This window comes from Mycolicibacterium boenickei (genome assembly GCF_010731295.1).
GTDB classification, from domain to species: Bacteria; Actinomycetota; Actinomycetes; order Mycobacteriales; family Mycobacteriaceae; genus Mycobacterium; species Mycobacterium boenickei.
This window is the reverse complement of record NZ_AP022579.1, coordinates 5,738,258-5,851,538: the sequence shown is the minus strand read 5'-3', so window position 1 is coordinate 5,851,538 and position 113,281 is coordinate 5,738,258. Positions and strand designations below refer to the sequence as shown.

Annotated in this window: 110 protein-coding genes (2 of these 110 cut by a window edge); 65 read left to right on the top strand and 45 right to left on the bottom strand. The window is 67.1% G+C overall.

The genetic code is table 11. The annotated features are described in order from the left end of the window. Window positions 1-709, bottom strand: partial view of a sulfurtransferase gene (locus G6N57_RS27995; RefSeq protein ID WP_077743476.1) — the 5' portion only. The gene continues 179 nt to the left of window position 1, outside the view; only the first 709 of its 888 coding nucleotides appear in the window; its start codon is at window positions 707-709; its stop codon lies off the left edge, out of view. A gap of 63 nt (window positions 710-772) precedes the next feature. Next, the gene (locus tag G6N57_RS27990; protein ID WP_234793531.1) at window positions 773-1,000 is read right to left on the bottom strand and encodes a hypothetical protein; all 228 of its coding nucleotides are present in this window, start codon (window positions 998-1,000) and stop codon (window positions 773-775) included. A 243-nt stretch (window positions 1,001-1,243) separates the two neighbouring features. Here G6N57_RS27990 and G6N57_RS27985 point away from each other — a divergent pair, with 243 nt between their 5' ends. Further along, window positions 1,244-1,921 carry a histidine phosphatase family protein gene (locus G6N57_RS27985; protein WP_162564021.1) on the top strand — a complete coding sequence of 226 codons (678 nt, stop codon included), beginning with the start codon at window positions 1,244-1,246 and terminating at the stop codon, window positions 1,919-1,921. Window positions 1,922-1,926: 5 nt separating this feature from the next. Here G6N57_RS27985 and G6N57_RS27980 read toward each other — a convergent pair whose 3' ends face one another. Genes G6N57_RS27980 through G6N57_RS27970 form a run of 3 tightly spaced genes read right to left on the bottom strand, consistent with a single transcriptional unit; the run spans window position 1,927 to window position 4,486 of the window. Further along, window positions 1,927-2,565, bottom strand: coding sequence for a Maf family protein (locus G6N57_RS27980; protein WP_077743478.1), 639 nt, complete (start codon window positions 2,563-2,565; stop codon window positions 1,927-1,929). A gap of 32 nt (window positions 2,566-2,597) precedes the next feature. After that, complete coding sequence (locus G6N57_RS27975; protein WP_077743479.1) at window positions 2,598-2,861, bottom strand: acyl-CoA carboxylase subunit epsilon; 264 nt, start codon at window positions 2,859-2,861, stop codon at window positions 2,598-2,600. Further along, entirely contained in the window at window positions 2,858-4,486 is a 1,629-nt protein-coding gene (locus G6N57_RS27970) for an acyl-CoA carboxylase subunit beta (protein WP_077743480.1), read from the bottom strand. Before G6N57_RS27970 ends, G6N57_RS27975 begins: the two co-directional genes overlap by 4 nt. 126 nt (window positions 4,487-4,612) lie before the next feature. Between G6N57_RS27970 and G6N57_RS27965 the strand changes: the two genes are divergently transcribed. The 7 genes from G6N57_RS27965 (at window position 4,613) to G6N57_RS27935 (ending at window position 12,147) form a co-directional block, all read left to right on the top strand. Beyond that, window positions 4,613-5,755: a PucR family transcriptional regulator gene (locus G6N57_RS27965; protein WP_077743481.1), complete on the top strand. Its 1,143-nt coding sequence runs from the start codon at window positions 4,613-4,615 to the stop codon at window positions 5,753-5,755. Between the two features lie 134 nt (window positions 5,756-5,889). Further along, on the top strand, window positions 5,890-6,453 hold the full coding sequence (locus G6N57_RS27960; RefSeq protein ID WP_077743482.1) for a nuclear transport factor 2 family protein: 564 nt from the start codon (window positions 5,890-5,892) through the stop codon (window positions 6,451-6,453). Then, a complete protein-coding gene (locus tag G6N57_RS27955; protein WP_077743483.1) occupies window positions 6,446-8,131 on the top strand; it encodes a steroid-22-oyl-CoA synthetase in 1,686 nt (561 codons plus the stop codon). Before G6N57_RS27960 ends, G6N57_RS27955 begins: the two co-directional genes overlap by 8 nt. Continuing rightward, window positions 8,128-9,672, top strand: coding sequence for an FAD-binding protein (locus tag G6N57_RS27950; RefSeq protein WP_077743484.1), 1,545 nt, complete (start codon window positions 8,128-8,130; stop codon window positions 9,670-9,672). Before G6N57_RS27955 ends, G6N57_RS27950 begins: the two co-directional genes overlap by 4 nt. After that, entirely contained in the window at window positions 9,669-10,778 is a 1,110-nt protein-coding gene (locus G6N57_RS27945) for a 3-ketosteroid-9-alpha-monooxygenase, oxygenase component (RefSeq protein WP_077743485.1), read from the top strand. The genes G6N57_RS27950 and G6N57_RS27945 overlap by 4 nt, the downstream gene beginning before the upstream one ends. Window positions 10,779-10,809: 31 nt before the next feature. Then, entirely contained in the window at window positions 10,810-11,619 is an 810-nt protein-coding gene (locus G6N57_RS27940; RefSeq protein WP_077743486.1) for a biotin--[acetyl-CoA-carboxylase] ligase, read from the top strand. A gap of 9 nt (window positions 11,620-11,628) precedes the next feature. After that, window positions 11,629-12,147: a PH domain-containing protein gene (locus G6N57_RS27935; RefSeq protein ID WP_077743487.1), complete on the top strand. Its 519-nt coding sequence runs from the start codon at window positions 11,629-11,631 to the stop codon at window positions 12,145-12,147. On the opposite strand, the gene G6N57_RS27930 is transcribed toward G6N57_RS27935, so the two are convergent. Next, entirely contained in the window at window positions 12,102-12,764 is a 663-nt protein-coding gene (locus G6N57_RS27930) for a GtrA family protein (protein ID WP_077743488.1), read from the bottom strand. The genes G6N57_RS27935 and G6N57_RS27930 overlap by 46 nt on opposite strands. A 159-nt stretch (window positions 12,765-12,923) precedes the next feature. On the opposite strand from G6N57_RS27930, the gene G6N57_RS27925 reads away from it, so the two are divergent. Beyond that, complete coding sequence (locus G6N57_RS27925) at window positions 12,924-14,084, top strand: 5-(carboxyamino)imidazole ribonucleotide synthase (RefSeq protein WP_234815820.1); 1,161 nt, start codon at window positions 12,924-12,926, stop codon at window positions 14,082-14,084. Between the two features lie 37 nt (window positions 14,085-14,121). Next, window positions 14,122-14,601, top strand: coding sequence for a 5-(carboxyamino)imidazole ribonucleotide mutase (gene purE, locus G6N57_RS27920; protein WP_077743490.1), 480 nt, complete (start codon window positions 14,122-14,124; stop codon window positions 14,599-14,601). 1 nt (window position 14,602) lies between these two features. Here purE and G6N57_RS27915 read toward each other — a convergent pair whose 3' ends face one another. After that, a complete protein-coding gene (locus G6N57_RS27915; protein ID WP_077743491.1) occupies window positions 14,603-15,259 on the bottom strand; it encodes a TetR/AcrR family transcriptional regulator in 657 nt (218 codons plus the stop codon). A gap of 135 nt (window positions 15,260-15,394) precedes the next feature. Between G6N57_RS27915 and G6N57_RS27910 the strand changes: the two genes are divergently transcribed. After that, entirely contained in the window at window positions 15,395-16,564 is a 1,170-nt protein-coding gene (locus G6N57_RS27910) for an acyl-CoA dehydrogenase (protein WP_036440270.1), read from the top strand. Window positions 16,565-16,648: 84 nt separating this feature from the next. Here G6N57_RS27910 and G6N57_RS27905 read toward each other — a convergent pair whose 3' ends face one another. Both G6N57_RS27905 and G6N57_RS27900 read right to left on the bottom strand, forming a co-directional pair. Next, entirely contained in the window at window positions 16,649-17,353 is a 705-nt protein-coding gene (locus G6N57_RS27905; RefSeq protein ID WP_077743492.1) for a TIGR03089 family protein, read from the bottom strand. Window positions 17,354-17,378: 25 nt separating this feature from the next. After that, entirely contained in the window at window positions 17,379-18,854 is a 1,476-nt protein-coding gene (locus G6N57_RS27900; protein ID WP_097926349.1) for an LCP family protein, read from the bottom strand. A gap of 67 nt (window positions 18,855-18,921) precedes the next feature. Here G6N57_RS27900 and rfbD point away from each other — a divergent pair, with 67 nt between their 5' ends. The 3 genes from rfbD to manB are packed head-to-tail and all read left to right on the top strand — an operon-like array spanning window position 18,922 to window position 21,774. Next, the gene (rfbD, locus tag G6N57_RS27895) at window positions 18,922-19,806 is read left to right on the top strand and encodes a dTDP-4-dehydrorhamnose reductase (protein ID WP_077743493.1); all 885 of its coding nucleotides are present in this window, start codon (window positions 18,922-18,924) and stop codon (window positions 19,804-19,806) included. Then, window positions 19,803-20,693 carry a glycosyltransferase family 2 protein gene (locus G6N57_RS27890; protein WP_077743494.1) on the top strand — a complete coding sequence of 297 codons (891 nt, stop codon included), beginning with the start codon at window positions 19,803-19,805 and terminating at the stop codon, window positions 20,691-20,693. The genes rfbD and G6N57_RS27890 overlap by 4 nt, the downstream gene beginning before the upstream one ends. A gap of 1 nt (window position 20,694) precedes the next feature. Further along, window positions 20,695-21,774: a mannose-1-phosphate guanylyltransferase ManB gene (gene manB / locus G6N57_RS27885; RefSeq protein ID WP_077743495.1), complete on the top strand. Its 1,080-nt coding sequence runs from the start codon at window positions 20,695-20,697 to the stop codon at window positions 21,772-21,774. Here the strand turns inward: manB and G6N57_RS27880 are convergent. Genes G6N57_RS27880 through cofD form a run of 3 tightly spaced genes read right to left on the bottom strand, consistent with a single transcriptional unit; the run spans window position 21,771 to window position 24,654 of the window. After that, window positions 21,771-22,286, bottom strand: a complete 516-nt coding sequence (locus G6N57_RS27880; RefSeq protein ID WP_077743589.1) for an NUDIX hydrolase — start codon at window positions 22,284-22,286, stop codon at window positions 21,771-21,773. The genes manB and G6N57_RS27880 overlap by 4 nt on opposite strands. A 32-nt stretch (window positions 22,287-22,318) precedes the next feature. Next, the gene (locus G6N57_RS27875) at window positions 22,319-23,674 is read right to left on the bottom strand and encodes a coenzyme F420-0:L-glutamate ligase (protein WP_077743496.1); all 1,356 of its coding nucleotides are present in this window, start codon (window positions 23,672-23,674) and stop codon (window positions 22,319-22,321) included. Next, the gene (gene cofD, locus G6N57_RS27870) at window positions 23,671-24,654 is read right to left on the bottom strand and encodes a 2-phospho-L-lactate transferase (RefSeq protein WP_077743497.1); all 984 of its coding nucleotides are present in this window, start codon (window positions 24,652-24,654) and stop codon (window positions 23,671-23,673) included. The genes G6N57_RS27875 and cofD overlap by 4 nt, the downstream gene beginning before the upstream one ends. A 294-nt stretch (window positions 24,655-24,948) precedes the next feature. Here cofD and G6N57_RS27865 point away from each other — a divergent pair, with 294 nt between their 5' ends. Beyond that, window positions 24,949-25,338 (top strand): WhiB family transcriptional regulator, encoded by a 390-nt coding sequence (locus tag G6N57_RS27865; RefSeq protein WP_019348659.1) that lies wholly within the window; start codon window positions 24,949-24,951, stop codon window positions 25,336-25,338. A gap of 46 nt (window positions 25,339-25,384) precedes the next feature. Here the strand turns inward: G6N57_RS27865 and G6N57_RS27860 are convergent, their stop codons facing one another. Beyond that, on the bottom strand, window positions 25,385-25,807 hold the full coding sequence (locus G6N57_RS27860) for a metallopeptidase family protein (RefSeq protein ID WP_077743498.1): 423 nt from the start codon (window positions 25,805-25,807) through the stop codon (window positions 25,385-25,387). A 131-nt stretch (window positions 25,808-25,938) separates the two neighbouring features. On the opposite strand from G6N57_RS27860, the gene G6N57_RS27855 reads away from it, so the two are divergent. The 4 genes from G6N57_RS27855 (at window position 25,939) to manA (ending at window position 30,160) form a co-directional block, all read left to right on the top strand. Continuing rightward, the gene (locus G6N57_RS27855) at window positions 25,939-26,358 is read left to right on the top strand and encodes a DUF3499 domain-containing protein (protein WP_075921216.1); all 420 of its coding nucleotides are present in this window, start codon (window positions 25,939-25,941) and stop codon (window positions 26,356-26,358) included. Between the two features lie 116 nt (window positions 26,359-26,474). Beyond that, window positions 26,475-27,863, top strand: a complete 1,389-nt coding sequence (locus G6N57_RS27850) for a phosphomannomutase/phosphoglucomutase (RefSeq protein WP_077743499.1) — start codon at window positions 26,475-26,477, stop codon at window positions 27,861-27,863. Continuing rightward, window positions 27,860-28,930, top strand: a complete 1,071-nt coding sequence (locus tag G6N57_RS27845) for a TobH protein (RefSeq protein ID WP_077743500.1) — start codon at window positions 27,860-27,862, stop codon at window positions 28,928-28,930. The genes G6N57_RS27850 and G6N57_RS27845 overlap by 4 nt, the downstream gene beginning before the upstream one ends. A gap of 3 nt (window positions 28,931-28,933) precedes the next feature. Next, window positions 28,934-30,160, top strand: coding sequence for a mannose-6-phosphate isomerase, class I (manA, locus tag G6N57_RS27840; RefSeq protein ID WP_077743501.1), 1,227 nt, complete (start codon window positions 28,934-28,936; stop codon window positions 30,158-30,160). A gap of 10 nt (window positions 30,161-30,170) precedes the next feature. Here manA and G6N57_RS27835 read toward each other — a convergent pair whose 3' ends face one another. Continuing rightward, a complete protein-coding gene (locus G6N57_RS27835) occupies window positions 30,171-31,550 on the bottom strand; it encodes an FAD-dependent oxidoreductase (RefSeq protein WP_077743502.1) in 1,380 nt (459 codons plus the stop codon). Between the two features lie 367 nt (window positions 31,551-31,917). Between G6N57_RS27835 and G6N57_RS27830 the strand changes: the two genes are divergently transcribed. Further along, window positions 31,918-33,231, top strand: a complete 1,314-nt coding sequence (locus G6N57_RS27830) for an AurF N-oxygenase family protein (RefSeq protein WP_077743503.1) — start codon at window positions 31,918-31,920, stop codon at window positions 33,229-33,231. Window positions 33,232-33,297: 66 nt separating this feature from the next. Here G6N57_RS27830 and G6N57_RS27825 read toward each other — a convergent pair whose 3' ends face one another. Continuing rightward, complete coding sequence (locus tag G6N57_RS27825) at window positions 33,298-34,131, bottom strand: class I SAM-dependent methyltransferase (RefSeq protein WP_077743504.1); 834 nt, start codon at window positions 34,129-34,131, stop codon at window positions 33,298-33,300. 156 nt (window positions 34,132-34,287) lie between these two features. Here G6N57_RS27825 and G6N57_RS27820 point away from each other — a divergent pair, with 156 nt between their 5' ends. From G6N57_RS27820 to G6N57_RS27790, 7 genes are all read left to right on the top strand, one after another. Continuing rightward, window positions 34,288-35,757 carry an amino acid permease gene (locus tag G6N57_RS27820; protein ID WP_077743505.1) on the top strand — a complete coding sequence of 490 codons (1,470 nt, stop codon included), beginning with the start codon at window positions 34,288-34,290 and terminating at the stop codon, window positions 35,755-35,757. A gap of 299 nt (window positions 35,758-36,056) precedes the next feature. Further along, complete coding sequence (locus G6N57_RS27815; RefSeq protein ID WP_407665999.1) at window positions 36,057-37,220, top strand: alkane 1-monooxygenase; 1,164 nt, start codon at window positions 36,057-36,059, stop codon at window positions 37,218-37,220. Then, window positions 37,217-37,390 carry a rubredoxin gene (locus G6N57_RS27810; RefSeq protein WP_077743507.1) on the top strand — a complete coding sequence of 58 codons (174 nt, stop codon included), beginning with the start codon at window positions 37,217-37,219 and terminating at the stop codon, window positions 37,388-37,390. Before G6N57_RS27815 ends, G6N57_RS27810 begins: the two co-directional genes overlap by 4 nt. After that, complete coding sequence (locus G6N57_RS27805; protein WP_077743508.1) at window positions 37,387-37,572, top strand: rubredoxin; 186 nt, start codon at window positions 37,387-37,389, stop codon at window positions 37,570-37,572. The genes G6N57_RS27810 and G6N57_RS27805 overlap by 4 nt, the downstream gene beginning before the upstream one ends. A gap of 53 nt (window positions 37,573-37,625) precedes the next feature. Then, complete coding sequence (gene alkX, locus G6N57_RS27800) at window positions 37,626-38,249, top strand: TetR family transcriptional regulator AlkX (RefSeq protein ID WP_036445613.1); 624 nt, start codon at window positions 37,626-37,628, stop codon at window positions 38,247-38,249. A gap of 138 nt (window positions 38,250-38,387) precedes the next feature. Then, on the top strand, window positions 38,388-39,848 hold the full coding sequence (gene ahcY, locus G6N57_RS27795) for an adenosylhomocysteinase (protein ID WP_077743509.1): 1,461 nt from the start codon (window positions 38,388-38,390) through the stop codon (window positions 39,846-39,848). Window positions 39,849-40,058: 210 nt separating this feature from the next. After that, window positions 40,059-41,306, top strand: a complete 1,248-nt coding sequence (locus G6N57_RS27790) for a lipase family protein (RefSeq protein ID WP_407665998.1) — start codon at window positions 40,059-40,061, stop codon at window positions 41,304-41,306. Window positions 41,307-41,368: 62 nt separating this feature from the next. Here G6N57_RS27790 and gjpA read toward each other — a convergent pair whose 3' ends face one another. Further along, window positions 41,369-43,126 carry an outer membrane porin GjpA gene (gene gjpA, locus G6N57_RS27785; RefSeq protein WP_077743511.1) on the bottom strand — a complete coding sequence of 586 codons (1,758 nt, stop codon included), beginning with the start codon at window positions 43,124-43,126 and terminating at the stop codon, window positions 41,369-41,371. Window positions 43,127-43,706: 580 nt separating this feature from the next. Then, window positions 43,707-45,557 (bottom strand): fatty acyl-AMP ligase, encoded by a 1,851-nt coding sequence (locus G6N57_RS27780; protein WP_077743512.1) that lies wholly within the window; start codon window positions 45,555-45,557, stop codon window positions 43,707-43,709. A 163-nt stretch (window positions 45,558-45,720) separates the two neighbouring features. Here G6N57_RS27780 and G6N57_RS27775 point away from each other — a divergent pair, with 163 nt between their 5' ends. Genes G6N57_RS27775 through lpqB form a run of 6 tightly spaced genes read left to right on the top strand, consistent with a single transcriptional unit; the run spans window position 45,721 to window position 52,776 of the window. Beyond that, a complete protein-coding gene (locus G6N57_RS27775) occupies window positions 45,721-46,944 on the top strand; it encodes an ATP-binding protein (protein WP_077743513.1) in 1,224 nt (407 codons plus the stop codon). Beyond that, window positions 46,941-47,960, top strand: coding sequence for a tetratricopeptide repeat protein (locus G6N57_RS27770; protein ID WP_077743514.1), 1,020 nt, complete (start codon window positions 46,941-46,943; stop codon window positions 47,958-47,960). The genes G6N57_RS27775 and G6N57_RS27770 overlap by 4 nt, the downstream gene beginning before the upstream one ends. Before the next feature lie 29 nt (window positions 47,961-47,989). Continuing rightward, window positions 47,990-48,622: a dTMP kinase gene (locus G6N57_RS27765; protein WP_077743515.1), complete on the top strand. Its 633-nt coding sequence runs from the start codon at window positions 47,990-47,992 to the stop codon at window positions 48,620-48,622. A 52-nt stretch (window positions 48,623-48,674) separates the two neighbouring features. Then, window positions 48,675-49,361 carry a two-component system response regulator MtrA gene (gene mtrA / locus G6N57_RS27760; protein ID WP_019343547.1) on the top strand — a complete coding sequence of 229 codons (687 nt, stop codon included), beginning with the start codon at window positions 48,675-48,677 and terminating at the stop codon, window positions 49,359-49,361. Beyond that, the gene (mtrB, locus tag G6N57_RS27755; RefSeq protein ID WP_077743516.1) at window positions 49,358-51,019 is read left to right on the top strand and encodes an MtrAB system histidine kinase MtrB; all 1,662 of its coding nucleotides are present in this window, start codon (window positions 49,358-49,360) and stop codon (window positions 51,017-51,019) included. Before mtrA ends, mtrB begins: the two co-directional genes overlap by 4 nt. Beyond that, a complete protein-coding gene (gene lpqB, locus G6N57_RS27750) occupies window positions 51,016-52,776 on the top strand; it encodes an MtrAB system accessory lipoprotein LpqB (protein ID WP_097926347.1) in 1,761 nt (586 codons plus the stop codon). The genes mtrB and lpqB overlap by 4 nt, the downstream gene beginning before the upstream one ends. A 61-nt stretch (window positions 52,777-52,837) precedes the next feature. Here lpqB and G6N57_RS27745 read toward each other — a convergent pair whose 3' ends face one another. Beyond that, a complete protein-coding gene (locus tag G6N57_RS27745) occupies window positions 52,838-54,091 on the bottom strand; it encodes an IS30 family transposase (protein ID WP_077739882.1) in 1,254 nt (417 codons plus the stop codon). A 138-nt stretch (window positions 54,092-54,229) separates the two neighbouring features. Between G6N57_RS27745 and G6N57_RS27740 the strand changes: the two genes are divergently transcribed. The 3 genes from G6N57_RS27740 to secA all read left to right on the top strand — a co-directional run bounded on the left by G6N57_RS27740 (window position 54,230) and on the right by secA (window position 58,864). Continuing rightward, window positions 54,230-54,859: a ComF family protein gene (locus G6N57_RS27740; RefSeq protein WP_077743517.1), complete on the top strand. Its 630-nt coding sequence runs from the start codon at window positions 54,230-54,232 to the stop codon at window positions 54,857-54,859. A gap of 297 nt (window positions 54,860-55,156) precedes the next feature. Then, window positions 55,157-55,840: a ribosome hibernation-promoting factor, HPF/YfiA family gene (gene hpf / locus G6N57_RS27735; protein WP_036440178.1), complete on the top strand. Its 684-nt coding sequence runs from the start codon at window positions 55,157-55,159 to the stop codon at window positions 55,838-55,840. 171 nt (window positions 55,841-56,011) lie between these two features. Then, window positions 56,012-58,864 (top strand): preprotein translocase subunit SecA, encoded by a 2,853-nt coding sequence (secA, locus tag G6N57_RS27730; RefSeq protein ID WP_097926417.1) that lies wholly within the window; start codon window positions 56,012-56,014, stop codon window positions 58,862-58,864. On the opposite strand, the gene G6N57_RS27725 is transcribed toward secA, so the two are convergent. Next, window positions 58,861-59,358 carry an Rv3235 family protein gene (locus G6N57_RS27725; protein ID WP_077743518.1) on the bottom strand — a complete coding sequence of 166 codons (498 nt, stop codon included), beginning with the start codon at window positions 59,356-59,358 and terminating at the stop codon, window positions 58,861-58,863. The two genes, secA and G6N57_RS27725, sit on opposite strands and share 4 nt — an antisense overlap. A gap of 156 nt (window positions 59,359-59,514) precedes the next feature. Here G6N57_RS27725 and G6N57_RS27720 point away from each other — a divergent pair, with 156 nt between their 5' ends. From G6N57_RS27720 to G6N57_RS27685, 8 genes are all read left to right on the top strand, one after another. Further along, on the top strand, window positions 59,515-61,368 hold the full coding sequence (locus G6N57_RS27720; protein ID WP_077743519.1) for an ABC transporter ATP-binding protein/permease: 1,854 nt from the start codon (window positions 59,515-59,517) through the stop codon (window positions 61,366-61,368). A 117-nt stretch (window positions 61,369-61,485) separates the two neighbouring features. Then, the gene (locus G6N57_RS27715) at window positions 61,486-62,895 is read left to right on the top strand and encodes a WS/DGAT/MGAT family O-acyltransferase (protein ID WP_077743520.1); all 1,410 of its coding nucleotides are present in this window, start codon (window positions 61,486-61,488) and stop codon (window positions 62,893-62,895) included. A gap of 61 nt (window positions 62,896-62,956) precedes the next feature. Further along, a complete protein-coding gene (locus G6N57_RS27710; RefSeq protein ID WP_077743521.1) occupies window positions 62,957-64,732 on the top strand; it encodes a BCCT family transporter in 1,776 nt (591 codons plus the stop codon). A gap of 9 nt (window positions 64,733-64,741) precedes the next feature. After that, on the top strand, window positions 64,742-65,248 hold the full coding sequence (locus G6N57_RS27705; RefSeq protein WP_077743522.1) for a DUF6912 family protein: 507 nt from the start codon (window positions 64,742-64,744) through the stop codon (window positions 65,246-65,248). A gap of 20 nt (window positions 65,249-65,268) precedes the next feature. Beyond that, window positions 65,269-66,693: a metal-dependent hydrolase family protein gene (locus tag G6N57_RS27700; RefSeq protein ID WP_077743523.1), complete on the top strand. Its 1,425-nt coding sequence runs from the start codon at window positions 65,269-65,271 to the stop codon at window positions 66,691-66,693. Between the two features lie 58 nt (window positions 66,694-66,751). Beyond that, window positions 66,752-67,888: a ferredoxin reductase gene (locus G6N57_RS27695; protein ID WP_077743524.1), complete on the top strand. Its 1,137-nt coding sequence runs from the start codon at window positions 66,752-66,754 to the stop codon at window positions 67,886-67,888. A gap of 68 nt (window positions 67,889-67,956) precedes the next feature. Beyond that, a complete protein-coding gene (locus G6N57_RS27690; protein WP_077743525.1) occupies window positions 67,957-69,195 on the top strand; it encodes a fatty acid desaturase family protein in 1,239 nt (412 codons plus the stop codon). A gap of 149 nt (window positions 69,196-69,344) precedes the next feature. Then, entirely contained in the window at window positions 69,345-69,758 is a 414-nt protein-coding gene (locus G6N57_RS27685; protein ID WP_174814593.1) for a hypothetical protein, read from the top strand. 10 nt (window positions 69,759-69,768) lie between these two features. On the opposite strand, the gene G6N57_RS27680 is transcribed toward G6N57_RS27685, so the two are convergent. The 3 genes from G6N57_RS27680 to aroA form a co-directional block, all read right to left on the bottom strand. Next, window positions 69,769-70,575, bottom strand: coding sequence for an SDR family oxidoreductase (locus G6N57_RS27680; protein ID WP_077743590.1), 807 nt, complete (start codon window positions 70,573-70,575; stop codon window positions 69,769-69,771). Between the two features lie 69 nt (window positions 70,576-70,644). Further along, the gene (gene rsgA / locus G6N57_RS27675) at window positions 70,645-71,625 is read right to left on the bottom strand and encodes a ribosome small subunit-dependent GTPase A (protein WP_077743527.1); all 981 of its coding nucleotides are present in this window, start codon (window positions 71,623-71,625) and stop codon (window positions 70,645-70,647) included. Window positions 71,626-71,631: 6 nt separating this feature from the next. Next, on the bottom strand, window positions 71,632-72,945 hold the full coding sequence (gene aroA, locus G6N57_RS27670; RefSeq protein WP_077743591.1) for a 3-phosphoshikimate 1-carboxyvinyltransferase: 1,314 nt from the start codon (window positions 72,943-72,945) through the stop codon (window positions 71,632-71,634). A 66-nt stretch (window positions 72,946-73,011) separates the two neighbouring features. Between aroA and G6N57_RS27665 the strand changes: the two genes are divergently transcribed. The 4 genes from G6N57_RS27665 to G6N57_RS27650 are packed head-to-tail and all read left to right on the top strand — an operon-like array spanning window position 73,012 to window position 76,759. After that, entirely contained in the window at window positions 73,012-73,779 is a 768-nt protein-coding gene (locus tag G6N57_RS27665) for an SOS response-associated peptidase (protein ID WP_197908763.1), read from the top strand. Further along, window positions 73,776-75,281 (top strand): DUF7782 domain-containing protein, encoded by a 1,506-nt coding sequence (locus G6N57_RS27660; protein WP_077743529.1) that lies wholly within the window; start codon window positions 73,776-73,778, stop codon window positions 75,279-75,281. Before G6N57_RS27665 ends, G6N57_RS27660 begins: the two co-directional genes overlap by 4 nt. A gap of 42 nt (window positions 75,282-75,323) precedes the next feature. Beyond that, window positions 75,324-75,914 (top strand): TetR/AcrR family transcriptional regulator, encoded by a 591-nt coding sequence (locus G6N57_RS27655; protein ID WP_077743530.1) that lies wholly within the window; start codon window positions 75,324-75,326, stop codon window positions 75,912-75,914. Further along, window positions 75,914-76,759 carry an enoyl-CoA hydratase/isomerase family protein gene (locus tag G6N57_RS27650; RefSeq protein ID WP_077743531.1) on the top strand — a complete coding sequence of 282 codons (846 nt, stop codon included), beginning with the start codon at window positions 75,914-75,916 and terminating at the stop codon, window positions 76,757-76,759. The genes G6N57_RS27655 and G6N57_RS27650 overlap by 1 nt, the downstream gene beginning before the upstream one ends. Here the strand turns inward: G6N57_RS27650 and ampC are convergent. Beyond that, complete coding sequence (gene ampC, locus G6N57_RS27645; RefSeq protein WP_077743532.1) at window positions 76,756-77,928, bottom strand: class C beta-lactamase; 1,173 nt, start codon at window positions 77,926-77,928, stop codon at window positions 76,756-76,758. The genes G6N57_RS27650 and ampC overlap by 4 nt on opposite strands. Before the next feature lie 3 nt (window positions 77,929-77,931). Further along, on the bottom strand, window positions 77,932-78,735 hold the full coding sequence (locus G6N57_RS27640; RefSeq protein WP_097926414.1) for a class I SAM-dependent methyltransferase: 804 nt from the start codon (window positions 78,733-78,735) through the stop codon (window positions 77,932-77,934). 110 nt (window positions 78,736-78,845) lie between these two features. Here G6N57_RS27640 and G6N57_RS27635 point away from each other — a divergent pair, with 110 nt between their 5' ends. Continuing rightward, window positions 78,846-79,991, top strand: a complete 1,146-nt coding sequence (locus G6N57_RS27635; protein ID WP_077743533.1) for an NDMA-dependent alcohol dehydrogenase — start codon at window positions 78,846-78,848, stop codon at window positions 79,989-79,991. 87 nt (window positions 79,992-80,078) lie between these two features. On the opposite strand, the gene G6N57_RS27630 is transcribed toward G6N57_RS27635, so the two are convergent. Then, complete coding sequence (locus tag G6N57_RS27630) at window positions 80,079-80,927, bottom strand: SDR family oxidoreductase (protein ID WP_097926413.1); 849 nt, start codon at window positions 80,925-80,927, stop codon at window positions 80,079-80,081. Window positions 80,928-81,020: 93 nt separating this feature from the next. Between G6N57_RS27630 and mymT the strand changes: the two genes are divergently transcribed. After that, window positions 81,021-81,170, top strand: coding sequence for a copper-binding metallothionein MymT (gene mymT, locus G6N57_RS27625; protein ID WP_077743535.1), 150 nt, complete (start codon window positions 81,021-81,023; stop codon window positions 81,168-81,170). 1 nt (window position 81,171) lies between these two features. Here the strand turns inward: mymT and G6N57_RS27620 are convergent, their stop codons facing one another. From G6N57_RS27620 to ybaK, 6 genes are all read right to left on the bottom strand, one after another. After that, entirely contained in the window at window positions 81,172-81,714 is a 543-nt protein-coding gene (locus G6N57_RS27620; RefSeq protein ID WP_407665997.1) for a M15 family metallopeptidase, read from the bottom strand. A 22-nt stretch (window positions 81,715-81,736) separates the two neighbouring features. Then, entirely contained in the window at window positions 81,737-82,657 is a 921-nt protein-coding gene (locus G6N57_RS27615; RefSeq protein ID WP_077743536.1) for a LysR family transcriptional regulator, read from the bottom strand. A 58-nt stretch (window positions 82,658-82,715) separates the two neighbouring features. Beyond that, complete coding sequence (locus tag G6N57_RS27610; protein WP_077743537.1) at window positions 82,716-85,115, bottom strand: CaiB/BaiF CoA-transferase family protein; 2,400 nt, start codon at window positions 85,113-85,115, stop codon at window positions 82,716-82,718. A 5-nt stretch (window positions 85,116-85,120) separates the two neighbouring features. Then, window positions 85,121-86,317 carry an acyl-CoA dehydrogenase family protein gene (locus G6N57_RS27605; RefSeq protein WP_077743538.1) on the bottom strand — a complete coding sequence of 399 codons (1,197 nt, stop codon included), beginning with the start codon at window positions 86,315-86,317 and terminating at the stop codon, window positions 85,121-85,123. Between the two features lie 2 nt (window positions 86,318-86,319). Continuing rightward, window positions 86,320-87,432 carry an acyl-CoA dehydrogenase family protein gene (locus G6N57_RS27600; RefSeq protein ID WP_077743539.1) on the bottom strand — a complete coding sequence of 371 codons (1,113 nt, stop codon included), beginning with the start codon at window positions 87,430-87,432 and terminating at the stop codon, window positions 86,320-86,322. 124 nt (window positions 87,433-87,556) lie between these two features. Continuing rightward, the gene (gene ybaK, locus G6N57_RS27595; protein WP_065460313.1) at window positions 87,557-88,048 is read right to left on the bottom strand and encodes a Cys-tRNA(Pro) deacylase; all 492 of its coding nucleotides are present in this window, start codon (window positions 88,046-88,048) and stop codon (window positions 87,557-87,559) included. 213 nt (window positions 88,049-88,261) lie between these two features. Here ybaK and G6N57_RS27590 point away from each other — a divergent pair, with 213 nt between their 5' ends. Further along, a complete protein-coding gene (locus tag G6N57_RS27590) occupies window positions 88,262-88,906 on the top strand; it encodes a sigma-70 family RNA polymerase sigma factor (RefSeq protein WP_036440078.1) in 645 nt (214 codons plus the stop codon). Continuing rightward, window positions 88,903-89,208: a mycothiol system anti-sigma-R factor gene (rsrA, locus tag G6N57_RS27585; protein ID WP_077743541.1), complete on the top strand. Its 306-nt coding sequence runs from the start codon at window positions 88,903-88,905 to the stop codon at window positions 89,206-89,208. Before G6N57_RS27590 ends, rsrA begins: the two co-directional genes overlap by 4 nt. Window positions 89,209-89,290: 82 nt before the next feature. Here rsrA and G6N57_RS32335 read toward each other — a convergent pair whose 3' ends face one another. Further along, on the bottom strand, window positions 89,291-89,383 hold the full coding sequence (locus G6N57_RS32335) for a 50S ribosomal protein bL37 (RefSeq protein ID WP_003882799.1): 93 nt from the start codon (window positions 89,381-89,383) through the stop codon (window positions 89,291-89,293). 137 nt (window positions 89,384-89,520) lie between these two features. On the opposite strand from G6N57_RS32335, the gene G6N57_RS27580 reads away from it, so the two are divergent. Continuing rightward, entirely contained in the window at window positions 89,521-89,736 is a 216-nt protein-coding gene (locus G6N57_RS27580) for a biotin/lipoyl-binding carrier protein (protein WP_077743593.1), read from the top strand. Between the two features lie 46 nt (window positions 89,737-89,782). Further along, window positions 89,783-91,282 carry a two-component system sensor histidine kinase PdtaS gene (locus tag G6N57_RS27575; RefSeq protein WP_077743542.1) on the top strand — a complete coding sequence of 500 codons (1,500 nt, stop codon included), beginning with the start codon at window positions 89,783-89,785 and terminating at the stop codon, window positions 91,280-91,282. A gap of 186 nt (window positions 91,283-91,468) precedes the next feature. Here the strand turns inward: G6N57_RS27575 and whiB1 are convergent, their stop codons facing one another. The 3 genes from whiB1 to G6N57_RS27560 form a co-directional block, all read right to left on the bottom strand. Next, the gene (gene whiB1 / locus G6N57_RS27570; RefSeq protein WP_036440068.1) at window positions 91,469-91,723 is read right to left on the bottom strand and encodes a transcriptional regulator WhiB1; all 255 of its coding nucleotides are present in this window, start codon (window positions 91,721-91,723) and stop codon (window positions 91,469-91,471) included. A gap of 258 nt (window positions 91,724-91,981) precedes the next feature. Continuing rightward, on the bottom strand, window positions 91,982-92,944 hold the full coding sequence (locus tag G6N57_RS27565) for a diacylglycerol/lipid kinase family protein (RefSeq protein WP_077743543.1): 963 nt from the start codon (window positions 92,942-92,944) through the stop codon (window positions 91,982-91,984). Between the two features lie 35 nt (window positions 92,945-92,979). Further along, complete coding sequence (locus G6N57_RS27560; protein ID WP_077743544.1) at window positions 92,980-93,396, bottom strand: YchJ family protein; 417 nt, start codon at window positions 93,394-93,396, stop codon at window positions 92,980-92,982. 93 nt (window positions 93,397-93,489) lie between these two features. On the opposite strand from G6N57_RS27560, the gene aroQ reads away from it, so the two are divergent. Together aroQ and G6N57_RS27550 are read left to right on the top strand one after the other, a co-directional pair. Next, window positions 93,490-93,930, top strand: a complete 441-nt coding sequence (aroQ, locus tag G6N57_RS27555) for a type II 3-dehydroquinate dehydratase (RefSeq protein WP_077743594.1) — start codon at window positions 93,490-93,492, stop codon at window positions 93,928-93,930. Further along, window positions 93,927-94,304: a hypothetical protein gene (locus G6N57_RS27550; protein ID WP_162564022.1), complete on the top strand. Its 378-nt coding sequence runs from the start codon at window positions 93,927-93,929 to the stop codon at window positions 94,302-94,304. The genes aroQ and G6N57_RS27550 overlap by 4 nt, the downstream gene beginning before the upstream one ends. Here G6N57_RS27550 and G6N57_RS27545 read toward each other — a convergent pair. From G6N57_RS27545 to G6N57_RS27535, 3 genes are read right to left on the bottom strand one after another with little or no spacing between them, the layout of a single operon-like run. Beyond that, window positions 94,301-94,789: a GNAT family N-acetyltransferase gene (locus tag G6N57_RS27545; RefSeq protein WP_077743545.1), complete on the bottom strand. Its 489-nt coding sequence runs from the start codon at window positions 94,787-94,789 to the stop codon at window positions 94,301-94,303. The genes G6N57_RS27550 and G6N57_RS27545 overlap by 4 nt on opposite strands. Next, entirely contained in the window at window positions 94,786-95,871 is a 1,086-nt protein-coding gene (locus G6N57_RS27540; protein WP_077743546.1) for an isochorismate synthase, read from the bottom strand. The genes G6N57_RS27545 and G6N57_RS27540 overlap by 4 nt, the downstream gene beginning before the upstream one ends. After that, the gene (locus G6N57_RS27535; RefSeq protein ID WP_077743547.1) at window positions 95,868-96,479 is read right to left on the bottom strand and encodes an acid phosphatase; all 612 of its coding nucleotides are present in this window, start codon (window positions 96,477-96,479) and stop codon (window positions 95,868-95,870) included. Before G6N57_RS27535 ends, G6N57_RS27540 begins: the two co-directional genes overlap by 4 nt. 28 nt (window positions 96,480-96,507) lie before the next feature. Here G6N57_RS27535 and G6N57_RS27530 point away from each other — a divergent pair, with 28 nt between their 5' ends. Further along, window positions 96,508-97,335, top strand: coding sequence for a ParA family protein (locus tag G6N57_RS27530; RefSeq protein WP_174814526.1), 828 nt, complete (start codon window positions 96,508-96,510; stop codon window positions 97,333-97,335). Here the strand turns inward: G6N57_RS27530 and G6N57_RS27525 are convergent. Then, window positions 97,332-97,508, bottom strand: coding sequence for a hypothetical protein (locus G6N57_RS27525; RefSeq protein ID WP_162564023.1), 177 nt, complete (start codon window positions 97,506-97,508; stop codon window positions 97,332-97,334). The genes G6N57_RS27530 and G6N57_RS27525 overlap by 4 nt on opposite strands. A gap of 47 nt (window positions 97,509-97,555) precedes the next feature. On the opposite strand from G6N57_RS27525, the gene G6N57_RS27520 reads away from it, so the two are divergent. Continuing rightward, window positions 97,556-98,257: a PP2C family protein-serine/threonine phosphatase gene (locus G6N57_RS27520; RefSeq protein WP_077743549.1), complete on the top strand. Its 702-nt coding sequence runs from the start codon at window positions 97,556-97,558 to the stop codon at window positions 98,255-98,257. Between the two features lie 10 nt (window positions 98,258-98,267). Here G6N57_RS27520 and G6N57_RS27515 read toward each other — a convergent pair whose 3' ends face one another. Together G6N57_RS27515 and G6N57_RS27510 are read right to left on the bottom strand one after the other, a co-directional pair. Further along, entirely contained in the window at window positions 98,268-99,506 is a 1,239-nt protein-coding gene (locus G6N57_RS27515; RefSeq protein WP_077743550.1) for an Rv3212 family protein, read from the bottom strand. Between the two features lie 25 nt (window positions 99,507-99,531). After that, entirely contained in the window at window positions 99,532-101,031 is a 1,500-nt protein-coding gene (locus G6N57_RS27510; protein WP_097926409.1) for a DEAD/DEAH box helicase, read from the bottom strand. A gap of 294 nt (window positions 101,032-101,325) precedes the next feature. On the opposite strand from G6N57_RS27510, the gene G6N57_RS27505 reads away from it, so the two are divergent. Further along, window positions 101,326-102,024, top strand: a complete 699-nt coding sequence (locus G6N57_RS27505; RefSeq protein WP_077743551.1) for a ferritin-like fold-containing protein — start codon at window positions 101,326-101,328, stop codon at window positions 102,022-102,024. A 52-nt stretch (window positions 102,025-102,076) separates the two neighbouring features. On the opposite strand, the gene G6N57_RS27500 is transcribed toward G6N57_RS27505, so the two are convergent. Further along, window positions 102,077-102,868 (bottom strand): MmpS family transport accessory protein, encoded by a 792-nt coding sequence (locus tag G6N57_RS27500; protein ID WP_077743552.1) that lies wholly within the window; start codon window positions 102,866-102,868, stop codon window positions 102,077-102,079. 232 nt (window positions 102,869-103,100) lie between these two features. On the opposite strand from G6N57_RS27500, the gene G6N57_RS27495 reads away from it, so the two are divergent. After that, window positions 103,101-103,340 carry a DUF3107 domain-containing protein gene (locus G6N57_RS27495; RefSeq protein WP_077743553.1) on the top strand — a complete coding sequence of 80 codons (240 nt, stop codon included), beginning with the start codon at window positions 103,101-103,103 and terminating at the stop codon, window positions 103,338-103,340. 3 nt (window positions 103,341-103,343) lie between these two features. Here the strand turns inward: G6N57_RS27495 and G6N57_RS27490 are convergent, their stop codons facing one another. Continuing rightward, the gene (locus G6N57_RS27490; RefSeq protein ID WP_036440029.1) at window positions 103,344-104,000 is read right to left on the bottom strand and encodes an HTH-type transcriptional activator FasR; all 657 of its coding nucleotides are present in this window, start codon (window positions 103,998-104,000) and stop codon (window positions 103,344-103,346) included. Window positions 104,001-104,201: 201 nt separating this feature from the next. Here G6N57_RS27490 and G6N57_RS27485 point away from each other — a divergent pair, with 201 nt between their 5' ends. The 3 genes from G6N57_RS27485 (at window position 104,202) to G6N57_RS27475 (ending at window position 107,445) form a co-directional block, all read left to right on the top strand. Continuing rightward, a complete protein-coding gene (locus G6N57_RS27485) occupies window positions 104,202-105,239 on the top strand; it encodes a DUF3152 domain-containing protein (RefSeq protein WP_077743554.1) in 1,038 nt (345 codons plus the stop codon). A 136-nt stretch (window positions 105,240-105,375) separates the two neighbouring features. Beyond that, window positions 105,376-106,554 (top strand): adenylyltransferase/sulfurtransferase MoeZ, encoded by a 1,179-nt coding sequence (gene moeZ / locus G6N57_RS27480; protein WP_162564025.1) that lies wholly within the window; start codon window positions 105,376-105,378, stop codon window positions 106,552-106,554. Between the two features lie 36 nt (window positions 106,555-106,590). Beyond that, window positions 106,591-107,445, top strand: coding sequence for a TIGR02569 family protein (locus G6N57_RS27475; RefSeq protein ID WP_036440024.1), 855 nt, complete (start codon window positions 106,591-106,593; stop codon window positions 107,443-107,445). A gap of 21 nt (window positions 107,446-107,466) precedes the next feature. Here G6N57_RS27475 and G6N57_RS27470 read toward each other — a convergent pair whose 3' ends face one another. Continuing rightward, a complete protein-coding gene (locus G6N57_RS27470; RefSeq protein WP_077743555.1) occupies window positions 107,467-107,763 on the bottom strand; it encodes an MGMT family protein in 297 nt (98 codons plus the stop codon). A gap of 1 nt (window position 107,764) precedes the next feature. Continuing rightward, a complete protein-coding gene (locus G6N57_RS27465) occupies window positions 107,765-108,538 on the bottom strand; it encodes an alpha/beta fold hydrolase (RefSeq protein WP_077743556.1) in 774 nt (257 codons plus the stop codon). Between the two features lie 146 nt (window positions 108,539-108,684). Here G6N57_RS27465 and G6N57_RS27460 point away from each other — a divergent pair, with 146 nt between their 5' ends. Beyond that, window positions 108,685-111,831: an ATP-dependent helicase gene (locus tag G6N57_RS27460; protein WP_097926406.1), complete on the top strand. Its 3,147-nt coding sequence runs from the start codon at window positions 108,685-108,687 to the stop codon at window positions 111,829-111,831. After that, window positions 111,828-113,281: the start of an ATP-dependent helicase gene (locus tag G6N57_RS27455; protein ID WP_097926405.1), read on the top strand. 1,873 nt of this gene lie beyond the right edge of the window; only the first 1,454 of its 3,327 coding nucleotides appear in the window; its start codon is at window positions 111,828-111,830; its stop codon lies off the right edge, out of view. The genes G6N57_RS27460 and G6N57_RS27455 overlap by 4 nt, the downstream gene beginning before the upstream one ends.

Sequence of the window (113,281 nt, the reverse complement as noted above, 5' to 3'; positions counted from 1 at the left end):
GCTTGAGGAAGCCATAGAGGTCCTCGAGTTCGGCGCGGCTGCGGAACTGCCCGCTGTCCCTGGCTGCCTTGGCCCAGGGGATCGACTTGGCAGTGGGGATGTGCCCGCCGCGCAGCGCGCCTTCCTCCGGGTAGTCGGGCATGTGGGTGCGTTCGCCCGTGTACTCCTGGGGCGAGCGGACGTCGATCAACGGCTGTTTGCCCAGGATGTCGAGCACGTCGTTGCGGTAGGCGCGGATCGGGGCGTCGTTGCGCTCTACCACCGGGTAGCCGCTGGACTGCCGGGTGGGCACCTCAAGGGTGGTGTCGCGGCCGTGGGAGACCCACAGATCGCGCCCGCCGTCGAGAAGGCGCACGTCAGGGTGGCCGAACAGGGTGAACACCCACAGTGCGTAGGCCGCCCACCAGTTGCTCTTGTCGCCGTAGATGACGACGGTGTCGTCGCGGCCGATGCCCTTGCGGTCCATCAACTCGGCGAATTGCTCACCGTTGATGTAGTCACGCACATTGGGGTCATTGAGGTCGAGATGCCAGTCGATCTTCACCGCGCCCGGGATGTGGCCGGTGTCGTAGAGCAGGACGTCCTCGTCGGACTCGACGATGGCCAAGCCGGGCCGACCCAGGTTGCTGGCCAGCCAGTCGGCGGTGACCAGGCGCTCCGGATGGGCGTACTCGGCAAGAGTGGGGCTGGGATCAGCAGGCAGCGGCACACCAAGAGCGTACCGTCGGTCCGGATATTCGCGGCGGGGCAGTGCTCATGTCCGGCGTCCCGGCTATGCGGTGAATGCCACCTCGTAGGCGACGGCGAAGCGGCGGGCGCCGTTGTTGGCGCGGAAGAGTGAGCCGCCGTTCTGAGACCAGGTCACCACCCGCAGCAGTCTCTTGCCCGGGGACAGGCGCTTGGCGATGATGTCGGCGAATGCGGCGCGCAGCCGCTCCAGATCGCTTGTCTCGAAGTCGCGTCCGACGCGAACATCCCACATTGTTTCTTCGACTGGCATCGGCCCAGTGTCAACCCGTGGTTGAGACTATTCGGGTATCGACGCGGCGCGCCGCCTTCTCGAAAAGGTTGCAATTTGGTCACTGCAGCCCCACGGGAAACAACGGTCGACACCGTTGGCCGGCCCGGCCGACCCGGCATCGGCACTGCGGCGTTACCGAATAGTGGTCCTACTCAACGAGATCCGGGTGAGGGCGTGGGCGGTGCCATCGGTAGCTTCCCGATGCGAGAGGAGGTGCGATCCATGGCCGCACGAATGGTCGCCGCCGCAGGCAAGATTGCTGCCGTCATGTCGCTCGCGGGCGCGCTGCACCTGGCCGGGCCGGCCGGCGTCGCGGAGGCAGCGCCCGACAGGGGGCCGATCGTCGTCTACATCGTCGAGCACGGGGAACCCGTATTCAGTGACCCGGCTTTGCCCTTGTCTGCCAACGGCATACGCCACGGCAAGGCCGTTCACACGGTGCTCCGCGATGTGAAGTTCACAAACGTCTACTCGTCGAGTGCCCTGCGATCGAAGCAGACCGTGTCCTACACGGCGGATCCGCTCGGCCTGCCGGTCGTGCAGCTGCCCAACGGGGATCCCACCACCCCCACCGAAGCCGCGGTAGAACCGATCGTGCAAGCCGTGACGGGACTCCCCGCCGGCAGCACGGCCCTGGTGGGAGGCAACACGGAGAACATCTACCGCATCATCAACAAGTTGGGAATTCCCGTCGTCCAAGGCTGCAGTCCCAACGGGCAATGTGTGCCGTGCCCGGACAAGACCTGCTTCACCGAAAACGACCTGAACAGCATCTGGCGGGTCACGATCTATCCAGCCGGCTCGGGCTTCCCGCCCGGCTTGAAGCCGGCCACGACCCTGGACCGCATCCACACGGAATCGCCCAACATCATGACCCCGCCGAGGTCAGCTGTCGGGTGAGTCGGTCAGCGCTGGGGGTGGGACGACCACAGATCGGCGATCGACACCCCAGCCGAGGCGAGCATCCGGCGCAGCAGCGGCAGGCTCAACCCGATCACATTGGACGGGTCTCCGTCGATACCGTCGATGAACCAGCCGCCCAGCCCGTCGAGCGTGAAACCGCCTGCGACACCGAGCGGTTCGCCACTCTGGAGATATGCCTCGAGGTCCGCCTCTGAGGGTGAACCGAAATAAACCGCGGTGATACCGGTATCGGCGACGCGATGCGCGACGGCACCGTCACGCACGACGAGCACGGCGTGGCCCGAATGCAGCTGTGCCGTCCGGCCCGACATCGCCTGCCATTGCTTGCGCGCGGTCTCGACATCTCCCGGCTTGCCGCACAGCTGCCCGTCCAGCAGCAGCATCGAATCGCAACCGATGACGACACAGTCCCCGGCGATCGCCGGGGGCAGGTGGGTGAACACCTCGTCGGCCTTGGCCGCGGCCAGTCCGCTCACCACCTTTTCCGGTGGGGCGCCGGCCAACGATGCCATCACAGCGTCCTCGTCGACGCCGGACACCACCACCAACGGATCGAGGCCGGCCTGGCGCAGAACGCCAAGCCGGCCTGTCGATGCCGAACCGAGAACGACCCGGGTCATTCAGTGCTGTCTCTTCTTCGCGCAAGCGCTCATCAGCGCCGCATGTGGGTGCGCTCCAGGAGCGTCACCCGCTGCCAGCTGAAGATCGAGTAGCGCAGCTTGTCCACCGGGTGGCCCCACAGATTGCGGTCGCGCACCGCGGGCTCGGCAGCGCCGCCACCGGCGGTGCCGAGGACGGCCATCAGCGCGGCCATCTCCTCGTCGGTGGGCTGACCGCGCAGCACCTTGATGTGTGCCTCGTGATCCGTCTTGACGTCTTCGGCCGCAGTCTCTTCGGCCACACTCGCCTCGCTCACAGTGGGATGTTCCCGTGCTTCTTCGGCGGCATCTGGATGATCTTGCGCTCCAGCAGTCGCAGTGCGTTGGCCACGTAGCCGCGGGTGTGCGACGGCGGGATGACCGCGTCGACGTATCCGCGCTCAGCGGCGATGTAGGGGTTGACCAGAGTGTCCTCGTAGGTCTGCTGTAGCTCCAGGCGCAGCGCGTCCACGTCCTCACCCTTGGAAGCGGCGTCCTTGAGCTGCTGGCGGTACACGAAGCCCACCGCGCCCGAGGCGCCCATCACGGCGATCTGGGCCGTCGGCCAGGCCACCACCACGTCGGCGCCCATGTCCTTGGAACCCATCACGCAGTACGCGCCGCCGTAGGACTTGCGGGTGATGACGGTGACCTTGGCGACCGTGGCCTCACCGTAGGCGTAGAGCAGCTTGGCGCCGCGCCGGATGATGCCGTTGTACTCCTGGTCGGTGCCGGGCAGGAAGCCCGGGACGTCGACCAGCAGGACGATCGGGATGTTGAAGCAGTCGCAGGTCCGGATGAACCGGGCGGCCTTCTCCGAGGCGTTGATGTCGAGGCAGCCGGCGAACTGGGTGGGCTGGTTGGCCACGATGCCCACCGGGCGGCCGTCGACCCGGCCGAAGCCGACCACGATGTTGCCTGCGTAACCGGCCTGCACCTCGAGGAACTCGTCGTCGTCGAGGATCCGGGTGATGACCTCGTGCATGTCGTAGGGCTGATTCGGGGAATCCGGGATCAGCGTGTCGAGCTCGATGTCCTCATCGGTCAGGGTCTCTTCGATCGAGCCCTGGGCCGGGGCCACCGGGTAGTGCGGCGGCTCGGCGTAGTTGTTCGGGGGCAGGTAGCTCAGCAGATCGCGGACGTACTCGAAGGCGTCCTGCTCACCGGAGGCGACGTAGTGCGCGGTGCCGGACTTGGCCATGTGGGTGTGGGCGCCGCCCAGCTCCTCCATGGTGACGTCCTCGCCGGTGACGGTCTTGATGACGTCCGGTCCGGTGATGAACATCTGGCTGGTCTGGTCGACCATGACGATGAAGTCGGTCAGCGCCGGGGAGTAGACGTGGCCACCGGCCGCGGCACCCATGATCAGCGAGATCTGCGGGATGACACCCGAGGCCTTGATGTTGTTGTGGAAGATCCGGCTGTACAGGCCGAGCGAGACCACACCCTCCTGGATGCGGGCACCGGCGCCGTCGTTGATGCCGATCAGCGGGCGGCCGGTCTTGATGGCCAGCTCCTGGACCTTGACGATCTTCTCGCCGTAGACCTCGCCGAGGCTGCCGCCGAACACGGTGGCGTCCTGGCTGAAGATGCAGACGTCGCGGCCGTCGATGGTGCCGTACCCGGTGATCACACCGTCACCCAGCGGCCGGTTGTTCTCCAGGCCGAAGTTGGTGCTGCGGTGCTTGGCCAGCGCGTCGAGTTCGACGAACGAACCCTCGTCGAGCAGGGCAAGGATGCGCTCACGGGCGGTCAGCTTGCCCTTGGCGTGCACCTTGTCCACGGCGGCTTCGCCGACAGGATGCAGCGTCTCCTCGGCCCGCCTCTTGAGATCAGCCAGCTTGCCTGCAGTGGTGTGGATGTCCACCTGGTGCTCGGCGGACGGCTCGGTAACGCTCGTCATGGGTCACGATGTTATCGGTAACCCTAAGACTGGTCTAAGAGAGGTGGACGTGGCGCGCGTCACTGCGGTGGTGGTTGTGTGCTGTGGCCTGACGGCGCGCCGGGCCATGGGCCTACGCTCTCGACCATGACCACCGGGCCGCTTGTGCTGTCCGAACTGGGCACCGATCCCGCATCGGTGCTGCGGCTCGTCGCCCAGTTCGACGCGCTGGAGGAGCAGGAGGTCAACGCGGACGCGGCCGTGCGGTTTGCCGCACTGATCGCTGGATGCCCCGTTGGTGTCCGGTGGCCGGGAGGAACCGTCGTCCGTTACGACGCGTCGGGTCGTCTCGATCCGATCGAGGACGGGGCCGTGCCGCCACCGAACGACCAGGAGACGGTGGTCTGGGTGGAACGTGGCGGATCCGGTCACCCGTTGGACGCGGTGCTCCTCGACCGGTTGCGCCGGCTGGTGGGTCGCGTCGCGGTGCGGACCGGGGTGAGCGGTACCCCGCATCTGGGCGATCCCGCGCTCCTCGAGGTGGTGTTGTCGGCCAAGGAACATCGCGAAGACCGGGCCCGGGCGATCCGGCTGCTGGGGCTCGACGAGACCAGGCCGACGTGCGTGCTGGCGGCATCCGGGCATTCCCCGCGGGAGACCGTGCGCCTCGTCACCGGTGAGCTGGCCGCGCCCACGGTGCGCTCGGCGGTGATCGGCAACGCGACCGCCATCGTGTGTCAGGGGTCGTTCGACATGACCGAACTGTCGGATCGGCTGGAGCGCCTGATCGTCGAGCAGTTTCCGGCGGTGGTGAACATCGGCACCGCCTCGGGCCCGTGGATCGGCATCGGATCGGTGGGAAACGCTTTCAGCGCGTCGACCTCGTGGCATGAGGCCATTCGCGCGCTGCGGTTCGCGTCATCGACGGGATTCGGCAGGCGCGTGGTGGCCTATGAGCGGCTGAGCTCGCTGGAGCTGCTGGCCGACCTCCCGATCGACCGCGTGCGACGCAATCGAGATGTGGCTCGTATCAACGAGATTGCGTCGACGCCTGCCGGAGACCTGGATGTGCAGACCACCGAGGCGTTCTTCGTCTACGGCTCGCTGCGGCGGACGGCCGCCGAACTGCACGTGCACCACAGCACGGTCGCGGCCCGGCTGGCACGCGTGCAGGCCGCGATGGGATGGGATTTCGAAGAACCGGTGGACCGCTTCCTGGGCACCCTGGTGCTCATGGTCCGGCGGATCGCGATGTCGTCGGCGGAACTCGCCGACGCGGACCTGCTCTAGGCGCGCGCTATCTGCCCGACAACTGTCGGGGGAATTCGCTCAATAGACCGACGTATGGCTGGTGACGGCCATCACCTCATTGGCCAAGATTGCGATGCAGCCCACAACAGCCCGCAGCGACAAAGGAGGCCGATATGGCCATCATCGACCCGACCAAGACCTGGGCCCCCGTAGAAGAGCGCCTGGCCGTCACCACCAACGAGCGGCACCGTCAGGTGTTGAGCATCGTTCTCGAACACATGAAGGCCGAGGCCGAGCCCGACATGGAACGGCTCATGGCGACTCTGAGCCCCAACCCGGACTACCACTTCTGGTACGCCAATGCCGATATGGGCCCCAAGACCACCGAGGGTGTGCGCGCCTATTACGAGGCCTTCGTGGCCAGCGGTGCCAACCACCTCGTTTTCGAGATCGATCGCCTCGCCGTCGACGATGATCTGGTGATGACCGAAGGCTGGATGAAGATGATCTATCCGGGGGCGGCCGCCCAGGCGATCGGCGTCGAGGTCGACGATCCGGACGGCGATTACCTGCTGCTGTTCCGTCAGCTCATCAACTGGCCGATCGACGCCGACGGCCTGATCATCGGTGAGGACGCCTACCAGACCGGCCCGGTCAGCGTGACCAAGCTGGGCCAGGAAGAGTTGCCGCAGAAGTACATCGACCAGAAGCGCGCGGCCGCCGAAGCTCATGCCTGACGCGGTACGGGACTCGATCGCCCAGTTGCTGCTCGACCGGGTCGGCGATCAGCGCCTCGGCCTGCGCACCCGCGACCGTGACTGGACCTGGGACGAGGTGGTCTCGGAGTCCGCCGCACGCGGCGCGCTGGCCCAGTCGCTGCGCGCCGACGGTCCATTTCACATCGGCGTGCTCTTGGACAATGTGCCGGACTTCCTGTTCTGGCTGGGCGGCGCTGCTCTCGTCGGGGCAACGATCGTCGGCATCAACCCGACGCGGGGCGCCGCGGAGATGGCCGCCGAAATCCGCCATGCCGATTGCCAATTGATCGTCACCGACACCGCGGGTGCCGAGCGGCTGCGGAGCCTGGACCTGGGCCTGGAGTTCGACCGGATCCTGGTGATTGACGACCCGGCGTACCAAGACGCGATTTGTGCACGAAAGTCCGCGGTAAGCGCGGAAAACCGTGCACAAATCGCGGCGGCACCGGGGGTTGACGACCAGTCGCTGCTTTTGCTGCTGTTCACCTCGGGCACCACGGGTGCGTCCAAGGCGGTTGTCTGCAGCCAGGGCCGGCTGGCCCGGATCGCCTACGCGGCCGCGGAGAAGTTCGGCCACGTCCGCGAAGACGTGGAGTACTGCTGCATGCCGCTGTTCCACGGCAACGCCATCATGGCGCTGTGGGCGCCGGCGCTGGCGGTCGGAGCGACGGTGTGCCTGACGCCGTCGTTCTCGGCATCCGGATTCCTGCCGGACGTCCGGTATTTCGGTGCGACGTTCTTCACCTACGTGGGCAAGGCGCTCGGCTACCTGATGGCCACCCCCGAACAACCCGACGATGCGGAGAACCCATTGGTGCGCGGTTTCGGCACCGAGGCCTCGCCCGATGACCAGAACGAATTCCGTCGTCGGTTCGGCGCCGAACTGTTCGAGGGCTACGGCTCCAGCGAAGGCGGCGGGGCAGTGGTGCTGGCCCCCGACATGCCGCCGGGCGCGCTCGGCCGGCCTGCGCATCAGGGAGTGGCGATCGTTGACCCCGAATCGCTGAACGACTGTGTGCCGGCGGTTTTCGATGAGCACGGCCGCGTCGTCAATCCCGACGACGCAGTGGGCGAGATCGTCGACAAGTTCGGCACCCGGACGTTCGAGGGCTACTACAAGAACGACGAGGCCAACGCCGAACGCATCCGCAACGGTTGGTACTGGACGGGTGATCTCGGCTACCTCGACGAGGCCGGGTTCATCTACTTCGCCGGCCGGCGCGGCGACTGGATCCGAGTGGACGGCGAGAACACCTCGGCGCTCAACATCGAGCGGATCCTGCGTCGCCATCCCGCGGTGGTGGCAGCCGGCGCGTTCGCGGTCCCCGATCCGCGGTCGGGCGACCAGGTGATGGCCGCGATCGAGGTCGCCGATCCCGATGGTTTCGACGCGGCGGCATTCGTGGACTTCCTGGCGAGCCAGGATGACCTGGGAACCAAGGGAATTCCGAGGTTTCTGCGGGTGTCGAAGAACCTGCCGGTCACCGGGTCCAACAAAGTGCTCAAACGCGAACTGCAGAAGGAGCGTTGGCACACCGATGAGGTGGTGTACCGGTGGGCGGGACGGGGAACGCCCGTGTATCGGGCCATGGGCGACGATGACAAGCAGTCGCTGGACGCCGAGTTCGCGCAGTACGGGAGGCAGCGTTACCTATGAAATGGGCCGACGAATGTGACGTCCTGATCGCCGGGTCCGGTGGTGGCGGCGTGGCCGGTGCCTATACCGCGGCCCGTGAGGGCCTGTCGGTGATCCTGGTGGAGGCCAGCGACAAATTCGGCGGCACCACAGCGTATTCCGGTGGTGGCGGGGTGTGGTTCCCGTGCAACCCGGTGCTCAAGCGGGCCGGCACCGACGACACCATCGAGGATGCGCTGGAGTACTACCACGCCGTCGTCGGCGACCGCACTCCGCGGGAACTGCAGGACACCTATGTCCGAGGCGGCGCCGGGCTGATCGAGTACCTCGAGGCCGACGGCAATCTGAAGTTCGCGCCGATGCCGTGGCCCGACTACTTCGGCAAGGCGCCCAAGGCCCGGACCGACGGCCAACGCCACATCGCGGCCCGGCCCCTCAAGGTGGAGAAGGCCCCGCACCTGCGCGAGCTGGTCCGGGGCCCGCTCGACGCCGACCGGCTCGGCGCCGAGCAGCCCGATGACTACTTCATCGGCGGCCGGGCATTGATCGCCCGGTTCCTGAAAGCCATTGAGCAGTACCCGAATGCGGCGCTTCGGCTCAACACCCCGCTGGTGGAGTTGGTGATCGAGGACGGGACCGTGACCGGCGCGATCGTCGAGGCCGACGGTGAGCGCCGAGCCATCCGGGCCCGGCGCGGCGTGTTGCTCGCCGCAGGCGGATTCGAGGGCAACGACGAGCTGCGCCGTGAACACGGTGTGCCGGGCGTCGCCCGCGACACCATGGGGCCGCCGGCGAACGTGGGCCACGCGCATCAGGCCGCGATGGCCGTCGGGGCCGACGTCGACCTGATGGACCAGGCTTGGTGGTCGCCGGGTCTGACCCACCCGGACGGCCGCTCGGCTTTCGCGCTGTGGTTCACCGGCGGCATCTTCGTCGACCAGAACGGACAGCGGTTCGTCAACGAGTCGGCGGCCTACGACCGCATCGGCCGCGCGATCCTGCCGCGGCTGGCCGACGGCTCGATGACGTTGCCGTACTGGATGATCTACGACGATCGTGAGGGGGAGGTACCTCCGGTCAAGGCCACCAACGTCTCGATGGTCGACCCGCAGCGCTATGTCGACGCCGGGTTGTGGCACACCGCCGACACCCTCGAAGAGCTGGCCGTCAAGATCGGCGTCCCAGCCGAGAACCTGGTCGCCACCGTGGCCCGCTTCAACGGCTTCGTCGCCTCCGGATCGGACGAGGACTTCGGTCGCGGCGACGAGGCATACGACCGGGCCTTCTCCGGCGGTGCGTCACCACTCGTCGAGATCGAGAAGGGCCCGTTCCACGCCGCCGCGTTCGGCATCTCCGACCTGGGCACCAAGGGCGGGTTGCGTACCGATACCGCCGCGCGGGTACTCGACACCGACGGTCAGGTGATCGCCGGTCTGTATGCCGCGGGCAACACCATGGCCGCCCCGAGCGGCACCGCCTATCCGGGCGGCGGAAATCCGATCGGAACCAGCATGCTGTTCAGCCACCTGGCGGTCAAAGACATGTTAGGACGAGAGGTATGAGTGACATCCGGGAAATCGACGCCGGTGCGGAGATGACGCGGTTCGCCCGCGGCTGGCACTGCGTCGGGCTCGCTGAAACATTCCGGGACGGGCAGCCGCACGGCATCGAGGCCTTCGGCACCAAGCTCGTCGTCTATTCCGACTCGGCCGGCGAATTGCACGTGCTCGATTCGTACTGCAGGCACATGGGCGGCGACCTGTCGATGGGGTCGGTCAAGGACGACAACCTGGCCTGCCCGTTCCACGACTGGCGTTGGGGTGGCGACGGAAAATGCAAGCTGGTGCCGTACGCCAAGCGCACTCCGCGGCTGGCGCGCACCCGCAAATGGCACACCTGCGAGGTCAACGGTCAGCTGTTGGTGTGGCATGACGCGGAAGGCTCGACTCCGACCGACGAGCTGATCCCGCCCACCATCGAGGGCTACGAAGACGGTATCTGGTCACCGTGGCAATGGAATTCGATCCTGATCGAGGGGTCGCACTGCCGCGAGATCGTCGACAACAACGTCGACATGGCGCACTTCTTCTACATCCACCACGCCTACCCGACGTACTTCAAGAACGTCATCGAAGGCCACACCGCGAGCCAGTTCATGGAGTCCAAGCCGCGACCGGACTATGCCACCCGAGAACTCTGGGATGGCACCTACTTGCGTTCGGAGGCAACGTATTTCGGCCCGGCGTACATGATCAACTGGCTGCACAACGATCTTGCCCCGGATTTCACCGTCGAGATCGCCCTGATCAACTGCCACTACCCGGTGACGCACAACTCGTTCGTGCTGCAGTGGGGCGTCGCGGTCCAGCGGAATCCCGGCCTGCCCGCGGACAAGGCCGAGAAGCTCGCCGCCACGATGAGCCGGACGTTCGGGGACGGCTTCATGGAAGACGTCGAGATCTGGAAGAACAAGACGCGCATCGACAACCCGCTGCTGACCGAGGAGGACGGCCCGGTCTATCACCATCGCCGGTGGTACGAGCAGTTCTACGTGGACGTCGCCGATGTCGCCCCGGACATGACCGCGCGATTCGAGCAAGAGGTCGACACCACCCACGCCAACGAACTGTGGCACGAGGAGGTCGCGGCCAACCTGGCCAAGCGGTGATCGGTTACCGGTGCGAATAAGCTGACGGCCCATGGATGATCGTCAGCCGAACCGCCCACCGCTCGATGTCACCGCCCTGCGTGCCGGATTGACCGAGCCCTGGCGTCGTCTCGACATCGTCGACGAGACCGGATCCACCAACGCCGACCTGCTGGCCCGGGCCGCCGCCGGTGAGCAGATCGCGGGCTCGGTGTTGCTCGCCGAATTCCAGAACGCCGGGCGCGGCAGGCACGGCAGGCAGTGGTCGGCGCCGGCCCGCTCGCAGTTGGCGTTGTCGGTCGGGGTCGACGCGGCAGGGGTGTCCGCGGACAGTTGGGGATGGCTGCCGCTGGCCACCGGCGTCGCCGTCGTCGATGCCGTGGCCGAGGTCACCGGCGTGCGCGTCGGCCTGAAATGGCCGAACGACGTATTGGTCGGGCCCGGTGGGGGAAAGCTGGCGGGAATCCTCGCCGAGGTGGCATCGCCTGCGCCGGTCGTCGTCGTCGGGCTCGGCCTGAACGTGACGATGACCGCCGACGAGGCGCCGGACCCGCGCGCCACCTCACTGTCCCAGCTCGGTGCCGGCACCGTGGACCGCAACCCGCTGGCCGAGGCGCTGCTGCGGCACCTGGCCGCCCGATTTGCCGGCTGGCGCAGCGCCGATCCGAAGCTGGCCGCCGACTACCGCGAACGCAGCGTCACCATCGGCAGCGGGGTTCGCGCGCTCCTGCCGGGGGACAACACCCTGGTGGGAACGGCCGTCGACGTCGATGAGCTCGGGCGGCTGATCATCGACACCGGGACCGAACGGGTCACGGTGTCGGCCGGTGACATCACGCACCTACGGCCCGATGCGCCGTAGAGTGCTGCCGTGGGCTACCCGGAAAATGTGCTGGCCAACGACGAGCAGGTGGTGCTGCACCGGCATCCGCACTGGAAGCGTCTGATCGGTGCGGTTCTCGTCCTACTGTTGACCACCGCGGCAGCGGCGTTCGTCGCTGCCGTGGTCAACACCATGGACTGGCAGGCGACCGCCAAGAACGTACTGTTCATCGTCACCGGGGCGATCTGGCTCATCGTCATCGGCTGGCTGACGGTGTGGCCGTTCCTGAACTGGTGGACCACGCACTTCGTCATCACCGACCGGCGGGTGATGTTCCGGCACGGCCTGCTGACCCGCTCGGGCATCGACATCCCGCTCGCGCGGATCAACAGCGTCGAGTTCCGCCACGGATTGACCGACCGCATGTTGCGTACCGGCACACTGATCATCGAATCGGCGTCGCAGGATCCCCTGGAATTCCACGACATTCCGCGCGTGGAGCAGGTGCACTCACTGCTGTATCACGAAGTCTTCGACACCCTGGGTTCTGAAGAGTCGCCGAGCTGACGCGCCTTGCCGCGGCGGCCCGGCCGCCGCAGCGGCGTCACGGTGGCGGACTTGCGCTCGGAATGATCCTCGAACGCCTCGACGAAGCCGCCGCCGGTCAGCGTGGATTCCAGCGCCAGATCGGGCTTGTCGACGAACTCGTCGGGGAACACCCAGCGGCGGAACGCCCAGAACCGGAACGCCATCTGCAGCAGATTGCCCAGGATGTAGGCCGAGATGAAGTCTGCGATGTTCTCCACCGTGAGTGAGACCTCGGGAACCCGGAGCCCCAGTACGTAACTGGAGAAGTACAGCGGCAGCATCGACAGCAGCACGCCCACACCGCTGAACGCGAAGAACAGCAGTGCCTCGTGATGACGCTCGCGGCCGCCGCGGTTCTGGAAGCTCCATTCCCGGTTCAGGATGTAGGAGGCGATGACCGCGACGATGCCTGCGATGATCTTGGCGGTGACCGGCTTGGGCTCCAGCACCGTGAGCTTGAGGGTGTAGAAGATCGCCGAATCGATGACAAACGTCGTCGCACCGACGATCGCGAACTTGATCAGTTCGTGATGGCGCTCGGCGTAGGGACGGACGAATCGCGGCAATCGAGCGATTGTCGCATCGGCGAAGGACACAGCTAGGCAGTGTACGTAAATGCGCCGTCCGATGCCGCATCGCTGCGGACGCCCGAGCTTTACCGCAGGTCAATGCGCCGGTCATGGCGAGGACATGAATTCGCGCATGACACCATAGAGGGCGTGCCGACAACTCCCAACAAGCCACCTGTGGTGGCGATGATCGGCGGCGGCCAGCTCGCGCGGATGACGCACCAGGCGGCCATCGCGCTCGGGCAGACCCTGCGGGTGCTCTCCGCCGGGCCGGACGAATCCGCCGCGCAGGTCACCCCCGACGTCGTCATCGGTTCCCACACCGACCTGGCAGCCCTGCGCAAGGCCGCGGCAGGCGCGACGGTGCTGACGTTCGATCACGAGCACGTGCCGACCGAACACTTGGAGACGCTCGTCGCCGAAGGGGTCACGGTCAACCCGCCGCCGCAGGCGCTGGTGCACGCCCAGGACAAGCTGCTCATGCGTCGCAAGCTGCACAGCCTTGGGGCGCCGGTGCCGCGCTTCGCCGAGATCACCTCGGTCTCGGACGTCGAGGAGTTCGTGCGGCAGATCGACGGTCCGGTTGTGATCAAGACCGTGCGCGGCGGCTACGACGGCAAGGGCGTGGTGATGGCCGACGACCTGGCCTCCGCGCGTGAGGTCGTGGCCGGATATCTGGCCGACGGGGTGGCGGTGCTGGCCGAGGAACGGGTTGCGATGCGCCGCGAGCTCGCCGCGCTGGTGGCCCGTTCGCCGTTCGGGCAGGGCGCGGCCTGGCCGGTCGTCGAAACCGTGCAGCGCGACGGCATCTGCGTCGAGGTGTACGCCCCGGCCCCCGGCCTGTCCGACGAACTCGGTTCGGCCGCACAGGAACTGGGCCTGCGAGTGGCCAACGAGCTGGGCGTGGTCGGGGTACTGGCCGTCGAGCTGTTCGAGACGGTCGACGGCACTTTGCTGGTCAACGAGTTGGCCATGCGTCCGCACAACTCCGGGCACTGGACCATGGACGGGGCGGTCACCAGCCAGTTCGAGCAGCATCTGCGCGCGGTGCTGGACTACCCGCTCGGCGACACCGCGGCGATCGCGCCCGCCGCGGTGATGGCCAACGTGCTCGGGGCGCCGCAGACACCGACGATGTCGATGGACGAGCGGATGCACCATCTGTTCGCCCGGATCCCCGACGCGAAGGTGCACCTGTACGGCAAGGGCGAACGGCCCGGACGCAAACTCGGGCACGTCAACATCATCGGCACGGACATGGACGAACTCCGCGAGCGGGCGGTGCGGGCCGCGCACTGGTTGTCACACGGCGAGTGGACCGACGGATGGGATGAACACGGTGACTAGCGAAGCGACGGGCTCGGGCCCCAGGGTCGGACTCATCATGGGGAGCGACAGCGACTGGTCGGTGATGTCCGACGCGGCCGATGCGCTCGCCGAGTTCGAGGTGCCGTTCGAAGTCGGCGTGGTCTCCGCCCACCGCACCCCGCAACGCATGCTCGACTACGCCAAAACCGCCGCGGGCAGGGGAGTCGAGGTGATCATCGCTGGAGCCGGGGGAGCCGCACACCTGCCCGGCATGGTGGCCTCTGCCACCCCGCTTCCCGTGATCGGGGTCCCGGTACCGCTGGCCCGCCTCGACGGCATGGACTCGCTGCTGTCGATCGTGCAGATGCCGGCAGGGGTGCCGGTGGCCACGGTTTCCATTGGCGGAGCACGTAATGCGGGCCTGCTGGCGGTGCGGATCCTGGGCTCGTCCGATCCGGAGCTGCAGGCGCGGATGGCGAAATTCCAGGAAGATCTGGAAGCCATGGTGTTGGCCAAGGACGCGGCCTTGCGCGATCGCCTGCTGGGCGACGGCTGAGTCAGTCCCCGATCAGCTCGCGTATGCGAGGTGTGAGGGACTCGATCGGTTCATCGGTCGACATCACCACAACCGCGGTGCGGCCGCTGCCGCCCCGGTAGATCGGCCAGGTCGCGGCCAGCGCTTCGGCCAGGTCGGCGCGCGGGTTGGTCGCGTCGCCGCGCAGCCATCGGCGCAGCACATGGTTGTGCGCGGCGACGACGGCGTTGGCGAACAGTTCGGCGCGAAGACCGGCAGTCCAGTCCCCGCTCTGCGCGGCCCGCAGGTGTTTGCTGAACAGTCGGACGTACCGCGACACCACGGCCGTTTCGAAGTCGCGTAGGGCAGGCACCGAGCGGGTGAGCCGGTACCGCGTCCGGGCGCGCTCGCCCTCGGCGAGGTAGTTCTCGAACACCGACGTCGTTGCGACTGCGATGACTTCTGCCGGAAGCGCCTCGGCGGGCGCCGCCGACAACCTCTCGTCGGCGCGGCGCAGCAACTCCTCGTGATCGGGAAAGATCAACGCCTCTTTCGATCCGAACTGGCGAAACGCGGTGGTGCGCCCCACCTGCGCCCGTGCCGCGATGTCGTCGACGCTGGTGGCCTCGTACCCACATTCCTCGAACAGTTCGAACGCCGCGCTCACCAGGCGCTCCCGGGTGCTTGGCAGATCGGGCATGAGTGCACCTTTCCTGGGACTGAGTGCCGATGCTATGGTACTGAGTACCAAAAGTAGCAGGGCGATGCACTCGATGTGCAGTCCGCGCAACGATTGATCCAAGAGAGCCAAGAGCTGAGAGCTAGGGAGAAGATCATGGCTGGCTGGGGCGGTAACCCATCTTTCGATTTGTTTCAGTTGCCCGAGGAGCACCAGGAGCTTCGGGCCGCGATCCGGGCGCTGGCGGAGAAGGAAATCGCCCCGCACGCCGCCGATGTCGACGAGAACGCCCGCTTCCCGGAGGAAGCCCTGCAGGCCCTGAATGCCTCGGGTTTCAACGCGATTCACGTGCCTGAGGAGTACGGCGGCCAGGGTGCCGACTCGGTCGCGGCCTGCATCGTGATCGAGGAAGTGGCCCGGGTGGACTGCTCGGCCTCACTGATCCCGGCGGTCAACAAGCTGGGCACCATGGGCCTGATCCTGCGTGGCTCCGATGAGCTGAAGAAGCAGGTACTGCCGTCGCTGGCCTCCGGCGAGGCGATGGCCTCCTACGCGCTCTCCGAGCGTGAGGCCGGCTCGGACGCGGCCGGGATGCGGACCCGCGCCAAGGCGGACGGCGATGACTGGATCCTCAACGGAACCAAGTGCTGGATCACCAACGGCGGCAAGTCGACCTGGTACACGGTGATGGCCGTGACCGATCCCGACAAGGGCGCCAACGGCATCTCGGCCTTCGTGGTGCACAAGGACGACGAGGGCTTCAGCGTCGGCCCCAAGGAGCGCAAGCTCGGCATCAAGGGCAGCCCGACCACCGAGCTGTACTTCGAGAACTGCCGCATCCCGGGCGACCGGATCATCGGTGAGCCGGGAACCGGTTTCAAGACCGCCCTGGCGACGCTGGATCACACCCGCCCGACGATCGGTGCGCAGGCCGTGGGTGTCGCCCAGGGTGCGCTCGATGCGGCGATCGCCTACACCAAGGACCGCAAGCAGTTCGGCACCGCCATCGCCGACTTCCAGGCCGTGCAGTTCATGCTGGCCGACATGGCGATGAAGCTGGAGGCCGCGCGCCTGATGGTCTACCACGCAGCGGCGCGCGCCGAGCGCGGCGAGACCAACCTCGGGTTCATCTCGGCCGCGAGCAAGTGCTTCGCCTCCGACGTGGCCATGGAGGTCACCACCGATGCGGTGCAGCTGTTCGGCGGCGCGGGCTACACGGTCGACTTCCCGGTCGAGCGGATGATGCGTGACGCCAAGATCACCCAGATCTACGAGGGCACCAACCAGATTCAGCGCGTGGTCATGAGCCGCGCCCTGCTCAAGTAATTCCGATGCCCAGTGGCCAGTTAGCGCACGCTTTCATCGAAAAGCTGTGCAATAACTGGCCATTGGGCATTTCCGCGCGAGAAACTAGCCGCGCGTGACCTTCTCCGTCGCACGACGCCGCTCCTGCGCGCCCGCATCGGGATTGGCCACCTGTACGAGTGACGCGCCTGCGGCGAACACCGCGATCAGATTCGTGATCAGTTCGTCGGGGGTGGCCCAGCCTGCGGTCGACAGAATTCGGTCCTTGGCGGTGAAACCCTGTGCGGCCGCGGCACTCCGGGCCGCTTCGAGGAGCTCGGCCACCGATTGCCCGGCGAGCGCCGGACCCGGAACGCGCTCGGGGACGATCTGGTCGCCGTGCACCCGCACCGCCGTGGCGTAGTCGGTGACCCCGATGGGCAGATCCGCGGCCGGCTTGCCGAACGGGTCGAGAGAGAGCACCGCGACCTCACCGCCGGACACCGCGTCGTCGGCCTCGTCGAGCCGGTCCCGGGTGCACAGGGCCATGTCGGCGTCCCCGTCCAGCACCACTTCGGCACCGATCCACCAGATCCCGAACAACACCGCAGCGGTCTGCCAGTGCGCGGGCAGCAGCACCGCCACGCGCGTGCCCGGGCCCGCCCCCATTTCGTCGCGCAACAGGTTGGCGGTCTTGGCGGCCCAGTTGGCCATCGTCACCGTCGACAGCTCGATGCGCTCACCGGTCGCGTCGTCGTAATAGGTGATCCGCGGCCCGGCCGGGTCCGCTGCCATCAACGGATCGAGGACCTCAGCGCTGACTGTGCTCATAGCCCTTGGTTCTACTCGAGGCCGATCAGTTCACACACTTGGGATCGTCCGAACCCGCATTGAGGATCGGCGACGGCGGTGGTGGCGGGCCAGATTCCCCGGTATCGCTGTAGGTGTCGCCGACGGCGGCCGGACCCACCGCGGACGGATCGCTGCCGTCCGACCCCGGCCCGGTGTAGTCCGCGGCCAGCACCACCCGCACCGCGCCGGGCGGCAGCGACGAGTCCTCGTTCACCGGCAATCCGCCGAGATCCTTCGACACGGCCTGCGCGCCGAGGTCGTCGGCCTTGGCGGCCAGCACCTGGCTGGTCACCGGTGGGGCGCCGTCGTGATTGCCCGTGGCGCCGGGCACGAATCCCTTGTTGCTCAACACCTGTGACACCGCAGCGGCCAGGCCGTTGATGTCGGTGCCGTTGACCACCTCGACGGTGGTGTTCTCCGGGGAGTAGCTGAGCTGCTCGGTCTTGCCCGCGTCCTGGTCCTGCAGCAGGCTCGCCACCCATTGGTGGACCTCGTCGGGATCCACCCGGACCACGCTCTGCATGCCGTCGTCGCTCCAGCCGTCCTCACGCAGGATCGGGATGGTGGCGAAGGCCACACTGCCGGCCGCCAGCTTCTGCAGCTGTTCGACGAAATTCATGATGTCCCAGCCGTCGGAGATCACCACCGAGCGCTGGACGGCGTCCTGCAGCCGCCCCAGCGTTCCCGGGCTGGACAGTGTCCTGCTGGAGATCACCTCATGGGCCAGCGACGCCATCACCGACTGCTGGCGGGTCACCCGGTCGAGGTCACCGCGCGGCAGGTCGTGGCGCTGGCGAACGAAGCTCAGCGCCTGCGGGCCGTTGAGCTTCTGCCAGCCGGCGGGAAAATCGGCACCCGAAAGGGGTTCGTAGACAGCATCCTTGAGGCACACGTTGACGCCGCCCAGGGCGTCGGTGATCAGCGCGAAGCCGAGGAGGCCGATTTCGGCGTAGTGGTCGACCGTGACGCCGGTCAGTCCGGCGACCGTCTGGATGAGCTCCTCGCGGGCGGCCTCGGTGGCCTTGGGTTCGGCGACGGCAGGATCCTCGCCCTGGACCTCGACGAGCTGCTTCATCCGGTCGAGCTTGACGTCGCCGAACACACCGTTGATCTTCATCTTTCCCCAGCCCGGCGCTTCGACGTACGAATCGCGGGGGATGGAGATGGCGGTGGCCGACTTCCCGTTGTTGGGGATACGGACCAGGATGATGGTGTCGGTGTTGGTCGAGACGTCGTCTCCGGCGCGCAGCGTCTCCAGCTCCTCGGGCGACAACGGGTTGCCGTGGGCATCGGTACGGCTGTCCATACCGACCAGCAGGATGTCGATGGCGCCGTCCTCACCGCCGCCACCGAGCGCCGCTGAGCTGATGTGGTTGATGCCTGACTCGAAGGAGCGGATCTGGGTCCAGGCCACCCCTGTTCCGAGCACCACGGCTGACGCCGTAGCGACAGCGAGGGAGCGAAGAAGGGGGATACGCACGTGCCCAGGCTACTTGCGGCCCCGACGTGAGCCGGGTAACGCAGACCGGCGTGCCAGACTCGGGCACATGGCGCAACGGATTGTGATCACCGGGGCCGGCGGCATGGTCGGGCGAGTATTGGCTGATCAGGGACGTGGCGAGGGTCGTGATGTGCTGGCCCTGACGTCTGCCGAATGTGATATCACCGACGTCGGCGCGGTCCGGCAACACATCGAACCCGGCGACGTGGTGATCAACTGCGCGGCATACACGCAGGTGGATGCCGCCGAGACCGACCAGGACAGGGCCTACGCCGTCAACGCCACCGGTCCCGGCAACCTCGCCACGGTGTGTGCGCATGCCGGCGCTGACCTGGTGCACATCTCCACCGACTATGTCTTCGGCGCGGCCGCGCAGCGTCGCACCCCCTATGAGGTCGACGACGAGACCGGACCGGTCAACGTCTACGGCCAGAGCAAACTGGCCGGAGAACACGCGGTGCTCGCCGCCAAACCCGACGCTTACGTGGTCCGCACGGCCTGGGTGTACCGCGGCGGCGACGGGGCCGATTTCGTGGCGACCATGCGCCGGCTCGCGGCCGGGGACGGCCCTGTCGATGTGGTCGCCGACCAGATCGGGTCGCCGACCTACACCGGCGACCTGGTGTCGGCCCTGCTGCAGATCGCCGACGGCGGCGTGCGACCCGGCGTGCTGCACGCCGTCAACGCCGGGCCGGCCAGCCGGTTCGACCAGGCACGGGAGACCTTCGCGGCCATCGGTGCCGATCCGCAGCGTGTGCGCCCGGTCGACAGCGGCCACCACCGGCGGCCGGCGCCGCGTCCGGCCTACACGGTGTTGTCGGCGCGACGATCGGCCGAGGCCGGACTGACCCCGCTGCGGGATTGGCGGGAAGCCCTGGTGGCAGCGGTTGGAAAAGAGAGCCCGTCCGGCCCGCTACCCTCTACGCCGTGACTGAGGATGCGGCCCGCCCGCTCGTTGTGGTGACGGTGACGTACTCGCCGGGGCCACACCTGGACCGTTTCCTGGCCTCGCTTGCCCTGGCCACCGACCGGCCGGTGACGGTCATCATGGCCGACAACGGCTCGACCGACGGTGCCCCCGAACAGGCCGAGAAGCGATACGCGAACGTGCGCCTGCTGCGCACCGGCAGCAACCTGGGTTACGGCAGCGCGGTCAACCGCGGTGCCGAACAGATCTCGGATGCGGACTGCCCGGAATTTTTCATCGTCGCCAACCCGGATGTGCAGTGGGGACCCCGCTCGATCGATCTGTTGCTCGAAGCGGCCCGTCGATGGCCACAGGCCGGGGCGCTCGGCCCGTTGGTCCGCGACCCCGACGGTTCGGTGTATCCGTCGGCTCGCCATCAGCCCAGCCTGGTGCGCGGCGGCATGCACGCCGTCGTCGGCCCGTTCTGGAAGTCGAATCCGTGGACCGCGGCGTACCGGCAGGACCGCCAGGAGCCCAGTGAGCGCGAGGTCGGCTGGTTGTCCGGTTCCTGTCTGCTGATGCGCCGCGCGGCGTTCGATGCCGTCGGCGGATTCGACGAGCGCTACTTCATGTATATGGAAGACGTCGACCTCGGCGACCGCATCGCCCGGGCCGGATGGCAGAACATCTACGTGCCGTCGGCCGAGGTGCTGCACCACAAGGGCCATTCCACCGGCCGGGACCCCGCGCGCAACTTGGCCGCCCATCACCGCAGTACCTACACTTTTTTGGCCGATCGATACCCGGCGCTCTGGCAGGCGCCGTTACGGTGGACAATTCGGGGCGCGCTGGCGGCACGTGCGGGCCTGGTGGTCGGTAGTTCTCGACGTAAGCACGTGAAAGGGCGCTGACGTGATCAATCCCGCGGAAGTGGACGCTGTCGTTCTCGTGGGCGGCCGTGGCACCCGGCTCCGGCCGCTGACCCTTTCGGCGCCCAAACCGATGCTGCCGACGGCGGGCGTCCCGTTCCTCACCCATCTGCTGGCACGCATCGCCGAAGCGGGCATCAAGCACGTGGTGATGGGAACCTCGTACAAGGCCGAGGTTTTCGAGGAAGCCTTCGGCGACGGCTCCGATCTCGGGCTCGAGATCGAATACGTCACCGAGACCGAGGCACTCGGCACGGGTGGCGCCATCGCCAACGTCGCCGACCGGCTGCGCTACGACACCGCAATGGTGTTCAACGGCGATGTGCTCTCGGCGGCCAACCTGAGCGCGTTACTCGAGTCGCACGACACCCACCAGGCCGACCTCACGCTGCATCTGGTGCGGGTCAGTGATCCGCGCGCGTTCGGCTGTGTGCCCACCGATGCCGACGGCCGCGTGACGGCGTTCCTGGAGAAGACCCAGGATCCGCCCACCGACCAGATCAATGCCGGCTGCTATGTGTTCAAAAAGCATGTCATCGACCAGATTCCGAAGGGCCGGCCGGTATCGGTCGAACGCGAGGTGTTCCCGGGCCTGCTCACCGACGGACTCAAGGTGTGCGGATACGTCGACACCTCCTACTGGCGCGATATGGGCACACCCGAGGATTTCGTGCGCGGATCGGCCGATCTGGTGCGCGGCATCGCACCGTCACCGGCTCTCAACGGTCAGCGCGGTGAGTCCCTGGTACATGAAGGTGCGGCCGTCGCTCCCGGAGCCTTGGTGATCGGTGGCAGCGTGGTGGGTCGCGGCGCCGAGATCGGTGCGGGCGCACGGCTCGACGGTGCGGTGATCTTCGACGGGGTGCGCGTGGAAGCCGGTGCGGTGATTGAACGTTCGATCGTCGGCTTCGGGGCCCGCATCGGTCCGCGGGCACTGATCCGGGACGGCGTGATCGGCGACGGAGCCGATATCGGTGCCCGTTGCGAACTGTTGCGCGGTGCCAGGGTGTGGCCCGGGGTCACCATCCCCGACGGCGGTATCCGGTACTCGACCGACGTCTAGGGGCTGACGCGCGAAACGGTCCCCGCCAATTGGGTCAACCCGAAGTCGGTGCCCTCCGGCAGCGCGTCGAGCGGCCACCATCGCAGGTCCAGAGACTCGTCGCTGCAGGCGATCTCGGCATCGGCAGGGGCGCGCACCACGAATTGCATGTCGAGGTGGCGGGTCGGCACCCCCAGTGAGCAGGTCACCGGGTGCACGTGCAGTGCGGCCAGTTGCGGGTCGATGGTCAACCCGGCGATTCCGGACTCTTCGGTGGCCTCGCGCAGTGCGGCGGCCCGAATATCGGAATCCGTTTCCTCACAGTGCCCGCCGAGCTGCAGCCAGCGGCCGAAGCGCGGGTGCAGGGTGAGCAGTGTCTGTGTCCCGGTGTGGTCGACGACCAGTGCCGAGGCCGTGATGTGGCCGGGTACGCACGCCCGCAGGCAGGCGTCGGCGCGGGCGGCCAGAAAGGACAGCACCGCATGCCGCAGCGTGTCCTGACCGGGATCGGTTGGCTGCCACTGCGTCAGCATCTCCACGGCGGAGGCGTGCAGGCTCTCGGCGCTCACTTCACGACCAGCAGGCCGTCGGTGGGCACCGGGTCGCGAGGAGGTTGCGGATCGGCGGGATGGCCGATCGCGATGGCGCCCAACGGCTCCCAGTCGTCGGGGAGATCGAGCTCGGACCGCACCAGATCGCCCGCGAAGATCGTCGAGCCGATCCAGCAGCTACCCACCTCACGCACCGCGAGCGCGACCAGCAGAGCCTGCACCGCCGCACCCACCGCGACGGTGAACATGGTGTGCTCGGCCTCGGTGCGGGCCGCATCGGGATAGCTGTGGGCGCCGTCGGGCACCAGGAACGGAATCACCAGTTCTGGAGCGTCGTACAGGATCTGGCCGCGGTACACGCGCCGTTCGACGGACTCCGGGTCCCTGCCGTCCCCGGCGAGATCGGCCCGCCACCTGTCCTTCATCCGGTCCAGCAGCCGGGTGCGGGTGGCAGCGTCCTGCACCCAGACGAAGCGCACCGGCCGGGTGTGGTGCGGCGCGGGCGCGGTGAGAGCCTCGCCGACGGCGGCTTCGATGAGTGCGTGGTCGACCGGTTCATCGGAGAACTCCCGCACTGAGCGGCGCAGCAGCTGAGCTTGGTTGCGCCCCAACTGGATCGCCTCGGCCGTGCCGAGCCAGAACAGGTCCTCCTCGCCGGGTCGGAGCAGCGTCGCCGCGTTCGAACCGTCGTCGGTCAGCTCCAGGCCGCGCACCACCGCGACGGGGATCGCGGTGAGCTTGCCCTTCACCAGATCGGCTGCGGCAGCGATCTCGTCGGCCACGGCCACCTCGGTGACCAGCAGTTCGTTGCCGTGCCGGTCGCGTGCGCCCGCGTAACCGTGCAGCACGGTGAGTCCGGACGCTCCGATGGCGAAATCGGCTTGGCCGTTGCGCCAGGCGCGGCCCATGGTGTCGGTGATCACGACGGCGACGGTGACGCCGAGTCGCTCACGCAGGCTTTCGCGCAGCGCTCGTGCGCTGCCGTCGGGATCCACGGGTAGCAGCGCCAATTCGTTCGAGTCGACGTTGGAGCCGTCGACGCCTGCGGCGGCCTGGACCAGCCCGATGGCGTTCTCGGTGATCAACGTGCGGCCCTTGCGTGCCAGCACGCGGACCGCCTCGGCGTCGATGAGTTTGCGCCGCATGGTGTCCCGCTCTTCCGGGTCGGAAGGAGCGGTGACGATGCGGCCTTCACACTTGGACACGATCTTGCTGGTGATCACCAGCACGTCGCCGTCACGCAGCCACGGCGCCGCCTCGGCGAGGGCGCCCGCCAGATCATCCCCGGGCCGGAACTCGGGAAGGCCTGCCACCGGCAGGATCTCGACCCGGTCGGCGGACCCGTGCTCGGTGTTCACCTCAGTAGTCACAGCGGAACGCCTGCCACATCCAGTCCCACCCGCACCATCTCGGCGGTGGTGGCGGGGTCGGTCATCAGCAGCGGTACCGCGCGCACCTGCACGCCGTCGATCTCGGCGTGGTCGCCCTCGTGGACCAGCCAGCCGTCCAGGATTCCGGTACCCGACCGCGCGCCGAAGTGTTCACCGACTGCCTGCGAGGTGGACTCCACGCCGATGATGGACAGGCACTCATCTGCCATGCCGCGCAACGGTTTTCCGTTGATGATGGGGGAGTAGCCGACCACCGGGGCCGTCGTCGAACGAAGTGCGCCACGGACTCCGGGGATCTGCAGGATCGGCCCGATGCTGACGACGGGATTCGACGGCGCCAGCAACACCACGTCCGCCTCAGCGATGGCCTCGGTCACCCCCGGCGCGGCGGTTGCTTGTTCTGCACCGACGAACGCAAAGCTGTGTGAGGGCACCTGGGCGCGGTAGCGCACCCACCACTCCTGGAAGTGGATCGCCCGCCGCGCCCCGTCCTCGGGGTCGGTGATCACCACATGGGTCTCACTGCGGTCATCGGTGACCGGCAACAGCCGCGCTCCCGGTGACCAGCGCTTGCACAGCGCCTCGGTGACCTGCGACAGCGGGTAGCCGGCGCGCAGCATCTGGGTACGGACGAGGTGGGTCGCCAGGTCGCGGTCGCCCAGGCCGAACCAGTCGGGCTGCACGCCATAGGCGGCAAGTTCTTCCTTGGCGTGCCAGGTTTCGTTCCGGTGGCCCCAGCCACGCTCGGGGTCGATACCGCCACCCAGCGTGTACATGCACGTATCGAGGTCCGGGCAGATCCGGACACCGTGCATCCAGGCGTCGTCGCCAACGTTCACGATCGCGGTGAGTTCATGCTTGCTGTCGTCCCCGGCGAACTGACCGAGGCCCAACAGGTGCTGTACTCCCAGCAAAAACCGGGCGCCTCCGACGCCGCCGACCAGAACGGTGATCTTCACAACGTCCGACCCTAAGCGCTGAGGGCGTGCGGATGGAAACGACGTCGTCACGGCCAGGACACGCCGATGTCGCGACGCGCCGATTTGACATTACGAGATGGTATGAATTCGCGTCCTGGCGCTTGACCCCGGCAGCTAACACGTGTGTAATCACAGATGTGTCATTTCCCGGTTGGTGACCGATTCCGGTGTCGCGGACCGAGATTCGATCAACTGTTCGAATGGGGTGACCGCACATCGCAATAGTGGGGCTCCACTTAGGATCTACGAGACCGAGTGAGGAGGCGGGGGATAATGTCTTATGAGAGCGGCGATTTCGATCGTGTGGTCCGGTTCGACAACCGGCTACTCGGCTCGGTAGACAACGCACCGCACATCAACGCCGGGCCGACACCGCTGGGGATTCCGGGACGTCCTCAGCTGAGTTTGGTACCTGAACACATTGATGTTGATCCGGAAACCGAAGACGACCAATGGCAGGAACGTGCGCTGTGCGCACAGACCGACCCGGAGGCGTTCTTCCCGGAGAAGGGCGGGTCTACCCGCGAGGCCAAGCGCATCTGCCAGGGCTGCGAAGTCAAGGACGCGTGCCTGGAATACGCGCTCGCGCACGATGAGCGCTTCGGTATTTGGGGAGGACTGTCCGAGCGCGAGCGTCGCCGGCTCAAACGCGGCATCATCTGACGCTCGTCTCGACTGAGCGCTTCATCGCAGGGTGCGGCGCTCGACGTCAGTCGTCGTCGATCGTTGGGTCGATGACTGACGGTTCAACTCCCAGATAGGTGGCCACCTGTGCCACCAGGATTTCATGCAGCAGATCAGCAAGCTCATCGGATCCTTTGACCCGGCGCTCGATGGGCTTGCGGAACAAGACAATTCGAGCCCGGGTCGCATTTCCTCTGACGTCGACCCCAGCAGGTATCAGCCGCGCCAGCGCGATCGGCCCATCGGCGATGACCTCGGGTGGCCATTGCACACTGTCCGGATCTTTCGGGGACATCCGCGGAATCTCATCGACTGCGACGTCGAGTTCTCGTATCCGCGTCGCCCATCGCCGTTCGATCGGCTCGTACGCCTCCAGCACTGCCATGTCGAACCGCTCGGCCCGGCTGCGCCAGCCGGGAACCGAGCGCGGAAGCAGCGGTCCGCGCATATCGCGGCCGCGACGCGATCGCCATGGGTTGCGCTGGGCCACGGCGATGATCGTAACGGTTCGGGATCGGGGTCCCGACGGCTGCGCGTGTCCGGCGGCACACAGCGATCGTCCAAAGTAATCTCTGGAGCGTGAATGTTCCCCGTCGCTGCTGCCGGCCCGGGTGCCCGCACTATGCCGTGGCGACGCTGACTTTTGTCTACTCCGACTCCACGGCGGTAGTCGGACCACTCGCCACGGTGTCCGAGCCCCACTCCTGGGATTTGTGTGTCGGCCACGCCGGCCGTATCACCGCGCCGCGTGGCTGGGAGCTCGTCCGCCACGCCGGGCCGCTGCCCACCCACCCCGATGAAGACGATCTGGTGGCGTTGGCCGATGCCGTCCGCGAAGGCCAGCCAGGCGCTGTTTCCCGTGGTGGGGTGGTTGCCGGATTCTCCGATCCCTCCACCGGTCTGGCCACCAGTGCCGTGACGGCGCCGCCGGCGCGTCCGGCCGAGACCAACGGGCGTCGTCGCGGCCACCTGCGGGTGTTGCCGGACCCCGACAACTAGCACGGACTGGCACTGATCGGCTCTGACTCGACGACGCCCGGCCCGCGAGTAGTGAACGTGTCGACGCCGCCCGACGGTTAGGCTGGCGCCAACGATTCCGTTTCACAAGGAGCAATATGTCTAGGCCAGCGGCGGCTGTTCACGATGTCATCAAGGCCTATGACGTCCGGGGATTGGTCGGCAGCCAGATCGACGAGGCGTTCGTGTCCGAGGTCGCCGGTGCATTCGCTCGCCTGGTCCGCGCCGAGGGCGCCACACAGGTCGTGATCGGCTACGACATGCGGGCCAGTTCGCCGGCGCTGGCCGCCGCGTTCGCCGAGGGTGTCACCGCTCAGGGCCTTGATGTGGTCCGGATCGGTCTCGCCTCCACCGATCAGCTGTACTTCGCGTCGGGCCTGCTGGACTGTCCGGGGGCGATGTTCACCGCGAGCCACAACCCGGCCGCCTACAACGGGATCAAACTGTGCCGCGCCGGGGCCAAACCGGTCGGCAAGGACACCGGCCTGTCGACCATCTCCGACGAGGTGATCGCGGGGGTGCCGAGTCACGACGGCCCGGCTGGCGTCATCTCCGATCGCGACGTGCTGTCCGACTACGGCAGCTTCCTCCGGTCGCTGGTCGACCTCAGCGCGCTTCGGCCGCTGCGCATCGCGGTCGACGCGGGCAACGGCATGGCCGGTCACACCACGCCCGCGGTCCTCGGGCCGATCCCGGGCGTCACTGTGCTGCCGCTGTTCTTCGAACTCGACGGCAGTTTCCCCAATCACGAGGCCAACCCGCTGAATCCGGCCAACCTCGTCGACCTCCAGGCGCACGTGCTGGCGACGGGGGCCGACATCGGTCTTGCGTTCGACGGGGATGCTGATCGTTGCTTCGTTGTCGACGAACTCGGATGCCCCGTGTCGCCGTCGGCGGTGACCGCTCTGGTGGCGGCCCGCGAGCTCAAGCGCGAGATCGGCGCCACGGTGATCCACAACCTCATCACCTCGCGCGCCGTTCCCGAACTGGTCATCGAGCGCGGCGGCACACCCGTGCGGTCCCGGGTCGGGCACTCGTACATCAAGGGCCTGATGGCCGAAACCAACGCCATCTTCGGCGGGGAACACTCGGCGCACTACTACTTCCGTGACTTCTGGGGCGCCGACTCCGGCATGCTCGCGGCCCTGCACGTGCTGGCGGCCCTGGGCGAGCAGGATCGCCCGCTGTCGGAGTTCATGGCGGACTATCAGCGGTACGAGGCGTCCGGCGAGATCAACTTCACCGTCACCGATGCCCCGGCGTGCGTTGACGCCGTGCTCAAATCCTTCGCCAGCTCGATCCAGTCCATCGATCACCTCGACGGAGTGACAGTCGATCTCGGTGACGGCAGTTGGTTCAACCTACGGACGTCGAATACGGAACCGCTGCTGCGGCTGAACGTGGAAGCCCGTACCGCCGAGGACGTCGCCGCACTCGTCGACAGAGTTTCGGCGCAGATCCGTGGGGTGAGCGAGCCGGTGCCGTGAACGCCGTGGACGCCACGGTCGACCTGGACGACGGCGACGGACTTCTCGCCGCCGACCGCAACGGTCTGCTGCGGGCCGCGGCCATGGCCGGTGCCCAGGTCCGGGCGACCGCCGCGGCGCTGGCGGAAGGCCTGCTCGACCCACTGCGAGCGGATCATCCACCGCGCACGGTGATTTGGGTTGCCGGCCGCGGCACCGCGGAGAGCGCGGGCGCCATGCTGGCAGCTGCGCTCGGCGCGTCCATCTCGGCCCCCATCGTGGTGGCCGCCGAAACCCCGCCGTGGCTGGGCGCGCTGGACGTGCTGATCGTGGCGGGAGACGACCCGGGGGATCCGGCGCTGGTGAACGCGGCGGCCACCGGTGTGCGCCGCGGCGCCCGGGTGCTGATCGTGGCACCCCACGAGGGCCCGCTGCGTGACATCGCGGCCGGACGGGCCGTGGTGCTGGCGCCGCGCCTGTGGGTGCCCGACGATTTCGGGCTGACCCGGTACCTGGCCGCGGGTCTGGCGGCGCTGCATGTGGTGGATCCGGGTATGCGCGTGGATCTGGCTGCTCTTGCCGACGAACTCGACGCCGAGGCGTTGCGCAACAGCGCCGGACGAGAATTGTTCACCAACCCGGCCAAGACACTGGCCGAGCGGATGTCGGACAGCGCCGTGGTGCTGGCCGGTGACAACCCGGCCACGCTGGCACTCGCGCGGCACGGCGCGGCGGCGATGCTGCGTCTGGCCGGAGAAGTCGTGGCCGCCGCCGGGTTGGGCGATGTGCTCGCCGCGACGGGCAGCGGGGCGGTGGGGTTGCCCGCGGCCCAGTCGCTGTTCCATGACGAGGAGATCGACGGACCGCTGCCGCGCCGGATGCGCACGTTCGTGTTGATCACCGACACCGAACGACAAGCGGTGGGGGCCAGGGTGAACGGCTTCGACGACATCGCGGTGATCGGTGCCGAGGACGTGCCGGAAGCGGCGGGGACAACCCTGCCGGCCGGGCGCCCGGAACAACAACTGGCGATCCTGGCCGTCCGTGTGGAGATGACGGCCGTGTATTTGAAACTGGTTCGAGGATAAGAAGTGCATCTGCTACGGGGAGCGGTGCGGACCTATGCCTGGGGTTCGCGCACGGCAATCGCTGATTTCACCGGAAGGCCCAGCCCGACAATCCATCCGGAGGCCGAGCTGTGGCTCGGCGCGCATCCGCAGGATCCGGCCTGGCTGCAGACCGAACACGGTGAGGAGTCGCTGCTGCAGGCGGTTCATGACGACCCAGAGGGGCAATTGGGCAGCGTGGCGATCGGCCGGTTCGGCGACGCGCTCCCTTTTCTGGTCAAGGTGCTGGCCGCCGATGAACCGTTGTCGTTGCAGGCGCACCCCAGTGCCGCTCAGGCCCGCGAAGGTTACGACCGCGAGGACCGGCTCAACATCCCGGTGTCCTCGCCGGTCCGCAATTACCGCGACCGCAGCCACAAGCCCGAATTGCTGGTCGCCCTGGGGCAATTCGATGCGCTGGCCGGCTTCCGTCCGGTCGACCGCACGGTCGAGTTGATGCGCGCACTGGCTGTTTCGGATCTGGACCCGTTCATCAACCTGCTCTCCGATCAATCCGACGCCGACGGGTTGCGGGCGCTTTTCACCACCTGGATCACCGCGCCGCAGCCGGACCTCGATGTGCTGGTGCCGGCCGTTCTCGACGGAGCGATCCACTACATCCGTTCCGGGGCAAAGAAATTCGCTGCCGAGGCCAAGACGGTGCTGGAGCTCGGTGAGCGATACCCGGGTGATGCCGGGGTGCTGGCCTCCCTGCTGCTCAACCGCATCAGCCTGCAGCCGGGGGAGGGCGTATACCTTCCTGCCGGAAACCTCCACGCTTATCTGCACGGTGTCGGCGTCGAGGTGATGGCCAACTCCGACAACGTGCTGCGCGGTGGGTTGACCCCGAAGCACGTGGACGTCCCCGAACTTCTGCGGGTGCTGGACTTCACGCCCACCCCGGACGAGCGGCTGCGTCCGGAAACCGTCACGGATGGGCCGGAGACCATCTACCAGACGCCGGCACAGGAGTTCGCGGTGTCGGTGTTGTCGGTCGAGGGTGACCATCTCGGCGGCGAGATCGACGTGCACTCCCACCACGACGGGCCGCAGCTGCTGTTGTGTACGGAAGGCGCCGCGGTGATCTACGCCGACGACGACAAGCTGACGCTGGAGCGGGGCGCGGCAGCGTGGGTGGCGGCCCAGGACGGCCCCATCCGGTTGACCGCTGCCGAGCCCACGAAACTGTTCCGGGTGACCATCGGCATCTGACGAGTACCGCTCACACAGCGGTGCTGAGCACGTCGGCCTCAGCTTCGCGCCGCTTGCGCCCGGCGAGCCATAGCTTGACGTTGGTGCGTATCGCGCGGCCGATGAGGCGGGGCGGTGGCACCAGGTAAAGGCTGTCGATCAGGCTCGTCCTGCTCAGAAACCATTCGGCCACAAAGGGATCGGTCTCGGCCGCGGCGACGAACTGACTGAACAGTTCGTACGCCGGTCGATACCACCAAGGGCGGTCGCCCTGCGCACCATGCTCGGTGTGGTCCGCCGCGCCGTTCATCATCCACACCGGCCAGATGGTCTTGGCGTTGCGGAACGCTAGCCGCCAGGCCAGATTGTCCTTTCCGTCGGCCAGCGCTCGGCGCAGATTGACGGCCTGCAGCGCCGCCATCGTCACGCCCTGTCCGAACGTGGGGTTGAAGCTGGCGATGGCGTCACCGAACGGCACGATGCCCGTGGGGAATCGGCGGATCCGCTCGTAGCGCCGCCACTTGCTCGTCGGGTACCGGTGAAAGTTCATTTCGCCGACCGGTGTTCCGGCTCGCAGCGCCGCACTGATCTCGGGCGGGAGCACCTCGTCGGCCAATGCGCAGATACCCGCGAAGTCACGCGGCGGCTCGGCCTTGGCCACCCCGAATGCGGTGACCATCCAGATGTCGTCCTCATGGAGGAGCATGCCCATCCCGAACGGGCGTGCTCGGGTGGCGCCGACAATGACCATCTTCTGCGGCATCATCCCGCCGGGGATCTTCACGCGGTGTGAGGCGTAGGTGACGCCCACCTGTACCGAATCTTCCCGTGGACGCTCGAATCCCCACTGCTGCAACCACGCCGGAAGCCGGCTGGCGCGCCCGGATGCGTCGACCACCAGATCGGCCGGCACGACGTCGCCGTCGTCGAGGACGACGCCGGTCACCCGCTCGGTCACCGGGTCGTACTGCGCATGTGCCACGACTCGTTGCGCGATGTCGATGCCGGGCGTCGCACCGACCCGCTTGCGGATCTGCCATTCGAGGTGGCCGCGGCTCGGCACATACGCGGTGTACTTGTCGTCCAGTCCGGTCGCGAGGATGTGACCGGCCGCGTCGAAGTGGATCGAGTCATGGCGGTTGCGTATTACCGGGACGCCCGAGGCTGCCATGTCGTGGAGCAACCCGGGAAACAGCCCCTCCAGTTCTTGGGCTCCGCGGGCCATCAGCAGATGGACATGTTGGCCCTGCGGGATCGCGCTGCGATTGACAGGTTGGTCCGGCAGCTCATCACGTTCATAGAGGGTGACGCGGTCGAAATGGTCGGCGAGCACCCGGGCCGCGCATAGTCCCGCGATGCTCCCTCCGACGACAACTGCATGGTTTGGTGAGGTTTGGTGAATCGTGCTCATCAGACGGTTACGGTACTGCGAACCGAGCGTGAAGCGGGCGGAATGAGAGGCATCGTCAATTAAGACCTCGACAGGCCGCCTGCCGAACCTGGTTGACCGGCGGGCAGCCCGGACTCGGTTCCCGATCCGAAGATCCGCACACGTGCCCAGCGGCGCCGCGGAGCGGTGGAAGCCGCCCCTGCTGATACCCCGGCGGACCAGTCTCGTTCCGTCGCGGACAGGCCGGTCTGGACGCCGATGCACCGCATGGTGGGATCGTGCCAACCAGCCCGTAACAACTCGTGGCACAATGCCGTGGCTGTGACAGTGATATGGCTCTCAGGTTGATACTCTCTGCTGGATACCTCACATATCGACGGATGGGGCAATGACAACGGTCGGCGACGCGGATGACACATCAGAGGACCTCCACCTCTCCACGGTGGAGGCCCTTTCCTTCGCGACGACTCGACTACGGTTCGACCCGTTCATCGACATCGACTGGGAGGCGCCGGAAAACGCCCTCGATGTGAATGACCCCCGCTGGCAGTTGCGCGCTGACACCAGTCCACTGGCCGCGACAGACTGGTATGCCGAGCAACCATTTCAGAAGCGCGTCGATATGGGGCGGTGGATCACCGCCAACACGTTCAAGGTCGGAATCCAGTTCGAGATGATTCTGATTCGCGGCGTAGTGCATTATGCCGGAAAGCTAGCTAATTCTGATTCTGTGTTCCGGTATCTTATGCATGAAGTGACCGATGAATGTAACCACATTCAGATGTTTCAGGAATTCATCAACCGAAACAATCAAGACGTGCCTGGAATGCGGCGGATGTCGAGGATTCTGGGCCCTCTTGTGGGCTTCCTCAGTGGATACCTCAGTGTCCTGCTTTTCATCGGTGTGCTTGGCGGTGAACAGCCAGTTCACTTCCAGCAGACACTGCTGCTGCGCGGCAAACAGTGCGTGCCACCATTGCTGAATCGTATTCTATATATTCATTTGGCAGAAGAAGCTCGGCACATTACTTTTGCGGATGATCATTTGGCTGAGCGCGTGCAATACTCAGGCCGTTGGAAGCGGGCTGTATATGCGGTAATGTTCCCGCTTTTTCTGCGCTGGCTGATGGGTGAAATATTCACTCCGCCGAGGACTTTCGCCCGCGAATTCGGGGTGCCACGCCGAACCTTCAAGTCCGCCTACTGGCGAAGTGCATATTCGAGCCAGATGATGGCCGAGTCAGCAGCGGACGCTCGGCGGGTTGCGGATCGTCTCGGGCTTCGGACGGTGTGGTCCCGTTGGATCTGGCGGGTACTCGGCATCGATGGGCGGCTCCCGCGCTACCGCGGAGAGCCCAATCGGCTGTTCGAAACTTTGACGGTGCCACAACTCGTCGAGATTCGGACGACAGTTTGGGTGCGACTCATGGCCGTAGTGATCATGGCGGGCGTGGCCTTGGCGGTGACTCCGGTCGGTCTGCGGATCATCGCCGCTGCCGCTGCCGGTGCGGTTGTGTGGGCGGTCTACCACGTATTGCGCGAACGCCGTGGCGGCGTGGTCGGCAACCAGCCATTCGAATGGCCCAGGCTTTTCGTGTGGGTAGCGGTGTGCGTTGTCATGATTCCCATCGGTGGCCTGATTGGGCTCGCTCTGGTGGTGCTCATGATACTGGCGCTCGCCGAATTCATGCCCACTCTCTGACCGCACTCACGACGAAGTGGCGACAAGCGCTGTGGGGCAGGGCATATGGGGCCTAGTGGGTTGCGGTCAGGCCGGCTTGTGGAATGTGTACACCCGGTACTGAATAAAGCCGAGCTTGGACAGCCATTTCATCCATCGGGTTCCCACCATCAGGACCTTCTGGGCATCCGCAGAACCCTGCTCGCGGCAGAAATTCAGTATGAACGGGTAGGTCGGCAATGTGTTCTTCCGAATGTTGCGGTTCGCTTCGAGCCGGAGCCCCGCACGCTTGCCCATGGACTGGTAGCCCCGCAGCGGAACACTGCCGAGCGTTCCGTAGGACTTCGCGATCTGCGTCCGAATCACCATCCAGAACGGTGTCTTGCCGAAGAACGCCAAGGTTGGCACAAAGTCGGATACCGCGAGGTAGCCGCCCGGCTTGAGCACCCGCGCCGCTTCGGCGAGGAACTTCTCGCGGGACGGGAAATGAAAGATGCACTCGACTGCGAGCACGCGGTCGAACGAGTTGTCCTCGAACGGTAGGGCGCAAGCGTCGGCTTCTACCCAGCCAATCTTGTTGTCATTGGCGGGCTCGGTCTGGGCTTCTGCCGCCTCGAGCTGACGCGGGTCGATATTGAGGCCGGTCAGGTCCATGCCGGAATGTGTCGCGTTGATTTGCTGGATGGTTCCGCCGAATCCGCAGCCGGCGTCCAGCAACGTCTGCCCGTCAGAAACCTTCGCGGCCTCGAACAGCACGACATTCATCTGCTCCATGGCGGCGATATAGTCGGCCGGACTCCCGTCGGCGGTCCCAGGGTTCTCCCAGTACCCCCAGTGCACCTGGTTCTTCCACAGCTGGCCGCTTTCACCGCCGTCCTGCCGTTCATCAATCAGCAGGTCAAAGTAGGGGAGCTCAGCCACGCGCGAACCGTATCACGATCAAGGCCAAGTGTGACGTAGGCCCCATTCCGGCCCGATGGCACAGTTGAGCGGCAGTTTGAGAGTCCTACCTGTTTCACCGCCACCGTGGTGGGAACATGGCCTGACCCAAGGCCATGACGAGAGGCGTCACCACATATGTCTGCGCTTCGGCGAACCAAGTCTGTCGAGCAGTCGATTGCCGACACCGATGAGCCGTCGACTCGGCTCCGCAGGAACCTCACCTGGTGGGACCTGACGGTTTTCGGGGTGTCGGTCGTGATCGGTGCCGGCATCTTCACGATCACCGCATCGACGGCGGGCAACCTGACCGGGCCTGCGATCTCGATCGCCTTCTTGATCGCCGCCGTAGCCTGCGGTCTGGCCGCGTTGTGTTACGCCGAGTTCGCCTCGACCGTGCCCGTCGCAGGCAGCGCGTACACCTTCTCTTATGCCACCTTCGGTGAGTTCGCGGCGTGGATCATCGGGTGGGATCTGATCCTGGAGTTCGCCGTCGCGTCCGCGGTGGTGGCCAAGGGGTGGTCGAGCTACCTGGGAACGGTGTTCGGGTTCGGCGGCGGCATCGCGGATTTCGCGGGTTTGTCGGTCGACTGGGGTGCGCTGCTGATCATCGCGTTCGTGACGATCCTGCTGGTGATCGGTACCAAGCTGTCCGCGCACTTCAGCCTGGCGATCACGATCATCAAGGTGTCGGTGGTGCTGTTGGTGGTGGTCGTCGGCGCGTTCTACATCAAGGCCGCCAACTACACGCCGTTCATCCCGCCCAACCAGGCCGGCGAGAGTGCCAGCGGAGCAGATCAGTCGCTGTTCTCGTTGTTGACCGGGGCGGCGGGCAGCCACTACGGGTGGTACGGCGTGCTGGCCGGTGCGTCGATCGTGTTCTTCGCGTTCATCGGGTTCGACGTCGTCGCGACCACCGCCGAGGAGACCCGCGATCCTCAGCGCGACGTGCCCCGCGGCATCCTGGCCTCGCTGGGCATCGTCACCGTCCTGTATGTCGCGGTGTCGGTCGTGCTCTCGGGCATGGTGTCCTACACCGTGCTGCGGGATGCGCCGGAGGGTCACGCCAACCTGGCCACGGCATTCGAAGCCAACGGTCTGCACTGGGCGGCGAAGGTCATCTCGATCGGAGCACTCGCGGGTCTCACCACCGTGGTGATCGTGCTGATGCTGGGGCAGACCCGGGTGCTGTTCGCGATGTCGCGCGACGGCCTGTTGCCGCGCAAGCTGGCCGTGACCGGCAGCCACGGGACACCGGTCCGGATCACCGTGATCGTCGGTGTGCTGGTGGCGATCGCCGCCTCGGTGTTCCCCATGGGGCGGCTGGAGGAGATGGTGAACATCGGCACGTTGTTCGCCTTCGTGTTGGTCTCGGCCGGCGTCATCGTGCTGCGACGGACCCGCCCGGACCTGCCGCGCGGATTCCGCGTGCCGTGGGTGCCGGTGTTGCCGATCGCCGCGATCCTGGCGTGCCTGTGGCTGATGCTCAACCTGACCGGACTGACCTGGATCCGGTTCCTGCTCTGGATGGTGATCGGCGTGGTGGTGTACCTGGCGTACGGCCGCAGGCATTCGGTCCTGGCCAACCGGGACGTCGCCACCGTGTGAGTCCACGCCGCCCGCGGCATCGAAACTGACATCAGGGACAAAACCAGCGCCGGTTTTGTCCCTGATGTCAGTTTCGGCGCTGCTTCGATGCTGCACGCCATGGGTTGTGATCTGCTGCACTCGTCCTGCTTTACAAAACATCATCAAATGTCTAGACACGCGACATGGAGCGACATATAGTCAAGTCATTGCAGTGATGGCTCTCACAAAGGAGGCTCCTCGTGGTGGCGGAACTCTCGAACGGACCGGGCGTCGCAGACGTCGGGCAATGGCGGGACAAGAAGCGGCACCTGTGGCTCATGGGGCTCATCGCCCCGACGGCGATCTTCGCGATGCTGCCGTTGGTCTGGGCACTCAATCAGGCCGGCTGGCACACCGCGGCGCAGGTACCGCTGTGGATCGGTCCGATCCTGCTGTACGTCCTGTTGCCGCTGCTGGACCTGCGGTTCGGGCCCGACGGCCAGAATCCGCCCGACGAGGTGATGGAGCGGCTGGAGAACGACAAGTACTACCGGTACTGCACCTACCTCTACATCCCGTTTCAGTACGCCAGTGTCGTGATGGGTGCGTATCTGTTCACCGCGTCCGACCTCAGTTGGCTCGGGTTCGACGGCGGGCTGAGCTGGCCGGCCAAGATCGGCATCGCGCTGTCGGTGGGTGTGCTCGGAGGGGTGGGCATCAACACCGCACACGAGATGGGGCACAAGCGTGACTCGCTGGAGCGCTGGCTGTCCAAGATCACGCTGGCCCAGACCTGGTACGGCCACTTCTACATCGAGCACAACCGCGGGCACCACGTGCGGGTGGCCACTCCCGAGGATCCCGCGTCGGCGCGCTTCGGCGAGACCTTCTGGGAGTTCTTGCCGCGCAGCGTGTTCGGCAGTCTCCGGTCGTCCTGGGAGCTGGAGGCGCAGCGGTTGCGCCGGCAGGACCGCTCGCCGTGGCACTGGTCCAACGACGTGCTCAACGCGTGGGCGATGTCGGTGGTGTTCTGGGGTGCGCTGATCGCGATCTTCGGCGTCGGCGTGGTCCCGTTCATGCTGATTCAGGCGATCTATGGCTTCAGCCTGCTGGAGTCGGTCAACTACCTGGAGCACTACGGCCTGCTGCGGCAGAAGATGTCCAGCGGCCGCTACGAGCGCTGCGCGCCCGTGCACAGCTGGAACTCCGACCACATCGTGACCAACCTGTTCCTCTATCACCTGCAGCGACACAGCGATCACCACGCCAACCCGACACGCCGTTATCAGACCCTGCGAAGCATCGACGGCGCACCCAATCTGCCCAGCGGGTACGCCTCGCTGATCGGGCTCACCTATCTGCCGCCGCTGTGGCGCAAGGTGATGGACCACCGGGTGCTGGAGCACTACGACGGTGACATCACCAAGGTCAACATCCAGCCGCGCCTGCGGGAGAAGGTCCTGGCCCGGTACGGGGCTTCCGACACGGGAGCCGGAGCATGAGCGCCTACGAGTGCCCCGGGTGTGGCTACATCTATGACGAGGCCAAAGGTGCTCCACGCGAAGGCTTTCCGGCCGGAACGTCCTGGGACGACGTGCCTGACGACTGGTGCTGCCCGGACTGTGCGGTGCGGGAGAAGGTCGATTTCGAGCCGATGGGAGTAAAGCAATGACCGAGCCGTACAAGCTCTACGTCTGCGTGCAGTGCGGATTCGAGTACGACGAGGCCAAGGGCTGGCCGGAGGACGGCATCGCTCCAGGCACCCGATGGGATGACATCCCCGAGGACTGGAGCTGCCCGGATTGCGGTGCGGCGAAGGCCGATTTCGACATGGTCGAGGTCGTGCGGCCCTGATGGCTTCGTGCGACGCGCTCGAAAGCGGGCCGGAAAGCGATATTGTCGCCCGTGTGAGTCGGCCGCGAGAAAAGCAGCGCATTCCGTACGCGGAAGCGTCGCGAGTGCTGTTGCGGGATTCGATCCTCGACGGCATGCGCGAACTGCTGCTGACCCGCGACTGGTCGGCCATCACGCTGTCGCACGTGGCGCAGGTCGCCGGGATCAGCCGTCAGACGATCTACAACGAGTTCGGTTCGCGCCAGGGCTTGGCCGAGGGATATGCCATGCGCCTGGCGGACCGCCTCGTCGATGCGGTCGACGAGGCCATCAACAACAACGTCGGCGAGGTGCATGCGGCGTTTCTGGAGGGCTTCCGGGCGTTCTTCCTCGAGTCCGCCGCCGATCCACTGGTGATCTCGTTGCTCACCGGCGCCTCCAAGCCCGACCTGCTGCAGATCATCACCACCGGCAGCGGGCCGATCATCTCCCGCTGCTCGCAGCGGCTGACCGGAACCTTCCAGAACAGCTGGATGAAGGCCAGTGATGCCGATGCCGGGGTGCTGGCCCGGGCGATCGTGCGGCTGGCGATGAGTTACGTGTCGATGCCGCCCGAAGCGGACCATGATGTGGCCGGTGACCTGGCCCGACTCATGACGCCCTTCGCCGAGCGCTACGGTGTCATAGATACCCCCTAGCTGTCAGAGCGCCGCCGCTGTCACAAAACGCATGAGCGCCTGTCCCGCGAGCCCGCAGGCTAGAGGTATCTGCATGTGGCGTCGCCATTTGGCGCACCCGTGCGCCGGCAAGCAATCACGAATGAAAGAGGGCTCTACATGACCGAGTTGAAGGCGGACAACCTCAACGGCATTGACTTCAAGGTGGCCGACCCGTCGCTGGCCGATTTCGGCCGCAAGGAGATCCGCCTCGCCGAACACGAGATGCCAGGCCTGATGGCGTTGCGTCGCGAGTACCACGACGTGCAGCCGCTCAAGGGGGCACGCATCTCCGGATCGCTGCACATGACGGTGCAGACCGCGGTGCTGATCGAGACGCTGGTGGCTCTCGGCGCCGAGGTCCGCTGGGCTTCCTGCAACATCTTCTCCACCCAGGATCACGCCGCGGCGGCCGTCGTCGTCGGTCCGAACGGCACCCCCGAAGAGCCCAAGGGCACCCCGGTCTTCGCTTGGAAGGGCGAGACGCTGGAGGAGTACTGGTGGGCCGCCGAGCAGATGCTCACCTGGGAGGGCGAGCCGGCGAACATGATCCTCGACGACGGCGGCGACGCCACCATGATGGTGCTGCGCGGCGCCGAGTACGAGAAGGCCGGCGTGGTGCCGCCCGCCGGAGAAGACGACTCGGCCGAGTGGAAGGTCTTCCTCGGCGTGCTGCGTGCGCGCTTCGAGGCGGAGAAGGACAAGTGGACCAAGATCGCCGAGTCGGTCAAGGGTGTCACCGAGGAGACCACGACCGGCGTGCTGCGGCTGTACCAGTTCGCCGCCGCGGGTGAGCTGGCGTTCCCGGCCATCAACGTCAACGACTCGGTCACCAAGAGCAAGTTCGACAACAAGTACGGCACCCGGCACTCGCTGGTCGACGGCATCAACCGTGGCACCGATGCGCTGATCGGCGGCAAGAAGGTGCTGATCTGCGGTTACGGCGACGTGGGCAAGGGCTGTGCCGAGTCGCTGGCCGGTCAGGGTGCGCGCGTGCAGGTCACCGAGATCGACCCGATCAACGCCCTGCAGGCGCTGATGGACGGCTACGACGTGGTGACCGTCGAAGAGGCGATCGGCAACGCCGACATCGTGGTGACCGCCACGGGCAACTTCGACATCATCCTGCTCGAGCACATGAAGGCGATGAAGGACCACGCGATCCTGGGCAACATCGGCCACTTCGACAACGAGATCGACATGGCCGCGCTGGAGAAGTCGGGTGCGGTGCGGCTGAACATCAAGCCGCAGGTGGACCAGTGGACCTTCGGCGACACCGGCAAGTCGATCATCGTGCTGAGCGAGGGCCGTCTGCTCAACCTCGGAAATGCCACGGGCCACCCGTCATTCGTGATGAGCAACAGCTTCTCGAACCAGGTGATCGCCCAGATCGAGCTGTGGACCAAGAACGACGAGTACGACAACGAGGTCTACCGCCTGGCCAAGCACCTCGATGAGAAGGTGGCGCGCATCCACGTCGAGGCACTCGGCGGCACGCTGACCAAGCTCACCAAGGAGCAGGCAGAGTACATCGGCGTCGACGTCGAGGGCCCGTACAAGCCGGAGCACTACCGCTACTGAGTTGGCTCTTCTGCGCGAGCAGGCGTCAAAGCCCCCATATCCCTGTGGATTTGGGGGCTTTCGCGTCTTCTGGGCGGTACGGGGCGCGGTTAAGCGGTGTGCTCATGTCGGTATCGGACATTTGGCAGACACTGACTGTTATTGTTCCGGCTCGTGGGTCGGGTCTGGGGGATTCTGGGTGCCTTGCTGCTGCTCGGAGGTGCCGGTGTGGTGCCGGCACACGCCGATCCGTCGAACGACGGGCATGACCCGATCTTCAACGAGGACGAGTACGCCGAGTTCTACACGCCGCCCGACCCGTTGCCAGGAGGGCCGGGGGACCTGATCAAGTCCGAGCCGTCCCGGCTGGTGCTCGAACCGTCCGGTGAGCTCGGTGCCATCGTCGCGGACGGAACGCGAATCATGTACCGCAGCACCGATGCTCGTGGCAATCCGATGGCGGTGACCGGCACCTACTTCGAGCCGCACAACGCGTGGCCGGGCAAAGGGCCGCGTCCACTGATCGTCTACGGTCCGGGAACCCAGGGCCAGGGTGATCAGTGCGCACCGTCGCGGCAGTTCAATCAGGGCATCCACTGGTCCCCGTGGCTCGACATCGCGTTCAACTACGAGGAGCTGTTCGTCGCCACCATGGTGGCGCGCGGATTCGCCATCGTGATGACCGACTATCAGGGTCTCGGGACGCCCGGCTTGCACACGTATGTGAATCGGGTTGCCGAGGGCAACGCCATGCTCGACGCCGGCCGGGCCGCGATGAAGCTTCCCGGCACCTCACTGGATCCGCATGGGCCGGTGGCATTTTGGGGCTATTCGCAGGGCGGCGGCGCGGCGGCGTCGGCCGCGGAGTTGGCGTCGTCGTATGCGCCGGACCTGCATGTGGTCGGTACCTATGCGGGCGCCCCGCCGGCTGATCTGAAGGAACTGTTCCCCTACGCCGACGGCAGCGCGCTGGTCGGCGTGGTCGGGTACGCCTTGAACTCCGTCATCACCAGCTACCCGGAGTTCGAGGACTTGATCCGCTCGAAGCTCACCCCTCGTGGGGCGGATCTGCTGCAGAAGGTCCAGGACCAGTGCATCGCGGAGACGATCACCAAGTTCATGTTCCGTCACCTGCAGCCCTACTTCAACGTCGACATCCATCAGGCGGTGAACGAGGAACCGTTCAGCACCCTGTTCGACATGCAGAAGATCGGCCGCTACAAACCGAATGCACCGGTGCTGATCCTGAGCAACAGGTACGACCCGTTGGTGCCGTGGACCGCGGCCAACCAACTCGGGCGGGATTGGTGCGACAAAGGCGCGGACGTCCAGTTCTGGACGAACGAGGAGCCGCCCTTTCTGAACAAGTTGGTGATCAACCACGCGCTGCCGATGCTCGTCGACGGCGAGCGGGGGATGCAGTGGATCGCCGACCGCTTCAACGGATTACCGACCACGCCCAATTGCGGAGAGTTCTAGACCATGGGTGACACGCGATGAGCCCCTCCGAAGAGGGGCCCACCGTCGTGACACAGGCTCGGTCAGTCTTTGTTCTTGTCCTTGGTGGTCTTGGGCTTGGCCTTGACCTTGGCTTTCGCCGAGCCGGTCGAGCTGCCCTTGTCGGAGTTCGAGGCGCTGGAGCTCGAGGAGCCGCCAGTCGAATCCGTGGACCCGGACGTCGACGCGCTGGAATCGGTTGACGTGCGGGTGCTGGATCCGCCGAATCCGTTGCGGGCGTTCTTGACTGCGTCCCGGATGCCCTGGGCGACCTTGCGCTGGCTCGCGCCGAACGAAGAGTCGGGCCGGGTGGTCGGCGCCTTCGGAAGCACGTCGAGCTTCGGCGGCGTTGTCGTACTGGCCTTTTCGGTCGCATCGACGGCGGGCGTGCTGGCGACGTCCTCGGTCGCGGTCGCGGTGTCCGCAGCCGGCAAGGTGACCGCCACCATCTTGTTCGCGGTGGTGTGGGTCAGCTCGGTGGCCGCAGCCGTCTGGTCGGACGCCGTGGTGTCGGACACTGCGACCTCGGCGGTCTTGTCCGCCACCGTCTTGTCGGCGACGGTCTCGGCGCCGGTGTCGATGCCCTGCAGCTTCTTGACGATGTCGTTGACGGTTGCCGCCTTGAGCATGTCGCGAAGCTTGGTGACCCCGGGGCTTTCGGCGGTGTCGCTGAAGATGTCGCCGACCGCAAGCGGCTTCAGTCCGAACAGCGGCGGCTTCGGTGCGGGTGCATTTCCCTTGCCGTCCCAGTCATCCCAGCCGCTGCCGAGCAGCACACCGACGGTCTGCGACAGGCCTTGCAGTGCGCCGATCGGGCCGACTGCCTCGCCCTCGACCGAGATGGGGATGCCGGCGAACTTGATGTCCAGTCCGAGGCTGTTGAAGATCGAGCCACCGACCGACGGGATGGTTACCTTGTTGCCCTCCTCGTCGGTGTACTCGTAGGTGTTCCTGTCCACCGAACCGGGGGTGAGCAGGCCACCGAACGCGATGTTGATTCCCTCGATCGAGACGGTGTCCTTCACCAGCCCCGAATCGTTGATCATCGGCGCGAGCGCATCGAGGTTGAGGTTGGCGCCGTTGAGGAAGGCGTCGACCATGCCTGCCGGAACTCCGAGCAGGCTGGACAGCGCGGCCGTCGAGTCGCCGGCTTGCAGCGCCTCCGAAATCGCCACGGCACTGTTGAGCAGTGCCACCGCCGGGCTGATCACCGGACCGACAGATCCGATGAGGACGCCGCTCAGCGGCGAGGCCAGGACATTCATGACCGCCGAGAAGGTTTCGACGTCCACGCCTTCCTCAAGGAACGACGGGAACATGTCGAGCGACAGGCCGTGCAGACCGCCGAGGGTGTGCTTGAGCACCGCATCCCTGGTGGCCTCGTCCGCGCCGATCAGGGTGAGACCCGTCGCCACCTTCATCACATTGGCGGCGAACTGCTGTGACACCGCCTCAAAGCTGGACGGGTCCTCGAAAAGCTGTTTGGCGTAGCCGATCTGGTTGGCGATCGCCTGTTGCAGCCCCACGCCGGGCGCCAGCAGGAAGTTGTCGCCGAGGACGGTGGCACCGGCTTTCGCGGTGTCGAACGCCGCTTGCCACGGTGCGAACGGATCCCACCCTGCGGTGAGCCGGACCGAGGCGGACTGAATGTCGTGCGCAACGGTGGCCGGGACGGGCGCGAGCCCGGGAGCGGCGGCGATCATCCCGGTGGCGGCGACGACGACGCCGGCGGCGGTGAGCCAGTGGCGGGCGACTTCTTGCTTTTCACCAGGGGTTATGGGGGTCGGGGAGGCGAGCTGCACGACATCTTCCTTTCGGAACTGTAAATAACGCCCAGACGTTAGCCTGAGAATTAGTTGAGAAGGCAAGATTCGGGCAATCTCTCTAGCTGCCTTAAGTGAGTGGGTTTCTCGGCTATTCCGGCCCGTCGGTGTCCTTGCTGCTCATGGCAGCGGGGGCGGTCTATGGCAAATAGTTATGAATTTCTAATTGTCAGACATCTGACAGGGGTGGGAGTCGTTGCGTCTGCGGTGCATCGCGAAGGTTCCGCGGTCGGTGCGTGGCGCCGCGCACGGATTGATTTCGATTCTCGTCGCCGATATTCAAATATGTTGTGCTGCAGGGAAAATGGGCCAAATCGGCCGCACCTGCGGCGCGGGTATGCTCTCGCCGCGCGTTCGAGGACTGCTCATGTGGGACTGCTCGCGGGCTCACGCGGGCGTGCCGAATCAGCGCACTTTGATTGATTCATCTCTGCGCGTCCCGGTTGGTGGTCTAAAGGTCGATACACTGGGCCTTTGCCGCAGATTCCACTGCCGGTTGAGGTGCCGCGGTTATCGGCGGGGTTCATCCAGCAAACAAGCGAGCGTGGGCTCGTCGGGCTCAGCTCAGGGCCGAGGCCTGCTGCTGGCGGGCCGCCTCGGCCTTGATCAGCTCGGCGATGTGGACCGCCGCCTCGAGTTCGCGCGCCTTGGCGAGGTCGTCGGCAGCCGCCGGTGCGCACCACTGCGCCACGGGCGCGATCTCCCCGTCGAGGAACTGCCTGCGGCACTGACCTCGTTGGATCTTGCCGCTCGAGGTGGTCGGAATCGACACATGTGGCACCAGCAGCACCGAGTTCGGCTCGAGTCCGTAGCGCTCGGTCACGGCGTCGCGGACCGTCGCGGCCACCTCGGCGAGGTCGACCGCGGGATCGCGCTGGTGCTCCACCTCCTGGACGACCACCAACTGTTCGACCGCGCCCAGCCCGGGCGTGATTGCGAAGACCGCGCCGCGGCCGGACACCAGCACGGAGTGGCAGGCCTGCACGGTGCGCTCGATGTCGTTCGGGTAGTAATTGCCGCCGCGGATGACGACCAGGTCTTTGCAGCGGCCCGTGATGAACAGCTCGCCCGACCGTAGGAAACCCAGATCTCCGGTGCGGAGGAACGGGCCGGCCGAGGTTTCGGGCAGCACCGCCGAAAACGTCTGGGCGGTCTCCTCCGGCCTGGCCCAATACCCCCAGCCCGCACTGGGGCCCGCGATCCAGATCTCGCCGACTTCGTCGACCTCGCACGGCCGGTGGGTCACCGGATCGACGACGACGACCTGCTGGCCGCCTCGGGGCCGACCACAACTCACCAGCGCGACCGTGGACGAAAGCTCGGGCCGGGCGTCGACGACGCGGTCCGATCGGAGCCCGGTGCGATCGACATGCGCAACCACCGGTAGCTCGGCGTCCGAGCCTCCCGACACCAGCAAGGTGGCCTCCGCCAGTCCGTACACGGGACAGAACGCCTCAGGCCGGAAACCGGCCGGAGCGAACGCGTCGGAGAACTGCTGCAGCGTGGTGGCCTGCACCGGCTCGGCGCCGTTCATCGCGGTGGCCAGGTTCGACAGATCGAGCGCCGCACGCTGCTCGGCAGTGCTGTGTTCGACACACAGGTCGTAGGCGAAATTCGGTGCGGCGGTGAAGGTTGCGCGATGCCGGGACAGCGCCTCCAGCCAGCCCATCGGGCGCTTCACGAACGAGGACGGCGACATGAGATGGGTGGTGCAGCCGACGTAGAGCATCGACAGGATCCCGCCGATCAGTCCCATGTCGTGGTGCGACGGCAACCAGAACACGCTGATCGCGGTGTCGTCGCCGTGCCACACCTGGCGGATCGACTCCATGTTGTGCAGCAGGTTGCGGTGCGTCAGCGCGACGCCCTTCGGCGTGGTGGTGGAGCCGGATGTGTACTGCACCATCGCGATTGCGCCCGGGTCGAGGTCGGGCGCCACCCAGTTGTCGGCCCGTCCGGCGCCGTCGTCGTCCTCGTCGGTGCGGATCCACTGCAGGTCGCGCCCCTCGGCGAGCTCGTCGATCGCGGCCTTGATCTTCGACTGCGTCTCGGCGGTGGCGAGCGCGAACCGGGCATGTGCGTCGGGCACGACCGAGGACAGCCTCGGCGCCAACCTCTCGTGCACCGGCACGGCGACCGCACCCGCGTAGATGCAGCCGAAGAATCCGGCGATGGAGTCCAGGCCGGGCCGGCACAGCACCAGGACCCGCTCACCGGCGGCGCCGAGTCGCTGCAGCGTGGACGCGATCGCCCGGGCCCGCCGGTCCAGGTCGGCATACGTCAGCTGGGTGCGATCCACGTCGTCGCCGTCGTAGGAGAAGCTGAACGCGACCTTGTCTCGATAGGTTTCGGCGCGCTGCTGCAGCAGGTCGATCAAGGTGGCTGCGGCAAGGGTGGTGTCTTGGTTCATTCGCTATCTCATCCGTCGGCGATTCCTGGGATCAGGCGACCGTACCGGACGCAAAAATAAGCCCGGCTATCTTGTCGTGCCTGTCCCGGGCGCCTGAATTACCCGAGCAGGGTGGTGCCTGCCTCCGGATAGGATTTTCCCGAGCGATCAATCGGGGGTGCCAATGGCTGAGGATGCGGTCATCGAAGAGTTAGCTGCTGCTGTCGAGCGCAGCCCGGAGCTGGCGGAGTTGAGGCTGCACCTGGCCACATTGTTGGTCGAGCGGCACCGCTACGCCGAGGCGCTGACACATTGCAGTGCGGTGCTGGCCATGGACGCCTCGAACACCCGGGCGGTGACCTTGCTGCAACAGTGCAGCGCCGGCCTGACGGGTGCGGCGCCCGCGCCTGCTGTGCCCGCGGAATCCGCCCGCGGCTTCGACTGGACTGCCGCCGAGCAGCAGGTCGCCGACATCGTCAAACCCGCATTCGTCTCCGAACCGGCGGAGGCGGTCAGCGACAAAGACTTCGACGTGGTGCAGCGCACGGCGGTGCGGCTCGCCGACATCGCCGGGATGGCCGACGTCAAGAAACAGCTCGAGCTCTCGCTGCTGGGCCCGATCCGCAACCCCGAGCTGATGAAGGCGTTCAAGGTGTCGGCACGTGGTGGGCTGCTGCTGTACGGCCCGCCCGGATGCGGCAAGACGTACCTCGCCAAGGCGGTGTCCGGCGAGCTCGGGGCGAACTTCTATCAGGTCGGTATCGCCGATGTGCTGTCCCGCTGGCTCGGCGAGAGCGAACACAGCGTCCGGTCGATCTTCGACAACGCGCGACGCAACGCGCCCTGCGTGCTGTTCTTCGACGAGGTGGACGCGCTCGGCCATCGCCGCTCCGCGTTGAGCGGGTCGGCCGGATTGCGGACCGTGGTGAATGCGCTTCTGGAAGAACTGGATTCGGCCACATCGAACAACGACGGCGTCTACGTGCTCGGTGCGACCAACGCGCCATGGGACGTGGATGCCGCGCTGCGCAGGCCCGGTCGCTTCGACCGGATGATCTTCGTGTCACTGCCTGACGCGGAGGCTCGCGCGGCGATCATGAAGCTGCACCTGCAGGACCGGCCGGTGGAGGGCATCAACCTGGCGTCGGTGGCCAAACGGACCGACGGCTTCTCCGGGGCCGACCTGGCCCACGTGTGCGATACCGCAACGCAATTGGCGATGGCCGAATCGCTCCGCAGCGGGCAGGTGCGGCCCGTCCAGATGGACGACATCGAAGCCGCATTGGAACAGATCCGGCCCTCGAGTGGCCCCTGGTTCGAGACCGCCCGCAACGTCGTGGAGTTCAGCAACCGTGACGGTACCTACGACGATCTCGCAAAGTACCTGCGGCGGAACAAACTTCGGTGACCTCTGCCGCGCGGCCCGGTGACGTCGCCGAGGCGTATCTGGGTACCAGGAACTACCAGCGTGCCGCTGAAGTGCTGCAGTCGGCACTGGCCGAGGAACCCAATGACGCCGGACTCCTGGCCCAGTACGCCAGGGCGCGGCTCGGATTGAAGGACTACCAGGGTGCGGCCCAAGCCGCCTGGTCGGCGCTGGCCGCCGCGCCGGGTGACGAACACGTGATGCGCGTGTACGCCCTGGCACTGAACGGGCAGGGACGGCGCCACGAAGCGCTGGAGATGGCGTGGCGGGCAGCCACGGAGAATCCACACATCCATTCCGTGCACTACACGTACGCCAGTCTGCTGCACGACGCCGGGCGTTCGCGCGAAGCGCTCTACGTGATCGACGAGGCACTGCGGCTGCACCCGGAGTCGGCGGATTCTCTGGTGCTGCGCGGCGATATCCACCGGTCATTGCGAAGTCTCACGGCGGCCGAGGACAACTATCAAGCGGCCCTGCGGCTGCAACCCGACCACGCGTCGGCCGTCCACAATCTGGCTGTCGCCCGGCTGAAGTGGGGCAAGCTGACGACCTCGATCAACGGATTCCTCGGGGCCGGCCGGCTGGATCCAGGGCTCGGCGCGCTGGCCCGGCGCAACATCGGGGTGGTGCTGAACCGGGTACTGCGGCTGTCGACGGCGTGCGTCATCTTCATGGCCGTCGCGTTGATCACTGTTACGGCCATGCACGGAGACTCCCGACCGACGGTGGTCCCAAGGGTTTTCGCCGCGCTGCTCGCTGTCGGGTTGGTGGCGGTGATCGTGTGGTTGACGCGCAGCGTGCCGCGCCCGACGCTGCGTGCGGTGCTGCGCGAGCGAACCTTCCTGGCCGTCCGGCTGCTGTTCCTCGTGTTCGCGATCGCCGCCGGGGTGCTCACCGCTGTGGCGGGATCGACTCCGCTGACCGATGTCCTGGGGCCGGTGCTGTTGTTCGGGACCGTGTGTCTGCGGGTGTATGGCTGGCTGAGCGGTCAGTAGGGGACAGTCGCACCGATTACGCTGCGACTGTGCTCATCGCGATCGAAGGTGTCGACGGCGCAGGCAAACGCACATTGACGGGCGGTCTGCGGGCGGCGTTCGAGGCCGATCACCGCTCCGTCGGCAGCCTGGCGTTCCCGCGCTATCACCAGTCGGTGCCCGCCGATCTGGCTGCCGAGGCGCTGCACGGCGCCCACGGGGACCTGGCCGACTCGGTCTACGCGATGGCCACCCTGTTCGCGCTCGACCGGGCCGGGGCGCGGGAAGAGATCCAGCATCTGCTCGGTGTCTACGACGTCGTCATCCTGGACCGCTACGTCGCCTCGAATGCCGCCTACAGTGCCGCCCGGCTGCACCAGGACGCGGCCGGTGAGGTGGTCGCCTGGGTGCGTGAGCTCGAGTTCGACCGGCTCAAGATGCCCGCTCCGGACTGGCAGGTGCTGCTCGACGTCCCGACCGAGCTGGCCGCTGCGCGGGCCGAGCACCGCGCCAACACCGAGGCCGATCGGGCCAAGGATGCCTACGAACGGGACGGCGGGCTGCAACAGCGCACCGGCGAGGTCTATGCCGCGCTGGCGGCCGCCGATTGGGGCGGCCGGTGGGCCATCGCGGGCCCGGATGTGGACCCCGCAGCCATGGCGGGTCGCCTAAGCAGCAGATAAAGCCGAGAAACCCGCGTGTGGTACCCCGGTTTTATCGCGATCTGGTGACACCATGGACACCATGAGGCAAAGGATCCTTGTCGTCGACGACGACCCATCGCTGGCCGAGATGCTCACCATCGTCTTGCGTGGTGAGGGATTCGACACCGCGGTCATCGGCGATGGCAGTCAGGCGCTCACCGCGGTCCGTGAACTGCGGCCCGATCTGGTCCTGCTGGACCTGATGCTGCCCGGCATGAACGGGATCGACGTGTGCCGCGTGCTCCGTGCCGACTCCGGCGTGCCGATCGTCATGCTGACCGCGAAGACCGACACCGTCGACGTGGTGCTCGGCCTGGAATCCGGCGCCGACGACTACGTGATGAAGCCCTTCAAGCCGAAGGAACTGGTCGCCCGCGTGCGCGCCCGGCTGCGCCGCAACGAGGACGAGCCCGCCGAGCTGCTCTCGATCAACGATGTCGAGATCGATGTGCCGGCCCACAAGGTGACCCGTCAGGGCGAGCAGATTTCGCTGACACCGCTGGAGTTCGACCTGCTCGTGGCGCTGGCACGCAAACCACGCCAGGTGTTTACTCGTGATGTGCTGCTCGAACAGGTGTGGGGATACCGTCACCCCGCTGACACCCGTTTGGTGAACGTGCATGTCCAGCGGTTGCGGGCCAAGGTCGAGAAAGACCCGGAGAACCCGCAGGTGGTGTTGACCGTTCGAGGAGTGGGATACAAGGCCGGACCCCCGTGATCTTCAGCTCCAGACGGCGCATCCGTGGGCGCTGGGGAGGTTCCGGCCCACTGTTGCGCGGATTGGGGACGCTCGGCAGGGCGCTGAGCCTGGTGTGGCGACGTTCGCTGCAATTGCGCGTGGTCACTTTGACCTTGGGGCTCTCGCTTGCCGTGATCCTGGTTCTCGGCTTCGTGCTGACCAGCCAGATCACCGACCGGATTCTCGAGGTCAAGGTCAAGGCCGCCACCGAGGAGGTCGAGCGGGCCCGGGTCACGGTCGGCGGCATCGTCGGCGGTGAGGAGAGCCGGTCGCTCGACAGCAGCCTGCAGCTCGCCCGGAACACGCTGATCGACCGCAAGGCCGACGCCCGGGCGGACGTGGCCGGGGCGTTCGACGCGGTCCTCATCGTTCCCGGCGACGGTCCACGCGAAGCCGCCGCGGCCGGGCCGGTGCAGCAGGTGCCGAACGCCTTGCGCGACTTCGTCAAAGCCGGTCAGGTGAGTTACCAGTACGCCACGGTGACCACCGATGCGTTCTCCGGCCCGGCGTTGATCGTCGGCAGCCCGGCGTCCTCGTCGGTGCCCAATCTTGAGCTCTACCTGATCTTCCCGTTGAACAACGAGGAAAGCACCATCTCGCTGGTGCGCGGCACCATGGCGACCGGCGGCGTGGTGCTGCTGGGTCTGCTCGCCGCGATCGCCCTCGTGGTGGCCCGCCAGATCGTGCAGCCGGTGCGGTCGGCCTCGCGGATCGCCGAGCGGTTCGCCGAAGGGCACCTCACCGAGCGGATGCCCGTGCGCGGCGAGGACGACATGGCCCGGCTGGCGGTGTCGTTCAACGACATGGCCGAGAGCCTGTCCCGCCAGATCCAGCAGCTCGAGGAATTCGGAAACCTGCAGCGCCGCTTCACTTCTGACGTAAGTCACGAACTGCGCACCCCGCTGACCACGGTGCGCATGGCGGCCGACCTGATCCACGACCACAGCGAGGACCTCGACCCCGCACTGCGGCGGTCCACCGAATTGATGGTCAACGAGCTGGACCGCTTCGAGACCCTGCTGGCAGACCTGCTGGAGATCTCCCGCCACGACGCCGGCGTGGCCGAGCTGTCGGTGGAGTCGGTCGATCTGCGGTCCACGGTGCAGAGCGCGCTGGACAACGTCGGGCACCTGGCCGCCGATGCCGAGGTGGAGCTGGACGTCAACATGCCTGCCGATGACGTGATCGCCGAGGTGGATCCCCGTCGGGTGGAACGGATCCTGCGCAACCTCATCGCCAACGCCATCGATCACGCCGAACGCAAGCCGGTGCGTATCCGGATGGCGGCGGACGAGGACACCGTCGCCGTCACCGTCCGCGACTTCGGTGTCGGCCTGCGCCCCGGTGAGGAAAAGCTGGTCTTCAGCCGGTTCTGGCGGTCGGACCCGTCGCGGGTACGCCGCTCCGGCGGCACCGGTCTGGGCCTGGCCATCAGCATCGAGGACGCCCGCCTGCACCAGGGCCGGTTGGAAGCGTGGGGCGAACCGGGCAAGGGGGCCTGCTTCCGCCTGACGCTGCCACTGGTGCGTGGGCACAAGGCGACCACGAGCCCGTTGCCGCTCAAACCTGCTGCGCCGCAGCAGAAGCAGCGGCAGCGTCCCAACCGAGACCGGGAGCATGCGGAGGAGAACGTGTGAAGCGCCTGCTGACGGTGGTGATCGTCGGTCTGGTTGTCCTGGTGTCCGGGTGCGCGGGAATCCCGAATTCGTCTTCCCCGCAGGCCATCGGCACGGTCGACAAGCCGGCACCACCGAACCTGCCCAAACCGGCGCCGGGCATGGATCCCGATGTGCTGCTGCGCGAGTTCCTCAAGGCCACTGCCGATCCCGCAAACCGGCATCTGGCGGCCCGGCAGTTCCTCACCGACTCCGCTTCCAGTTCCTGGGACGACGCCGGTAGCGCGCTGCTGCTCGACCGGGTGGTGTTCGTCGAAACCCGTGCCTCGGACCGGGTTTCGGTGAGCATGCGGGCGGACATCCTGGGATCGCTTTCCGACATGGGAGTGTTCGAGACGGGGGAGGGCGCGCTGCCCGACCCCGGGCCCATCGAGCTCGTCCAAACCCCTGGCGGCTGGCGCATCGACCGGCTGCCCAACGGCGTTTTCCTTGACTGGCAACAGTTTCAGTCGACGTACAAGCGCAACACGCTGTATTTCGTCGACCCGACCGGAACCACGGTCGTACCCGATCCTCGCTATGTCGCGGTGTCCGATCCCGACCAGTTGGCGACCGAACTGATCTCCAAACTGGTGGCCGGACCGCGTCCCGAGATGGCCAGATCCGTGCGCAACCTGCTCGACGCACCGCTTCGGATGCGCGGCCCGGTCACCCGCGCCGACGGCGGCAAGACCGGTGTGGGTCGCGGTTACGGTGGGGCCCGCATCGACCTCGACAACCTCTCGACCACCGATCCGCACAGCCGGCAACTGCTTGCCGCACAGATCATCTGGACGCTGTCCCGGGCCGGGATCAGCGGGCCGTATGTCATCAACGCCGACGGTGCGCCGCTGGACGACCGGTTCGCCGACGGCTGGGAAACCTCCGATGTCGCGGCGGCCGATCCGGGCGCGGTGCCCGGCGCGGCGGCCGGCCTGCACGCGCTGGTGGGCGGCTCGCTGGTGGCGCTGGACGGACAGAGCACCAGCCGCGTGCCCGGTGCCTTCGGTTCGGCCCCCAATCAGAAGTCGGCCGCGGTGTCGCGCAACGGACAGGACGCGGCGTCGGTCGTGGTGTTGCCCGATGCCCCGGAGGCGACTGCCGCGTCGCTGTGGATGGGGCCGCTGGGCGGGCCCACCGCGATGGCCATCGAAGGCCGAAACCTCAGCCGCCCCAGTTGGTCCCTGGACCAGGCCGTGTGGGTGGTGGTCGACGACGTCAACGTGGTGCGGGCCATCCGCGACGCGTCCGGTGTGCCGGCCCGCATCCCGGTCGACGTGGCGGCCGTGGTCACCCGATATCCCGGACCGATCACCGAATTGCAGCTCTCCCGCGACGGCACGCGCGCGGCGATGGTGATCGGTGGGCAGGTGATCCTGGCCGGGATCGAACGGACGCCCGAGGGGCAGTTCCTGCTGACCTATCCGCGGCGCCTCGGTTTCGGGCTCGGCAACAGCGTGGTGTCGCTGTCGTGGCGCACCGGCGACGACATCGTGGTCAGCCGGACCGATCCGGCGCACCCGGTGTCGTATGTGAACCTCGACGGCGTGAATTCCGATGGGCCCAGCCGCAATCTGGTGGCCCCGGTGGGAACCGTGGCCGCCAATCCGTCCACGGTGTACGTCTCCGACCAACGCGGTGTGCTGCAGCTGTCGGCTTCGGCCAGTGAGAACAATCCCGGGTGGGTCGAGGTGCGCCCGTTGATGATTCCCGGCTCGTCGCCGGTGCTGCCCGGCTGAGACCGCCCGCCGCGCCGGTTTCCACCCCTGGGCTGTGCACCGCCGGGTGGTTTCAAGCGGTCTACGCAACAGCTGGTGGTTTTGAGAGTAGTTCGTTGAGTGCTTCGGCCGGGGTTTTCCATTCAAGGGTTTTGCGGGGTCGGCCGTTGAGTTCGGCTGCGACGTAGTCGAGGTAGTGCTCGCCGTAGACCGACAGGTCAGTGCTTTTGGGGAAGTATTGGCGCAGTAGCCCGTTGGTGTTCTCGTTGCTGCCACGTTGCCAGGGTGAATGTGGATCGCAGAAGTAGATGTCGAGATCGGTGGCTTTGGCGATGGCACGGTGGTTGGACATCTCAATGCCCTGATCCCAGGTCAACGAGCGGCGCAGGTGCGCGGGCAGCTGGGTGATCTTGGCGACGATGGCGTTTTGCACACTTTCGGCGCTGTGGTCGTCGGGCAGGTGCAGCAGCATCACGAACCGGGTGCTGCGTTCGACCAGGGTGCCGATCGCCGAGCCTGAGGCGGTGCTGCCCATGATGAGATCGCCTTCCCAATGCCCGGGCACTGCGCGGTCGGCCACCTCCGGTGGGCGTTGGCTGATGTTGATCATGTCCGGGATGCGGCTGCGTCGAGTTCCGGGCTGATGTTGAGGTCGTCGTATTGCCCGTTTTGTTCGCAGACACTGGTGCAGTTCTCGGCGTAACGAACCCCGTCCCTGCACGTAGATCGCCTGGTAAATGGCTTCGTGTGACACCCACATCTCCGGATCGTCGGGAAAGTCGATGCGCAGCCGCTGGGCGATCTGCGCCGGGCTGTGCCGCAACTCCAATCGACTCTGCACCTGCTGACGCAACCTGTCATTGCGCGCCAGGCGGCGTTGTTTGGGTCGCCTGGCCCGATCAGCGGATCGGTCGTGGGCAGACAACGCGCGGTAGACCACTTTCGCCGAGGCTCCACTCTGTTGAGCCCCGAAGGCATGCTTGCGTCGATACCCCGATTTGTGTGGATTCTTGCGGGTGCGCAGTTCGGTGTTCTCGTCGATCTCGCGTTTGATCGTCGAGGCCGGTCGGCCCAGCCGTCGACCGATGGAACGCAGCGATTCGTCGGCGTGGACGCCGGCTTGGATCTCGATGCGCTCCTGCAAACTCAACCGTCGACGCGCACCGGTGCCCGAAGGCTTACTCACGTGCGGTTTCACCCCGCCAGCTTGACGAAACCACCGCCGTCCACAGGTCGCTGACACGCCGACGGCCACACCGGCATCCCCGGGCAACAGGCCTTCGCGGACCCGCTCCCAAAACAACCGCTTTCTCGACTGGAACGAACCCCGAGCCATGCAACACTCCTCAAATCAGAAGGTGTGTTGCGTAGACCCCTTGAACTCAAGCCGGGTTTCGCGACCCAGCGGTAGAAATCGGCGAAGTCAGGCGAATGCGCATCCGCTGATGTCGGTGCGGGCGCGCAGACTGCCGGCATGTTCGACCTCATCCTGCCGCTGGAGTGCGGTGGCTGTGGGGCGCCGTCGACGAGATGGTGTGCGTCGTGTGCCGCCGCGCTCGGCGTCGGCGCCGACGAGCCGCACCTGTTCACGCCACGGACCGATCCGGGTGTCCCGGTCTTCGCGCTGGGCCGCCATGCCGGCGTCCGCAGGCGCGCAATCGTCGCCGCCAAGGAAAAGGGACGCACGGACCTCGTGGCGCCGCTGGCCGGGGCGCTGAACGGCGGCCTGCAGCACCTGCTGACCTGGGGCATCATCGGCACTCCGGTGACCGTCGTACCGGCGCCCACGCGGCGAGCCGCCGCGCGTCGCCGCGGAGGTGATCCGGTCAGCAGGATCGCGACGTCGGCGGCGGCCGGTCTGCCGGGGGTGCGGGTCGTGCCTGCGCTGCGACTGCGTCCGTGGGTGCGTGATTCGGTCGGCCTGTCCGGCGCCGCGCGGCAGCGCAACATCGCCGGCCGGGTGCGTCTGATCAGGCCGGTCGCCGGGGAGGTGGTGCTGGTCGACGACATCGTCACCACCGGTGCGACGGCGGCCGAATCGGTGCGGATGCTCGCGCGCGGCGGGGCTCTGGTCGCCGCTGTACTGGCGATTTCCCATGCTTGACGCGCGCGTCATTTCGCTGCGATCAAACCCACATGAAGAACTGAGAACACGTATTTGAAATTGGTGGCACGAGTGGGTGAACACGGACTACCGTCGGCAGCAACCACCCGTGAATGACTCACGGCGGCGCTCCGAGAAGCACAGCGCCACTTCACCGCCAAACGGTAGGAGGTGAGTACCCGACACCTTTCGCCGCTGGGTGGAGCAAACTTTCGCCGCCCACCGGCACCATCCGATTCGTTGAGAAGTAGGGCACGCGTGATGCGTGTGACAACTGAGAGAAACGAGTTGCCGAGTATGTCAACCCATTCCCCGGATTCAAGCGCCACCATGGTGGTCGACCCCGACGAACAGGTCGGTGACACCACCCCGGAGCCGAACGCAGAGGTTGTGGTCAAGGGTCGAAACGTCGAAGTTCCAGACCACTTCCGTATCTACGTCTCGGAGAAGTTGTCGCGCCTGGAGCGGTTCGACCGCACCATCTACCTGTTCGACGTCGAGCTCGACCACGAACGCAACCGCCGTCAGCGCAAAAACTGCCAGCACGTCGAGATCACGGCCCGCGGCCGTGGCCCCGTGGTTCGTGGCGAGGCCTGCGCGGACAGTTTCTACGCCGCTCTGGAGTCCGCGGCGGGCAAACTCGAGAGCCGGCTGCGCAAGAGCAAGGACCGCCGCAAGATCCACTACGGCGACAAGACTCCGGTCTCGCTGGCCGAAGCGACGGCACACGAGACGCTGTTCGAAACCCAACCGACGGCGACGGCCGACGCCGGACTGGCGGATGGTCTCGACGACCATGAGCCGGGCCGGATCGTGCGGACCAAGGAACACCCGGCGAAGCCGATGACCGTCGACGACGCCCTCTACGAGATGGAGCTGGTGGGACACGATTTCTTCCTGTTCCACGACAAGGAGAGTGACCGGCCGTCGGTGGTCTACCGGCGCCACGCCTACGACTACGGACTGATCCGCCTGGCCTGACGCGTATCGCCAGGACCGAACGAACAAAACCGCACCTCGGAGCAATCCGAGGTGCGTTTTTGTTTCTTCGCGCCGGCAGAACCAGCGACTTCGACCCTTCACCTACGATGGAGGCCAACAAGCCCGACCGATCCCGCCCACGGGATCCATCGAACCCACAGGGGAAATAGCGTGCTGTCGAAGTTGCTCCGTCTCGGTGAAGGCCGCATGGTCAAGCGCCTCAAGAAGGTCGCCGACTATGTCGACACCTTGTCCGACGGCATGGAGAAGCTCTCCGACGCCGAGCTGCGAGCCAAGACCGACGAGTTCAAGAAGCGGATCGCCGACGGCGAGGACCTCGACGACCTGCTGCCCGAGGCGTTCGCCGTCGCCCGTGAGGCCGCCTGGCGGGTGCTGTCCCAAAAGCACTTCGAAGTCCAGATCATGGGTGGTGCGGCCCTGCACTTCGGCAACGTCGCCGAGATGAAGACCGGTGAGGGCAAGACCCTGACCGCGGTGCTGCCCGCCTACCTCAACGCGCTGAGCGGCAAGGGCGTCCACGTCGTCACGGTCAACGACTACCTGGCCAAGCGCGACAGCGAGTGGATGGGCCGCGTGCACCGGTTCCTCGGCTTGGAGGTGGGTGTCATCCTTTCGGGCCTCACACCCGAGGAACGCCGCGCCGCCTACGCCGCCGACATCACCTACGGCACGAACAACGAGTTCGGCTTCGACTACCTGCGCGACAACATGGCGCACTCGGTCGACGACATGGTGCAGCGCGGCCACAACTTCGCGATCGTCGACGAGGTCGACTCGATCCTGATCGACGAGGCCCGCACCCCGCTGATCATCTCGGGCCCGGCCGACGGTGCCTCCAACTGGTACAGCGAGTTCGCCCGGTTGGCCCCGCTGATGGAGAAGGACGTCCACTACGAGGTCGACATCCGCAAGCGCACCATCGGTGTGCACGAGCTGGGTGTGGAGTTCGTCGAGGACCAGCTGGGTATCGAGAACCTGTACGAGGCCGCCAACTCGCCGCTGGTCAGCTACCTGAACAACGCCATCAAGGCCAAGGAGCTGTTCCAGCGCGACAAGGACTACATCGTCCGCGACGGCGAGGTACTCATCGTCGACGAGTTCACCGGCCGCGTGCTGCTGGGCCGCCGCTACAACGAGGGCATGCACCAGGCGATCGAGGCCAAGGAGCACGTCGAGATCAAGGCCGAGAACCAGACCCTGGCGACCATCACGCTGCAGAACTACTTCCGCCTCTACGACAAGCTGTCCGGCATGACCGGTACGGCCGAGACCGAGGCCGCCGAGCTGCACGAGATCTACAAGCTGGGCGTGGTGCCGATCCCGACCAACAAGCCGATGGTCCGTGCCGATCAGTCCGACCTGATCTACAAGACCGAGGAAGCCAAGTACATCGCGGTCGTCGACGACGTGGCCGAGCGCTACGAAAAGGGCCAGCCGGTGCTGATCGGTACCACCAGCGTCGAACGCTCCGAGTACCTGTCGCGGCAGTTCACCAAGCGCAAGATCCCGCACAACGTGCTCAACGCGAAGTACCACGAGCAGGAGGCGAACATCATCGCCGAGGCCGGCCGGCTCGGCGCCATCACGGTCGCCACCAACATGGCCGGCCGCGGTACCGACATCGTGCTGGGCGGCAACGCCGACTTCCTGGCCGACAAGCGACTGCGGGAAAAGGGCCTCGACCCGGTGGAAACCCCCGAGGAATACGAGGCCGCCTGGGACGACACCCTCACCACGATCAAGGCCGAGGCCAGCAAGGAAGCCGAGAAGGTCGTCGAGGCCGGCGGTCTGTACGTGCTGGGCACCGAACGCCACGAGTCGCGCCGTATCGACAACCAGCTGCGCGGCCGCTCGGGCCGCCAGGGTGACCCGGGTGAGTCCCGGTTCTACCTGTCGCTGGGCGATGAGTTGATGCGACGGTTCAACGGCGCGACGCTCGAGTCGCTGCTGACCCGGCTCAACCTGCCCGACGATGTGCCGATCGAGGCCAAGATGGTGACCCGCGCCATCAAGAGCGCGCAGACCCAGGTCGAGCAGCAGAACTTCGAGGTCCGCAAGAACGTCCTCAAGTACGACGAGGTGATGAACCAGCAGCGCAAGGTCATCTACAAGGAGCGCCGCATGCTGCTGGAGGGCGAGAACCTCCAGGAGCAGGCCCACGACATGCTCGTCGACGTGATCACCGCCTATGTCGACGGTGCCACCGCCGAGGGCTACGCCGAGGACTGGGATCTGGCGAAGCTGTGGGAGGCGCTCAAGACGCTGTACCCGGTCGGCATCGATCACCACGATCTGATCGACTCGGATGCTGTCGGTGAGCCCGGTGAGCTGACGCGTGAGGAACTGCTCGACGCGTTGATCAAGGATGCCGACCGTGCCTACGCCGAGCGCGAGAAGCAGCTCGAAGAGCTGGCCGGTGAGGGCGCGATGCGGCAGTTGGAGCGCAACGTGCTGCTCAACGTGATCGACCGCAAGTGGCGTGAGCACCTCTACGAGATGGATTACCTCAAGGAGGGCATCGGTCTGCGGGCGATGGCCCAGCGCGACCCGCTGGTCGAGTACCAGCGCGAGGGCTACGACATGTTCGTCGGCATGCTGGACGCGCTGAAGGAGGAGTCGGTCGGATTCCTGTTCAACGTCCAGGTCGAGGCTGCGCCTGCGCCCAGCGCTCAGGTAGCCCCGGTGGCCGCGCCCACCGGGCTGGCCGAGTTCGCCGCGGCGGCCGCGGCGAAGGCCGGCGAGGCCACGGCGGCTGATGCGGAGTCGGGTGCGGTGGCCACCAAGGAGCGCCCCGCGCCGGCGTTGCGCGCGAAGGGGATCGAGAACGAAGCCCCGCCGCTGACCTACACCGGGCCTGCCGAGGACGGCAGCGCCGAGGTGCAGCATTCCGGTGGCGGTGGACGGCATTCCGCTCCGACCGGTGGTACCCGGCGTGAGCGTCGCGAAGCGGCCCGCAAGCAGGCCAAGACCGGCCGGCCGGCGAAGTCGCACCGCAAGAGCTAACCGACCTGCAGCGCAGTGAGTTGCCAACGGCCACTGCGTAATTCGATACGCCCGGCGATGGCGCGTACCCGCGCGCCACGGGTGTAGGTGGCGAACAGCTCGGCGGCCTCGGATGAGGCTGCCGGGCGCAGCCCCACCCGGCGCAGGCTCGCCGTGGTCGGGTGCCGCGGTTTGGCCGCGGAGACGACCGCGTCGAGCAGCAGTTGGCTCATCAACGATCTCAGCTGGGCCGGAGGCCTGCGCCGGTCGACTACCTCGAGGACCCGGCGCAGGGCCATGTCGGCGAACTGTGCGGCGCCGGGTTGCAATTGCCGTTCCGGCTCGGGGCTGACCAACCGCAATCGGCGTGGGCTGTGGCCGTGCAGCACGGTCGGCGTCGGGCACGCCGCATGCAACGGCAGCTGAGCCGGAGTCTCGCCCAGGGGCAATGCCGGTGGCTCGTAGTCGATGACCGGGGCGGTCAGGGACTGGGCAGCGAGTTTGGGAATGGGCACAGGCAACCTCCAGCGGTCGGCATCACGGACGACATCTGCTGGAGAGGTGCAGACCTACTCATGATCGCACGGGTTCGGCGTGCCGGAAGCACGGAGAATCCGGTGCTCGCTTTGGCCGGTTAGCGTGACGGGAGTCGTCGAACCAGGGGGAGCGGAATGGTTCAGCCCAGCATCGATTGGCCGGCCGAGCCGCTGCGCTCGCTGATCTGGACGTTGCAGGCGTGGGTGGTCACGCTCGTGGTGTTCCTGGCCGTGGCGCTGGTCATCGCGAGGTTCACCCGGTGGGGACGACAGTTCTGGCGGGTCAACGCACCGTTCTTCAGCGGCCGGGGTAGCTGGCGCACATGGGCGCTGCTGGCGTTCATCCTGTGGCACACCGTGTACTCGGCGCGGGTGGTGGTGATCTTCACCTACCAGTACGCGGATCTGATGAATGCGGTGCAGGCCGGCTCGGAGGCACTGGCCACCCACGACGCCGAGAAATTGGATGCCGCGCGCCAGGCGTTCATGACGTCGTTTGCGATCAGCGGGATTCTGGTGGCGCTCACGGTGATCTACACGGTGGTCGACCTGTTCCTGCGCCGGGTCTTTTCGATCCGTTGGCGCATCTGGCTCAACACGCGGCTGGTCGACGACTGGATGACCGGTGATGCGTTCTACCGCAACCGCTTTCTCGATCCCCCGGTGGAGAACCCCGACCAGCGCATCCAGAACGATGTCGAGACCGTCACCACGAAGTCGGTGGACCTCAGCGTCGGGGCGGTCAACAAGTCACTGTTGATCGTGATGTTCACCGGCGTGCTGTGGCAACTGTCGGGGCCGTTGCAGTTGGGCGGCTGGGTGATTCCGCGGGCCATGGTGTTCGTGGCGTTCGTCTTCTCGATCACGGTGACGGTGATCGCGTTCTGGATCGGACGTCCGCTGGTGCGGCTGAACTTCCTCAACGAACGGTTCAGCGCGAGTTTCCGGTACGCCCTGGTGCGCTTGCGGGACAGTGCCGAGCGCGCGGCCTTCTACCGTGGTTCCGAGCGGGAACGCGGCCTGCTGCACTCCCGGTTCGCCGAGATCATCGCCAACATGTGGCGGATCGTGTTCGCGCAGCTGCGACTCAACGGGTGGAACCGCGGCGTCGGCGATGTGACGACCGGCATGATTCCCTACATCGTGCAGGCGCCCCGGTTCTTCACCGGGCAGATCACGCTCGGCGGTCTGCTGCAGACTGTCGCGGCGTTCGGAAACGTCTGTGCCGCAATGGCCTTCTTCCGGGACAGCTATGACGAATTCACGGTCTACCGGGCCGCCCTGATGCGGATCGACCAGATGCTCGAGCACGACCGCCGGGCGCGGGAACTGCCCAGGATCGTCGTCGGCCCCGCGGAGGATTCGCTGGCACTGACCGACGTGGAGGTCGATGATCTGCGGGGGCGCCCGCTGATCAGCGATCTCACCATGGTGTTGAACCCGGGGGACAGCCTGGTGGTGAAGGGGCCGTCAGGGTGCGGCAAGACCACCCTGTTGCGGAGCCTGGCCGAGTTGTGGCCGCGGACAGCGGGACTGGTCCGGTATCCGCCCGGATGGGCGACGCTGTTCCTGCCTCAACTGCCGTACCTGCCGCTCGGTGATCTGCGGGCCGCGGTGGTGTACCCGCTCCCGATTGCCGACGTGAGCGACAGCGAACTGCGGGATACGTTGCGCGCGGTCGCCCTGGGGCATCTGACGGAACGGCTGGAGGAGGAGGCCGACTGGGCGTCGGTGCTGTCGCTGGGTGAACAACAGCGGGTCTCGATCGCGCGGGTGCTGCTGGTGCGTCCGCGGGTGGTGTTCCTCGACGAGTCGACGTCGGCGTTGGACGAGGGACTCGAAGACGCCATGTATGGGTTGGTGCGGGAACGGTTACCCGATTGTGTGGTGGTCAGCGTGGGCCACCGGTCCACGGTCGATCGCCACCACCGGTCCCGGTTGAACCTGGAGGGTGACGGGAGTTGGGAGCTCTCGGTGATTTCGGCGTGAACATGCGGTGGCCCCGCCGTGAAATTGACGCGGGGTAGCACCCGTGATGCGCGGCGGCCGAATCGCCGGTTAACGTGACGGGGTTCAAGCGGAGCGAGAAGGGGAGGTTGGCGCCGCATGGTGAGCAGGCTGTCGGCGTCCGACGCAGCGTTCTTCCACCTGGAGAACACCGCTACGCCCATGTATGTCGGGTCCTTGTCGATCCTGCGGAAGCCGCGGGCCGGCTTGAGCTACGAGACCCTGTTGGAGACCGTCGAACACCGGTTGCCGCAGATACCGCGTTACCGGCAGAAGGTGCGTGAGGTGACGCTGGGCCTGGCCCGGCCGGTGTGGGTGGACGACCGGGATTTCGACATCACCTACCACATCCGGCGCTCGGCGCTGCCGTCCCCGGGCAGCGACGCGCAGTTGCACGACCTGATCGCCCGGCTGGGCTCGCGGCCCTTGGACCGGACCCGCCCGCTGTGGGAGATGTACCTGGTCGAAGGGCTGACCAAGAACCGCATCGCGATCTACACCAAGACGCACCAGGCCCTGGTCAACGGCATGACCGCACTCGAGATCGGGCATGTGATCGTCGACCGTTCGCAGAAACCGCCGGAGTTCGGCGAGGACATCTGGATTCCGGCCCGCGAACCCAGCGACCGCCAGTTGATGCTGGGTGCGATCGGCGAGTGGATCACCCGGCCGACCAGTCAGCTGGCCGCCCTACGGGACACCGTGACCGAGGTGGCCACCAGCGCCAGCGAACTCGCCGCGGTGGGGCGGCGGGTTGCCGAGGTGGCCCGCACGGTGGCGCGTGGCACCGCGCCCAGCAGCCCGCTGAACACCACGGTCTCGCGCAACCGGCGGTTCTCGGTGGATCAGCACCGGCTGGAGGACTACCGGCTGGTGCGGGCCCGCTACAACTGCGACATCAACGACGTCGTCCTGGCCGTCGTGGCCGGCGCGCTGCGCAACTGGTTGTTGTCGCGCGGGGAGCCGGTGACCCCGACCACCACGGTGCGGGCGATGGCGCCGATGTCGGTGTACCCGGATGCCGAACTGGACTCCTCCGGGCCAGGACAGGCCATCAGCGAGGTCTCGCCGTTCCTGGTCGACCTCCCCGTCGGTGAGGGCAACGCGGTGGTGCGGCTGTCGCAGATCGCCCATGCCACCGAATCGCATCCCACCGCGGCCAGCCTGGTCGACGCGCGCACCATCGTGACGCTGTCCGGTTTCGCGCCGCCGACCTTGCACGCCATGGGTATTCGCGTGGCGACCGGATTCTCGGCGCGCTTGTTCAACCTGCTGATCACCAACGTGCCCGGGGCCCAGAAACAGATGTATGTCGCGGGCACCAAACTGCTGGAGACCTACGCGGTGCCGCCGCTGCTGCAGAACCAGGTTCTGGCCATCGGGGTGACCTCGTACGACGGCATGCTCTATTTCGGGATCAACGCCGACCGGGACGCGATGAGCGATGTCGACGTCCTGCCGAGCCTGCTCCGTGAATCTCTTGAGGAATTGCTCGAAGCCGCGAAGTAATCCTGGCAAAACCCGTGGCGTGTTTGACCTGAGCTGCAATTCGCGATCTGATGAATTGATCATGCCAGCTGAGATACGAAAAAGTAGATCTGACAAGAACACGCAAGAAGTCAAGAAAGCAACAGAGAAGGCGCTGAAGTCGCCGACCGGCGACGTCGTGCCGCACCCAGTCCTCGATGTTCCGGTGGAGCAGAAGGCGTACACGCGGCGTGCCGGTGTGGACTGGGTGGTCTTCGGCGTCACCGCCGTCATCGCCTTGGCATTTCTGGTCTGGGGATTCCTCAGCACCGATTCTCTCGCCACCGCCTCGTCCGGTGCCCTCGGCTGGGTGATGGCCAATGTCGGTTGGCTGTTCGTCCTGACCGCATCGGGTTTCGTGGTGTTCGTCATCTGGCTGGCGATGAGCCGTTACGGCAACATCCCGCTGGGCCGCGACGACGACGAGCCGGAATTCCGCACCGTGTCCTGGGTGGCGATGATGTTCAGCGCCGGCATGGGCATCGGCCTGATGTTCTTCGGGGTTTCCGAGCCGTTGTCGCATTTCGCCTCCCCGCCGCCGGGAACCGGGGGACCCGGGAACCCCCGGGCAGCAGAGACCGCGATGGCGACCACGATGTTCCACTGGACGCTGCATCCGTGGGCCATCTATGCCGTCGTCGGCCTGACCATCGCCTACGGGGTGTACCGCAAGGGCCGGCTCCAGCTGGTCTCTGCCGCATTCGAGCCATTGCTGGGCAAGCGCGCGAACGGGCCGTGGGGCAAGGTGATCGACATGCTGGCGATCTTCGCCACGCTGTTCGGGTCGGCCGCCTCGCTCGGCCTCGGTGCGCTGCAGATCCGCAGCGGCCTGCACATCGTCGCGGGAGTCGGCGAGACCGGTAACGCCATCCTGATCGGCATCATCACGATCCTCACGGTCGCGTTCGTGCTGTCGGCGGTGTCGGGTGTCGCGCGCGGGATTCAGTGGCTGTCCAACATCAACATGGTGCTGGCGTTGTCCATGGCGGTGTTCATCTTCCTGGTCGGCCCGACCATGTTCATGCTGAACATGATTCCGACGTCCATCGGCAGTTATTTCGGAGACCTCGCGCAGATGGCCGCCCGGACCGGCGCCGAAGGTGACGCCGTCAGTACCTGGCTGCAGAGCTGGACGATCTTCTACTGGGCGTGGTGGATCTCGTGGACCCCCTTCGTCGGGATGTTCATCGCCCGGATCTCCCGCGGCCGCACCATCCGGCAGTTCGTGACAGGCGTGCTGCTCGTGCCCAGCGTGGTGTCGGTGATCTGGTTCTGTGTGTTCGGCGGCGCGGCGATCTTCGAGCAGCAGAACGGTGTGGACCTGGCCGGGATGGGCAGCCAGGAGCAGCAGTTGTTCAGCTTGCTCGGCGAGTACCCGATCGCGACCGTCACCAGTGTGGTGGTGATGCTGCTGGTCGCCATCTTCTTCGTGTCCGGTGCCGATGCGGCGTCGATCGTGATGGGCTCGCTGTCCGAGCGCGGCACCATCAAGCCGACCCGTCCCACGGTGATCTTCTGGGGCGTCGCCACCGGCGCGGTGGCCGCGGTCATGTTGCTGGTCGGCGGCGCGGACGCGCTGAACGGTCTGCAGTCGATCACCATCATCGTGGCGGTGCCGTTCGTGCTGGTGATGATCGGACTCGCGGTGGCGCTGGTCCGCGACCTGCGCCACGACCCCATGGTGGTGCGCCGCGAGTACGCGCTGGAGGCGGTCAACGATGCGGTGGTCGCCGGTGTCACCCAGCACGGCGACGACTTCGTGATTTCGGTGGAGAAGGACCCGCAAGCCGACGATCGGGAAAACGCCGAAGACAGCTAGGGTCGCGGTGTGCGCGTCTACATCCCGACGACTTTGGTCGCCTTGCAGCAGCTTGTCGCCGACCGTCACCTGCTCGTCGTGAACGGGACCGCGTTCGCGGTCACGCCGACGCTGCGGGAGGCCTACGCCGAGGGCGACGACGACGAACTCGCCGAGGTGGCGTTGCGGGAGGCCGCGTTGGCCTCACTGCGGTTGCTCGCCGGCACGGATCCGTCGTCGGACTCGGGCCTGCCGCCGCGCCGCGCCGTGGTGGTGGCCGACGCTGACGTGGTCACCGTCCGCCCCGATCTCGACGACGCTGTCGTGCGGTTGTCCGGGCCGTTGCCGATCGACGCCGTGGTCGCCGTGTATGTCGACAATGCCGACGCGGAAGGGGCGGTGCTGGCCGCCGTCGGCGTCATCGACGACGCGGACCTGGGGGACGAGGACGCCGAACTCACTGTCGGCGACGCTCAGGATCACGACCTGGCTTGGTATGCCCCGCAAGAGTTGCCATTCCTGCTCGAACTGCTCTGACCGACGAGACAAGGATTTTCATGCGCGCATTCGGATTGTTGGCGTCGCTGGCCGTGATCCTGGCGAGTGTGTCCTGTTCGACCGGTGATGGCGATACCTCGTCGGCCGGCTCCTCAGAGCCGGGTCGCCCCGCGGAGTCTGCGCAGGCCCCGCCGCCCCCGGCCCCGCCTGCCGGCGGGGCGGCGGTCACCGATTTCCGGAACGTCAAGATCTTCGACGGCCGCAGCGATCGGTTGTCGGCGCCGTCCAATGTGCGGGTCAAGGGGAACCGGATCGAGCGGATCTCCACCGAGGCGCTGCCCGACGAGCCGGGGGCCACGGTGATCGACGGGGGCGGTCGTACCTTGATGCCGGGCCTTATCGACAACCACTGGCACACAATGCTGGTGCGGCCCCCGGTGACCCAGTTGACCACCTTGGATCCGGGGTACCTCAACCTGTTGGCCGGCGCCGAGGCCACCGACACCTTGATGCGCGGGTTCACCACGGTCCGCGATCTCGGCGGGCCGAGCTTCGGGCTCAAGCAGGCCATCGACGAAGGCGTCATCAACGGTCCACGCATCTACCCGTCGGGCGCGATCATCACCGTCACCAGCGGCCATGGTGACTTCCGCACGCCCGCGGACCTGCCGCGAACCGCGGGTGGTCCGGTGTCGCGTCAGGAGGAACTGGGCGCTTCGATGGTCGCCGACAGCCCCGACGAGGTGCGGACGCGCACCCGCGAGCAGTTGTTCCAGGGCGCGTCGCAGATCAAGCTGACCGCCGGGGGTGGGGTGTCCTCGCCGCACAGCCCGCTCGACGTCACCACCTTCACCGAGCCAGAACTGCGGGCGGCCACCGAAGCGGCGGGCAACTGGGGCACGTACGTGGCCGTGCACGCCTACACGCCGCAGACCATCCAGCAGGCGATCCGTGCCGGCGTCACGTGCATCGAGCATGCCCACCTGATGGATGAGGCGACGGCAAAAGAGATGGCGGACAAGAACATCTGGCTCAGCACGCAGCCCATCCCGGCCGAGATGATCGGCGCTTTCCCACCCGGCTCCGACGAGGCCGCCAAGGCCAAGGAGATCGTCGAAGGCGTCAACAACGTCTATCAGCTGGCGCGCAAGTACAAGCTCAAGACGGCCTTCGGCACGGACATCCTGTTCTCGCCGCAGTTGGCGCAGAAGCAGGGGGCGCTGTTGGCGGGGCTCGGCAAGTGGTTCTCGCCCGCCGAGACGTTGACCATGGCGACCGCGACCAACGCCGAACTGCTGGCGATGTCGGGCAAGCGCAACCCGTACGCCGGAAAGCTGGGCGTGGTCGCCGAGGGTGCGCTGGCGGATTTGTTGCTGGTCGACGGTGACCCGTTGGCACGCCTGGATCTGGTCGCGGACCCGGGCCGCAATTTCAAAGTGATCATGAAGGACGGGAAAACGTACAAGAACACTTTGGCGTCCTGACCTGCGACAGCGGACGTCTGACTGGCTACGGACGGGTAACCTACGGTACCGTAGGTTCATGGCCAAGAACTCCATCAAGGTCTCGGCCAATGTGGCCGATACGGTCCGCCCCACGATCGCCGGCGCCGCGCGGCGGCCCGGCTGGAACGCGCTGCGCCGCGTCGTCGGTCAGGTGACCACTCCGCTGCTGCCCGACGACTACCTCAAGCTGGCCAACCCGTTGTGGTCCGCGCGCGAGTTGCGGGGCCGGGTGGTCGAGGTGCGGCGGGAAACGTCCGATTCCGCGACGTTGGTGATCAAGCCGGGCTGGGGATTCTCGTTCGACTATGAGCCGGGCCAGTACGTCGGTATCGGTGTGCTGATCGACGGGCGGTGGCGCTGGCGGTCGTATTCGCTGACCTCGGCGCCGGAGAAGTCCGCGCGCACCATCGCGATCACGGTCAAGGCAATGCCCGAAGGGTTCTTGTCGACGCACCTGGTCGACGGCCTGCGTCCGGGAACCGTGGTGCGGCTGGCCGCGCCGCAGGGCAACTTCGTCATGCCCGATCCGGCGCCGGCAACGGTGTTGTTCGTGACGGCGGGCTCGGGCATCACCCCGGTGATGTCGATGCTGCGCACCCTGGTGCGCCGCGACCAGATCACCGACATCGCGCATGTGCATTCGGCGCCAACGGAATCCGATGTGATGTTCGGCCAGGAGTTGGCGGCGCTGCACGATGCGCATCCCGGCTACCGGCTGTTGTTGCGCAGTACCCGGACCGAGGGCAGGCTTGACCTGGCGCAGATCGGCGACGTGGTTCCCGATTGGCGTGAACGTCAGGCATGGGCATGCGGGCCGGAAGGCATGCTCAACGACGCCGAACGGGTGTGGGCCGCCGCCGGTATCGCCGACAGCCTGCACCTCGAACGGTTCGCGGTGTCACGGGCGGCCCCACACGGGGCCGGTGGCACGGTAACTTTCGAACGCAGCGGCAAGGAGGTCACTGTCGACGGCGCGACGCCGTTGATGGACGCGGGGGAGCAGGCCGGGATCCGGATGCCGTTCGGCTGCCGGATGGGGATCTGTCAGTCGTGCGTGGTGGGCCTGGTCGACGGGTACGTCCGCGATCTGCGTACCGGCGTGGAGCACGACCCGGGTACCCGGATCCAGACGTGTGTTTCGGCCGCATCCGGCGACTGTGTCCTGGATGTCTAAGCTTTACTGGCTAGTAACCTACGGCATCGTAGGTTACGCTACCGTAGGTAATTGAGAGGAGGCTGACGATGGCAATCACCGACGTTCCCGCATTCGCGCATCTCACCGATGCCGACATCGAGAACCTGGGCATCGAACTCGACGCGATCCGGCAAGACATCGAAGACTCCCGCGGTGAGCGCGACGCGCGCTACATCCGCCGCACCATCGCGGCGCAGCGTGCTCTCGACGTCGCCGGCCGCGTCATGCTCGCGGCGAGCTCGAAGCGTTCCGCATGGTGGGCGGGCACCATCACGCTGGGCGTGGCCAAGATCATCGAGAACATGGAGATCGGCCACAACGTCATGCACGGCCAGTGGGACTGGATGAACGATCCCGAGATTCACTCCTCGTCGTGGGAGTGGGACATGAGCGGGGCGTCCAAGCATTGGCGGTTCACCCACAACTTCATGCATCACAAGTACACGAACATCCTCGGTATGGACGACGACGTGGGCTACGGCGTCATCCGCGTCACCCGGGATGCCAAGTGGAAGCCGTTCAACCTCTACGGCAACCTGCTGTTCAACACCCTTCTCGCGATCGGTTTCGAGTGGGGCGTGGGGCTGCAGCACCTGGAGCTCGGCAAGATCTTCAAGGGCCGCGACAACCGCAACGCGACGCTGGTCCGGGTTCGCGAGTTCGGCGTCAAGGCCGGGCATCAGCTGGCCAAGGACTACGTCGTCTGGCCTGCGCTCACGTCGCTGTCGCCCGGCGCGACCTTCAAGTCCACCTTGAAGGCCAACGCGGTGGCCAACGTCATCCGCAACGTGTGGGCCAACGCGGTGATCTTCTGCGGCCATTTCCCTGATGGCGCAGAGAAATTCACCAAGACCGACATGGTCGGTGAGAGCCGCGGCCAGTGGTACCTGCGTCAGATGCTCGGCAGCGCCAACTTCGAGAACGGCCCGGTGCTGCGGTTCATGAGCGGCAACCTGTGCCACCAGATCGAGCACCACCTGTATCCGGATCTGCCGAGCAACCGGCTCTACGAGATCTCGATCCGGGTGCGGGCACTGTGCGACAAGTACGACCTGCCCTACACCACGGGATCGTTCCTGGTGCAGTACGGCAAGACCTGGCGCACCATCGCCAAGCTGTCGCTGCCGGACCGGTTCCTGAAGGACACGGCCGACAACGCCCCGGAAACCCGCAGCGAGCGGATGTTCACGGAGCTCGAAGGCTACGGCGTCACCGATCCCGACACCGGGCGACGTCGCGGCCTGAAGTCGGCCATCGAGACGGTGCGAGGCTGGCGCCGCCGCTGACCCGGTCGAACGTGAAAGAAGGTGCCGAGAATTCGCTGGCTGAATTCTCGGCACCTTCTTCACATCGGGGGCACGGATTCCAAGCAATTGCCCGACGTACTCCCAGGGTCCTTGCAGTCGTCGCTCATACCCTGACGCCCGTGAACAAGATGCTCGCGGCCGCCATGGTGCTCGGTGCCTCTGTCGTGCCGATCGGTGCGCTGGCCACCGGAGTCGCCGCGGCCGACGACTACGCCGGCCAGAAGTACTCCGATGCGCAATCGGCACTGGCCGATGCCGGCATGAAGGGTGTCGTCGCCACCCGCGACGGCGATGCGCTGTCCGATGACGACTGCGTCGTGACGCACTCCGAGACCGCCCACTGGCACAAGGGTGACGATTTCGCCCCGGTCACCGACACCGTGCTGCTCAACCTCAACTGCAACGCCGGCGTGGCCACGGCCAAGACGCCGGGCAATTCGGCGGCCAGCCCTGAGGGCCGCGCCGCCATCGCGGCGGCCAAGCAACAGGCAGAAGAAGAGCAACAGCAGGCCGAGGCGGATCAGGCCAAGGGCAAGCACTGACGCGCCGGCGTCACATGTTCAGTTCCCAGACCTTGGGCCAGTCCTTGCCTCGAAGCGCGGCGTCGATGCCGCCGTCGACGAAGATGACCGACCCGACGAAGTAGCTCGCCTCGGGGCCGAGCAGGAACGCGACCAGCGCGGCCACCTCTTCGGGACGGCCGCCCCGCCCGGCGGGGATCGTGTTGAGGAACTGCTCCATCCCCGCACCGGTCAGCGGGTCCTTGCGTCCCTCCTGGGTCATCGGAGTGTCGATGAGCCCCGGTGCGATCGCGTTGAGCCGGATGCCGTCGGCGATGTACTCGGCGGACTTGGTGCGCGCGTAATACGCCAGGGCGGCCTTGGTGGCCGGATAGGCCTGCAGCGCCGCGAAATCGCCGTAGGTGGAGGCGATCGTGTTGGCACCCGTCTCGTCACCGGCCAGGCAGGCGTCCGCCAGCTCGACCGGCCAATTGGGCTGGCTGGTGGTCGAATTCGAGCTGATCAGCACCACCGACGCGTTCTCCCGGTTGGCCAGTAGTGGGCGCAGGCCCTCGAGCAGCTCGACCGCGGCGAAGTAGTTGACGGCGATGAGCAGGTGCGCGGGCCGGCCGGTCGCGGCGGCCAGCCCGGCGAAGGGGACGAAACCGTCGATCCCGCCGTCGGCCAACTCGGTGACCTTCGCGATCGCCTCCGATCGCCCGTCCGGCGTGCTCAGGTCCACATTCACATCGGCATCGCGCAGGTCGACGCCGATCACCCGATGTCCGTCGGACTCCAGCCGTTTCTTGGTCGCAGCGCCAAGCCCGGAGGCGCTGCCGGTCAGAACATAAGTAGCCACAGCAGCGACCATAGTGCGGCGCGGTGGTCGTCCGACGCGATGTGCCGCCCAGCGGTACACGGGAAGCGGTCAGGCTTCCTTGAGCACCGCCAGCAGGCGCCGAGCCGCGGCCACCCGGCCGGCCGCCGGACCGGACAACGTGTCCAGGGCGCATTCCGGATCGGCGGGTGGACCCATGTGGCCGCACCCGCGCGGGCAGTCGTCGATGGTCTGCGCCAGATCCGAGAACGCCATGATCACGTCGTCTGGCTGAATATGGGCCAGACCGAACGAGCGGATGCCCGGGGTGTCGATCACCCAACCGGTGCCGTCCAGGGGCAACGCCACCGACTGGGTCGAGGTGTGCTTGCCCTTGCCCACCCCGGATACCTCACCGGTGGCCCGATCCGCCTCTGGGACAAGGCGGTTCACCAGAGTCGACTTACCGACCCCGGAATGCCCGAGAAACACCGTGACCTTGCCTGCCAGCATGGGGGAGACCACGTCGAGCGGATCCTCGCGGCCGGCGGTGACGATGGTCAGGTCCAGATCCGCGAACTGCGCGGCGAACGGTTCTGGGGCGGCCAGGTCGGATTTCGTCAGGCACAGAATCGGTTTCAGGCCGCCGGCGTACGCGGCGATCAGGGTGCGTTCGACGAACCCGGTGCGCGGCGGCGGATCGGCCAGTGCCACCACGATCAGCAATTGGTCGGCGTTGGCGACCACGACGCGTTCGGTCGGATCATCATCATCGGCGGTGCGGCGCAACACTGTTCGCCGTTCGCCGCGACGCACGATACGGGCCAGGGTGTCGGGCCGGCCGGACAGGTCGCCGACGATATCGACGTCGTCACCGACCACGATCGGGGTGCGGCCCAGTTCGCGGGCCCGCATCGCGACCACCCGGTGAAGCGGATCGCGGTCCAGAGCGCAGCCCCAGCGGCCGCGGTCGACGGTCACCACCATCGCCGACTGGGCGTCGGCGTGGTCGGGGCGGATCTTGGTGCGCGGACGTGAGCCTTTACCCGGCCTGATCCGGACGTCGGACTCGTCGTAATCCCGCGCTCCCAAGGTGGTTTACTTCCCCTTGGTATGCGGGCCAGTCGGCGCGTCGCCCGCCAGCATCTGCACCCACATCAGCGGGAAATCGGGCAGGGTCTTGGCCGTCGTCTCGATGTTCTCCACCTGGACACCGGGCACCCGCAGGCCGATGATCGCGCCGGCGGTGGCCATGCGATGGTCGGCATACGAGCGCCAGGTCCCGCCGTGCAACGGCCGCGCCGTGATGAGCAGACCGTCCTCGGTTTCGGCGCATTCGCCGCCGAGCCCGTTGATTTCGGTGGTCAGGGCCGCCAGCCGGTCGGTTTCGTGTCCGCGCAGATGCGCGATGCCCCGCAGCCGCGATGTCGCGCCTTCGGTGGCGAGTGCGGCCAGTGCGGCGACCGTGGGGGCCAGCTCGCCCACGTCGTGCAGGTCGGCGTCAAACCCGTCGTAGCCTTCGGCGCCGCTGACTTCCAGGTATGAATCACGCTGGTGGACAGTCGCATTCACCTTGGCAAGCAGGTCAAGGATGGTGTCGGCCGGCTGGATGCTCACCGACGGCCAGCCGGCGATGCGCACGGTTCCGCCGGTGACGATCGCCGCGGCCAGGAACGGCGTCGAGTTGGAGAGGTCCGGCTCGATGCTCCAGTCGCGGGCGGCGACCGGTCCGGGGGAGACCCGCCAGCGATTCGGGGCCGAGTCGTCGACCTGGACGCCGGCGTCGCGCAGCATCGCCACCGTCATCGCCACATGGGGAGCCGAGGGCACCGAGGTTCCGGTGTGCACGATGGTGAGCCCGTCGGTGAACGTCGCGCCGGACAGCAAGAGCCCGGAGACGAACTGCGAGGACCCCGACGCGTCGATCTCGACGGTGCCGCCGGCCACGGTCCCGCGACCGCGCACCGCGAACGGCAAACCGTCACCGTCGACGTCCACGCCCAAGCCGCGCAGCGCGTCGAGCAGCGGGGCGATGGGCCGGGCCCGAGCCTGCTCATCCCCGTCGAACGTCACTGCTGTGGTGCTCAGCGCCGCGACCGGCGGCACGAAGCGCAGCACCGTTCCGGCCAGTCCACAGTCGACCCGGGCGTCGACCGCCGGCGCGATGGCGCCACTGACCGTCAGCTCGGTGTCGTCGCCCTCGGCGGCCTGCACGGCGACGCCCAGGGTGCGGATGGCGTCGATCATCAGATCGGTGTCGCGGCTGCGCAACGCCCCACGGACCGTCGAGGGTCCCTGCGCGGTGGCCAACGCAGCCAGCACGAGCGCGCGGTTGGTCAGCGACTTCGAACCCGGCACCGCCACCGTGGCGTCGACCGGGGTGGCCGCTTGCGGTGCCGGCCAGTTCGTCATCTGCTCCTCACGTGCGCTCACGCACTACATCCTGCCTTGTCCGCCGACTCTGCAACCATGGGCACTATGTGTGGACGTTTTGCGGTGACCACCGATCCGGCGCTACTGGCGCAGAAAATCCAGGCCATCGACGAGAGCACGGCAAGCTCGGCGAGCTCAGGGGACAAGGACGTCGCGGGAGCCAACTACAACGTGGCTCCCACCACGACCATCAGCAGCGTGGTCAAACGGCACACCGAGCCCGAGGACGAGTCGACCCGCCGGGTCCGCTCGATGCGCTGGGGCCTTATCCCGCCGTGGGTGAAAACCACGCAGGACGGCGGTCCGGACACCAAGGGCCCGTTGTTGATCAACGCCAGGGCCGACAAGGTGACCAGCTCACCGGCGTTCCGCAACTCCGCCAAGAACAAGCGGTGCCTGATCCCGATGGATGGCTGGTACGAGTGGAAGCCGAACGTGGATAAGAAGGCCAAGACGCCGTTCTATATGTATGCCGACGACGGCGAGCTGCTGTTCATGGCGGGGCTGTGGACCACGTGGCGCCCGCAGGGTGCACCGAAGGACGCGCCGCCACTGCTCAGTTGCACGATCATCACCACCGATGCCGCCGGTCCGCTCGCCGAGATCCACGACAGGATGCCGCTGACCATCAGCGCGCCGGACTGGGACCGCTGGATGGATCCCGACGCCCCGATCGACGAGGGGCTGCTGCGGGGCCACGGGGACCTGGACCGGATCGCCGTCCGCGAGGTGTCCCGGCTGGTCAACAGCGTCCGCAACAACGGTCCAGAGCTCATCGAGCCGGCCGAACCCGAAGAGATGGGGCTGTTTTGAGCGGGACTGAGGGAGGCGTCGACGCTGGTCTTGTCGATGCGATCGGCGCCGACCTGCGGTCGGCCGGATTCACCACCGACGGGGTGGCCGATCTCCTGGGCGCCGACACCGACGCCGCGCTGAGCCGCGGGGTGTGGTGGCCGGTCCTGCGCGTGACCCACGCCGCGCCGGCCGACCGTCAGCGCTTGGCGGTACTGGTCCGGCTGCTGCTGCTGGGCACCGAGGAGCCACCGGAACTGGTCGCGGCGGCGTTCCCGTCGAGCAGTCTGCAGACGTTGGCCGCCAACGGTGTCCTCGAGTTCCGCGGCGACAAGGTGCGGGCCGCCCTGGACATCCGGCCGCACAGCGACGGGGAGCGGGATTTCTACGTCGTGTCCGACCAGGACGCCGCGGTGCGGCGCGGTCCGTTGCGTCACGACCATGTGCTGGGCATCGGCGGGGCGTCGGTGTCGCTCGCCCGTGCGGTGACGCGTAAACCCGTCGGTCGCGCGCTCGACCTCGGGACGGGATGCGGTATCCAGGCACTGCACATGAACGCGCACTGCGACGAGATCGTCGCGACCGACACCAACGAGCGGGCGCTGGCACTCGCGGCGATGACGGCGCGGCTGGGCGGCATGTCGTGGGATCTGCGGCACGGCAGCCTGTTCGAGCCGGTGGCCGGCGAGCGGTTCGACCTGATCGTGTCGAATCCGCCGTTCGTGGTGGGCTCGGGTGCCCGGGACTACACCTACCGGGACTCCGGCCTGGCCGGAGATGCGTTGTGTCAGAGCCTGATCGAACAGATCGGTGATCACCTGTTGCCGGGCGGAACCGCGCACATCATGGCGAACTGGATCGTGCGTGACGGCCGCGAGTGGCAGGAGCGGGTCCGCGGTTGGCTGGCCGGCACGGGCCTGCACGCCTGGGTGGTGCAGCGCGAACTCGCCGATCCGGTCAGCTACGTATCGCTGTGGCTGGCCGACGCCGGTGAGGACCTCGACCGGCAGGCGCAGCGGGGCGGGCAATGGCTCGACTGGTTCGCCGAGCAGGACATCGCCGGCATCGGCATGGGCATGATCTCGCTGCGGGTGCCGCGGGCCGGGGAAGCGCCCGAGCAGATCTTCGAGGAGATCACCGGTGCCGACGAGGCGCTCACCGGAACAGAAGTGGACGCGTTCTTCGCCCGGCGGGCCTACTTGCGCGACACCTCCGACGATGCGCTGCTCGCGGCCCGCTTGTCCACCGCGCCGGTGTTCCTCGAAGAGCAGTCACTTCCCGGACCCGAGGGGTGGCAGGAGATCGGGGCCGCCGTGCGCCGTCCGGGTGGCCCGGCCGCGGTGATCGGTGTCGACGAGGTACTGCGGGCATTGCTGGCCGGGTGCCGAGGGGAGGTGCCGCTGGGCACCTTGATCCAGCTGCTCGCCGCCCATCATGGCGTGGATTCCGATGCGCTGGCGCAGGCCGCGCTGCCGGAGATACGGGAAGCGATCGGTCGAGGGATCCTCTACCAGGCCGAATGACGGCTCTCTAGAGAATTTCTCGGTTTTGATAGAGTAATCCTCGTGCCACCCTCCAGGGCAACAGGTGCGCGGGATCGACTGATATCGGTCGCGCGTCGCCGGTTCGCGGCCGAGGGGACCATCGTCCCGACCCTGGATGAGGTGCGGCGCGAAGCCGAGGTGAGCGTCGGATCGCTCTACCACCACTTCCCCGACAAGCCCGCGTTGGCGGCCGCGGTGTACGCACAGGTCATGGCCGAATATCAGGCGGGTTTCCTGGCCATGCTGCGCGAACAGGCCACGGCTGAAGAGGGAATCCGCGGCGGTGTCCGCAATCATCTGGATTGGGTGGCGGCCCACCGCGGCGAGGCGATGCTGCTCCTGGGTGATCGGCTGGACAGCCAGGAACTCCGTGAAGCCAACCGGAATTTCTTCACGACCGTCCGGGATTGGTGGCGCCCGCACCACACCTACGGGGCGCTGGTGGCCATGCGGCCGGGGATCACGGCCGCACTGTGGCTCGGTCCGGCACAGGAATATGCCCGCTACTGGATCGCCGGCGAGGTTCCGGACATGGACCGCGAGGCCGTCGAGATGTTCGCCGATGCGGCATGGAAAGCATTGCAGGCCAGACCAATCGAGGAGGTCAGCTGATGGACAAGCCCTTGTATCGCAGCATGGTGGCCGACGGGGACGCCCCGGACGCGCCACAGCGGATTCGCGTCGAGCGCAGCGGTGATCGCGCGGTGGTGACACTCGACGAGCCCGACCGGCTGAACGTGCTGTCCGCACCGCTGGTCCGGCAATTGCGCCGCGCCCTGGAAGATCTCGCCGCCGACGACGACATTCGTGCCGTGGTGTTGACGGGCGCCGATCCAGGGTTCAGCGCCGGTGGCGACTTGCGCATGATGCGCGCAGCCGTCGAAAACCGGTACCGGGGAGAGGGAACCGCGGACGTATGGCGCTGGATCCGCCGGGAATTCGGCGGTATCGCCCGGCTTATCGCGGGTTCGGACACCATCTTCGTCGCCGCCCTCAACGGGCCCGCGGCCGGGGTTGGGCTCGCCTGGGCGCTCACCTGCGATGTGACCATCGCCAGTGAGAAGGCCGTCATCGTGCCCGCCTTCGCCCGTCTGGGTTTGATCCCGGAGGTCGGCACCAGCTGGGCGTTGACCCGCCGACTCGGCTATCAGGGCGCGCTCGCGTACTACCTCAAGGGCGAGCACATCGACGCCGAAGCCGCGCAGCGGCTGGGATTGGTGCACGAGGTCGTCGCGCACGACAAGCTGCTTGCCACCGCGGATGTTTGGTGCTCGCGTGTCGCGGCATTGCCGCCACATGCCGTCGCGATGGCCAAACCTCTGTTGCGCGCGGCGGCCGACGCCAGCTGGAACGATGCGCTCACGCTCGAAGAGTTCGCCGAACCGACGTGTTTCACCACCGCGGCATTCGCCGACAGTGTCGAGACCATGCTGTCCGGTGGCCCGCGTCCGCGCTAGGTATTCGAAAGCTGTTGCAGGACAGCGTGGGCCGCGCTGACGCGGGCGGTGATCGGATAGTTCTTGTTCGCGAGCATCACCAGACCTATCCGCTTGTCGGGCACGAACACCGCATAGGCGCCGAAACCATCTGTGGAGCCGGTCTTGTTGAACAGCCTCGGGGTTGAGGTGGGTTGGGGAGTGAGCGGCGCCGCCGGGTTCGGCTGCATGGCCATGGTGGTCGAGTTTCCGGCCAACAGCCGGTCGAGGGTGACCGGGTAGGGATACTGTTCCCAGCCGAGCCCTTGGACCATGTCACCGACTTTGAAATAGCCGACGTGCGTCCCTTGGACAGCGTCGCGCATCGGTGCCTCAAGGTCATTCGGCGCGATGTTGGTCTCGACGAAGCGGAGCAAGTCGGCCGCAGAGGACTTGACACCGTACGCTTCAGCATCGAAAACGCCTGGGTTCACCCGGATCGGCTCGTTGTCGGCGTTGTAGCCCCAGGCGTAGTTCTCCATCTGCGATTGCGGCACTCGGATGTAGCTGTGGCGTAGTTGCAGCTTGGGGAATACCTCCTGTTCGACCAGATCGCTGAAGTCACGGTTCATCGCCAAGGCGGTGAGGTGGCCGAGCAACCCGATGCTGGGGTTGGAGTATCGCCGCTGTTGGCCGGGGGCTGCATCGGGTTGCCACTGGTGAAACCACGTCTGCATCTGGGCGTCGTCCGTGACGTCGGGAGGAAACTGCAAGGGCAATCCACCCGCGGTGAAAGTGCCGAGGTTGAGCAGGTCGGCCTTGTCGATGGCACTGCCCGTCAACTGCGGCATGTAGATGCTGGGGTGATCAGTCAGCGAGATGCGCCCCAGCGCTTGCGCGTACGACGCCAGTGTGGCGGTGAACGTCTTACTGACCGAACCGATCTCGAAGAGCGTGTCCGGGGTTACCGGCGTCATGCGTTGTCTGTCTGCGACTCCGAAATTGAAGTAGCGCTGTTGACCGTTGACCGTCACTGCTATGGACATGCCCGGTATGTCGTATTGGGCCATGAGCGGCCGAAACGCATGGTCCACGGCGGTCGCGAGGGCGTCGGGACGTGCGGAAGCGGTCGTGTTGGTGGACATACCGAGAAGGACTGCGACGAGTAACAACGCGGCGGCTCTGGTGCTGTTCCTGATGTCACGCAACATGTTTCATGCCCTGCGGTGGGCCGTCACCACTGCGTAGGGCGCCTCGAAGGAAACCCGGCCCTCGTCGTCGGCCTGCGCACTCAGCGCGGCGGTGAACGCATCGAGCAGACGATCGCGGGTCGTCTCGTCCACCCGGCCGAGCAGGTCGACATGCATCGGTGACTCGTCGGCGATGAAGCGCAACGCGGTCTCGACGGAGTCGAATTGCCAGGTATGCGAACCGGTTTCGAAGAGAACGTCGTCGAACCCGGCGGCCAGCCGGGACTGCACGATGTCGAGGTCGCCCCACTGATCGGGCGAATAGACCGAGGCCGGCGGTTGGCCCAGGGTTTCGACGATCGGGGTGAAGAACGGGCTGCCCGCGTCGTCGCGGACCCAGGTGGAGAACGCGAACACCCCGCCGGGGGTGAGCAGCCGGGCGACCTCGGCAACCAGGCTGGTGGGCTCGACGAAGATGATGCCCATGTTCGACACCACGGTGCCGAACGCGCCGTCGGGCAGGCCGGTATTGGCGGCGTCGGCGACCACCCAGTGCACCGCGTCGGCTCCCGGCCGCTCGGCGGCGATGGCGACCAGTTCGGCGGTGAGATCCACACCGGTGACCTTTGCGCCGGCCTCGGCCGCGGCCAATGCCGCGCTGCCGGTGCCGCAGGCCAGGTCGACCAGCGCGGAGTCACGCACGGGGCGCAACCGGTCGGCCGCGGTGACCACCTCACCGGCGATCACGGCGATGCGTTCGGCGACGGCCTGGTAGCGGCCGGCGGCCCAGTTGGTGGGCCTAGGTTCAGAGATCTGCGGGTCAGGCATGCAGATGAGCCTAGATGGGGTATGCGGATACGCTGTCGCTCCCCGTGGCGCGGGCAGATGCTCGGAACATGACCGAATTGCCTGCTAAGCCGCTGAAGTGCCGGGGCGCAGTGCTGCGCGGGGTCGGGATGGACTGGGAGATCGAAGAGATCACGCTCGACCCGCCGCGAACCGGTGAAGTCCTCGTGAGGATGGCCGTGGCAGGGATCTGCCACACCGACGACCACTTCACGACCGGCGACATGGTGCCGACGCCCGACCTGGTGGCCATGTACGAGGCGGTGGGCGTGCCCCCGCCTGATTTCTTCCCGATGCTCGGTGGGCATGAAGGCGCAGGCATAGTCGAGGCCGTCGGTCCCGGCGTGCGGTCGGTGCAGCCCGGTGACCACGTGGGTCTGTCGTTCATCGCCGCGTGCGGTATCTGCCGCTGGTGCGTCTCGGGCAGGACATACCTTTGCGACAACGGGGCCTTGATGCTGGCCAAAGAGATGGTCACCGACAACACGGTGCGGCGTCACATCGGCGACGAGGGCCTGATGGCCATGACCCAACTCGGTACGTTCGCCGAATACGCCGTTCTGGCTGAGGAATCGGTGATCAAGCTCGACGAGTCGATTCCCTTTGAGGCCGCGTCGCTGGTCTCGTGCGGCGTGACGACGGGTTGGGGGTCAGGGACCGTCGGCGTCGGCACGCAACCGGGCGACACTGTCGTCGTGGTCGGCACGGGCGGGGTGGGGGTCAACGCGGTCCAGGGTGCCCGCGCTGTCGGCGCCAACCTGGTGATCGCCGTGGATCCCGTTGATTTCAAACGGGATACGGCGAAGTTCTTCGGGGCGACGGATACCTGTCCGTCTCTCGAAGCAGCGATACCTCTGGTACGGGAACTGACGCGTGGCCTGATGGCCGATCGGGTGGTGCTCACGCCGAGCGTGGTCACCCCGGAGATGCTGACCCCGGCCTTGATGTTGACGGCCAAGGGCGGTACCTGTCTGATGACCGGTGTCCCCAAGTTCGAGTTCAGCATGGTGCCGATGCTGCTCGTCGACATGTTGCAGAACTGCAAGACGTTCAAGGGGTTGATCTACGGCGGCATGAACCCCCGGGAGAGCATGCCCATGCTGCTGGACATGTACCGCAACGGCCACCTCAAACTCGACGAGCTGGTGACGCGGCGGTATCGGCTCGATCAGATCAACGACGCCATGATCGACATGCGGGAGGGGCGCAATATCCGGGGCATCATCGAATACACGTAGCGCACGCTCGACGAGCGTCGAGCGTGCGCTGAGTGTCGGCATTCGGCGGCGTGTCGGGCAGCAGACGCGCACGCTCGCGGTGCTCCGCTACTGCTGGACGTATCCCGGCGGGTTCGGGGTGTCCACCCACAGGTCCACTCCGAGGTCCGATCCGGGCACACAGTCGTACACCGACAGGTCGGTGACGCCGTTCGCGAGCAGCACGTCCTCGCACAGCAGGCTCTGGCCGGTGTACTCCCGCGCGGGCTTGTTGAAGATCGTGTATGCCGCATCGGCGTAGACGTCGGGTTTGCGGGCGCGGCCCATGGCCTCGTCGCCGCCGAGCAGGTTCTGCACCGCGGCGGTGGCCACCAGGGTGCGCGGCCACAGCGTGTTGGACGCGATGCCCGCCTCGCGCATCTCCTCGGCAATGCCCAACGCGCACAACGTCATCCCGAACTTGGCCATCATGTAGGCGGTCGGCTTGAGCCATTCGGACTCCAGCCGGATCGGCGGGGACAGGGTGAGGATGTGCGGGTTCTCGCGGCCCTTCATGTGCGGGATGCAGGCCTGAGACACGGCGTAGGTGCCGCGGATCTGGATGCCGTTCATCAGGTCGAAGCGCTTGAGCGGTACTTCCTCGATCGAGCCGAGGTTGATGGCCGAGGCGTTGTTGACGCACAGGTCGATGCCGCCGAACTGCTCGACGGCCTTGGCCACCGCGGCGGAAACCGAGTCACCGTCGCGGACGTCACCGACGATCGGCAGGGCCTGCCCGCCGGCCTCCTCGATCTCCTTGGCGGCCGTGTAGATCGTGCCCTCGAGCTTGGGGTGCGGTTCGGCGGTCTTGGCCACCAGCGCGATGTTGGCGCCGTCGGCGGCGGCTTTCTTGGCGATCGCCAGGCCGATACCCCGGCTGGCGCCGGAGATGAACATGGTCTTCCCGGACAGAGTCATAGGGACACGATATGCCGACCGGGATGGATTGAATTGCCCGGTTCAGGGCTATGCGAGGGGGACGATGGATTTGCCGACCAATTGGAGGAAGACATGAGCGTCGTTCCTGCCGGGACCGTGCTGACCTGTGCGCACGAGGGTTGTGGGTGCCGGATCCGCGTCGAGTCCGAATGCCATTGCGAAGGTCCCGAAACCAGCTACAAGTGCACCTGCGGCGCCGACATGGTGCCGGTCACCGAGTAGGTCAGCCTGCGGCGTTGGGCTGTAGCGGGGGGCAGTTGCCCGCCGGGTCGGCGACGAGCTCGAAATGCCACAGCTCGTTGGCATAGATCTGGCACAACCCGAACCGCGCGCCGTTGGCGATCAGCCAGTGATCGGCCTGCGGACCCCCGATATCGACCGCCTCACCGGTGACGTGGCGGGACGCCGTCGGCGTCTGCACATACTGGCGTGCCGCGGCGAGGCTGCCGTAGCTCTGCACTGCCTGATCGAGCAGCGACTGCTGGAAATCGGCCGACCGCCACCCCGAGTTGATCGTCATGGTGACGCCTTCGGCGGTGGCGGCATTCGCGGCGTTCTGGACTGCGGCCAGCAGCCGCGGATCCAGCCGGCCGACCGCCGGATTCTGCACGTCAAAGGGGGTCAGGACCTGCCCGTCGGACAACGAGCCGTCGCCCTGGGTCATCGGGACGGTGTCGTCGACCAGACGGATCTGTGGTGCGGGTGCAGCCGTGCCGAGCAGGGCCGCCATTGCGGCGACGCTCGAGGCGACAGTTGCACCCACCATCATCGGCATCACTGTGCACACACTACTGCGCCTGATCGCGGGTCAGTGCCGGCGCGAGTTCAGCCACCAACTCCTCGATCTCTGCCGGGTTCTTGAGCCGGTCGGGCACCCAGGCCAATGCGATCCGCGCCGGTGCCCAGGTGCTCTCGTCGATGGGTACCAGCGTGAACTCCGGTGGAGAGAAGATCTTGCCGATCAATGATTCGGGCGCATATGGCACCACCGCGACGAGATGACGGTTGAACACCTGGGCAGCCATCTCCAGTTCGCCGCCGAACTGGTTGGTGGTGCGAACGATGCGGGTCACCCCGCGGGCGTTGAGCGCACGGGTCAGGCCGGCCAGCATGACGGGGTTGGGCCGGGCGAAGTCGATCACTACGTCGCGATCGCGCAGTTCCTCGATCGACACCTGCTCCTTGGCTGCCAGTGGATCGTCGAAACGCACCGCCACCGCACCCTGGAAGGAGGCCACCACGCGGTATTGCAGCCGTTTGTCGGAAGTGGGCAGATGGATGAGCCCGAGGTCGAGGTGGCCGGACACCAGCTTGGCCGTCACCTCGGCGGCCGACCCGGGGACGCTGAATTCGGTCGGCACGGCCAGGCCGGCGACGGCGGTCTGCACCTGCGCCACGAAATCTGATGGCGCATAAGCGGTTGCGCCCACCCGGATGGGTGCGGCTCCCTCGGTGAGCCGGACCGCGGTGGCCTTCAGATCATCGACCTGGCGCAGGATCTCGCGGGCCGGACCGAGCAGCTTGGTGCCCAGCGGCGTCAGGCGGACCTCGTGGTAGTTGCGCTCGAACAGCTGCCCGCCGAGCTCCTTCTCCAGCAGCTTGATCTGCTTGCTGAGCGGCGGCGGCGTGATCATCAGCCGGTCGGCGGCCCGCTTGAAGTGCAGCTCCTCGGCGACCGCCACGAAGTACCTGAGTCTGGTGAAGTCCATGCGGTCATTTCCGGCGATTCGAGGGTGAGGTGACCCACGAATGGTACGAGATGGCCCCTCAGCGTCCCGCGAGCTGCGAGCTCTGCGGCACCTCGAGCACCCCCACGGCGATCAGCTCATCGATCTCGGCGTCGTCCAGGCCGAGCAGCTCGGCGGCGATCTCCCGGGTCTGCTCGCCGAGCAGCGGCGCCTGCAGCAGTGGGGGATCGGCGATGCGATCCGAATGGATCTGCACGTTCTCCATCGTGAACGGCTCATCGGCATGCGGGTGCAGTTCCTCGCGGAACGCGCGACGCTGCACGTAGTAGTCCCACTCGGCGACCTCGGCAGCGTGCAGGGCGGCACCGGCCGGAACACCGGCCGCCTGCAGCAGGTCCATCGCCTCGGTCGCGGGGCGCTGTCTTGTCCAGGCTCGCACGGCCTCGTCGACGCGGCCGCGGTGGGCGTCGCGTCCGGCGCGGGTCGTCAGCTGCTCGTCGGCCCTCAGATCCGGACGTTCGATCACCTCGCACAGCGCGCCCCAGTCGGCGTCGTCGCGCACGGTCACGGCCAGCCACCGGTCCTCTCCGGCGGCCGGGAACAGGCCCCACGGCGCGTCGTGGATCGGGTGGGGCGAGGGTTCGTGCCCGCGCCGCACCAGGACGTCGGCAGCGATCTCGGCGGCCAGGTGGCTGAGCATGACCTCCGATTGCGCGACGCTGACCGAACCGCCGGCGTCCGTGCGTTCCCGGCGCAGCAGCAGGGCCAGCGCACCGAGCGCGCCGATCCGGGCCGCCACGTGATCGGGGTAGACGGTGACGGTGTCGCAGAAGGACTCCGGTTCACCCGGGTACACCCACAGGTCCGTGAACCCCGCGGCCGCCCGCACCAGCGGGCCGTAACCCATCCGCTTCGCCCACGGCCCGGTGGGCCCGAACGCCGAACTGTCGACCACCACGATGCCCGGATTCACCTTTCGCAAGGTTCGGTGGTCCATGCCCAGCGTCTCGGCCACGCCCGGTTTGAAATTGGTCAACACGACGTCGGACAGGGTCACCAGCCGGTGGGCCAATGCCCGACCTTCCGCCGTCCGCAGATCGATGCCGATCGAGCGCTTGTTTCGGTGGCCGGCGGCGTAGGTCTGCGACATCGAGGTCAGGTTGCCGCGCAGCCCGTCCGGGAACGCCGAGTTCTCGATCTTGATGACGTCGGCGCCGAGATCGCCGAAGAGTCGTCCGGTGTCGGATCCGACGACGATCACTCCGAGGTCCAGCACGCGCACCCCCTCCAGCGGCAGGCCCTCATTGCGGCGGGAGCGGGCGGAGAGCCGCGGGGCGACCTCGATGCGAGCGGCCGTCGCAGGTTCGGAGACGTTGAGCGCGTTGGCCCGGTGCCCGTCGATCTCGACGACACCTGCCGGCACGGGCGCCGATATTCCGGGGGCCAGGTCGATCTCGTGAAAATACCCGCGGTCCCTGACCTGTGCGGTGCCGAGGGTTTCGGCCAGGGTGAGTACCGCTGCGGTCGGCACCCCGTGCCGCTGGCCGGCGTCCTCCAGTTCGGCGCGGGTCTGCCCGGCGCAGAACTGCCCGATCGCGGCCATCAACTCCGGCGAACTGAACCGCACTCGCAGCCGGTCGAACGACGGATCGGCGAACTGCCCGGGCCGGCCCATCCACTCGAACATGCCGTGCCACTGGCGTTTTGCCAGCAGGCAGATCCGTACGTGACCGTCCTTGCACGCGATGATGGGGTACCGCAGCCGCTCGGCGTTCCAGTCGCGTCGTTGCGCGCTCAGGGCGACGCCGGCCGAGGCCGTCCCCGCTGTCCCGTACGGCGGGTCGAGCGTCTGCATGGCCCCGTCGAGGATCGAGAAATCGATGAGATCGCCGGTGCCGGTGCGCAATCGGTCCAGGTACACGCTCACGGTCATCACCGCTGCCTGCGCCGCCGCCACGTGATAGGGCAGTTGTGCGGCGGGCGGTACCAACGGCTCCCGTCCCGGGATGCCCGAGCGGGACAGCTCACTGGTCAGCGCGTGCAGTACCGGTGTGGTGGCCTGCCAGTCGCGGTAGCTGGTGTCGCGGCCGAAATCGCTGATGGACAGGACCACCAGGCCGGGGCGCTCGCTGAGGATGTCGCGTACCGACAGGGCTCTTTCGGCATCCGAACCGGGGCGGGTGTCCTCGATCAGGATGTCGGCACGGGAAAGCAGCTGGCCCCAGCGACGTTGATCGGCGGGGGTCGACGGATCAAGGACGACCGTGTCCAGGCCGTGCCGGTTGATCCCGATCGCCACCGAGTCGGCGTCGACTCCGGCGCTCGCGGCGGGTTGTTCGGTGACGCCGTGCAGGTGCACCTGGGTCACCGCGGCACCGAGGTCGGCCAGCAGGCGTCCCACCGCCGTCATCGGGCCGCGCGACAGGTCGAGGATGCGAACCCCGGCCAGTGGTGGGTCGTAGTAGTCCGGGTCGGCCATCGGGGTCAGCTCCGGCGGGCCTGGCGGAACGGGATGTCGCGATCGACCTCGGGCTCTTTGGCCAGGCCGAGCACCCGCTCGCCGATGATGTTGCGCTGGATCTGGTCGGTGCCGCCGCCGATCGACGTGAAGAACGCGTTGAGCGTCAGGAAGTTGATGTCGTCGGCCTCGGGATTGTCGGGCCCGGCCAAAAGTGCTTCCGCGCCGATGATCTCGGTCTTGAGCCGTGCCTCCGCATGGAGGATGTTCGACATCGCCAGCTTGCCCAGAGACATGATCGAGCTTGACGTTCCTTGTGTCGCAGCAGCTTTGGCGCGGGCATTGTTGAGCGAGTTGAGTTCCCGCAAGGCGAGCACATCGGCCAGCTCCTTGCGCACCGCCGGGTCGTCGAGGCGGCCGTGGTCACGGGCCAGGCCGATGAGGTCGTCGGCGCGGGTGCGGTTGCGTGAGCCGCGACCGCCGTCCCCCATGATCGACCGCTCGTAGGCCAGTGCCGTCTGCAGCACCCGCCACCCGTTGCCCTCGCCGCCAAGGAGGTACGCGTCGGACACCCGCGCGTCGGTGATGAACACCTCGTTGAAATGCGATTCGCCGGTGATCTGCACCAGCGGGCGGACGTCGATGCCGGGCTGACGCATCGGAATCATGAAGAAGCTCAAACCTTTGTGCTTGGGCACGTCCCAGTCTGTGCGGGCGATCAACAGGGCGTATTCGGCCGTGGTCGCGCCCGACGTCCACACCTTCTGGCCGTTGACCACCCACTCGTCACCGTCGCGGACCGCGGTGGTGCGCACGGCGGCCAGATCGGAGCCGGCGCCCGGCTCGCTGTAGAGCAGGCAGGTGCGGATCCGTTCGGTCAGGAAGTCCCGCACCAGATCGTGCTTGAGTTTGTCGGAGCCGAATTTCAGCGCGGTGTTGGCCGGAATGCTGTATTTGTCCTGGCGCGCACCAGGGGCCTTGACTGCTCGGAACTCCCGCTCGATGACCGCGGCAAGTTCATTCGGGTATTCGCGGCCGAACCACTCGGTGGGGTAGGTCGGTACCGCGTAGCCCGCGTCCAGCACCTTCTGCAGCCAGGCCACCCGCTCCGGTGAGCTGACCCACGGATCGGTCGATTTGGGCAGGCCGGACCAGTTCTGGGCGAGCCAGTCGCGCACTTCGGTCTGCAGCTGATCGGCGTCGGGCAGGTCGTTGGCTGTCATCTTCAGGCGCCTTTCGCCGAGAGGTAGCGCTCGCGGTGCAGCCCCGAGCCGCCGAGCAGTTGCAGGCCGGTGCGGGCCCGGCGTAGGTACAGGTGTGCCGGGTGTTCCCAGGTGAACGCGATACCGCCGTGCATCTGGATCGCCGACATGGCGGTCGTGTGGTAAGCCTCCGCGCACGCGAAGCCGGCCAGAGCGATTGCACCACTGCTTTTTTCGCTGCCGGAGGCCAGTTCGGCGGCGGCGTGCTGGGCGGCCGACGTGGCCGATTCGACCTGTACCAGCAGATCGGCGGCCATGTGCTTGAGGGCCTGGAAGCTGCCGATCGGCCTGCCGAACTGGATCCGGGTCTTGAGGTAGTCCACGGTGATGTCGAAGATCCGCCGGGCCCCGCCGACCTGTTCGCCGGCCAGGGCGACCAGCGCGAGGTCGAGGGCGTGCTGCACGGCGTCCCACCCGGCGGCGCCGACGCGGCGGGCGGGAGTGGCGTCGAACGTGTAGGTCGACAGGGGGACGGTCGGGTCGAAAACCGTTGCGGCCGCGCGCTCGAAGCCGTCGGCATCGGGCGCGACCTGGAAGATGCCGAAGTCTCCGTTGGTGCGGGCGACGACCAGGATCACGTCGGCCACCTGACCGTGCATCACGTAATGCGCGTTGCCGGTAAGGGTGTAATCGGCGCCCTGCGGATCCGTTTCGGTGGCGCGCACCGCCACGCCCTCCGGCGCCCAGGTCCCCCGGGAACCGGTCACCGCGACGGTTCCCACCGAGGTCCCGTCGACCAGGGCAGGCAGCAGTCGCCGCTTGTCGTCGTCGGTGCCTGCCGCACCGATCAACGCGGATGCCAGCACCGCACTGGACAGAAACGGTGCGGGCAGCAGCGCGGCCCCGGTCGCTTCGGCGACGGCCTCGAGCTCCAGCGCGCCGAGGCCGACGCCGCCGTACTCGCTGTCGACCAGCAGACCGGTGACCCCTTGGGCGGCGAGCTTGCGCCACAACTCGCGGTCGAACCCGTCATCGGTCCCGATCACCCGGCGCACGTCCGGTTCGGAGCATTCGTCGTGCAGCAGTTCGGACACCGCGGCGGCCAGTTCCGCCCGCTCGGCCACGCTGATCGTCATGTGCGCCCGCCTTCCTCGTCGGGTCCATGCAATCTGGCACGAGCCGTGGTGTAAATCACGGATTCGCACACCGCTACGTTTCCGATTGCGACATGCCGCGGCATGCCCGCCTCGGCCGCCGGTTTCAGGCGGTGACGGCGATCTCGGCGGTCACCGCGCCGGTTGCCCGGATCAGATCGGCGGGGGCCAGCGCGACGTCCAGCCCACGCTTGCCCGCGCTGCAGAGCACTTTGTCGAACGCGAGCGCCGAGGCGTCGACGACGGTGGGCAGCGGCTTGCGTTGTCCCAGCGGGGAAATCCCGCCCACCACGTAGCCGCTGGAGCGTTGCGCGGCGGCCGGGTCGGCCATCTCGGCCTTGGGCACTCCCAGCGCCGCCGCCGCGGCCTTGAGGGACAGCTTGGCCGGCACTGGTACGACCGCGACCGCCAGGCCCTTGGGCAATGCGATCACCAGGGTCTTGAACACCTGCTCGGCGACGATGCCGTCGGCCGCCAACTGGGCTACTGCCTCGTCGCCGAACGACTCGTTACGAGGGTCGTGCTGGTAGGCGACCACCTCGTGGTCGATGCCTGCGGCCACCAGAGCCGCGATCGCGGGGGTTGCTGCGCGTGCCATTCGGGACACGGTAGCCGGGCACGCCGGGAACACAGCGGCCACTACATGCTGTTATTGCTCTCGACACCTGCTCAGCGCTACCTGTCGGTAGCACGCTCTAGGATCTGAAGGAGGATTCTGGTGCCAACCGTATGCCTGGAACGGCCGCCGGATACCCAGAGGTATTCCGGACCCCTTGGTGGCGCCGTGACAGAAGGGAAGGTGTTTCCCACGATGACTGACGTCGAGCAGGCCGAGCCTGACACGCCGCAGCCTGCCGAAACAGATGCCGAGCTGACCGCCCGGTTCGAACGCGATGCCATCCCGCTGCTGGACCAGCTGTACGGCGGCGCGCTGCGGATGACCCGCAACCCCGCCGACGCCGAGGACCTGTTGCAGGAAACCATGGTCAAGGCCTACGCCGGCTTCCGGTCATTCCGCGAGGGCACCAACCTCAAGGCGTGGCTGTACCGCATCCTGACCAACACCTACATCAACAGCTACCGCAAGAAGCAGCGGCAACCGGCCGAATACCCGACCGACGAGATCACCGACTGGCAGCTGGCGTCCAATGCCGAGCACTCGTCGACCGGTCTGCGATCGGCCGAGGTCGAGGCCCTGGAGGCGCTGCCGGACACCGAGATCAAGGCGGCGCTGCAGGCGTTGCCCGAGGAATTCCGGATGGCGGTGTACTACGCCGACGTCGAGGGTTTCCCCTACAAGGAGATCGCCGAGATCATGGATACTCCCATCGGGACGGTGATGTCTCGGCTGCACCGCGGGCGCAAGCAACTGCGCGACCTGCTGGCCGATGTGGCCAGGGATCGCGGTTTCATCCGAGGTCAGCAGCTTGGTGAGCCGGAGGAGGTCTCGTCATGAGTGACAAGCACGATGAGGACGAGCGCTGGACCCCGCCGGTCGGGCCCGTCGACCCCGAGCATCCTGACTGCGCCGCGGTGATCGCCGAGGTATGGACATTGCTCGACGGCGAGTGCACGGCCGAAAGCCGTGACAAGCTCAAGCACCACCTCGAAGAATGCCCGGCCTGCCTGCGTCACTACGGGGTCGAGGAGCGCGTCAAGAAGCTCATCGCCGCCAAGTGCAGCGGGGAGAAGGCACCGGAAGGCCTGCGGGAGCGGCTGCGCATCCAGATCAGCCAGACCACCATCATCCGGGGCTGACCTGGCGGTTTGCCCTTGTCGGCCCAACGACAAACCGCCCGATCTCCGAAGGGAGTCGGGCGGTCACAGTCTGCCGAAGCGGCTAGCGCACTGACTTCGAACCGGCGTTGGGGCGCTTGCCGTGGTTCGCCTTCGAGTGCTTGCGGTCCCGCTTCTTGCGGCCACGCTTGGCCATGATGATCCTCCAGATGGTCTAAGAGCTTGCTCCCTAGTGTCTCATGCCCTGGGGGCAGCGCTGTCCACCCGGGGTTGTGGTTCGATATAGGCCGCACAAGTAGTCGGGTTAAGCAGCCGTAGTGAAGTGGGGTGAAGATGGCCGAGGACGTTCGCGCCGAAATCGTGGCCAGTGTGCTGGAGGTCGTGGTTCACGAGGGCGATCAGATCGGTGCGGGGGACACCCTGGTGCTGCTCGAGTCGATGAAGATGGAGATCCCGGTCCTCGCCGAGATCGCGGGCACTGTGACCAAGGTCAACGTCGCCGAGGGCGATGTCATCCAGGCCGGCGATCTCATCGCGGTGATCGACTGACGTTCGGGACTCTGAGGTTCCTCGCGTGCGCGGAGGACGGTGACTGATGTCCACCCTCGGTGACCTGCTCGCCGAGCACACCGTGCTGCCCGGCAGCGCGGTGGACCACCTGCATGCGGTGGTCGGGGAGTGGCAGCTGCTGGCCGACCTGTCGTTCGCCGACTATCTGATGTGGGTGCGGCGCGACGACGGCGTGCTGGTGTGCGTCGCACAGGTGCGTCCCAATACCGCCCCGACCGTGCTGCTGGCCGATTCGGTCGGCACGCTGGCGGCCGCCGCGGACCTGCCGGTCGTCACCACGGCCTTCGAGTCCGGTGCGATCGGGCGGGGAAACGGTGGTACCCAACGACATTCGCCGGACCTACCCGGCCTGAACGTGGAAGCGGTACCGGTGCGGCACCGCGATCACGTGGTCGCGGTGCTGACTCACCAGACCGCGCTGGCCGCCCGCCGGATGGCCAGCCCGCTGGAGGGGGCCTACCTGGACTGTGCGAGCGATCTGCTGCACATGCTGTCCGAGGGCACCTTCCCCAACGTCGGTGATCTGGCCATGTCACGTTCCAGCCCGCGGGTGGGTGACGGGTTCATCCGCCTCGACGAGGTCGGGGACGTGGTGTTCGCCAGCCCCAACGCCATCTCGGCCTATCACCGCATGGGCCTGACCTCCGAGCTCGACGGGCACAACCTGGTCACCGTCACGCGTCCGTTGATCTCCGACCCGTTCGAGGCCCAGGAACTGGCCAACCACGTGCGCGACTCGCTGGCGGGCGGCTCCAGCATGCGGATGGAGGTCGACGCCGGTGGCGCGGCGGTGCTGTTGCGGACCCTGCCGCTGGTCGTGCACGGTGCCGCGGTCGGCGCTGCCGTTCTGATCCGCGACGTCACCGAGGTGAAACGACGTGACCGGGCGTTGCTCAGCAAGGACGCCACCATCCGGGAGATCCACCACCGGGTGAAGAACAACCTGCAGACCGTGGCGGCCCTGTTGCGGCTGCAGGCGCGCCGCACCAACAATCTGGAGGCCCGCGAGGCACTGATCGAATCGGTGCGGCGGGTGTCGTCGATCGCGTTGGTGCACGACGCGTTGTCGATGTCGGTCGACGAGGAAGTCAACCTCGACGAGGTGATCGACCGGATCCTGCCGATCATGAACGATGTCGCCTCGGTGGACACCCCGATCCGGATCAACCGGGACGGTGCCCTTGGCGTGCTCGACGCCGACCGTGCGACGGCGTTGATCATGGTGATCACCGAACTGGTGCAGAACGCCATCGAGCACGCCTTCGACGCGAATACGTCCCAGGGGTGCGTGACCATCAAGGCCGAGCGGTCGGCCCGCTGGCTCGACGTCGTGGTGCACGACGACGGCCGTGGAGTGCCCGACGGGTTCAGCCTGGAGAAGTCCGACCGGTTGGGCCTGCAGATCGTCCGCACGCTGGTGACCGCGGAACTGGACGGCTCGCTGGGCATGCACGACGTCGACTCGGGTGGCACCGACGTGGTGCTGCGCGTGCCGATCGGCCGGCGCAGCCGCGGGATCCAGTGAGCGCGGCCTGCGGGGTTCGCAGCACACTCACAGTGGTACGTCAGTACCAGTGAAGCAATTCCTCAGCTGCGTCAAAAACGAAATGTGACGACAATTACTCAATTTGCTATCGATAATTGCCGCAAAAATAAGCTATGGCCCCGACATTCGTCGGGGCCATAGCTTGCGTCGAGGTCTGAGTCGAGATCAGACGACGGTGCGGGCCTTGGTACGGGCGTTGCGACGCTTGAGCGCACGGCGCTCGTCCTCGCTCATCCCGCCCCACACGCCGGCGTCCTGGCCGGAGTCCAAGGCCCAGGTGAGGCACTCAGTGGTGACGGGGCAACGGTTGCAGACCAGCTTCGCGTCGGCGATCTGGGCAAGCGCCGGGCCACTGTTTCCCACGGGGAAGAACAGCTCCGGATCTTCGTCGCGACAGACGGCCTTGTGGCGCCAATCCATAAGATCAAACTCCTCGTTAGACATGTCATGCGTGCGCGGCGAAGCGCACTAGATTTTCTTCGGCTGTTAACGCGTGCACACGAATGTTTCTGCACTGTTGCATTGATGCTTTCACAGGCTGAACAGATGTCAATAGCATTGAGTTAACACGTGGGCAAAGTCACTGGGTGGGGCGGTGACCGGAGCCCTCACTCCTGTGTACTACACTCAGGAACCAGCTGCGCCCTAATTCCACCTTAAGCGGTGTGTTTGCGCAGGTCAATCACTTTTATTCGTCGGCGCGACGACGCTCAGTGCCTCGGGAACCGACGTGAACGTCATGGTTTCGCGCGCGCCGATGTAATCTCCGTCAATCTGGCAGGCGACAGGCGTGTTACTCGTCACGGTGACCGTTGACACGTTGTCGTCACGGATCAGGTGCTTGGCGGCGAGGCGCGGGTTGCGGGCCACCATCTGCCGGACGAGTCGCAGATTCGCCCACACGTTCATGCTCGTGGTGGCGAACACGCCCAGACCGGTGTCGAACGTGGTGTCGGGGTTCGTCCACACCGGGCGGCTGTTGGCGTAGGTCCACGGACTGGAGTTCGACACGAACGCGAAGTGCACCCCGTCGACGGGTTCGGCCCCCGGCAGATGCAGCGTCAGATTCGGTTCCTTGCGGGCGGTGGCCAGGAACTCGCGCACCGCCACCCGGATGTAGCGCGATGCGGTGACCTTGCGGCCCTTGGCGCGCTGGGCCTCCACGGCCGCCACCACGTCACCGTCCACGCCCATCCCCGCGGTGAACACGCCCCAGCGCTCGCCGCAGTCCATCAGGCCGATGCGGCGCCACGGGCGTCCCATCCGATAGCCGCCGAGCAGGTCGACGAGCTGGTTGGTGGCCTCGATGGGGTCCGGGCTGATGCCCAGCGCCCGGGCGAAGACGTTGGCCGACCCTCCCGGGACGACGGCCACCGCGGGGGCCAGGGCGGGATCGGGGCGGGTGCCACAGTCGCCGAGCACGCCGTTGACCACCTCGTTGACCGTGCCGTCGCCGCCGTGCACGATCAGCACGTCCACCCCGTCCCTGGCGGCGTCGCGGGCGATCTCGATCGCGTGACCACGGTGGTTGGTGTGTTCCACGGTCAGCGTCACCCGGCTTTCCAGCGCATGGGCGAGCAGGTCACGACCCGCAGGGGTGGTCGAGGTGGCGTTCGGGTTGACGATCAGCACGGCACGCACGGGGCATGAGCCTAACGGGGCAATGTGTCCCGCCGTTATTCGTAGAGCTCCCCGTCGAGGTAGCGCCACTGGCCATTCACCCGCTCGAAACGGCTTCGTTCATGAAGGATGTGCCGGCTGCCGTCCTGGACGTACTGGGCACGGAACTCCACCACGCCGGTGGCGTCGTCCTCGCCGCCCGCGTCGGTGTCGACGATCTGCAACCGCCGCCAGGTGATGGTCTCGTCGAGGGTCAGGTCGGCGGGTCGGGTGTCGGGATGCCACGAGGTCAGCAGGTAGGCGACATCACCCACGGCGAACGCGCTGAACCGCGAGCGCATCAACGCGATGGCAGTGGGCGCTCGCCGGGCGCCCGTGTGCAGCGGCTCGCAGCAGTCGGGGTAGTCGCGGCCGGTACCGCACGGGCAGAGGTGGACGCTCGACACGCGGTCAAGTATCCCCACCCCCGGCATTCGCCGAAATCGACGTGAGGGTTGTGAATTTTGCCCAGCCACAACCCTCGCGTCGATCTCGACGTCGTGAATCAGGCCGGTACCGTACTGGAGGTGACCGAACGCCGATTGTTGCTCGTCAACGGACCGAATCTCAACATGCTGGGCACCCGGCAGCCCGAGATCTACGGCTCCACCACGCTGGCTCAGATCGAGCAGCGGGTGGCCGAGTTGGCTGCGGAGTCCGGCTTCGAGGTCCGCGCGGTGCAGAGCAATCACGAGGGCGTGCTCGTCGACGCCATCCAGGCGGCGCGCGTCGACTGCACGGGCATCATCATCAATCCCGCGGCCTACAGCCACACCTCGGTGGCGATTCGCGACGCGCTGAGCGCCGCCGAACTGCCTGTGGTCGAGGTGCACCTGAGCAACATCCACACCAGGGAACCGTTCCGGCACCACTCGTATGTGTCGGCCGTCGCGGAGGTGGTGATCGCCGGAGCGGGACCGGCCGGATACGAGTACGCGGTGCGCTATTTCGCGGAGCGGCAGTCGTGATCCAGCCTCCTTCGATCCGGTATGCAGGTTTCATCACCGCCGCCGAAGGGATCGCCGCGCTGATCATGGCGGTCGTGCTACTGGTGCGCGCGGTCGCCGGAGCCGATCAGCACATCGTCAGCGGCTACGGCACCGCGATCTGGTTCGTGCTGATCGGTGGCGGGGTACTGGCCGGCGGTTGGGCGCTGATCACCGCTCGGCGGTGGGGCCGGGGGATCGCGGTGCTGACCAACCTGCTGCTACTACCCGTGGCCTGGTACGTGATCACCTCGCACCACGTCGTGTACGGCGTCCTGGTCGGATTGCTCGCCCTGGTGACGCTGGGTCTGCTGTTCAGCCCGTCCTCGGTGGACTGGATTACCCGGCGAGACTAATCGCGGCGCTCGGCGGCCAGCGCCGAGAGTTCGGGACCCGATACCCGGTAGGTGGTCCACTCGGTCTGGGGCTTGCCGCCGACGGCGTCGTACAGCGCGATGGCGTTGACGTTCCAGTTCAGTACCGCCCACGTCATCCGGGTGTAACCCTGCTCGACGCATTCACCGGCCAACGTGGACAACAGCTTCCGGGCCAGCCCGCGCCGCCGGAACGCCGGACGCACGTAGAGGTCCTCCAGATACAGTCCGGCCACGCCGTCCCAGGTGGAGAAGTTCAGGAACCACACCGCGGTTGCGGCGATCTGCCCGTCGACCTCGACCATGTGTGCATACGCCACTGGACGGTCTCCGAAAAGCGCTGTGTGCATCTGCTTTTCGGTCACGGTGCACTCATCTGAGGCGCGTTCGAACTCGGCCAATTCGCGAATCATCGCGGTGATCTCGACCTCGTCGCCCGGCCGTGCCCGGCGGATCAGCTCGCTCATGTCGCCCCTAGTCCCGTCAGGATGGTCCTGAATTTCGTGGTGGTCTCGTCTACTTCGTCGTCTGGATCGGACTCGGCGACAATACCGCCGCCCGCACTGGCCAGTGCCGTATATCGGTCCGCGGACAACACGGCGCACCGGATCGAGACCACCCAGCGTCCGTCGCCGTGACTGTCGCACCAGCCGACGGCGCCCGCGTAGAACCCGCGATCACCCTCCAGTTCGGAGATCAGTGCCGCGGCGCGATCTGTCGGTACTCCGCCGACCGCCGGTGTGGGATGCAGCGCCAACGCCAGATCAATTGCCGTGGTTTGCTTTTCGCGTAGCCGTCCGATGACCGGGGTGCTCAGGTGCCACAGCGCGTCGGTGCCGTGCAGCTCGGGCTCGTCGGCGATCTGCAGATCCACACACAATGGGTCCAACGCCTGGCGCATCACGTCGACCACGAGCTGATGCTCATGACGGTTCTTCGCCGAGGCCGCCAGCGCGGCCGCGTTGGCCGCATCGATCTGCGGATCGGTCGATCGGGGGGCAGAGCCGGCGAACGGCTGACAGATCACCCGCTCACCCTCGCGCGCCACCAGCAATTCGGGGCTCGCGCCAACGAGCACGGTGCCGGCGTTGGCTTCTCCCGCCGCGGACAGGTCCGCCAGATAGACGGTGGCGGCCGGGTCGGCGTCGGCCAGCCTGCGCAGCACGCCGCGCACGTCCCACGGAGAATCTGCGGTCAGCCGCAGCGCGCGGGCCAGGACCACCTTGTCGATCGGGACCTGTGGGTCGCGCAGACGCCGGATCGCCTCGGCCACCCGGCCGCGGTGCACCGGGCCCGGGGGCAGGGTTTCGCGATCGAGCACCGCGGGGGGCGGAGTCGGGCGCCAATCGGGCAGGGCGTCGGTGAACTGAACCGTTTCGGGTTCGTACAGGGCTGCGGGTGCTGCCAGATCGAAGGGCAAGGCGCCCAGCACAATTGGTGTTCCCGAGCGCAATGCGTCCTGGGCGTCGGCGATGTCGGGGAACCCGGCGCGCACCCCCTCGGCCAGCACTGCACCGGTCGGACCGGCCAGCACGAATGAGGGATTCACAGCGACAGACACGGGTTGGGATGACCGGTCAGGCCGAGCGCGGTGATCTGACGCACGCCGTGCTCGAAACCGCACACCGCAAGCGAAGCGGGCACCATCGACACCCGGATGCCTTCGGACACCGGCAGTTCCGTCCAGCGGGTCAACATCGCGCGGGAAAAATGCCCGTGTCCGACGAACACCACATCCCGGGCGGGCACATGTTCCAGCGCCAACGCCACGGCCCGGTCCGCCCGGGCGCTGACCGCTGCCACGGTCTCCCCGCCCGGACAACCGTGCGTCCACACCAGCCAATCCGGCACGGTCTGGCGGATCTGCGGTGTGGTCAGCCCCTCGTAGTCGCCGTAATCCCACTCGGCCAGCACAGGGTTGACCTCGTCGACGTGCAGGCCGGCCAGCTCCGCGGTGGCCAGCGCGCGGCGCCGCGGGCTGCTGATCACCAGCGGGTCGCTCAACTGCAGTTCGGCAAGGGCGGGGCGGGCCAGCACGGCCTGCTCGCGCCCGGTCTCGGTGAGTTCCAGCTCGGTGCGGCCGGTATGCCTGCCGGTTGCCGACCACTCGGTCTCACCGTGGCGGAGCAGGATCAGGCGGTGCAGGCGGTCGCTCACACCGGCGATTCTGCCCCACGTACCGGCAATGCCGCCGAGAGCGTGCTTGGATGAAGGTGTGACGCGAGTATTAGCGGTCGCCAATCAAAAGGGTGGGGTAGCCAAGACGACGACGGTGGCGTCGCTGGGGGCGGCGATGGCCGAGCAGGGGCGTCGCGTTCTGCTGGTCGATCTGGATCCGCAAGGCTGTCTGACGTTTTCATTGGGCCATGACCCGGACAAGCTACCGGTTTCGGTGCACGAGGTACTGCTGGGCGATGTCGAACCAGGGGCAGCCCTGGTGGACACGGCCGAGGGGATGACGCTGCTGCCGGCCAACATCGACCTGGCGGGCTCCGAGGCCATGCTGTTGATGCGGGCCGGGCGCGAGTACGCGCTCAAGCGGGCCCTGGCCAAGGTCGAATCCGACTTCGATGTGGTGATCATCGACTGTCCGCCGTCGCTGGGTGTGCTGACGCTCAACGGTCTGACGGCCGCGCACGAGGTGATCGTGCCGCTGCAATGCGAGACCCTGGCGCACCGCGGCGTGGGGCAGTTCCTGCGCACCATCTCCGACGTGCAGCAGATCACCAACCCCGATCTCGCGCTGCTGGGCGCGCTGCCGACGCTCTACGATTCGCGCACCACCCACAGCCGCGACGTACTGCTGGACGTCGCCGACCGGTACGAGCTGCCCGTGTTGGCCCCGCCGATCCCGCGCACCGTCCGGTTCGCCGAGGCCAGCGCATCGGGATCCTCGGTGCTGGCCGGCCGGAAGAGCAAGGGCGGCCTGGCCTATCGCGAGCTGGCCCAGGCGTTGCTCAAACACTGGAAGTCCGGCAAGAAGCTTCCGACGTTCACGCCAGAGGTGGTCTAGGCGGCCACCTTGACCTTGACCGCGCCCGCCCAGCTGGTGGTGTCCCAGGGACAGGCCAGGTTGCCCAGGCGTGCGCGGCAGGGTTGCTCGGTGGGGCACGTGTGCCGGTCGCCGAGATCGCCGAGTTCCCATCGGGCCTGCCGGCCAGCAACCGGCGCCTCGGCGAGCGGCATCTTCTCCGGTGGCAGGGGGTCGCCGGAGCGACGAGAGGACGATCTGGATGGCTTCGGTGTTACGGTCCGCGACGGCCACCGATCAGGGGCCGGTGCGGGAGAGCAACCAGGATTCTCTGCTCGCCGACGGCATCCTGTACGCGATTGCCGACGGTTTCGGGCCCGGCGGTGAACACGCCAGCCGGATCGCGGTCGAGGTGCTGGCCGCCGGATTCGCCGCGGCGCCCGACCGCGACGGGCTGGTCGGTGCGGTCCAGAACGCCAATGAGCAGGTCTTCGCGCACGTCAGCGCCTCGGGGACCAGTTCGGGTGCCACGCTGACCGTGGTGGCGATGTTCGGCGACGAGCAGGGTGGCCCCATGGCCATCAACATCGGGGATTCGCCGCTGAACCGGATCCGCGACGGCGTCATGTGTCAGCTCACCGATGATCACAGCGTCTCAGGGGAACTGGTGCGTGCCGGGGAGATCACCCGGGAGGAAGCCCGATTCCATCCGCACCGCCACCTGCTGACCAGGGCCTTGGGCATCGGCCCCGTCATCCGTCCGGATCTGTTCGATCTCGACTGCCGGCCGGGTGACCGGTTGCTGATCAGCAGTGACGGATTGTTCGCCGGCGCCGAGGACGTCGAGATCGTCGCCGCCGCGACGGATGCCGAACCCGAGGTCGCCGCGCAGCGACTGGTTCGGGTGGCCAACGACGCCGGCGGCAGTGACAACACCACCGTCATCGTGATCGACATCGGCTGACATAGGGCTCTCAGGCGGGGCCCAGCGCCACCAGTTCCGTTCCGCGCTGCTCGAGCACGTTGTCTCCGGCCGCCACCGGCACCACCGGCGACACGCTGGGTGTGCGCGGCAGCGTGATGTGGCGCTGCCCGGTACCGGTCTGCGGATCGAAGAGGTCGTAACCGTCGGTGACCGGAACCAGGAGGTGACCGGCCATCACCGTGGCGGGTCCGACAGGCATGTGAGGACCGGACTCGTCCGCGGTGGGTGTCACCGTGAACTTGTACTGCAGGCCCGCGGTCCCGGTGGTGCTGAAGACCAGTACGGAGTCCCCGGTCCACCAGCTGATCACGTCCCCGGAGCGGGTGGTGGTCGCCTGCGGCGCGGCCGGCTTGGGCAGCGGCAGGCTGGCCAGGGTCTTTCCAGTCTCGTCGATGATGTTCACCATCGGCCTCGGGGTGGGCAGGTACACCGCGGTCGTGGTGCCCGACACCGCGACCACCTGGGCCCCGGACTCGTCGGTCACGTCCTGCAGCTCGACGTAACGCACGTCGGGGGTGTCCTCTTCGTCGGCCGGGCGCAGCAGCGTCAGCCGGATGAACTTGCTCTTGGGGCAGGACTCCAGCACCGACACCGCCGAGGAGCTGGCCGCCGCCGACAGCTTGCGGCACACCGGCTGGGCCGGGACGTCGGGCTTGATGCGGGCGTCCAGGGCGCCGTAGGACAGCATCCGGACCATGTCCGAGCGCCACAGCTCCAGGCGACTGTCCCCGGCGGAAAGCACCGTGGAGCCATCGGAGGACAGCCGGACCTCGGGGTCGGCGAAGGCGGTGCGGGCCGGGCCGCGCCTGCCGGTCTTGCCGTCGACGGTGCTGACCTGTCCGCAGCCACGGGCGTCGGGATACACGCCGACCGCGTACTGGTACACCGCCGTCACGCCGCACAGTTCGAGGTCGCGGGCATAGCTCCACAACACCGCGCCGGTCGCCGGGTCGCGTCCCTCGACGGTGGATCCGTCGCCGGTCACCACCGACCCGCCGGCGAGCACGGGTTCGGTGGTCTTCGGGCTTTGCGTGGTCCACAGCTGCTGCAGACCGGCAGGCACCTCACGGGCCGGAGTCAGGTACGGAACCGGTGCGGCGGCGGGCCTGCTGATGGTGGCCCGGGCATCACTGGTCCACCAGATCAGGCCGGCGGCGAGCGCGACGATCGCGACGATTGCCGCCGCGGCAATCATGTCGCCGCGGGTGCGGCGTTCGGGTCTGACCATGGACTGGTCTTCTGGCGTTCGCGGGTCAGCCGGCTGCGGCGGTCTCGGTCTTGCGGGGACGGCGCCGGCGGCGGCGACGGCCGGCGGTCGATGCGTCGCCCGCGGTGTCGTCCGAGTCGGTCACCGGTGCGGCATCGCCGTTGTCCTGTGCGGCAGCCGCGGTGCCCTCGGGATGTCCGTTGGCCGACTGGCCACCGCGGGTACGCCGCCGGGTGCGGGTCCTGGTCTTGGCCGGCCGGTCCTCGTCCGCCGAGGAGATGCGCTTCTCGTCGGGGCTGCGCTTGGCCGCAGGCTTGCGCGGCTCGCCGATCTGGCCGGTGACGTCGGTCGGGATACCCAGCTCTTCGTAGATATGCGGTGAGCTGGAATAGGTTTCGGCGGGATCGGGACAACCCAACTCCAGCGCCTTGTCGATCGTTTCCCAGCGGGCCAGTTCGTCCCAGTCGACCAGGGTGATCGCGACACCGGTCTTGCCGGCGCGGCCGGTGCGTCCGATGCGGTGCACGTAGGCCTGCTCGTCCTCGGGGCACTGGTAGTTGATGACGTGCGTGACGTCGTCGATGTCGATGCCGCGGGCCGCGACGTCGGTGGCGACCAGCACGTCGATCGCCCCGGTGCGGAAGGACTTCAGGGCCTTCTCACGGGCGCCCTGGCCCAGGTCGCCGTGCACGGCGCCGACCTTGAACCCGCGCTCGGCGAGTTCGTCGGACACCTTCTGCGCGGTGCGCTTGGTGCGGGTGAAGATCATCGTGGCGCCGCGGCCTTCGGCCTGCAGGATCCGGCTGACCAGCTCCGACTTGTCCAGGGCGTGGGCCCGGTAGACGAACTGCTCGGTGGTGTCGTGGGTGGCCGCCGAATGCGGGGCCTCGGCCCGGATGTGGGTCGGCTGGTTCATGAACGTGCGGGCCAGCGTGATGATCGGGTCCGGCATGGTGGCCGAGAACAGCATCGACTGCCGGTCGTCGGGGGTCAGCCGCAGGATGCGCTCGATGTCGGGCAGGAAGCCCAGGTCAAGCATCTCGTCGGCCTCGTCGAGCACCAGCACGGACAGTCCGCCGAGCTGCAGGTGTCCCTGCTGGGCCAGGTCGAGCAGCCGGCCCGGGGTGCCGACGACGACGTCGACGCCCTTGCGCAGCGCCTCGATCTGGGGCTCGTACGGACGGCCGCCGTAGATGGAGGTCACGGAGAATTTGCGGTCACCGGTGGTCAGGTACTTGGCCGCGCCGGCGAGGTCGTCGTAGACCTGCAGACACAGTTCGCGGGTGGGCACCACGATCAGGGCCCGGGGAGTGCCGTTGAGCGGGCGGGTCTCGTCGGAGGAGACGCGGTGCAGCAGCGGGATACCGAACGCGTAGGTCTTGCCCATACCGGTGCGGGCCTGACCGATCAGGTCGTCGCCGGCCAGCGCCAGCGGGAGGGTCAGTTCCTGGATGGCAAAGGGGTGCTGTATGCCGTTCTCGCTGAGTGCGCGGACGATCTCGTCGCGGACGCCGAGTTCGGCAAACGTTTTATTTACATGGGTCATGGTGGGTAGAGGTGGCCTTTCACTGTCAAACCTCATGGGCATCCAGCGCACACGGAGTTTGACGGTGAAACGGTCGGGTTCGCCCGGACAAGGTTCGTATCCTCGGCGCTGCCGATCCGTTGGGCCCAGCTCCACAGGGCGGGCCAACTGCGTGCACGCACATTTCCTGGTAGCGGTTCGGCGGCCGAAATTGTCGGCTCGAAGCCGTTACCACAAGCCATTGTAGCTGGTCGCGGGATCTGGGCCGATTTGCCAGCCGATCATGGTCTCCCGGTGGCGTCTAGAGTTGGCCTCATGAATTCGCCTCAGCCTGCCGCGGAACAGATCGCCAAACCGGTCGATTCAGGCGTGTCGGCGGATCATCCGGGCGTCAACGAATTGTTCGCGGTGCTGGCCTACGGCGAGGTCGCCGCGTTCTACCGGTTGACCGAAGAAGCGCGCATGGCGCCGAACCTGCGTGGCCGGATCAACATGGCGAGCATGGCCGCCGCGGAGATGGGCCACTACGAGCTCTTGCGAGATGCGTTGGAGCACAGGGGAGTTGACGTTGTTCCGGCGATGACGAAGTATGCGTCCGCCTTGGAGAACTATCACCGGATGACCACTCCGAGCACGTGGCTGGAGGCGTTGGTCAAGACCTACATCGGCGATGCGCTCGCCGCGGACTTCTACCTGGAGATCGCCGACGCCCTGCCCGAGGCGGTGGCGACGGTGGTGCGTGCGGTGCTGTCCGAAACCGGGCATTCCCAGTTCGTGGTCGCCGAGGTACGGGCCGCGGTGACGGCCAGCGATCGCCAGCGCCACCGGTTGGCGCTGTGGGCGCGTCGTCTGCTCGGGGAGGCCGTCACCCAGGCGCAGTTCGTGCTGGCCGATCACGACGAACTGGTCGACCTGGTGATGTCCAGCGGTGAGGGCCTGACCCAGTTGGCCGAGTTCTTCAGTCGGCTGCAGAACACCCACCAGTCGCGGATGCAGGAACTGGGCCTGGCCTGACTCCAAGGCGGGTCGCCCCGCCAGACCCAGTCGCCCTCGAACGGTTCGGTCGCTACTGCGTGCAGGTGGTGATCATCGTGTTGTTGGCCTGCGCGACCAGCACGGCGCCCGCTGCATCGGTGATCGAGCAGTTGAGCTGGCCGGCGACGCTGGTCGCGGTCACGGACTTGAGCGTGACGCCCGGGTTGAGCACCACGGTCTTGGTCCACGGCAGCGCGACGTTGATGTCGGTCTGCAGGGCGCCCTGCGCGTCGGTGTAGACGATGGTCACCAGGTCGATGAGCTGCCGGTTGCCGGTCACCGTGTAGGTGACGGCGTTCGGGGTCGCGACGCCGGCGGGCGGTTCGACCGCGGCGGGCGGTGCGGGTGCGGGCGTGGCGGTGGCGCTGGGCGTCGGCGTCAGCGTGGTGACGGTCTCCGGCGACAGGGGAGCGGTCGGCGCCGCGCGCGGCGGAACCGGCTTCGACGTGGCGTCCTGGGCGGGCTGCGTGGTCTGCGTCGGCTGTGCCGACGGCGAGGTCAGGGTGGCCGACACGGACCCGCTGTCCCCGCCGCCGAGGATCACCACGGTGCAGATGACTGCGATCAGCAGGATCGCGCCGGCCACGGCGGCCACCCAGATCCAGCGCCGGTCGATGGGGTCTTCGTAGAACGTGACCTCGTCGTCGTAATCGTCGTAATCGGCGTCGTAGTCCGCCTCGGCGTCGGTGGCGTAGCTGCTCTGGCCCGTCGCGTAGTCGGTCCTGTAGTCGGGGGTGTAGCCGGAGTACGTGCCCGGCTCATACGGGCGGTCCCCGAAGCGCTCGGTCGGGGTGGTGTCGTACGGCGAATAGTGCCTGGTCATGCGGCTGCCCCAGTCGTCTCGTCCAATATCGAAACTGATGCTATCGAGGCAGAAGTGACAGATGAGGTTGAGCTCAAGGCGTGTCGGTCACGGTCCGGACTCGGTTAGGTCTCTGCGTTTCGCGCACGGCGTAGCCAAGTCCGCACCCGCTGGCGGCGATGCGGTCCGGTGGTCTACTAGCCTGCTCAGGGAAGTCGACAAACACGACGCGAGAAAGAAAGAAGGGTCCAGCGTGGAGGTCAAAATCGGTGTCACGGACAGCCCGCGCGAGCTGACCTTCAACAGCGCGCAGACACCCACCGAGGTGGAGCAGCAGGTCACCGACGCACTCGCCAAGGATTCGGGTGTGCTGGCGCTGACCGATGAGAAGGGGCGGCGATTCCTGGTGCAGAACAGCCGGATCGCCTATGTAGAGATCGGCGCCGCCGACGTGCGCCGGGTCGGTTTCGGCGTGGGCGCCGAAACCGCTTGAGATCTACGACCGGGTGAGTGGCACGTGTGACAGTCCGCCCCAGGCGAACTGCACCGTGCCGTCCACGGCCGTATTCCGATCGATCGGTCGGTCGTTGGTCAGCCAGTACCGCGCGGAGTCGACGCTGATGGCCACCAATCCGACGGCGATCATCCTGGCCCGGTGGGCCTCGAGTCCGGAGTCGCGGCTGATCAGATCGAACACCGCGTCGGTGCAGGCCTCGGTGGCGACTTTCACCTGTGCCGCCACCTGCGGCTCGCTGACATAGTCATTCTCGAAGATCAGCCGGTAACCCTGGCTGTCGTGCTCGATGAAATCGAAGAACGCCTCGACGGCGGCGCGCAACCGCTGACGGTTGTCGGTGGTGGTGCGCAGGGCTTGGCGCACACCGGACACCAGGTTGTCGACGTGGCGCTGCAACACCGCCAGGTACAGCTCGAGCTTCGACGAAAAGTGTTGATACAGAACAGGCTTGCTCACGCCGGCGCGTTCGGCGATCTCGTCCATGCCCGCCGCGTGGTAACCACGTTCGACGAATACCTCGCTGGCGGCCGCCAACAGCTGTCCGCGCCGCTCATCACGAGGCAGGCGGTTGCCGCGTCGACCAGCGGTCGCGGGCTTGTCACCTCTCCTCTCGGCGGTGTTGGCGAGATCGCTCATCAGGTCCTCAATCTGTATTGCTCTGGCGCACTTGGACATGTTCATCCGAGCCGCTGATCGCACCGACACTACTACCGTGGCGGGTCAGATCTGTCGCGCGGTCGTTGCGAAACGGGCGTGGGTTTCGAAATGACACCAGCGTGGTCACGGCATAGCTGCGCTGAGAACCGATTCACAGGAGTCTGTGCCATTCTGGTTCCCGTGACCTACGACCCGGGACGTCGCGGGGGTGGCCGTGTCCCGGCGCTGCGCAACGAGTGGCGGGAGCCGCTACGCGCTCAGCGAGATCCGATCGCCGTTGATTCAGGACGAGCCAGATCAAATAGGGACGACCACCAGCAGTGGCGTAAACAGACGTGGATCGGCCGATTCGTATCCACATACGGCTGGCGCGCGTATGCGTTGCCGGTGCTGATCGTGCTGACCGTGGTGGTGGTCTACCAGACCATCACCGGCACCAGCGCGCCGCATGCGGCCCAGGAGGAAGAGGGTCCGGTGCAGGGCCCGCCCACCATCGACGTGGCCAGCACCTCGATCATCGGTGCGCCGCCGAAGGGCCTGACCCAGTTCGACGCGAACCTGCCGACCGGCATCCTGCCCGCAGGCGGTCAGTTCACCGAGGCCGGGGCACGGACCTGGCGGATCGTGCCGGGCACCACCCCCAAGATCGGTGAGGGCACCACGAAATCCTTCACGTACTCCGTCGAGGTCGAGGACGGCGTGGACACCACCGCGTTCGGCGGCGACGAAGGTTTCGCCCACATGGTCAGTGAGACCCTGGCCAACCCGAAGAGCTGGACGCACAACGGGTTGTTCGCGTTCACCCGGGTGGACGCGAGCAGCGGGGTCGAACCCGACTTCCGGGTGTCGTTGACCTCCCCGATGACGGTGCGCGAGGGCTGCGGGTACGACATCGAGCTGGAATCGTCCTGCTACAACCCGTCCTACGACGGCAATCAGCCCCGGGTGTTCGTCAACGAGGCCCGGTGGGTCCGCGGCGCGGTGCCGTTCCAGGGCGACATCGGCTCCTACCGGCAGTACCTGATCAACCATGAGGTTGGTCACGCCATCGGCTACCAGCGGCACGAGGCCTGCGAGGCCAACGGAAAACTGGCGCCGATCATGATGCAGCAGACGTTCTCCACCTCGAACGACGATGCCGCCAAGTTCGACCCGGGAACCGTCAAGGCCGACGGCCTGACCTGCCGATTCAATCCCTGGCCCTATCCGATCGCCTGATCCGCGGCGGTGACCGGATTCGGTCGCGGTAGCCGGGGCGCGGGAAGCATGAGCAGCGGATTACCGTTGTGGGTACGAGGAGCTGGGACGATGAACCGACCCAAAAGATCTGAGGAGACATACGGTGTCCGCGAATTTGGACGTGTCGTTACCGCCGTTGGTTGAGCCGGCCGCCGAGCTGACGCGCGAAGAGGTGACGCGCTACAGCCGTCACCTGATCATTCCGGACGTCGGCGTGATCGGGCAGAAGCGGCTGAAAAACGCCAAGGTGCTGGTGATCGGCGCCGGTGGGCTCGGGTCGCCGACCCTGCTCTACCTGGCCGCGGCCGGCGTGGGCACCATCGGCATCGTCGAGTTCGACGTGGTCGACGAGTCCAACCTGCAGCGCCAGATCATCCACGGCCAGTCCGACATCGGGAAGTCCAAGGCGCAGAGCGCCAAGGAGTCGGTGCAGGAGATCAACCCGCTGGTCACGGTGAACCTGCACGAGTTCCGGCTGGAACCCGACAATGCGGTGGAGCTGTTCAGCCAGTACGACCTGATCCTGGACGGCACCGATAACTTCGCCACCCGCTACCTGGTCAACGATGCCGCGGTGCTGGCCGGCAAGCCCTACGTGTGGGGCTCGATCTACCGCTTCGAAGGCCAGGTTTCGGTGTTCTGGGAAGACGCCCCCGACGGCCTGGGCCTGAACTACCGCGACCTGTACCCCGAGCCGCCGCCACCGGGCATGGTGCCGTCCTGCGCCGAGGGCGGCGTGCTGGGCATTCTGTGCGCCTCCATCGCGTCGGTCATGGGCACCGAGGCGATCAAGCTGATCACCGGCATCGGCGAACCGCTGCTGGGCCGGCTGATGGTCTACGACGCGCTCGAGATGTCGTACCGGACCATCCGGATCCGCAAGGATCCGGCCACTCCGAAGATCACCGAGCTGATCGACTACGAGGCGTTCTGCGGGGTCGTTTCCGATGAAGCCGCGGCCGCCGCGGCCGATTCCACGATCACGCCGCTGGAGCTCAAGGAACTCATCGACTCCGGGAAACCGTTGGCGCTGATCGATGTCCGCGAACCCGTCGAGTGGGACATCAATCACATCGAGGGTGCCGAGCTCATCCCGAAGCCGACTTTCGAGTCAGGTGATGCGCTGGCCAAGCTCGCGGTGGACCGGACACCGGTGCTGTACTGCAAGACCGGGATTCGTTCGGCCGAGGTGCTCGCCATCGTCAAGAAGGCCGGTTTCTCCGACGCAATGCATCTGCAGGGCGGAATTGTGGCCTGGGCCAAGCAACTCGAGCCCGACATGGTGATGTACTGACGGCTGGTTTGCCGGTCAACCGCTTAGGCTGAGGCTGTGAGTGTGGAACGGCCGCCGGAACATGTGCTGGCGGCGTTCGGCCTGTCCGGGGTGCGCCCGGTACCGCTCGGCTCGGGCTGGGAGGGAGGCTGGCGCTGCGGCGAAGTCGTGATGTCGATGGTGCCCGAGCATGCCCGTGCGGCGTGGTCGGCCAAGGTGCGGGAGTCCCTGTTCATCGACGGGGTGCGGCTTGCCCGCCCGGTCCGTTCGACCGACGGCCGCTACGTGGTCGCCGGGTGGCGGGCCGACACGTTCGTCGCAGGCACGCCTGAACCCCGCCACGACGAGGTGGTGTCGGCGGCAGTGCGATTGCACGAGGCCACCGCGAAGTTGGAACGGCCCCGTTTCCTCACCCAGCCCCCGGTCGCGCCGTGGGCGGATGTCGATGTGTTCATCGCCGCCGACCGGGCGGCCTGGGAGGACCGGCCGCTGCACTCGTTGCCGCCGGGCGCCAGGGTGTCGCCCGGCTCGTCGGACGGCCAACGGTCCGTGGAGTTGATCAATCAGCTGGCCGGTCTGCGCAGGCCGACCAGGAGTGCCAGTCAACTGGTGCACGGCGATCTCTACGGCACAGTGCTTTTCGCCGGTACGGCGGCGCCGGGGATCACCGACATCACCCCGTACTGGCGGCCGGCGCCATGGGCCGCGGGCGTGGTGGTGGTCGACGCGTTGTCCTGGGGCGATGCCGACGACGGGTTGATCGAGCGGTGGCAGTCGCTACCCGAATGGCCGCAGATGTTGTTGCGGGCGTTGATGTTCCGGTTGGCCGTACACGCGCTGCACCCTCGGTCCACCGCGGCGGCGTTCCCCGGCCTGGCCCGCACGGCCTCGCTGGTGCGCCTGATCCTCTGACTCGCCAGCGTCGGCGAGCGGTCAGAACTGGTGCCGGTATTCGGACAGGCGCACCCGCCCGTCTGAAGCCAGCACCCCCTCGGCGCGCAGCCGCTCCAGCTGCCGGGTGGCCAGGTGCGGGGCCGGGCGGCCCGACGCCGTGATCACCCGATGCCAGGGCAGGTCCGAGGAGTCGGTCCGCATGATCCAGCCGACGATCCGTGGACTGGAAAGCTCTGCGGCATCGGCGATGTCGCCGTATGTGCAGACCCGCCCCGGCGGGATCGCGGCGACCAACGCCCGCACGGCTTCCACCTGTTCCTCGGTGACGGCGGCCATGTCAGCCCAATTGCTCGAGGATCAACTTCGCGGTCTCGGCGGGTTTGGCCTGGGCCACCATGTGGTCGCAATCCCAGTCCAGCAAGGTGAAATCCGGGCCGAGGTGATCGCCCAGCGCCGTGATGAAACCGTCGCGCGCGTACGGCGGGCTGGTGCGGGTGGCGCGGACCAGGACGGTGGGAGTGCCCTTGCGCGGCAAGGCAACCGGACGGGCCAGCTCGCTCCAGTAGGACATCATGGCCGGAACGCTGATCCGCCAGCCGAACCGGCCGCCGGGTAGTTCGACGAGGTGCTCGTCGAGGTCCCGTTCCAACTCCGCCGGTGCCACCTCGCCCCACGAACCGTTGGCCTTCTCGGCACGCGCCTCGGCGCGGTCGGGATAATCGGGTGAGGCCATCATGGAATCGGCGATCTCCCGCATCCACTCGCCGTCGAGCTCCACTGCCGGATCCAGCAACACCAGCCCGCTGACCAGATCCGGATGTGCGGCAGCGAGATTGAGCGCCACCGCACCGCCGAACGAATGCCCGGCGACCAGGGTCGGGCCGTCCAGCAGTGCGGCCAGGGCCTCTACGTTGGCATCGAGTGTCCACGGGGCGGCCCACGACGAGCGGCCGTGCCCGAGCAGGTCAGGGGCCAGCACCGGCACCTCGGGCAGGTGCTGCTCGGCCAGCGTCTTCCAGCGTTGGCCGTGCCCGGTCAAGCCGTGGACGAGCAACAGCCGGGGCGGCTGGCCGGGGCCGTAGCGGTGGACATGCAACTTCTCGGCTGACATGTCATAGATGCTGCCAGAGCTCAGGCTCCGCTACTTGTCGGGCCTATCGCTCCAATCCGCTCCGCTACTTGTCGGGCCTATCGCTCCAATCCGCTCCGCTACTTGTCGGGATCCACTTGTCGTACCCCTCTGGTGTCATGCATCCCATGACCGCACAACACGTCCAGCCCACGCTGACCGGCACCGAACTGCTGGCACCGGGCCGCAACGGCGTGGTGCGGGTGCTGGGCGGCTCGGGCACCGGAAAGAGCTCGCTGTTGATCAGTACCGCGGTCGAGCACATCGCGGCGGGCACCGATCCCGAGTCGGTGTTGCTGCTGACCGGTTCGGCCCGGCTGCGTTCGGAGGCCAGGGCCGCCATCACGGCGCGGCTGCTCGGCGCTGGCACCCATGGCGTGGTGCGGGAACCGCTGGTGCGCACTGTGCACTCCTACGCCTTCGCGCTGCTGCGGCTGGCGGCCCAGCGCAATGGTGATCCGCCGCCCCGGCTGATCACCACCGCCGAACAGGACGGCATCATCCGCGAATTGCTGGCAGGCGACCTGGAGGACGGTGCCGATTCACCCGTGGGCTGGCCCGAGCAGTTGTGGCCCGCGCTGAGCACCGCGGGTTTCGCCACCGAGCTGCGTGACCTGCTGGCCCGCTGCACCGAGCGCGGCGTGGATCCTCGTGCGCTGCAACGGCTCGGCCGCTCGGCGGGGCGTCCGGAATGGTTGGCGGCCGGCCGGTTCGCGCAAGCCTACGAGCAGATCATGCTCCTGCGGTCGGCGGTCGGGATGGCCGCACCGCAGGCCACGGTGCCGGCGCTGGGCGCTGCCGAACTCGTCGGGGCGGCGTTGGAGGCGCTCGGGACCGATGCCGATCTGCTGGCCGCCGAGCGCGCGCGGCTCAGCCTGCTGCTGGTCGACGACGCACAGCACCTCGACCCGCAGGCCGCACTGTTGGTCCGGGTGCTGGCCGCCCGCGCAGGGCTGACGGTCATCGCGGGCGATCCCGACCAGGCGGTGTTCGGTTACCGCGGCGCCGATCCGGTGTTGTTGCGCGAGCAGGGCGACGCCGACGCTCCGGCCATCACCCTCACCCGGTCGCACCGCTGCGCGCCCGCGGTGGCATCGGCGATCTCGGGAATCGGACGCCGGCTGCCCGGCGTCGGGCCCGGCCGGATGGTGGAGGGCAACCCCGAGCGCGGACAGGGTGCAGTGACCCTGCGGATGGCGGCCACCCCGCACGCCGAGAATGCGTACATCGCCGATGCCCTGCGCCGGGCCCACCTGGTGGACGGGGTGCCGTGGTCGGAGATGGCTGTGGTGGTGCGGTCGGTTTCCCGGGTGGGCGCGGCGCTGGCGCGGGCGTTGAGCGGGGCCGGCGTGCCCGTGCAGGCGACCGGGCCCGATCTGGGGCTCGCGCAGCAGCCCGCCGTCGCGGCCCTGCTGACGGTGCTGGAGACGACGGCATCAGGGCGGCTGGACGGCGACAGTGCGGTCAGCCTGCTGACCGGCCCGATCGGCCGCGTCGACCCGGTGACCCTGCGGCAGTTGCGCCGGGCGTTGCGCCGCGCCGACGGCTCCACGCCACCACGGGATTTCACCGATCTGCTGGTCGCCGCGATCGAGGCGGAGCCGGCCGGATTGGCGGCCGAACACGTCAAGCCGCTGCGCCGCCTGCGGTCGGTCCTGGCCGCCGCCCGCCGCAGCGAGCGGGACGGCGCCGACCCGCGCTACACCTTGTGGCAGGTCTGGAATGCCTGCCGCTTGCAGCCGCGCTGGCTGGCCGCCAGCGAGCGGGGCGGCACCATCGGAGTACAGGCCGACCGGGACCTGGATGCGGTGACGGCGCTGTTCGACGTGGCCGACCAGTATGTGAACCGCACGGCGGGAGCGTCGTTGCGCGGGCTGGTTGACCATGTGACGACGCTGGGAGCGTCGATGTCGACAGCGGATGCCGACCCGCAGGCCGACGCCGTGGCGGTGCTCAGCGCACATGCGGCACTCGGCCGGGAATGGGACTTCGTGGTGATCGCCGGCGTGCAGGAAGGCTTGTGGCCCAACACTGTTCCGCGTGGCGGCATCCTGGGCACGCAGAATCTGGTGGATGTGCTCGACGGAGTGGCCGCCCCGGACGACCGTTCGGTGTCGACCAGGGCACCGCTGCTGGCCGAGGAGCGTCGGCTGCTGATGGCGGCCATGGGCCGGGCGAGGACGCGATTGCTGGTGACCGCGGTCGACAGCGACGGTGGTGATGAATCGCTGCTGCCCTCGCCGTTCTGCGCCGAACTGGCCGAGGTGGCAACCGAATCGGTACCGCTGCCGCCATTGGCCGCTCCGCGGGTGCTGCAGCCCTCGGCGGTGGTCGGCCGGCTGCGGGCCGTCGTGTGCGCGCCGGAAGGCGCAGTCGATGAGGAGTCGCGGTCTTGCGCGGCAACCCAATTGGCCCGGCTGGCCGCTGCCGGGGTGCCGGGTGCAGATCCGTCGCAGTGGCACACCATGACTCCGCTGTCCACCGAGGAGCCGCTCTGGTCGGATCCCGAACATGTCGTGACCCTGTCGCCGTCGACGCTGCAGATGCTCACCGACTGCCCCCTGCGTTGGCTGCTTGAGCGGCACGGCGGCAGCGACGGGCGTGATGTGCGCTCGACGGTCGGGTCGCTGCTGCATGCCTTGGTGTCCGACTCCGGCAAGACCGAGAGCCAGCTGGTCAACGACCTGGAAAAGGTCTGGGAAGACCTGCCTTTCGAGGCGAAGTGGTATTCGGACAATGAGTTGACACGGCATCGGGCGATGCTGGAGACCTTCACCCGGTGGCGTGCCGACTCCCGGGGCCAGCTGACCGAGGTCGCCACCGAGATCGACGTCGAGGGCACCATCGTCGAACCGGGGCCCGAGGGGCCGGGCGTTCGGGTGCGCGGCCGGTTGGACCGCCTCGAGCGGGACCGGGCCGACCGGCTCGTCGTGGTGGACCTCAAGACCGGCAAGAGCCCGGTCACCAAGGACGATGCGCAGAAGCACGCCCAGCTGGCCACCTATCAGCTCGCGGTGGCCGCGGGGTTGTTGCCGCACGGGGATGAACCGGGCGGGGGCCGGTTGGTATACCTGGGCAAGGCGGGGGCGGCCGGAGCCACCGAACGTGAACAGGATCCGATGACACCCGACACCCGAGCTGACTGGTTGGGCACCGTCGGTACCGCGGCGGCGGCCACGGCCGGGCCGCAGTTCACCGCCCGGGTCAACGACGGTTGCGCGAACTGCCCGGTGCGTTCGTCGTGCCCGGCCCAGGCCCTCGGGGACCGGTCATGACGCACACCGCACCGCCCGGCGTGCGGTACAGCCCGGCCGAATTGTCCTCCGCACTGGGCCTGTTCCCGCCGACCGAGGAGCAGGCCGCGGTGATCGCCGCGCCACCGGGGCCCGTCGTGGTGATCGCAGGCGCCGGTGCAGGCAAGACCGAGACCATGGCAGCCCGGGTGGTCTGGTTGGTGGCCAACGGCTACGCCACGCCATCGCAGGTGCTGGGGCTGACCTTCACCCGTAAGGCGGCAGGCCAGCTGCTGCGCCGGGTACGCACCCGGCTGGCCCGGCTCGCCGGTGCCGGTCTGGCGCCGGTACCGGGAGCGAGCGACGATGCGGTGGAGTCGGCGACGGTCAGCACCTACCACGCGTTCGCCGGCACGCTGCTGCGCGAGCACGGGCTGCTGTTGCCGGTCGAGCCGGACACCCGGTTGCTCAGCGAAACCGAGCTGTGGCAGCTGGCATTCGAGGTGGTGTGCGCCCATCCGGGGGAACTGGCCATCGAGAAGACGCCGGCCGCCGTCACCGACATGGTGCTGCGCCTGTCCGGCGCGCTCGCCGAGCACCTGGTGGACACCGACCAGCTGCGCGACACCCACGTGGAGCTCGAGCGGCTGGTGCACACCCTGCCCGCCGGGCCGTACCAGCGGGATCGCGGGCCCAGCCAGTGGCTGCTGAAAATGCTGGCCACTCAGACCGAACGCACCGAGCTGGTGCCGTTGATCGATGCGCTGCACCAGCGGATGCGTACCGACAAAGTGATGGATTTCGGTATGCAGATGTCCGCGGCGGCGCGGCTCGCGTCGCAGTTCCCTCAGGTCGGTGAGCAACTGCGGCAACGTTTCCGGGTGGTGCTGCTCGACGAGTACCAGGACACCGGGCACGCGCAGCGGGTGGCGCTGTCCTCGTTGTTCGGCGGCGGCGTCGACGATGGCCTGGCGCTGACGGCGGTGGGGGACCCGATCCAGTCGATCTACGGCTGGCGGGGCGCGTCGGCGACGAATCTGCCCCGGTTCACCACCGACTTCCCGCTCGCCGACGGTACGCCCGCGCCGACCCTGGAGCTGCGGACCAGCTGGCGCAACCCGCCCAGCGCCCTGCATCTGGCCAACGCGGTATCAGAGGAGGCACGCCGACGCTCGGTGACGGTGCATGAGCTGCGGCCCCGGCCCGATGCCGAGCCCGGCACCATCCGGTGCGCACTGCTCAATGACGTCGAGACCGAACGTGACTGGGTGGCAGACCATCTGGCCCGGATCTACCACGGCGCGGTGGCTCAGGGCGCGGACACGCCCACCGCTGCGGTACTGGTCCGGCGTAACGCCGACGCCGCGCCGATGGCCGAGGCGCTGAGTGCCCGCGGGGTGCCCGTCGAGGTGGTCGGAGTGGCCGGGCTGCTGGCCGTGCCCGAGGTGGCCGATCTGGTCGCGATGCTGCGCCTGGTCGCCGATCCCGCCGC

Excerpts from the sequence above, each read along its gene's own strand:
- G6N57_RS27990 (WP_234793531.1), bottom strand. The coding sequence starts at position 1,000 with ATGCCAGTCGAAGAAACAATGTGGGATGTTCGCGTCGGACGCGACTTC.
- G6N57_RS27985 (WP_162564021.1), top strand. The coding sequence starts at position 1,244 with ATGGCCGCACGAATGGTCGCCGCCGCAGGCAAGATTGCTGCCGTCATG.
- G6N57_RS27980 (WP_077743478.1), bottom strand. The coding sequence starts at position 2,565 with ATGACCCGGGTCGTTCTCGGTTCGGCATCGACAGGCCGGCTTGGCGTT.
- G6N57_RS27970 (WP_077743480.1), bottom strand. The coding sequence starts at position 4,486 with ATGACGAGCGTTACCGAGCCGTCCGCCGAGCACCAGGTGGACATCCAC.
- G6N57_RS27965 (WP_077743481.1), top strand. The coding sequence starts at position 4,613 with ATGACCACCGGGCCGCTTGTGCTGTCCGAACTGGGCACCGATCCCGCA.
- G6N57_RS27960 (WP_077743482.1), top strand. The coding sequence starts at position 5,890 with ATGGCCATCATCGACCCGACCAAGACCTGGGCCCCCGTAGAAGAGCGC.
- G6N57_RS27955 (WP_077743483.1), top strand. The coding sequence starts at position 6,446 with ATGCCTGACGCGGTACGGGACTCGATCGCCCAGTTGCTGCTCGACCGG.
- G6N57_RS27950 (WP_077743484.1), top strand. The coding sequence starts at position 8,128 with ATGAAATGGGCCGACGAATGTGACGTCCTGATCGCCGGGTCCGGTGGT.
- G6N57_RS27945 (WP_077743485.1), top strand. The coding sequence starts at position 9,669 with ATGAGTGACATCCGGGAAATCGACGCCGGTGCGGAGATGACGCGGTTC.
- G6N57_RS27940 (WP_077743486.1), top strand. The coding sequence starts at position 10,810 with ATGGATGATCGTCAGCCGAACCGCCCACCGCTCGATGTCACCGCCCTG.
- G6N57_RS27925 (WP_234815820.1), top strand. The coding sequence starts at position 12,924 with ATGATCGGCGGCGGCCAGCTCGCGCGGATGACGCACCAGGCGGCCATC.
- purE (WP_077743490.1), top strand. The coding sequence starts at position 14,122 with ATGGGGAGCGACAGCGACTGGTCGGTGATGTCCGACGCGGCCGATGCG.
- G6N57_RS27915 (WP_077743491.1), bottom strand. The coding sequence starts at position 15,259 with ATGCCCGATCTGCCAAGCACCCGGGAGCGCCTGGTGAGCGCGGCGTTC.
- G6N57_RS27910 (WP_036440270.1), top strand. The coding sequence starts at position 15,395 with ATGGCTGGCTGGGGCGGTAACCCATCTTTCGATTTGTTTCAGTTGCCC.
- G6N57_RS27905 (WP_077743492.1), bottom strand. The coding sequence starts at position 17,353 with ATGAGCACAGTCAGCGCTGAGGTCCTCGATCCGTTGATGGCAGCGGAC.
- rfbD (WP_077743493.1), top strand. The coding sequence starts at position 18,922 with ATGGCGCAACGGATTGTGATCACCGGGGCCGGCGGCATGGTCGGGCGA.
- G6N57_RS27880 (WP_077743589.1), bottom strand. The coding sequence starts at position 22,286 with ATGCTGACGCAGTGGCAGCCAACCGATCCCGGTCAGGACACGCTGCGG.
- G6N57_RS27865 (WP_019348659.1), top strand. The coding sequence starts at position 24,949 with ATGTCTTATGAGAGCGGCGATTTCGATCGTGTGGTCCGGTTCGACAAC.
- G6N57_RS27860 (WP_077743498.1), bottom strand. The coding sequence starts at position 25,807 with ATGCGCGGACCGCTGCTTCCGCGCTCGGTTCCCGGCTGGCGCAGCCGG.
- G6N57_RS27850 (WP_077743499.1), top strand. The coding sequence starts at position 26,475 with ATGTCTAGGCCAGCGGCGGCTGTTCACGATGTCATCAAGGCCTATGAC.
- G6N57_RS27835 (WP_077743502.1), bottom strand. The coding sequence starts at position 31,550 with ATGAGCACGATTCACCAAACCTCACCAAACCATGCAGTTGTCGTCGGA.
- G6N57_RS27830 (WP_077743503.1), top strand. The coding sequence starts at position 31,918 with ATGACAACGGTCGGCGACGCGGATGACACATCAGAGGACCTCCACCTC.
- G6N57_RS27820 (WP_077743505.1), top strand. The coding sequence starts at position 34,288 with ATGTCTGCGCTTCGGCGAACCAAGTCTGTCGAGCAGTCGATTGCCGAC.
- G6N57_RS27815 (WP_407665999.1), top strand. The coding sequence starts at position 36,057 with ATGGGGCTCATCGCCCCGACGGCGATCTTCGCGATGCTGCCGTTGGTC.
- G6N57_RS27810 (WP_077743507.1), top strand. The coding sequence starts at position 37,217 with ATGAGCGCCTACGAGTGCCCCGGGTGTGGCTACATCTATGACGAGGCC.
- G6N57_RS27805 (WP_077743508.1), top strand. The coding sequence starts at position 37,387 with ATGACCGAGCCGTACAAGCTCTACGTCTGCGTGCAGTGCGGATTCGAG.
- ahcY (WP_077743509.1), top strand. The coding sequence starts at position 38,388 with ATGACCGAGTTGAAGGCGGACAACCTCAACGGCATTGACTTCAAGGTG.
- G6N57_RS27780 (WP_077743512.1), bottom strand. The coding sequence starts at position 45,557 with ATGAACCAAGACACCACCCTTGCCGCAGCCACCTTGATCGACCTGCTG.
- G6N57_RS27775 (WP_077743513.1), top strand. The coding sequence starts at position 45,721 with ATGGCTGAGGATGCGGTCATCGAAGAGTTAGCTGCTGCTGTCGAGCGC.
- mtrA (WP_019343547.1), top strand. The coding sequence starts at position 48,675 with ATGGACACCATGAGGCAAAGGATCCTTGTCGTCGACGACGACCCATCG.
- G6N57_RS27745 (WP_077739882.1), bottom strand. The coding sequence starts at position 54,091 with ATGGCTCGGGGTTCGTTCCAGTCGAGAAAGCGGTTGTTTTGGGAGCGG.
- G6N57_RS27740 (WP_077743517.1), top strand. The coding sequence starts at position 54,230 with ATGTTCGACCTCATCCTGCCGCTGGAGTGCGGTGGCTGTGGGGCGCCG.
- hpf (WP_036440178.1), top strand. The coding sequence starts at position 55,157 with ATGTCAACCCATTCCCCGGATTCAAGCGCCACCATGGTGGTCGACCCC.
- G6N57_RS27720 (WP_077743519.1), top strand. The coding sequence starts at position 59,515 with ATGGTTCAGCCCAGCATCGATTGGCCGGCCGAGCCGCTGCGCTCGCTG.
- G6N57_RS27715 (WP_077743520.1), top strand. The coding sequence starts at position 61,486 with ATGGTGAGCAGGCTGTCGGCGTCCGACGCAGCGTTCTTCCACCTGGAG.
- G6N57_RS27710 (WP_077743521.1), top strand. The coding sequence starts at position 62,957 with ATGCCAGCTGAGATACGAAAAAGTAGATCTGACAAGAACACGCAAGAA.
- G6N57_RS27700 (WP_077743523.1), top strand. The coding sequence starts at position 65,269 with ATGCGCGCATTCGGATTGTTGGCGTCGCTGGCCGTGATCCTGGCGAGT.
- G6N57_RS27695 (WP_077743524.1), top strand. The coding sequence starts at position 66,752 with ATGGCCAAGAACTCCATCAAGGTCTCGGCCAATGTGGCCGATACGGTC.
- G6N57_RS27690 (WP_077743525.1), top strand. The coding sequence starts at position 67,957 with ATGGCAATCACCGACGTTCCCGCATTCGCGCATCTCACCGATGCCGAC.
- G6N57_RS27685 (WP_174814593.1), top strand. The coding sequence starts at position 69,345 with ATGCTCGCGGCCGCCATGGTGCTCGGTGCCTCTGTCGTGCCGATCGGT.
- aroA (WP_077743591.1), bottom strand. The coding sequence starts at position 72,945 with ATGACGAACTGGCCGGCACCGCAAGCGGCCACCCCGGTCGACGCCACG.
- G6N57_RS27665 (WP_197908763.1), top strand. The coding sequence starts at position 73,012 with ATGTGTGGACGTTTTGCGGTGACCACCGATCCGGCGCTACTGGCGCAG.
- G6N57_RS27650 (WP_077743531.1), top strand. The coding sequence starts at position 75,914 with ATGGACAAGCCCTTGTATCGCAGCATGGTGGCCGACGGGGACGCCCCG.
- ampC (WP_077743532.1), bottom strand. The coding sequence starts at position 77,928 with ATGTTGCGTGACATCAGGAACAGCACCAGAGCCGCCGCGTTGTTACTC.
- G6N57_RS27640 (WP_097926414.1), bottom strand. The coding sequence starts at position 78,735 with ATGCCTGACCCGCAGATCTCTGAACCTAGGCCCACCAACTGGGCCGCC.
- G6N57_RS27630 (WP_097926413.1), bottom strand. The coding sequence starts at position 80,927 with ATGACTCTGTCCGGGAAGACCATGTTCATCTCCGGCGCCAGCCGGGGT.
- mymT (WP_077743535.1), top strand. The coding sequence starts at position 81,021 with ATGAGCGTCGTTCCTGCCGGGACCGTGCTGACCTGTGCGCACGAGGGT.
- G6N57_RS27620 (WP_407665997.1), bottom strand. The coding sequence starts at position 81,714 with ATGGTGGGTGCAACTGTCGCCTCGAGCGTCGCCGCAATGGCGGCCCTG.
- G6N57_RS27615 (WP_077743536.1), bottom strand. The coding sequence starts at position 82,657 with ATGGACTTCACCAGACTCAGGTACTTCGTGGCGGTCGCCGAGGAGCTG.
- G6N57_RS27610 (WP_077743537.1), bottom strand. The coding sequence starts at position 85,115 with ATGGCCGACCCGGACTACTACGACCCACCACTGGCCGGGGTTCGCATC.
- G6N57_RS27605 (WP_077743538.1), bottom strand. The coding sequence starts at position 86,317 with ATGACAGCCAACGACCTGCCCGACGCCGATCAGCTGCAGACCGAAGTG.
- G6N57_RS27600 (WP_077743539.1), bottom strand. The coding sequence starts at position 87,432 with ATGACGATCAGCGTGGCCGAGCGGGCGGAACTGGCCGCCGCGGTGTCC.
- ybaK (WP_065460313.1), bottom strand. The coding sequence starts at position 88,048 with ATGGCACGCGCAGCAACCCCCGCGATCGCGGCTCTGGTGGCCGCAGGC.
- G6N57_RS27590 (WP_036440078.1), top strand. The coding sequence starts at position 88,262 with ATGACTGACGTCGAGCAGGCCGAGCCTGACACGCCGCAGCCTGCCGAA.
- rsrA (WP_077743541.1), top strand. The coding sequence starts at position 88,903 with ATGAGTGACAAGCACGATGAGGACGAGCGCTGGACCCCGCCGGTCGGG.
- G6N57_RS32335 (WP_003882799.1), bottom strand. The coding sequence starts at position 89,383 with ATGGCCAAGCGTGGCCGCAAGAAGCGGGACCGCAAGCACTCGAAGGCG.
- G6N57_RS27580 (WP_077743593.1), top strand. The coding sequence starts at position 89,521 with ATGGCCGAGGACGTTCGCGCCGAAATCGTGGCCAGTGTGCTGGAGGTC.
- G6N57_RS27575 (WP_077743542.1), top strand. The coding sequence starts at position 89,783 with ATGTCCACCCTCGGTGACCTGCTCGCCGAGCACACCGTGCTGCCCGGC.
- whiB1 (WP_036440068.1), bottom strand. The coding sequence starts at position 91,723 with ATGGATTGGCGCCACAAGGCCGTCTGTCGCGACGAAGATCCGGAGCTG.
- G6N57_RS27560 (WP_077743544.1), bottom strand. The coding sequence starts at position 93,396 with ATGCCGGGGGTGGGGATACTTGACCGCGTGTCGAGCGTCCACCTCTGC.
- G6N57_RS27545 (WP_077743545.1), bottom strand. The coding sequence starts at position 94,789 with ATGAGCGAGCTGATCCGCCGGGCACGGCCGGGCGACGAGGTCGAGATC.
- G6N57_RS27530 (WP_174814526.1), top strand. The coding sequence starts at position 96,508 with ATGCCGCCGAGAGCGTGCTTGGATGAAGGTGTGACGCGAGTATTAGCG.
- G6N57_RS27525 (WP_162564023.1), bottom strand. The coding sequence starts at position 97,508 with ATGCCGCTCGCCGAGGCGCCGGTTGCTGGCCGGCAGGCCCGATGGGAA.
- G6N57_RS27520 (WP_077743549.1), top strand. The coding sequence starts at position 97,556 with ATGGCTTCGGTGTTACGGTCCGCGACGGCCACCGATCAGGGGCCGGTG.
- G6N57_RS27515 (WP_077743550.1), bottom strand. The coding sequence starts at position 99,506 with ATGGTCAGACCCGAACGCCGCACCCGCGGCGACATGATTGCCGCGGCG.
- G6N57_RS27510 (WP_097926409.1), bottom strand. The coding sequence starts at position 101,031 with ATGACCCATGTAAATAAAACGTTTGCCGAACTCGGCGTCCGCGACGAG.
- G6N57_RS27505 (WP_077743551.1), top strand. The coding sequence starts at position 101,326 with ATGAATTCGCCTCAGCCTGCCGCGGAACAGATCGCCAAACCGGTCGAT.
- G6N57_RS27500 (WP_077743552.1), bottom strand. The coding sequence starts at position 102,868 with ATGACCAGGCACTATTCGCCGTACGACACCACCCCGACCGAGCGCTTC.
- G6N57_RS27490 (WP_036440029.1), bottom strand. The coding sequence starts at position 104,000 with ATGAGCGATCTCGCCAACACCGCCGAGAGGAGAGGTGACAAGCCCGCG.
- G6N57_RS27470 (WP_077743555.1), bottom strand. The coding sequence starts at position 107,763 with ATGGCCGCCGTCACCGAGGAACAGGTGGAAGCCGTGCGGGCGTTGGTC.
- G6N57_RS27465 (WP_077743556.1), bottom strand. The coding sequence starts at position 108,538 with ATGTCAGCCGAGAAGTTGCATGTCCACCGCTACGGCCCCGGCCAGCCG.
- G6N57_RS27460 (WP_097926406.1), top strand. The coding sequence starts at position 108,685 with ATGACCGCACAACACGTCCAGCCCACGCTGACCGGCACCGAACTGCTG.